Source organism: Tessaracoccus sp. ZS01, from assembly GCF_022342445.1.
Taxonomy (GTDB): domain Bacteria; phylum Actinomycetota; class Actinomycetes; order Propionibacteriales; family Propionibacteriaceae; genus Arachnia.
Genome location: NZ_PQFE01000004.1, coordinates 1 through 115,343, shown reverse-complemented (window position 1 = coordinate 115,343; position 115,343 = coordinate 1). Strand labels below are relative to the sequence as shown.

At 68.0% G+C, this 115,343-nt stretch carries 90 protein-coding genes and 4 tRNA genes (1 of these 94 running past the window's edge); 59 read left to right on the top strand and 35 right to left on the bottom strand.

What is annotated here, in order from left to right:
• From nuoL to C3E87_RS06590, 5 genes are all read left to right on the top strand, one after another.
• Nucleotides 1–1,434 carry the 3' portion of an NADH-quinone oxidoreductase subunit L gene (gene nuoL, locus C3E87_RS06610; protein WP_076061021.1) on the top strand. It extends 423 nt beyond the left edge of the window, so 1,434 of the gene's 1,857 nt are visible here — the last part of the coding sequence; the start codon falls outside the window, past its left edge; its stop codon occupies nt 1,432–1,434.
• A 20-nt stretch (nt 1,435–1,454) separates the two neighbouring features.
• The gene (locus tag C3E87_RS06605; protein ID WP_076060832.1) at nt 1,455–2,966 is read left to right on the top strand and encodes an NADH-quinone oxidoreductase subunit M; all 1,512 of its coding nucleotides are present in this window, start codon (nt 1,455–1,457) and stop codon (nt 2,964–2,966) included.
• Nucleotides 2,966–4,546 carry an NADH-quinone oxidoreductase subunit NuoN gene (gene nuoN, locus C3E87_RS06600; protein ID WP_076060830.1) on the top strand — a complete coding sequence of 527 codons (1,581 nt, stop codon included), beginning with the start codon at nt 2,966–2,968 and terminating at the stop codon, nt 4,544–4,546. Before C3E87_RS06605 ends, nuoN begins: the two co-directional genes overlap by 1 nt.
• 16 nt (nt 4,547–4,562) lie before the next feature.
• Entirely contained in the window at nt 4,563–5,528 is a 966-nt protein-coding gene (locus tag C3E87_RS06595; RefSeq protein WP_143570928.1) for a polyprenyl synthetase family protein, read from the top strand.
• 95 nt (nt 5,529–5,623) lie between these two features.
• Entirely contained in the window at nt 5,624–6,772 is a 1,149-nt protein-coding gene (locus C3E87_RS06590) for an MFS transporter (RefSeq protein ID WP_143570927.1), read from the top strand.
• Nucleotides 6,773–6,790: 18 nt separating this feature from the next.
• On the opposite strand, the gene C3E87_RS06585 is transcribed toward C3E87_RS06590, so the two are convergent.
• The 11 genes from C3E87_RS06585 to C3E87_RS06535 form a co-directional block, all read right to left on the bottom strand.
• Entirely contained in the window at nt 6,791–7,804 is a 1,014-nt protein-coding gene (locus tag C3E87_RS06585; protein ID WP_076060823.1) for a LacI family DNA-binding transcriptional regulator, read from the bottom strand.
• 10 nt (nt 7,805–7,814) lie between these two features.
• A complete protein-coding gene (locus C3E87_RS06580) occupies nt 7,815–9,209 on the bottom strand; it encodes a GH1 family beta-glucosidase (RefSeq protein ID WP_076060820.1) in 1,395 nt (464 codons plus the stop codon).
• Nucleotides 9,206–10,111, bottom strand: coding sequence for a carbohydrate ABC transporter permease (locus C3E87_RS06575; protein ID WP_076060818.1), 906 nt, complete (start codon nt 10,109–10,111; stop codon nt 9,206–9,208). The genes C3E87_RS06580 and C3E87_RS06575 overlap by 4 nt, the downstream gene beginning before the upstream one ends.
• Entirely contained in the window at nt 10,111–11,064 is a 954-nt protein-coding gene (locus C3E87_RS06570; protein ID WP_076060815.1) for a carbohydrate ABC transporter permease, read from the bottom strand. Before C3E87_RS06570 ends, C3E87_RS06575 begins: the two co-directional genes overlap by 1 nt.
• A gap of 60 nt (nt 11,065–11,124) precedes the next feature.
• Entirely contained in the window at nt 11,125–12,405 is a 1,281-nt protein-coding gene (locus C3E87_RS06565) for an ABC transporter substrate-binding protein (protein WP_076060812.1), read from the bottom strand.
• A 211-nt stretch (nt 12,406–12,616) separates the two neighbouring features.
• The gene (locus C3E87_RS06560) at nt 12,617–14,566 is read right to left on the bottom strand and encodes a M13 family metallopeptidase (protein ID WP_076060809.1); all 1,950 of its coding nucleotides are present in this window, start codon (nt 14,564–14,566) and stop codon (nt 12,617–12,619) included.
• 19 nt (nt 14,567–14,585) lie between these two features.
• A complete protein-coding gene (locus tag C3E87_RS06555; RefSeq protein ID WP_076060806.1) occupies nt 14,586–15,812 on the bottom strand; it encodes a hypothetical protein in 1,227 nt (408 codons plus the stop codon).
• A complete protein-coding gene (locus tag C3E87_RS06550) occupies nt 15,809–16,843 on the bottom strand; it encodes a 2-oxoacid:ferredoxin oxidoreductase subunit beta (RefSeq protein WP_076060803.1) in 1,035 nt (344 codons plus the stop codon). Before C3E87_RS06550 ends, C3E87_RS06555 begins: the two co-directional genes overlap by 4 nt.
• Entirely contained in the window at nt 16,843–18,717 is a 1,875-nt protein-coding gene (locus tag C3E87_RS06545; RefSeq protein ID WP_233120748.1) for a 2-oxoacid:acceptor oxidoreductase subunit alpha, read from the bottom strand. The genes C3E87_RS06550 and C3E87_RS06545 overlap by 1 nt, the downstream gene beginning before the upstream one ends.
• A 142-nt stretch (nt 18,718–18,859) precedes the next feature.
• Complete coding sequence (locus C3E87_RS06540; RefSeq protein ID WP_143570925.1) at nt 18,860–20,491, bottom strand: hypothetical protein; 1,632 nt, start codon at nt 20,489–20,491, stop codon at nt 18,860–18,862.
• 67 nt (nt 20,492–20,558) lie between these two features.
• Nucleotides 20,559–23,711, bottom strand: a complete 3,153-nt coding sequence (locus C3E87_RS06535; RefSeq protein WP_076060794.1) for an SNF2-related protein — start codon at nt 23,709–23,711, stop codon at nt 20,559–20,561.
• 58 nt (nt 23,712–23,769) lie between these two features.
• Here C3E87_RS06535 and C3E87_RS06530 point away from each other — a divergent pair, with 58 nt between their 5' ends.
• The 4 genes from C3E87_RS06530 to mptB are packed head-to-tail and all read left to right on the top strand — an operon-like array spanning nt 23,770 to nt 26,401.
• Nucleotides 23,770–24,156 carry an NADH-quinone oxidoreductase subunit B gene (locus C3E87_RS06530; RefSeq protein WP_143570924.1) on the top strand — a complete coding sequence of 129 codons (387 nt, stop codon included), beginning with the start codon at nt 23,770–23,772 and terminating at the stop codon, nt 24,154–24,156.
• Nucleotides 24,149–24,601, top strand: coding sequence for an NADH-quinone oxidoreductase subunit C (locus tag C3E87_RS06525; protein WP_076060792.1), 453 nt, complete (start codon nt 24,149–24,151; stop codon nt 24,599–24,601). Before C3E87_RS06530 ends, C3E87_RS06525 begins: the two co-directional genes overlap by 8 nt.
• Nucleotides 24,598–24,918, top strand: a complete 321-nt coding sequence (locus tag C3E87_RS06520; RefSeq protein ID WP_076060790.1) for a 4Fe-4S binding protein — start codon at nt 24,598–24,600, stop codon at nt 24,916–24,918. The genes C3E87_RS06525 and C3E87_RS06520 overlap by 4 nt, the downstream gene beginning before the upstream one ends.
• Nucleotides 24,902–26,401 (top strand): polyprenol phosphomannose-dependent alpha 1,6 mannosyltransferase MptB, encoded by a 1,500-nt coding sequence (mptB, locus tag C3E87_RS06515; protein ID WP_076060787.1) that lies wholly within the window; start codon nt 24,902–24,904, stop codon nt 26,399–26,401. Before C3E87_RS06520 ends, mptB begins: the two co-directional genes overlap by 17 nt.
• Here mptB and C3E87_RS06510 read toward each other — a convergent pair.
• Nucleotides 26,361–27,242, bottom strand: a complete 882-nt coding sequence (locus tag C3E87_RS06510) for an exodeoxyribonuclease III (protein WP_076060785.1) — start codon at nt 27,240–27,242, stop codon at nt 26,361–26,363. The genes mptB and C3E87_RS06510 overlap by 41 nt on opposite strands.
• Before the next feature lie 17 nt (nt 27,243–27,259).
• Nucleotides 27,260–27,751 (bottom strand): YajQ family cyclic di-GMP-binding protein, encoded by a 492-nt coding sequence (locus C3E87_RS06505; protein ID WP_076060782.1) that lies wholly within the window; start codon nt 27,749–27,751, stop codon nt 27,260–27,262.
• A 125-nt stretch (nt 27,752–27,876) separates the two neighbouring features.
• Here C3E87_RS06505 and C3E87_RS06500 point away from each other — a divergent pair.
• A tRNA-Tyr gene (locus tag C3E87_RS06500) sits at nt 27,877–27,961 on the top strand.
• An 87-nt stretch (nt 27,962–28,048) separates the two neighbouring features.
• On the top strand, nt 28,049–28,759 hold the full coding sequence (gene deoD, locus C3E87_RS06495) for a purine-nucleoside phosphorylase (protein WP_076060780.1): 711 nt from the start codon (nt 28,049–28,051) through the stop codon (nt 28,757–28,759).
• 1 nt (nt 28,760) lies between these two features.
• Here the strand turns inward: deoD and putP are convergent, their stop codons facing one another.
• Nucleotides 28,761–30,248: a sodium/proline symporter PutP gene (gene putP, locus C3E87_RS06490; protein WP_076060778.1), complete on the bottom strand. Its 1,488-nt coding sequence runs from the start codon at nt 30,246–30,248 to the stop codon at nt 28,761–28,763.
• A 125-nt stretch (nt 30,249–30,373) separates the two neighbouring features.
• Here putP and C3E87_RS06485 point away from each other — a divergent pair.
• From C3E87_RS06485 to C3E87_RS06455, 7 genes are all read left to right on the top strand, one after another.
• Nucleotides 30,374–30,446, top strand: a tRNA-Thr gene (locus C3E87_RS06485).
• 36 nt (nt 30,447–30,482) lie between these two features.
• Nucleotides 30,483–30,558, top strand: a tRNA-Met gene (locus tag C3E87_RS06480).
• Nucleotides 30,559–30,606: 48 nt separating this feature from the next.
• Nucleotides 30,607–30,777, top strand: a complete 171-nt coding sequence (rpmG, locus tag C3E87_RS06475; protein WP_076060775.1) for a 50S ribosomal protein L33 — start codon at nt 30,607–30,609, stop codon at nt 30,775–30,777.
• A gap of 77 nt (nt 30,778–30,854) precedes the next feature.
• Nucleotides 30,855–31,286: a MaoC family dehydratase N-terminal domain-containing protein gene (locus C3E87_RS06470; protein ID WP_076060773.1), complete on the top strand. Its 432-nt coding sequence runs from the start codon at nt 30,855–30,857 to the stop codon at nt 31,284–31,286.
• Nucleotides 31,279–31,686 (top strand): MaoC/PaaZ C-terminal domain-containing protein, encoded by a 408-nt coding sequence (locus tag C3E87_RS06465; RefSeq protein ID WP_076060770.1) that lies wholly within the window; start codon nt 31,279–31,281, stop codon nt 31,684–31,686. Before C3E87_RS06470 ends, C3E87_RS06465 begins: the two co-directional genes overlap by 8 nt.
• 28 nt (nt 31,687–31,714) lie before the next feature.
• On the top strand, nt 31,715–32,794 hold the full coding sequence (locus tag C3E87_RS06460) for a UDP-N-acetylmuramate dehydrogenase (RefSeq protein WP_076061017.1): 1,080 nt from the start codon (nt 31,715–31,717) through the stop codon (nt 32,792–32,794).
• 64 nt (nt 32,795–32,858) lie between these two features.
• Nucleotides 32,859–33,923, top strand: a complete 1,065-nt coding sequence (locus C3E87_RS06455) for a glucosaminidase domain-containing protein (protein WP_083665455.1) — start codon at nt 32,859–32,861, stop codon at nt 33,921–33,923.
• Nucleotides 33,924–33,933: 10 nt separating this feature from the next.
• On the opposite strand, the gene C3E87_RS06450 is transcribed toward C3E87_RS06455, so the two are convergent.
• The gene (locus C3E87_RS06450; protein WP_076060765.1) at nt 33,934–35,097 is read right to left on the bottom strand and encodes a M20 family metallopeptidase; all 1,164 of its coding nucleotides are present in this window, start codon (nt 35,095–35,097) and stop codon (nt 33,934–33,936) included.
• 69 nt (nt 35,098–35,166) lie between these two features.
• On the bottom strand, nt 35,167–36,357 hold the full coding sequence (locus tag C3E87_RS06445; RefSeq protein WP_076060763.1) for an anaerobic sulfatase maturase: 1,191 nt from the start codon (nt 36,355–36,357) through the stop codon (nt 35,167–35,169).
• A 72-nt stretch (nt 36,358–36,429) separates the two neighbouring features.
• On the opposite strand from C3E87_RS06445, the gene C3E87_RS06440 reads away from it, so the two are divergent.
• The 13 genes from C3E87_RS06440 to C3E87_RS06380 all read left to right on the top strand — a co-directional run bounded on the left by C3E87_RS06440 (nt 36,430) and on the right by C3E87_RS06380 (nt 49,184).
• The gene (locus tag C3E87_RS06440) at nt 36,430–38,226 is read left to right on the top strand and encodes an ABC transporter ATP-binding protein (RefSeq protein ID WP_233120747.1); all 1,797 of its coding nucleotides are present in this window, start codon (nt 36,430–36,432) and stop codon (nt 38,224–38,226) included.
• Nucleotides 38,216–40,036: an ABC transporter ATP-binding protein gene (locus C3E87_RS06435; RefSeq protein WP_076060761.1), complete on the top strand. Its 1,821-nt coding sequence runs from the start codon at nt 38,216–38,218 to the stop codon at nt 40,034–40,036. The genes C3E87_RS06440 and C3E87_RS06435 overlap by 11 nt, the downstream gene beginning before the upstream one ends.
• A 200-nt stretch (nt 40,037–40,236) precedes the next feature.
• Nucleotides 40,237–41,682: a DEAD/DEAH box helicase gene (locus C3E87_RS06430; RefSeq protein WP_233120746.1), complete on the top strand. Its 1,446-nt coding sequence runs from the start codon at nt 40,237–40,239 to the stop codon at nt 41,680–41,682.
• Nucleotides 41,683–41,766: 84 nt separating this feature from the next.
• Nucleotides 41,767–42,996 (top strand): sensor histidine kinase, encoded by a 1,230-nt coding sequence (locus tag C3E87_RS06425; RefSeq protein WP_076060756.1) that lies wholly within the window; start codon nt 41,767–41,769, stop codon nt 42,994–42,996.
• Between the two features lie 9 nt (nt 42,997–43,005).
• The gene (locus tag C3E87_RS06420; protein ID WP_076060753.1) at nt 43,006–43,662 is read left to right on the top strand and encodes a response regulator transcription factor; all 657 of its coding nucleotides are present in this window, start codon (nt 43,006–43,008) and stop codon (nt 43,660–43,662) included.
• Between the two features lie 127 nt (nt 43,663–43,789).
• Nucleotides 43,790–43,862 (top strand) — tRNA-Trp (locus C3E87_RS06415).
• Between the two features lie 84 nt (nt 43,863–43,946).
• Nucleotides 43,947–44,441, top strand: coding sequence for a preprotein translocase subunit SecE (gene secE / locus C3E87_RS06410; protein ID WP_233120744.1), 495 nt, complete (start codon nt 43,947–43,949; stop codon nt 44,439–44,441).
• A 4-nt stretch (nt 44,442–44,445) separates the two neighbouring features.
• The gene (nusG, locus tag C3E87_RS06405; RefSeq protein WP_076060751.1) at nt 44,446–45,246 is read left to right on the top strand and encodes a transcription termination/antitermination protein NusG; all 801 of its coding nucleotides are present in this window, start codon (nt 44,446–44,448) and stop codon (nt 45,244–45,246) included.
• 60 nt (nt 45,247–45,306) lie between these two features.
• Nucleotides 45,307–45,738 carry a 50S ribosomal protein L11 gene (gene rplK, locus C3E87_RS06400; protein ID WP_076060749.1) on the top strand — a complete coding sequence of 144 codons (432 nt, stop codon included), beginning with the start codon at nt 45,307–45,309 and terminating at the stop codon, nt 45,736–45,738.
• A gap of 98 nt (nt 45,739–45,836) precedes the next feature.
• Nucleotides 45,837–46,538, top strand: coding sequence for a 50S ribosomal protein L1 (gene rplA, locus C3E87_RS06395; RefSeq protein WP_076060747.1), 702 nt, complete (start codon nt 45,837–45,839; stop codon nt 46,536–46,538).
• Nucleotides 46,539–46,621: 83 nt separating this feature from the next.
• Complete coding sequence (locus C3E87_RS06390) at nt 46,622–47,260, top strand: hypothetical protein (RefSeq protein WP_076061013.1); 639 nt, start codon at nt 46,622–46,624, stop codon at nt 47,258–47,260.
• 167 nt (nt 47,261–47,427) lie between these two features.
• Nucleotides 47,428–48,897: an arylsulfatase gene (locus C3E87_RS06385; RefSeq protein WP_076060744.1), complete on the top strand. Its 1,470-nt coding sequence runs from the start codon at nt 47,428–47,430 to the stop codon at nt 48,895–48,897.
• Nucleotides 48,898–49,037: 140 nt separating this feature from the next.
• Nucleotides 49,038–49,184 carry a hypothetical protein gene (locus tag C3E87_RS06380; protein WP_182763810.1) on the top strand — a complete coding sequence of 49 codons (147 nt, stop codon included), beginning with the start codon at nt 49,038–49,040 and terminating at the stop codon, nt 49,182–49,184.
• Between the two features lie 115 nt (nt 49,185–49,299).
• Here the strand turns inward: C3E87_RS06380 and C3E87_RS06375 are convergent, their stop codons facing one another.
• The 3 genes from C3E87_RS06375 to C3E87_RS06365 are packed head-to-tail and all read right to left on the bottom strand — an operon-like array spanning nt 49,300 to nt 51,916.
• Nucleotides 49,300–50,052, bottom strand: coding sequence for an amino acid ABC transporter ATP-binding protein (locus C3E87_RS06375; protein WP_182764231.1), 753 nt, complete (start codon nt 50,050–50,052; stop codon nt 49,300–49,302).
• A 14-nt stretch (nt 50,053–50,066) separates the two neighbouring features.
• Nucleotides 50,067–51,008, bottom strand: coding sequence for an amino acid ABC transporter permease (locus C3E87_RS06370; protein WP_233120742.1), 942 nt, complete (start codon nt 51,006–51,008; stop codon nt 50,067–50,069).
• 5 nt (nt 51,009–51,013) lie between these two features.
• Nucleotides 51,014–51,916 (bottom strand): ABC transporter substrate-binding protein, encoded by a 903-nt coding sequence (locus C3E87_RS06365; RefSeq protein WP_076060737.1) that lies wholly within the window; start codon nt 51,914–51,916, stop codon nt 51,014–51,016.
• A gap of 337 nt (nt 51,917–52,253) precedes the next feature.
• On the opposite strand from C3E87_RS06365, the gene rplJ reads away from it, so the two are divergent.
• From rplJ to rpoC, 4 genes are all read left to right on the top strand, one after another.
• Nucleotides 52,254–52,871, top strand: a complete 618-nt coding sequence (gene rplJ / locus C3E87_RS06360; RefSeq protein WP_076060734.1) for a 50S ribosomal protein L10 — start codon at nt 52,254–52,256, stop codon at nt 52,869–52,871.
• 45 nt (nt 52,872–52,916) lie between these two features.
• A complete protein-coding gene (gene rplL / locus C3E87_RS06355) occupies nt 52,917–53,315 on the top strand; it encodes a 50S ribosomal protein L7/L12 (RefSeq protein ID WP_076060731.1) in 399 nt (132 codons plus the stop codon).
• Nucleotides 53,316–53,588: 273 nt separating this feature from the next.
• Nucleotides 53,589–57,062 (top strand): DNA-directed RNA polymerase subunit beta, encoded by a 3,474-nt coding sequence (rpoB, locus tag C3E87_RS06350; protein WP_143570923.1) that lies wholly within the window; start codon nt 53,589–53,591, stop codon nt 57,060–57,062.
• 136 nt (nt 57,063–57,198) lie between these two features.
• Nucleotides 57,199–61,137, top strand: coding sequence for a DNA-directed RNA polymerase subunit beta' (gene rpoC / locus C3E87_RS06345; RefSeq protein ID WP_076060727.1), 3,939 nt, complete (start codon nt 57,199–57,201; stop codon nt 61,135–61,137).
• A gap of 303 nt (nt 61,138–61,440) precedes the next feature.
• Here the strand turns inward: rpoC and mmsB are convergent, their stop codons facing one another.
• The 3 genes from mmsB to chvE all read right to left on the bottom strand — a co-directional run bounded on the left by mmsB (nt 61,441) and on the right by chvE (nt 65,386).
• Complete coding sequence (mmsB, locus tag C3E87_RS06340) at nt 61,441–62,631, bottom strand: multiple monosaccharide ABC transporter permease (protein ID WP_083665452.1); 1,191 nt, start codon at nt 62,629–62,631, stop codon at nt 61,441–61,443.
• 1 nt (nt 62,632) lies between these two features.
• Nucleotides 62,633–64,168: a multiple monosaccharide ABC transporter ATP-binding protein gene (gene mmsA, locus C3E87_RS06335; RefSeq protein WP_076060723.1), complete on the bottom strand. Its 1,536-nt coding sequence runs from the start codon at nt 64,166–64,168 to the stop codon at nt 62,633–62,635.
• Nucleotides 64,169–64,246: 78 nt separating this feature from the next.
• Nucleotides 64,247–65,386, bottom strand: a complete 1,140-nt coding sequence (gene chvE / locus C3E87_RS06330; protein WP_076060721.1) for a multiple monosaccharide ABC transporter substrate-binding protein — start codon at nt 65,384–65,386, stop codon at nt 64,247–64,249.
• 454 nt (nt 65,387–65,840) lie between these two features.
• Between chvE and C3E87_RS06325 the strand changes: the two genes are divergently transcribed.
• The 7 genes from C3E87_RS06325 (at nt 65,841) to C3E87_RS06295 (ending at nt 79,750) form a co-directional block, all read left to right on the top strand.
• Nucleotides 65,841–68,936, top strand: a complete 3,096-nt coding sequence (locus C3E87_RS06325) for a discoidin domain-containing protein (RefSeq protein ID WP_158069054.1) — start codon at nt 65,841–65,843, stop codon at nt 68,934–68,936.
• A gap of 351 nt (nt 68,937–69,287) precedes the next feature.
• Nucleotides 69,288–69,659: a 30S ribosomal protein S12 gene (gene rpsL, locus C3E87_RS06320; RefSeq protein ID WP_076060716.1), complete on the top strand. Its 372-nt coding sequence runs from the start codon at nt 69,288–69,290 to the stop codon at nt 69,657–69,659.
• Entirely contained in the window at nt 69,659–70,129 is a 471-nt protein-coding gene (rpsG, locus tag C3E87_RS06315; RefSeq protein ID WP_076060714.1) for a 30S ribosomal protein S7, read from the top strand. Before rpsL ends, rpsG begins: the two co-directional genes overlap by 1 nt.
• A gap of 82 nt (nt 70,130–70,211) precedes the next feature.
• Entirely contained in the window at nt 70,212–72,293 is a 2,082-nt protein-coding gene (fusA, locus tag C3E87_RS06310; protein ID WP_255362911.1) for an elongation factor G, read from the top strand.
• A 77-nt stretch (nt 72,294–72,370) separates the two neighbouring features.
• Nucleotides 72,371–72,832, top strand: coding sequence for a GNAT family N-acetyltransferase (locus tag C3E87_RS06305; RefSeq protein WP_076061009.1), 462 nt, complete (start codon nt 72,371–72,373; stop codon nt 72,830–72,832).
• 182 nt (nt 72,833–73,014) lie between these two features.
• The gene (tuf, locus tag C3E87_RS06300; protein ID WP_076060712.1) at nt 73,015–74,208 is read left to right on the top strand and encodes an elongation factor Tu; all 1,194 of its coding nucleotides are present in this window, start codon (nt 73,015–73,017) and stop codon (nt 74,206–74,208) included.
• Between the two features lie 235 nt (nt 74,209–74,443).
• Nucleotides 74,444–79,750 carry an alpha-L-fucosidase gene (locus tag C3E87_RS06295; RefSeq protein ID WP_143570922.1) on the top strand — a complete coding sequence of 1,769 codons (5,307 nt, stop codon included), beginning with the start codon at nt 74,444–74,446 and terminating at the stop codon, nt 79,748–79,750.
• A gap of 124 nt (nt 79,751–79,874) precedes the next feature.
• Here C3E87_RS06295 and C3E87_RS06290 read toward each other — a convergent pair whose 3' ends face one another.
• Both C3E87_RS06290 and C3E87_RS06285 read right to left on the bottom strand, forming a co-directional pair.
• Nucleotides 79,875–81,554, bottom strand: coding sequence for a glutamine--tRNA ligase/YqeY domain fusion protein (locus tag C3E87_RS06290; protein WP_076060708.1), 1,680 nt, complete (start codon nt 81,552–81,554; stop codon nt 79,875–79,877).
• A 24-nt stretch (nt 81,555–81,578) separates the two neighbouring features.
• Nucleotides 81,579–82,184, bottom strand: a complete 606-nt coding sequence (locus tag C3E87_RS06285) for a DUF4112 domain-containing protein (RefSeq protein ID WP_083665448.1) — start codon at nt 82,182–82,184, stop codon at nt 81,579–81,581.
• A 74-nt stretch (nt 82,185–82,258) separates the two neighbouring features.
• Here C3E87_RS06285 and gltX point away from each other — a divergent pair, with 74 nt between their 5' ends.
• Together gltX and C3E87_RS06275 are read left to right on the top strand one after the other, a co-directional pair.
• Nucleotides 82,259–83,716 carry a glutamate--tRNA ligase gene (gene gltX / locus C3E87_RS06280; RefSeq protein ID WP_076060705.1) on the top strand — a complete coding sequence of 486 codons (1,458 nt, stop codon included), beginning with the start codon at nt 82,259–82,261 and terminating at the stop codon, nt 83,714–83,716.
• A gap of 153 nt (nt 83,717–83,869) precedes the next feature.
• Nucleotides 83,870–88,723 carry a GDSL-type esterase/lipase family protein gene (locus tag C3E87_RS06275; RefSeq protein WP_076060703.1) on the top strand — a complete coding sequence of 1,618 codons (4,854 nt, stop codon included), beginning with the start codon at nt 83,870–83,872 and terminating at the stop codon, nt 88,721–88,723.
• A 30-nt stretch (nt 88,724–88,753) separates the two neighbouring features.
• On the opposite strand, the gene C3E87_RS06270 is transcribed toward C3E87_RS06275, so the two are convergent.
• Nucleotides 88,754–90,472 carry an NAD-dependent malic enzyme gene (locus tag C3E87_RS06270; protein WP_076060701.1) on the bottom strand — a complete coding sequence of 573 codons (1,719 nt, stop codon included), beginning with the start codon at nt 90,470–90,472 and terminating at the stop codon, nt 88,754–88,756.
• A 65-nt stretch (nt 90,473–90,537) separates the two neighbouring features.
• Here C3E87_RS06270 and C3E87_RS06265 point away from each other — a divergent pair, with 65 nt between their 5' ends.
• Complete coding sequence (locus C3E87_RS06265) at nt 90,538–91,365, top strand: uracil-DNA glycosylase (protein ID WP_076060700.1); 828 nt, start codon at nt 90,538–90,540, stop codon at nt 91,363–91,365.
• A 36-nt stretch (nt 91,366–91,401) separates the two neighbouring features.
• Here C3E87_RS06265 and C3E87_RS06260 read toward each other — a convergent pair whose 3' ends face one another.
• From C3E87_RS06260 to C3E87_RS06225, 8 genes are all read right to left on the bottom strand, one after another.
• On the bottom strand, nt 91,402–91,950 hold the full coding sequence (locus C3E87_RS06260) for a hypothetical protein (RefSeq protein WP_238974197.1): 549 nt from the start codon (nt 91,948–91,950) through the stop codon (nt 91,402–91,404).
• An 18-nt stretch (nt 91,951–91,968) separates the two neighbouring features.
• Nucleotides 91,969–92,925, bottom strand: coding sequence for a glutathione S-transferase family protein (locus tag C3E87_RS06255; RefSeq protein ID WP_076060695.1), 957 nt, complete (start codon nt 92,923–92,925; stop codon nt 91,969–91,971).
• Nucleotides 92,926–93,031: 106 nt separating this feature from the next.
• The gene (locus C3E87_RS06250) at nt 93,032–94,078 is read right to left on the bottom strand and encodes a hypothetical protein (protein WP_143570921.1); all 1,047 of its coding nucleotides are present in this window, start codon (nt 94,076–94,078) and stop codon (nt 93,032–93,034) included.
• Between the two features lie 59 nt (nt 94,079–94,137).
• Entirely contained in the window at nt 94,138–94,998 is an 861-nt protein-coding gene (locus tag C3E87_RS06245; protein WP_076060690.1) for a hypothetical protein, read from the bottom strand.
• On the bottom strand, nt 94,995–95,990 hold the full coding sequence (locus C3E87_RS06240; RefSeq protein ID WP_076060688.1) for a hypothetical protein: 996 nt from the start codon (nt 95,988–95,990) through the stop codon (nt 94,995–94,997). The genes C3E87_RS06245 and C3E87_RS06240 overlap by 4 nt, the downstream gene beginning before the upstream one ends.
• Nucleotides 95,991–96,063: 73 nt before the next feature.
• Nucleotides 96,064–97,815, bottom strand: coding sequence for a DEAD/DEAH box helicase (locus C3E87_RS06235; RefSeq protein ID WP_076060686.1), 1,752 nt, complete (start codon nt 97,813–97,815; stop codon nt 96,064–96,066).
• Nucleotides 97,816–97,887: 72 nt separating this feature from the next.
• A complete protein-coding gene (locus C3E87_RS06230) occupies nt 97,888–98,559 on the bottom strand; it encodes an exonuclease domain-containing protein (protein WP_076060684.1) in 672 nt (223 codons plus the stop codon).
• Nucleotides 98,556–100,382, bottom strand: coding sequence for a DUF294 nucleotidyltransferase-like domain-containing protein (locus C3E87_RS06225; protein ID WP_083665447.1), 1,827 nt, complete (start codon nt 100,380–100,382; stop codon nt 98,556–98,558). Before C3E87_RS06225 ends, C3E87_RS06230 begins: the two co-directional genes overlap by 4 nt.
• Before the next feature lie 202 nt (nt 100,383–100,584).
• On the opposite strand from C3E87_RS06225, the gene C3E87_RS06220 reads away from it, so the two are divergent.
• The 14 genes from C3E87_RS06220 to rpsQ all read left to right on the top strand — a co-directional run bounded on the left by C3E87_RS06220 (nt 100,585) and on the right by rpsQ (nt 114,429).
• Complete coding sequence (locus C3E87_RS06220; protein ID WP_083665446.1) at nt 100,585–102,873, top strand: sulfatase-like hydrolase/transferase; 2,289 nt, start codon at nt 100,585–100,587, stop codon at nt 102,871–102,873.
• Nucleotides 102,874–102,907: 34 nt separating this feature from the next.
• Nucleotides 102,908–105,481 carry a glycoside hydrolase family 101 beta sandwich domain-containing protein gene (locus C3E87_RS06215; RefSeq protein ID WP_076060678.1) on the top strand — a complete coding sequence of 858 codons (2,574 nt, stop codon included), beginning with the start codon at nt 102,908–102,910 and terminating at the stop codon, nt 105,479–105,481.
• 262 nt (nt 105,482–105,743) lie between these two features.
• Nucleotides 105,744–108,704, top strand: a complete 2,961-nt coding sequence (locus C3E87_RS06210; RefSeq protein WP_076060676.1) for a glycoside hydrolase family 2 TIM barrel-domain containing protein — start codon at nt 105,744–105,746, stop codon at nt 108,702–108,704.
• A 348-nt stretch (nt 108,705–109,052) separates the two neighbouring features.
• Nucleotides 109,053–109,364, top strand: coding sequence for a 30S ribosomal protein S10 (gene rpsJ / locus C3E87_RS06205; RefSeq protein WP_040284687.1), 312 nt, complete (start codon nt 109,053–109,055; stop codon nt 109,362–109,364).
• An 11-nt stretch (nt 109,365–109,375) separates the two neighbouring features.
• Complete coding sequence (gene rplC, locus C3E87_RS06200) at nt 109,376–110,032, top strand: 50S ribosomal protein L3 (RefSeq protein ID WP_076060674.1); 657 nt, start codon at nt 109,376–109,378, stop codon at nt 110,030–110,032.
• A complete protein-coding gene (gene rplD / locus C3E87_RS06195; protein WP_076060672.1) occupies nt 110,029–110,766 on the top strand; it encodes a 50S ribosomal protein L4 in 738 nt (245 codons plus the stop codon). The genes rplC and rplD overlap by 4 nt, the downstream gene beginning before the upstream one ends.
• Nucleotides 110,763–111,074, top strand: a complete 312-nt coding sequence (rplW, locus tag C3E87_RS06190) for a 50S ribosomal protein L23 (protein ID WP_182763784.1) — start codon at nt 110,763–110,765, stop codon at nt 111,072–111,074. Before rplD ends, rplW begins: the two co-directional genes overlap by 4 nt.
• Before the next feature lie 28 nt (nt 111,075–111,102).
• Nucleotides 111,103–111,939, top strand: a complete 837-nt coding sequence (gene rplB, locus C3E87_RS06185; protein ID WP_076060670.1) for a 50S ribosomal protein L2 — start codon at nt 111,103–111,105, stop codon at nt 111,937–111,939.
• Between the two features lie 18 nt (nt 111,940–111,957).
• Nucleotides 111,958–112,239 (top strand): 30S ribosomal protein S19, encoded by a 282-nt coding sequence (gene rpsS / locus C3E87_RS06180; RefSeq protein WP_076060668.1) that lies wholly within the window; start codon nt 111,958–111,960, stop codon nt 112,237–112,239.
• 27 nt (nt 112,240–112,266) lie between these two features.
• Nucleotides 112,267–112,668 carry a 50S ribosomal protein L22 gene (rplV, locus tag C3E87_RS06175; RefSeq protein ID WP_076060665.1) on the top strand — a complete coding sequence of 134 codons (402 nt, stop codon included), beginning with the start codon at nt 112,267–112,269 and terminating at the stop codon, nt 112,666–112,668.
• Nucleotides 112,669–112,671: 3 nt separating this feature from the next.
• A complete protein-coding gene (gene rpsC, locus C3E87_RS06170; RefSeq protein ID WP_076060663.1) occupies nt 112,672–113,481 on the top strand; it encodes a 30S ribosomal protein S3 in 810 nt (269 codons plus the stop codon).
• Between the two features lie 2 nt (nt 113,482–113,483).
• Complete coding sequence (gene rplP / locus C3E87_RS06165) at nt 113,484–113,903, top strand: 50S ribosomal protein L16 (protein ID WP_076060661.1); 420 nt, start codon at nt 113,484–113,486, stop codon at nt 113,901–113,903.
• A complete protein-coding gene (rpmC, locus tag C3E87_RS06160) occupies nt 113,903–114,133 on the top strand; it encodes a 50S ribosomal protein L29 (RefSeq protein ID WP_076060659.1) in 231 nt (76 codons plus the stop codon). The genes rplP and rpmC overlap by 1 nt, the downstream gene beginning before the upstream one ends.
• Before the next feature lie 2 nt (nt 114,134–114,135).
• Nucleotides 114,136–114,429: a 30S ribosomal protein S17 gene (gene rpsQ, locus C3E87_RS06155; protein ID WP_076060656.1), complete on the top strand. Its 294-nt coding sequence runs from the start codon at nt 114,136–114,138 to the stop codon at nt 114,427–114,429.
• 251 nt (nt 114,430–114,680) lie between these two features.
• Here the strand turns inward: rpsQ and C3E87_RS06150 are convergent, their stop codons facing one another.
• Both C3E87_RS06150 and C3E87_RS06145 read right to left on the bottom strand, forming a co-directional pair.
• The gene (locus C3E87_RS06150; RefSeq protein ID WP_076060654.1) at nt 114,681–115,061 is read right to left on the bottom strand and encodes a phage holin family protein; all 381 of its coding nucleotides are present in this window, start codon (nt 115,059–115,061) and stop codon (nt 114,681–114,683) included.
• A gap of 1 nt (nt 115,062) precedes the next feature.
• Nucleotides 115,063–115,343, bottom strand: a 281-nt coding sequence (locus C3E87_RS06145) for a hypothetical protein (RefSeq protein WP_158069053.1), incomplete at its 5' end; no start/stop codon positions are given.

The following is a 115,343-nucleotide window of genomic DNA, read 5'->3' as shown; positions in this document are numbered from 1 at the left end:
TGGGAAGGCGTGGGCCTCGCGTCCTACCTCCTGATCAGCTTCTGGGCCCACCGCCCCTCGGCGTCGGCCGCCGGCAACAAGGCCTTCATCGTCAACCGCGTCGGCGACCTCGGGTTGTCGATGGCGATCTTCACGATGCTGGCGATGTTCGGCTCGGTGCGCTTCGAGGACGTCAACGCGGGGGTCGCGAACCTGACACCCGTCTGGGTCACGCTCATCGGCTTCTTCCTGCTGCTCGGCGCGTGCGGTAAATCGGCCCAGGTGCCACTGCAGTCCTGGCTGCTGGACGCGATGGAGGGCCCCACTCCGGTGTCGGCCCTCATCCATGCTGCGACCATGGTCACCGCCGGCGTCTACCTGGTCGTGCGCTCGCACGTCATCTACGAGGCAGCGCCGATCGCCACGACGGCCGTCGCCATCGTCGGCACGGTCACGCTGCTCTTCGGTGCCTGGATCGGTACGTCGAAGGACGACATCAAGAAGGTCCTCGCGGGCTCGACGATGTCGCAGATCGGCTACATGATGCTCGCCGCGGGCCTCGGCCCCATCGGCGCCTCGTTCGCGATCTTCCACCTGATCACGCACGGCTTCTTCAAGGCCAACATGTTCCTCGGCGCCGGCTCCGTCATGCACGGCATGCACGACGACGTGAACATGCGCCACTTCGGTGCCCTGGCCCGTCCCATGCGGATCACCTTCCTGACCTTCGGGATCGGCTACCTCGCGATCATCGGCTTCCCCTTCCTCTCGGGCTTCTACTCGAAGGACCACATCATCGAGGCCGCCTTCGAGCAGAACGTGATCTACGGCGTGCTGGCCTTGCTGGGTGCAGGCATCACTGCGTACTACATGACGCGCCTGATGATGATGACGTTCTTCGGCAAGAAGCGATGGGAGGACGGCGTCGAGCCGCATGAGTCGCCGCTCGTCATGACGGTGCCCCTGATCGTGCTGGCGCTGCTGTCCATCGTGGCCGGTGTCCTCATGAACGGCTGGATCCAGGACTGGTTGGCCCCGGCCACCGGTCAGGAGCCGCACAACACGCCGCTCATCCACTTCACCACCATCGGCATCCTGACGCTGGCCGTGGTCGTCGTCGGTGTCGCGATCGGCTGGTTCCTGCACAAGGGCGACATCCCGCGCGAAGCGCCGGAGACGAAGAACCCGCTGGTGCACGCGGGCCGCCACGACCTGTACGGCGATGCCTTCAACGAGCACGCGATCATCCGCCCCACCAAGGGTCTGGCAGCCGGCATCGGTGCCTTCGACCACGGTGTCGCGGACGGCGCGGTCATGGGTTCCGCCGCGGTGGCGACCGGAGCGGGTGAATGGTTCCGCAAACTGCAGAACGGCTACGTCCGCAGCTACGGGCTGACCGCAGGGGTGGGCCTCCTGGCCCTCGCCGTCGTCGTTGTCATCGGGCAGCTGGGCTAAGGAGTAACTGAGAAATGACAATGGCATTCCCTCTTCTGACGGTCCTCGGCCTGGTGCCCATCGTCGGCGCGATCGTGCTGTTCTTCGTGAAGGGTCACGTCGGCAAGCTCGTCGGCTACGGCTTCGCGGTCACCACTCTGGTGCTCGGTGTCCTGGCGTTCATCCTGCACACGCAGGACGCCGTGCTGGCCGAGGACGTCTCCTGGATCTCCGCGATCGGCGCGCGCTACGCGCTGGACCTGGACGGGATGGGCGCCATCCTGGTGCTGATGACCGTCCTCATCGTGCCGGTCGTGCTGCTCGCCGAGTGGCACACGGGCGATGAGCCCACCTCCCGCTGGGGCGGCTCCACGTTCTTCGCGCTCGCGCTGCTGCTGCAGGGCTTCGCGCTGTTCGTGTTCATGGCCTCGGACATCCTGCTCTTCTACGTGGCCTTCGAGGCGACGCTGATCCCGACGTACTTCCTCATCGGTGGCTACGGCGGCCCCCGTCGCAGCGCCGCCGCGGTCAAGTTCCTGATCTACTCACTGGCCGGTGGCCTGGTCATGCTGGTCGCGGTGGCGGGCGTCTACGCCGTCACGGCGGCGGCCGGCTCGCCGAGCTTCCTGATCGGCGACCTCGTCGGGCTCGACATCGACACGTCCATGGGCCGCTGGCTCTTCGCGGGCTTCTTCTTCGCCTTCGCGGTGAAGGCGCCGCTGGCCGGGCTGCACACGTGGCTGCCGGACTCGGCCGAGCAGGCCACGCCGGGCACCTCGACGCTGCTCGTGGGCATCCTGGACAAGATCGGCACCTTCGGGATGATCAAGATCTGCCTCCAGGCGTTCCCCGAGGCCAGCCAGTGGGCCACCCCGGTGATCCTCATCTGGGCGATCGTGTCCATGTTCTACGGCGCCCTCATGGCGTTCGGCGCCAAGGACCTGCTGCGCCTGGTGTCCTACACCTCGATCAGCCACTTCGGCCTGATGGTGTTCGGCATCTTCGCGCTGACCAGCCAGTCCATGAGCGGCTCGATCTACTACATGCTGAACCACGGGCTGTCGACCGCCGCGCTGTTCCTCGTCGTCGGGTTCATGATCCGACGCCGCGGTTCCGCAGACATCGACGCCTACGGCGGCGTGCAGAAGGTGGCCCCGGTGCTCTCCGGCGTACTGCTGCTCGCGGGTCTCTCCGCCCTGTCGCTGCCGGGCTTCGGCAACTTCGTCGCCGAGTTCCTGGTGCTCGCCGGTTCCTGGCAGCGTTACCCCATCCACATCGCGTTCCTGGTGCTGGCCATGGTGCTGGCCGCCGTGTACGTGCTGCGGATGTACAAGACCACGATGACCGGCCCGGTGACCGAGCAGGTCGCCAGCCATGTCACCACCGATCTCACGCTTCGCGAGAAGGCCGTCGTTGCGCCGCTCATCGCCCTGCTGCTGCTGTTCGGCTTCTTCCCGAAGCCCGTGCTGGCAGTGGCGGACGACGCTGCTCAGGGCACGATGGCCACCGTCGGCGTGACCGATCCCGCCCCGCAGGCTGAGGAAGGCAACTGATGATCAACCTCTTGGAGACGCCGATCCCCGCTCCCACGCTGGAGTGGATGCTGCTGACGCCGCTCTTCATCCTGCTCGGTGTGGGTGCCCTGGGCATCCTGCTCGAGGGCTTCGTGCCCCGGCACCTCCGCCAGCCGGTGCAGGCGGGTCTGGCCGCGGTCGGCATCCTCGCCGCGCTCGGGGTGACCATCCTCAACTGGGTCCAGGAAGCACCTTCGCTCGCTGCCATGGGGCTGCTCGCGATCGACGGCCCGACCTACGTCTTCTGGACGCTGCTGCTGCTCGTCGGGCTCGCGGGGGTGGCGCTCTTCGCCGAGCGCCGCGTCGCTGGGGGAGTGTCGGCGTTCGCGTCGTCCGCCGCCACCGTGCCCGGCTCGCCGCTCGAGCGGGAGGCGGACCGCCTCCGCCGTGAGCACACCGAGGTCTTCCCGTTGCTGGTGTTCGCGCTGTTCGGCATGCTGCTGTTCTCGTCCACCAACAACCTGCTGGTGCTGTTCGTGGCGGTGGAGATCCTTTCGCTGCCGCTGTACCTGCTCACCGGCATGGCCCGCCGCCGTCGCCTGCTGAGCCAGGAAGCTGCCCTCAAGTACTTCCTCCTCGGCTCCATCGCCTCGGCGATCATGCTCTACGGCATCTCGTTGCTGTACGGCTACTCCGGCGCCCTGACGCTGGCCGGGATCGCAGATGCGGTCACCGCCGGGACCGGCTCGAAGTGGCTGCTGCTCGGCGGCATGCTGCTGGCATCGGTGGGCCTGCTGTTCAAGATGGGCGCAGTGCCGTTCCACTCGTGGACCCCGGACGCCTACATGGGCGCCCCCACCCCGGTGACGGGCTTCATGGCGGTGGCCACCAAGACCGCCGCCGTGGCCGCTCTGCTGCGGGTGTATTACGTCGCGCTCGGCGGACTCGCCTGGGACTGGCAGCTGCTGTTCTCCGTCGTCGCGGTCGTCACGATGCTGGTGGGTGCCACCGCGGCCCTCGCGCAGACCGACATCAAGCGACTGCTGGCCTACTCCTCGATCGCGCACGCCGGCTTCATCCTGGTGGGCGTCGTCGGGGCCGTGGAGGCCGGCGACAACGTGTCGGTGGCGTCCGTGGCCGCCGTCGCGTTCTACCTGCTGACCTACGGCGTGGCCACCCTGGGTGCCTTCGCCATCGTCATGATGGTGCGCCGCGCGGGCGGCGAGGCCAACGGCCTCGAGTCCTGGAAGGGCCTCGGGAGGCGCAGCCCCCTCATCGCAGCGCTCATGACCCTGTTCATGCTCAGCTTCGCGGGCATCCCGCTGACCGCCGGCTTCGTGGGCAAGCTGACCGTGTTCGCGTCGGCGTGGCAGGGCGGCTACGGCTGGCTCGTCCTCGTCGCCGTGGTGATGAGCGTCATCGCCGCGTTCTTCTACCTCAAGGTCGTCGTGGCCATGTGGTTCCAGGACGCCGACGAAGCGACCGTGGGCGTGGTCGAATCCCCGTCCGCCGGGACGTGGGTTGTGCTCGCGGTCACAGGTCTGGCTACTCTGGTCCTCGGCCTCGTGCCGGGCGGCGTGCTCGACCTGGTTGCCGGCGCCGCACAGTTCATCCGCTGACCCTAGGAGACCCACAGTGGGCAACGACCTGCTCGACGCACGCTTGACCGTGCTCCTCGACGAGTTCGAGGGGCACCTGGTCGAGAGCGCCGTGGCCAGTTCGCCGTTCGTGACCGAGGCCGCCCGCCACATCATCGCGGCGGGCGGCAAGCGGTTCCGTCCGCTGTTGGTCTTCCTCTCCTCCCACTTCGGCGGAGAATCGGACCACGACGACCTCATGCGGGCCGCCATGGTCATGGAGCTCACGCACGTGGCGAGCCTCTACCACGACGACGTCATGGACGTCGCGGACCTGCGCCGCGGCGCCCCGTCGGCCAACCGGCTGTGGGGCAACTCCGTGGCCATCCTCGTGGGCGACTTCCTGTTCGCCCGCGCCTCCACCACGGTCGCCGAGCTCGGTGTCGACTACGTCATGCTGCAGGCGGAGACGTTCTCGCGCCTGGTGCAGGGCCAGATCGCCGAGACCAAGGGCCCCGGCGAGGGCGAGGACCCGCTGGCCCACTACATCCAGGTCATCGCGGACAAGACCGGCTCGCTGATCGCCGCGTCGGCCCGCTTCGGCGGCATGGTGTCCGGCGCCCCCGACGAGGTGCTCACCGCGCTCACGAACTTCGGCGAGGAGATCGGGCTGGTGTTCCAGCTCTCGGACGACCTCATCGACATCACCTCCACCAGCACCGGCAAGACGCCCGGTACGGACCTGCGCGAGGGCGTCCCCACACTGCCCGTCCTCATGCTGCGGGCGGAGAAGGATGCGGCGGACGCGGACCTGCTCGCGCTGATCGACGGCGACCTCAGCTCCGACGAGGACCTGGAGGCCGCCCTGGAGGGGCTCAAGGCCCACCCGGTCATGGGCCGTGCGAAGGCCGAGGTCGAGCGCCACGCCGACATCGCGCGCGCCCACCTGGCGCCACTGCCCGAGGGCGAGGCGAAGGACGCGCTGCTGCAGGTGTGCACGGATCTCGTCGAGCGCACCTCCTAGGCCACGCGCGGCCCGCCGCCCGACGAGGCGGGGCCCACCGGCCCTCCGGGTAGAGTGAGGCGGTTGATTCCCCCTACCTCTTGGAGTGATGCCTCGTGGTGCTGCGCGCGCCGGGTATGCCGCTGATCCTGCTGACCGCCTCCGTGGCGTTCGCCGGCTTCGCGCTGTTGTTGCCCATCTCCCCGCTGTGGGCCGCTCGGGGCGGCGCTGCGGAGTTCGGCTCCGGCATGGCCACCACGGTCCTGATGGCCACCACCGTCCTCACCCAGCTGCAGGTCAACCGCTGGCTGGCCAGGTGGGGCTGGACCCGCACCCTGTCGCTGGGCCTCCTGGCGCTGGGGATCCCCGCCGCACTGCAGGCGATCAGCCCGGACCTGTGGGTGGTGCTCGGCACCAACGCCCTGCGCGGCGTCGGCTTCGGCGTCATCACGGTGTGCGGCGCCACCGCCGTGGCACTCCTGACCCCTCCAGAGGCGCGTGGCCGGGGTGTCGGCCTCTACGGCCTCGCCATCTCCATTCCGCAGCTGGTACTGATGTCGGTGGCGCCCCTACTGGCCGACGTGATCGGCGTGCGCTGGACGCTCGTCCTCGGCCTGCTGCCGGTGGTCGCCCTTCTGTGGGTGGCGGAACTCGGGCGGCAGATCTCCAGGCAGACGGCGGGCGACCCGGGGGCGTCCTCGGCGGGCGCGCCGCTGCTGCGCGTCCTCCCGTTGATCTGGATGCCCGTGGTCGCCCTGCTGCTCGTGACGGCCTCCGGCGGTGCCGTGCTGACCTTCGCCCCGCAGCTGGTCAGCGACCCCGTCGTGGCCATGACCGTCCTGCTCGCCGTGACGGGGCTGGCGGCCGTGGGGCGCTACCTTGTCGGTGGGCTGAGTGACCGCTACGGCACCAGGCCGTTCATCTGGTCACTGCTCTGGGTGGGCGCGCTGGGGGTGGCGGGCATCGCGGCCTCGCTGCGGTGGGGGCAGCCCGCGTGGATGATCGTCGGCGCCGCCCTGCTGGGCCTGGCTTACGGTGCGCTGCAGACGGTGACGCTGGTGCGCTCGTTCGTGGAGGCGGGGGAGGAGAACCGCGCCCCCACGTCGGTGATCTGGAACGTCGGCTTCGACGTCGGCACCGGCGTCGGCGCCATGGCGATCGGCGCGCTTGCCGGCGGGTTCGGCTTCGCCCAGGCCTTCGTCGTCACCGCGGCCGCGGTGGCGGTGGCGGGGGTCGCCATCGCGGTGCGCGAGCGCCTGGCCTGACCGGCAGGCCCCGAGCGATCAGGCCGAGTCTCGGACGACGAGTTCGGGGTGCAGGATCCTGGGCGCCGGGATCACCCCGGTCTGGAGCTGCTGGATCAGCAACTCGGCGGCGGCGGTGGCCAGCGCGAACCCGGAGTTCGTGACGGTCGTGAGGGACGGCTTGGCATAGGCGGCCAGGCTGATGTCGTCGAAGCCGACCACCCGGAGGTCGTCGGGGACCCGGACACCGTGCTCCGCGAGCGATTCCAGCACCCCCAGCGCCATGAGGTCTGAGGAGACGAAGAGCCCGTCGAGCTTCACCGCGCCGGTGGCGATCTCCTGCCCTGCGGAGAGGCCGGAGTCGCGGTCGAAGTCGCCATGCCAGATGCCGCCGGCCGACTTGCCGTGCGCCGCGAGTTCCGTGCGCCAACCGTCGAACCTGTCGCGGGCGCCCACCATGTCCAGCGGGCCGGTGACGATGCCGATGGTCGAGCAGCCCTGCTGGATGAGGTGCCGGGTGGCGAGCCGGCCGCCCAGCACGTTGTCCAGGTCGCTGTAGGCGACTTTGACGACGCCGCTGAACGGCCGACCCACCAGCACGGTGGGCACGCCGGCCGCCACGGCGGTCTCCACCACGCCGTCGGACCCGTGGTGGGACACCACGACGATGCCGTCTGCCAGGCGCGAGCGCAGGTAGTGGCGCACCCGTTGCGTCTGCCCCTGCGGGTCTCCCATCAGGAGGACCAGTTGGTAGTCGGCGCCGGTGAGGACCGAGTTGATACCGCCGATGGCGGCCTGGAAGAAGGGATCCTCGAACACCGTGCGCGTGGGTTCGGGCACCACGACGGCGATCGACATGGTTCGGCGCGTCACCAGGCTGCGGGCCGCGGCGTTGGGGACGTAGCCCAAGCGGGCCATCGCCTCCTCGACGGCGGAGCGGCGCTCCTCCGACACCTTGGCGGGCTCGATGATGGCGCGGGAAGCGGTCGCCCGCGACACGCCGGCGAGGCGTGCCACGTCTTCGAGTGTCGGCGGGCGACCGTTGAGACTCATCTCATCCTTCTTACGGCTTGGCCAGTTCGCGTGAACGGATCATGTCAGCGTACCAACGGGCAGAGGCCTTGGGCGTGCGCACCTGGGTGTCGTAATCGACGTGGACGATGCCGAAGCGCTTCTCGTAGCCCCAGGCCCATTCGAAGTTGTCCAGCAACGACCAGGCGAGGTAGCCCCGGACGTCGGCCCCGGCCTCGATGGCGTCGTGGACGGCACCGATGTGCTGGTAGAGGTAGTCGCTGCGGTCGGCGTCGGCCACGAACCCGTCGGCGTCCGGCACGTCGTTGAAGGCGGCCCCGTTCTCGGTCACGACCAGGTGGGCGCCGTGCGGGGCGGCCCAGTCGCGGCTCAGGCGCACCAGCACGTCGGTGAAGTCCGGCGCGTAGATCTCCCAGCCCATGGCGGTCAGGGGGACGTCGCGGCTGACGCCCGTGGTGTCGCCGGTGCGCGGGTGCGGCGAGCCGGGGGAGTCGACGTCGGCGCCCGGGACGGCGGCGGTGGTCTCACCGTTGTAGAAGTTGATCCCGAGCACGTCGATGGGCTGGGAGATGACCTCCAGGTCCCCATCGAGGATCAGTTCCGCGGGCCAGAGGTCGCCCATGTCGGCGATGAGGTCTGCCGGGTACTCCGCCGTGAAGAGGGGGTCCAGCCAGATGCGGTTGCGCAGGGCGTCGTGCCGCCGGGCGGCGTCGCGGTCCGCGGCGCTGTCCGGGTCTGCCGGGTGGTGGATGCCGGGGTTGATGGTGATCCCCACCTGCTTCGGCTGTGCGAGACCGAGCTCACGCAGCCGCGTCACGGCCAGCCCGTGCCCCAGGAGGAGGTGGTGGGCCGCGGCCAGTGCCTCGCGTCCGTCCTGGTGGCCCGGGGCATGCTCGCCGTTCGCGTAGCCCAGGAACGCGGAGCACCAGGGCTCGTTGAGCGTGGTCCAGATGTCGACCCGGTCGCCCAGGGCGCGGTACATCACCTCGGCGTAGTCGGCGAACCGGTGGGCGGTGTCGCGGTTGGTCCAGCCGCCCCTGTCCTGCTCGTACTGGGGCAGGTCCCAGTGGTACAGGGTCAGCCACGGCTTGATGCCATCGGCCAGGAGCTCGTCGACGAGCCGCGAGTAGAAGTCGAGACCCTTCTGGTTGACCTCCCCGGGGGCGGGCACCACGCGGGGCCAGGCCGTCGAGAACCGGTAGGCCTGGAGCCCCAGTTCCTTCATGAGGGCGACGTCCTGCGGCATGCGGTGGTAGTGGTCGCACGCCACCTCACCGGTGTCGCCACCTGCAACCTTGCCCGGGGTGGCACAGAACGTGTCCCAGATGGACGGCACGCGGCCGTCCTCGGTGTTGGCGCCCTCGATCTGGAAGGCGGCCGTGGCCGCGCCGAAGATGAAGTCGGGGGTAAAGGTGACGGGGGTCATCCCTTCACTGCTCCTTCCATGACGCCGGCCACGAGCCGACGTCCTGTGATGATGAAAACGACGATGAGTGGCACGGTGGAGATGACCACGCCGGCCATGATGAGGGAATAGTCCTTGAAGTAGCTGGCCTGCAGCAGCTGCAACGCCACGGGAAGCGTGGGATTGCTGGCATCGAGGACGATGAACGGCCAGAAGAAGTTGGTCCACTGGGCCACGAAGGTGAACAGGGCGAGCATCGCGGCAGCCGGCATCGCGGCGGGGAGTGCGACGTGGCGGAACGTGCTGATCATGGAGCAGCCGTCGACGCGGGCCGCTTCGATCAGCTCGTAGGGCAGCGCCTGGCTCAGGTACTGGGTCATCCAGAACACGCCGAAAGCGGTGACGATGTTGGGGATGATGACGGCGGCGAGGCTACCGGTGAGCCCCAGTTCGCTCATGACGATGAACAGCGGGACGATGCCCAGCTGCATCGGCACGGCCATGGTGGCGATGACGAAGATCAGCAGCGGCCCCTTGCCGCGGAAGCGCAGCTTTGCGAAGGCGTAACCGGCCAGGGTCGAGAAGATCACGAGGAACACCGAGGTGACCGTCGAGACGATGACGCTGTTGGTGAAGGCCCGCCAGAAGTTGATGTCGGAGCTGAGCACCCGGTTGAGGTTCTCGATGAGGTTGCCCTGCGGCAGCAGGGGCGGAATGGGATTGCGGGCGATGGTGGCCGCGTCGGAGCTCGCCAGCTGGATGGCGTAGTAGAGGGGGTAGATGGAGATGAGCAGCACCAGCGTCAGGGTCACGTACGTGCCCCACCCGGCCCGGCGCCTGCCGGAGACCAGCCCCAGCTTGCGGCGGGCGTAACGGGCTGCGCCCTTGCCCGCGGTCTGTTCGATCATGGGTGTCGAATGCATCACACGGCCTCCTTGGTGCGCTGCCTGGCCTTGCGGCCCTCGGAACTGGAGATGCGGCTGGTCAGCCAGAAGTTGATCACGCCGATGACGATGATGATGAGGAACAGCAGCCACGCCACCGCCGAGGCCCGGCCGAAGCTGCGTTGCGGCCCCCAGCCCAGTTCGTAGAGGTACATCGTGAGCGTCTGCCACTGCCGGTCCGCTCCGCCCTGACCCAACTGGTCGAACATGCGCGGCTCGTCGAAGATCTGCAGGCCGCCGATGGTGGAGGTGATGATGACGAAGATCATCGTGGGACGCAGCGACGGCAGTGTCACGGAGAAGAACTGCTGGACCCGGTTGGCCCCGTCGACGACGGCGGCCTCATAGAGTTCGCGCGGCACGGCCTGCATGGCGGCCAGGAAGATCAGCGTGTTGTAGCCGGTCCACCGGAAGTTCACCATCGTCGCGATCGCCACGTGGGCCGCGAAGCTGTCCGAGTGCCAGCCGACGGGGTTCATCCCGATCTGGCCGAGCAGGGTGTTGATCAGGCCGGAGCTGTCCGCGAAGAGCTTGGAGAAGATCAGGGAGACCGCCACCGGTGCCACCACGTAGGGCAGGAGGACGCCCATGCGCCACAGGGTCTTGGACCGCAGGTTGGCGTCGAGCATCCAGGCGATGAAGATCGCCGCGATCAGCTGGGGCACGGACGACAGCAGGAAGATCGAGAACGTGTTGCGCAGCGCGTTGTAGAAGCGCGGCTGCTGCAGGACGTCGATGAAGTTCTGGAGCCCGACGAAGTCCCCTTGGCCGCCGATCAGGTGCCAGTCGTGCACGGAGACCCAGGCGGTGTAGATGAGCGGGTAGAGCCCCACGATCGCGAAGAGGATGAAGAAGGGGCTGATGTAGAGGTAGGGCGAGTACTTGACGTCCCAGCGGTTCGCCCGCTGCCGCCAGGTGGTCATGGATGGCATTCGCAGTTCCTTGGGTGGGTGGTGGGCCCGGCGGCGCGCCGGGCCCACCCAGTCGGGGGATCAGTTGAGGCCGAGGGCCTCGTAGGCTTCGATGGCCTTGTCCCACGACGACGCCGCGTCGTCGGTGCCGGACTCGACGCGGTTCAGCGCATCGGTGACGGTGGCGCGGATCGAGAAGTAGTTCGGGCCCTTGAAGGGGGTGACGTCGACGGCGGCCGCACGGTTGGCGAGGATCTCGCCGGTGGGCGCGCCGCTGAAGAACTCGTTGGTCTGGCCGAGGAGTTCTTCACTGTCCAGGGCGTCCACCTGCGAGGGGAAGGTGCCCTTCGACATGAAGGCCTTGATCTGCTGCTCAGGGGCTGTCAGCCACGCCGCGAGCTCGCGGGCGGCCTCGGGGTTGGCCGACTGCTCGGGGACGGTCAGGAACGAGCCGCCCCAGTTGCCGCCGCCGCCGGGGAACACGTCAGCGACGTCCCAACCGGTCACGCCGGCCGCGTTGCCTTCGATGACGCCCATCATCCAGCCCGGGCACAGCATCGTGGCGAAGCCGTCGTTCTGGAAGGCTGCGGTCCAGTCTTCGCTCCACTGGGCGTACCCGGCGGAGAGGTCGTCGGCCTTGGCCTGCATGATCTGGTCGTAGATGCTCTTGATCTCCGCGTTGTCGGCCAGGGGGATAGGCGTGCCGTCCTCGCTCTCGAACGGGGTGGCGACCTGGTTGACCATGCCCTGGAAGGTGGCGTCGGAGGAGTCGTACCAGGCGGCGTCGGACTTGGCGACGAAGTCCTTGCCCACGTTGAAGTAGGTGTCCCAGTCGCCCTCGAGGAGGTCGGCGACGGCTTCACGGTCCGACGGCAGGCCCGCGGCCTCGAAGAGGTCCGAGCGGTAGCACACGGCCTCGGGGCCGATGTCGGTGCCGTAACCGATCAGCTGGCCGTCGGCGGTGGTGGCGGAGGCTTCCTTCCATTCGAGCCAGCGGCCTTCGACGTCGTCGTTCTTGAGATCGACGAACTTGTCGGCGTACTGCATCAGTTCGGGCAGCCAGTCGACCTCGACGGCTTCGATGTCCGAGAGGCCGGAGCCGGCGGCCAGGCGGGTGTTGAGGTTGTCGCGGGCCTCGTCGGTCGTGGCGGCCTTCTTGTGCTCGATCTTCACGTTGGGGTGCTCATCCATGTAGTCCTGGAAGAGATCCTCGTAGCCGAATTCGTTGAACGTGGCCACGCGCAGGGTGATCTGCTCGTCGCTGCTGGCGCCGGTCTCGTTGTCGGCAGGCTCCGCACTGGCGGAACAGGCGGTGAGCCCGATGGCCAGCGCACTGACCAGGGCGATGGAACGCTTCTTCACTATGACTCCTTCGTCATGTCCGTGCGCTCCGTGGGAGCGCTCTCATTGGGTAACTCTCATCCTTTCCGGGAGGTGAGTCAAGCTGGAGGAGCGTTCTGTTACCAAATCGAGACATGAGAGCGATCTCATATTTCCGTAAGCGGCCGTGACAAGGGGTGATACAAAAAGGGCTGGAGCGCCATGATCAGCGCTCCAGCCCTCTGCCGAGAGATCACCAGATGGTGACGCGGTCCTCCGGGGCGAGCCAGAGGGCGTCGTCGGCGCTGACCTCGAAGGCGCCGTAGAAGGCGTCGAGGTTGCGCACGATCTGGTTGCAGCGGAACTCGTTGGGCGAGTGCGGGTCCGTCGCCAACAGGACCCTCATGGCCTCGGGGCGCCGCTTGCCGCGCCACGCCTGCGCCCAGCCGGTGAAGAAGCGCTGGGCCGGGGTCAGCCCGTCGACCGCCTCGCCGCGGGGGTCGCCGCCGGCGAGCAGCCACGCGTCGTAGGCGATGCCCAGGCCGCCGAGGTCGCCGATGTTCTCCCCGACGGTGAGCCTGCCGTTGACGCCGGCCCCCTCGATGCCTTCCGGGACGAGCCCCTCGTACTGACCGATCAGCCGCTCGGCGAGTGCCTCGAAGGACTCCCTGTCGGCGGGCTGCCACCAGTCGCGCAGGCGGCCGTCACCGTCGCAGGTGCTGCCCTTGTCGTCGAAGCCGTGCCCGATCTCGTGGCCGATGACCGCGCCGATGGCGCCGTAGTTGACCGCGTCGTCCGCGTCGGCGTTGAAGAAGGGCGGCTGCAGGATGGCTGCGGGGAACACGATCTCGTTGCGCAGCGGGTGGTAGTAGGCGTTGACCGTCTGCGGGAACATCTGCCACTCGTCGCGGTCCACCGGCCCGCCGATGCGCTCCAAGGTGTAGTCCAGCTCGAAGGAGTTCGCGGCGAGCACGTTGGCGACCAGGTCGTCGGCGGTGACCGGCAGCGCCGAGTAGTCGCGCCACTTCACCGGGTAACCGATCTTGGGCGTGAACTGGCTGAGCTTGCGCAGCGCCTCGGCGCGGGTCTCCTCGGTCATCCAGGTCAGCTTCGTGATGGAGTTCTCGTAGGCCTTCATCAGGTTGCCCACCAACTCGTCCATGGCGGCCTTCGCCTCGGGCTTGAAGTGGCGCTCCACGTAGAGACGGCCGACGGCTTCGCCGAGCACACCCTCCACCAGGGCGAGGCCGCGCTTCCAGCGGGGGCGCTGCTCCTCGTTGCCGGCCAGTGTCTTCTCGTAGAAGTCGAAGCGGGCCTCGACGAAGTCCTCGGACAGGTAGGCCGACAGCCCCGAAAGCGCCTTCCATCGTGCCCACGAGCGCCACGTGTCGAGGGGCGCCGAGACCAGCACAGGCGCCACCCGTTCGAGGAACGACGGCTGGCTGACGATCAGTTCGGCCAGCTTCGCGCGGGGGATCCCGGCTCCTTCGAGGAAGGCGTCCCAGTCGAACCCGGGCGTGGCGGAGATGACGTCCTCCAACGAGGTGGGGTTGTACATCGCCCGCAGGTCGCGGCAGCGGACCCTGTCCCAGTGGTGTGACGCGATCTCCGTCTCGACGGCGAGGACGGCCTGGCCCTGCTGCTCGGCAAGTTCGAAGCCGGCCAGTTCGAAGACGCGCGTCAGGTGGGCCAGGTACTTCTCCCGGATCTCGGCGTGCTCATCGAGGCGGTAGTAGGCCTCGTCGGGCAGCCCCAGGCCACCCTGCGAGGCGAACACGGCGTAACGGCTGGGATCCCCCGGGTCTGATTCCTCGTAGAGGTGCACCAGAGGGCTCAGCCCGTGGCGCAGCGACCAGCCGAGGTGCCGGGCCAGGGCGACAGGCGAATCGATGGCGTCGATGCTGTCCAGGATGGGGCGCACCGGTTCGATGCCGAGCGCCTCGATGCGGTCCGTGTCCATGAAGGAGGCGTAGAGCGCAGCGATACGACCCTCGTCGGTGGCCGGATCGCCCTGCTGCTGCTCCTCCACGATCGCGCGCACGTCGAGTTCTGCGGCGTTGCGCAGGTCCACGAAACCGCCGGCCGAGGACTGGTCGGGTTCGATGGTGGCCGTCCGCAGCCAGGTCCCGTTGACGTGGCGGAAGAGGTCGTCCTGTGGACGGACGGCGGGGTCGGAATGTTCGAAGTCGATCGCAGGGGTCATGGCCGCCACCCTACCGTCGCTATCCGGTGCTCCAGGTGACCTCGATGGCCGACGGATCGCGGCCCAGCATGGAGGCGCGCACGTCTGCGGAGATCGTCGGCGTGGGGTGCGAGCCGGACCCGTTGCTGTAGCTGATGTCGAGGGAGGTGGCCAGCCGCAGCCGGATCAGGGCCACGCTCTGGTCGTCGGCCACCAGCGTGGGGGAAGCTTCGGACCAGGGGTTGTTCGTGAGGCGCCATCTCGCCGAGGAGACCGTCGCGCCACCCGCCGCTTCCGCCTGGTTGGGACACCCCGCGGGCGCGATGCTCGGGGTGCTGAAGCAGGCGTTCAGGGAGGCCCTGGCGGCCCCGATCAGTGCGTCACGACCGGCCTCCGTGAGCTCTGGCGTGATGTTGACCTTCACGGCGTCGGCCCGGGACGGGGAGGCCACCTGCAGCATGCTGGTCTCGGTGAAATCGAGGAAGGGCAGGCCGGTGGAGACCTCGTAGGTGCCGGGCACGACCTCATAGGTGAGCGACGGGTCGACCCTCTGGCCGTTGACCAGCACCGGGAGATTCTGGCCGCCGGCGAGCACGAACTCCGCGGTGACGGTGGTCTGCGCCAGGCGGTACCTGCCGTTGTCCAGCAGGTTGAGCGAGATGGTCGTCTCGAACGGCTCGCCCCCAATGAGGTAGCGCACCGGGATGTCGGTGGCCGTCAGGCTGTCCGACAGGATCTCGACGTCGGTGATGGGGCTGAGTTCGCGGGAGCGGGCGTAGACGTCGGCGTTCAGCAGTGCCTGGGAACCGTTGCCGCCCGTGTCGCCCATCGCCAGCGCGCGGGCCAGGTCGCCGGTGGAGAGCGCCTCGAAGTACTCCGAGACGATCTCCTGCGGCGTCTGTGCCGTGACCTCAGAGATGCTCGCCGTCGGGCTGGGGAGGGAGACGATCGTGTCCGGATCATCGGCGACCGGTCTGAAGTGGTTCACGTAGAGGAAACCGGTGAGCACCCCGACGGCGAGGATCAGCGCCATTCCCCAGCCCAGGGCCCGCACGGGGAAGGGGCGCCGGGTGGCGGCCTCCTCAGGGGGAGGTGCGACGAACCGGCTGTGGTTGCGGGCCCGGGTGAGCACGGACTGCATGCCGACGGCATCGAACGTATCCAGGGCAGGCGCCTCGTCGCCCGTCATGGGGCGGGTGGGCGTCGTCGGTGACGTGGGGCCGTCGGGCGGCAGCGGCTGATGCCAACCCGGCTGCCGGTCTGTCATCGCGTCTCTGCCTCCCAGGTATCTGGCCCGGCGAGCACCGCGGCAAGCGCGGCCTCGGTGTCTGCGGCCCTTGCGGTACCGATCTGGTCTCGGACGAGGTCATCATAACTGGGGCGCTCAACACGCCTGAAGATGCCGATGGGGGCCTGCCGGAGCACGCCCGGTTCCGTGAGGCGCGACAGCGCGAACGCCAGCGTGGGGTCCTGGCGCGTCTCGTCGTGCACGACGATGCTGGCCTGGTCCACCTCAGCGGTGCGGACCACCTTCAGGTCGCCGTCGGCACCCCTGGCAACGGCCAGTTCGCCATTGCCGAACGTGATGGGCTCGCCGTGCACCAGCTTGATGAGCAGACCGTCCGGGCCCTTCAACGTGGAGAACGCGTCATCGTTGAAGATGGGGCAGTTCTGGTAGATCTCCACCAGCGACGTGCCGCGGTGGTTGGCCGCCGCCGTCAGCACCTCGGACAGGTGCGCGCGGTCCGAGTCGATGGTGCGGGCCACGAAGGTGGCCTCCGCGCCGAGCGCGAGCGTGACGGGGTTGAACGGGGTGTCCACCGAGCCGTACGGCGTCGACTTGGTGAGCTTGCCGATCTCCGAGGTGGGGGAGTACTGGCCCTTGGTGAGGCCGTAGATCCGGTTGTTGAACAGCAGGATGGTGAGGTTCACGTTGCGGCGCAGCGTGTGGATCAGGTGGTTGCCGCCGATGGAGAGGGCGTCACCGTCTCCCGTCACGACCCAGACGTTGAGGTCCGGCCGCGTCATGGCCACGCCCGTGGCGATGGCCGGCGCGCGCCCGTGGATGGAGTGCATGCCGTAGGAGTCCACGTAGTACGGGAACCGCGACGAGCAGCCGATGCCCGAGATGATGACGGTGTTCTCACGCTTGATGCCGAGCGTGGCCATCATGGACTGGAAGGTTGACAGGACGGCGTAGTCGCCACAGCCGGGGCACCAGCGCACCTCCTGATCCGAGGTGAAGTCCTTCTTGCTGAGCGGTTCGACGCTCAGCGGAACTCCGACGAGACCCGACATCAGTTGTCCTCCTTGGTGGTGGCGTCGATCTCCGCGCACAGGTCGACCTCGAGCTCGGTGAGCGAGATGGGCAGCCCACGGACGCGCGAGTAGCGCGTGATGGCCTTGGCGTAGCGCGCCTGCAACACGACGGCGAGCTGGCCGAGGTTCATCTCGGGCACCACAACCTTGTCGTAGCGGTGCAGGATGTCGCCCAGGTTGTCCGGCATGGGGTTGAGGTGACGCAGGTGCGCGAGCGCGACCTTGCGTCCGGAGAGGCGGACGCGCCGTGCGGCCGCGGTGATGGGGCCGTACGTGGAACCCCAGCCGAGCACCAGTACCCGGGCGTCGCCGCTGGGGTCGTCGACGACGAGGTCCGGGATGTCGCGGGCGATGCCCCGCAACTTAGCCCGGCGCGTGAGCGTCATGGCCTCGTGGTTGTCCGGGTCGTAGGAGATGTTGCCGGTGCCCTCGGACTTCTCGAGGCCGCCGATGCGGTGCTCCAAGCCGGGGGTGCCCGGCACGGCCCAGGCACGGGCGAGGGTCTCGGGGTCACGCGCGTAGGGCAGGAACGCGTCCTTGCCGGAGGCGTCGGTGCCGTTGAACTCGGTTGCGAAGCCGGGTTCGATGGGCTCGATCCGGCTGAGGTCCGGCAGCTTCCAGGGTTCCGCGCCGTTGGCGAGGTACCCGTCGGACAGCATGATGACCGGCGTGCGGTACTTCACGGCGATGCGGCAGGCCTCGAGCGCGGTGTCGAAGCAGTCCGTCGAGGACTTGGCGGCCAGTACGGGCAGCGGCGACTCGCCGTTGCGGCCGTACATCGCCTGCAGCAGATCTGCCTGCTCGGTCTTCGTGGGCATGCCGGTGGACGGGCCGGAGCGCTGCACGTTGACGACGACGAGCGGGAGTTCGGTCATCACCGCCAGGCCGATGGTCTCGGCCTTCAGCGCCATGCCGGGGCCCGATGTGGTGGTGACGCCCAAGGAGCCGGCGAACGAAGCGCCCAGCGCCGCGCCGACGGCGGCGATCTCGTCCTCCGCCTGGAAGGTCATGACGCCCAGGTCCTTGCGGCGCGACAGTTCGTGCAGGATGTCCGAGGCGGGGGTGATGGGGTAGGACCCCAGGAAGAGTTGCAGGCCGGCCTTGTGGGCGCCCGTGATGAGGCCGTAGGCCGTGGCGATGTTGCCCGATACCTGGCGGTAGCGGCCGGCGGGCACAGGCGCGGGGGCGATGGTGTAGTTGACCTCGAACGCCTCCGTGGTCTCGCCGTAGGCGTGACCGGCCTTGAAGGCCGCGATGTTGGCGTCGCGGATGTCCGGCTTGGAGGCGAACTTCTCGCTGAGGAACCGCAGGGTGCCGTCGACGGGGCGCGAGTACAGCCAGCTCAGCAGGCCCAGGGCGAACATGTTCTTCGTGCGGGAGGCGTCCTTGCGGGTCAGCCCGAAACCCTCGACGGCGCCGGTGGCCAGGCCGGTGAGGTCCAGCGAGTGCACGGAGTAGTTGGTGAGGCTGCCGTCCTCGAGCGGGTTGGTCTGCCACCCGATCTTCTTGAGGTTGCGGGCCGTGAAGTCGGCCGTGTCGACGATGATGACCCCGCCCTTGGGCAGGTCCTTCAGGTTCGCCTTCAACGCAGCCGGGTTCATCGCGACGAGCACGTCCGGCCGGTCACCGGGGGTCACGATGTCGAAGTTGGCGAAGTGCAGCTGGAAGCTGGACACCCCGTGCAGCGTGCCCTGTGGCGCGCGGATCTCCGCCGGGAAGTTGGGCAGCGTCGCGATGTCGTTGCCGAACGCGGCCGTTTCGGCCGTGAACCGGTCTCCGGTGAGCTGCATGCCGTCGCCGGAGTCACCGGCGAAACGGATGACCACCCGGTCGAGCGAGAGCTGGTCTGCCACTGTGTGTTCCCTCTTGTCGTATCGCCGGAGACGAATCGTCCCCGGTCAGAGTTTAGACCCGGTGTTCCACGGGTCCCTCAGCGCATAACACCGCGCAGCCCCCGATTAGTCCCGATCGCTCGGCGAAATCCCGGTTCAGCTGTCAGGGGACACGGCGGCGAACAGCGACATGGCGGACTGCGAGCTCGCCTTGTGGTTGTACATGCTCGTCTCCAGGCCGACGATCGCGGCCAGCCTGTTGTTGTCGTCGATCAGTTGCAGCCCGGCGTAGACGTGGCCGCCGGCCCGTGCCGGGAGCCCGAACCGGACGGTCTGAGGGCTGGCGGCGGTGCACTTGCTCCAGTCGCCGATCCCGCACAGGCCATGGCCCTCCGCCACCAGCGACGCGGCCATGTGGTGCCAGACCAGCTTGCCGTTGTCCGCCAGGGGACAGAAGTAGGAGTGCCAGCCCGACGGGGACACCCGCCCCCGGAACTCCGGCTTCGTCACGATGCAGCCGCGCCCGGCGTCCTGGTAATCGCGGAACTGGAAGGACTGCCGCACCGGGAGAAGGGTGGGCGTGGCGAGGTTCTGCACCCAGAGGGTCTTGTCCGCGCCCCCGGCCGGGCTCGGGAAGAGCGACTGTGTCACGACGGCCGGGTTCACTGAGCGGGGCGGCAGCCACGGCGGCTGCTTCTGGGTCTCCGGGACCATCGAGCGGCCGGCCGCCGGTGCCTTCGTCGAACCGAACATGAAACCGAGCGCGTTGACGCTGCCCTGGTGCGTGTGGGCGGCGAGGCGCAGCTCGCTGTGGGCGGCGCCCGGCGGCGGTGGCGTCGAGGTAGGTCTCCGTGATGAACGAGTTGTTCCAGAACAACCGGAGGCGGTTGCCGCCCGAGTGGTCATAGGTGCCGTAGCGCACGGTCGGCTTCGCGGTGAAGGACCGGGCCGCCCGCACGTCGCAGGTGCCGGCGGGCAACGCGGGCAGCCCCATGCGGGTGCGGTCGGCGTTGTCCGGGGCGCTGACAGTGCAGCCGGTGGGGCGGTCGGCGATGGAGGTGCGGAAGGCGCCGTAGTCGGACTCGCGCGCCATGTCCCAGGTGAATGACCAGTAGCTCTCCCTGAACGTGCCCAGCTTGCCGGCCGGGTCGAGCTCCACCTGGCTGAGCCGGCCGGTGCCGCGTGCCTGGCCGCCCTCGTTCGGGTTGGTGATGATCGTGCCCAGCGTGAAGAACCGCCGGCCGTGCAGGAAGTCCGGCGCCCGTCGGATCGGGTCCGCCTCCAGACCCACCTTCATCGAGCCCGGTGTGACGCGGACGATGTTGTTGAACATCCACTGGTTGACGGCCTCGATCCGGCCGCCCACGGAGGTGTAGGCCGTCCCGTGGATGTAGCTGCGGCAGCCGTCCTTGCCGGTGGCCGCCGTGCCGCACTCGGTGCGCCACCTACGGCCCCCTTCCGTCCACTCGCCGGGGGTGGCCAGGGGGTTGTTGCCCCACAGGTTGTGCGCCACCGGCTTGTAGGTGAGGTTGTTGAACGCCCAGCCGTTGGCCTGGGTGAAGCGGCCGGCCGCGTCGCGGGTGATCTGCGTCGCGTAGATCTCCGTGCGGCAGCGGTCGATCGTCGGGGAGTACGCGGCACACACCGTCATCCACTGGCGGCCGTTGAGCGTGTGGGTGCCGGGCGTGGTGTACACGTCCAGTGCAGCCGATTCCGGGGCCTCCGTGACGGTGGGTAGCAGCACGCCGCCCACTGCCATGAGCGCGGCCAGCACGACGGTCTTCAGGCGGTTCATCAGGTTCTTCTCCCCAGCGCTCTCGCGACGTGTTCGCCGATCACGGAGCCTAGCCCACCAGCCCTTGTCAGTCTTGAATCAGACCCAGGATGTCTGCGGCGCTCATGGGGGCTGCGGTGTCTGAACCGGAGCCCACCACGTCGTCGAACAGGGCGCGCTTGCGTTCCTGCAGCGCCACCACCTTCTCCTCGATGGTGCCCTCCGCGACGAGGCGGTAGACGTTGACGGGCTTGTCCTGCCCGATGCGGTGCGTCCGGTCGATGGCCTGCGCCTCCGCCGCGGGGTTCCACCACGGGTCCAGGATGAAGACGTAGTCCGCCTCCGTCAGCGTGAGGCCGAAGCCGCCCGCCTTCAGGCTGATCAGGAACAGCGAGGCCTCGCCGCCCCGGAAGGCGGAGATCCGCTCGGCCCTGTTGCGGGTGCTGCCGTCGAGGTACTCGTAGCTGATCTTCTCCGCGTCGAGCCTCTCGCGCACCAATCCCAGGAACCCGGTGAACTGCGAGAACACCAGTGCCCGGTGGCCTTCGGCGAGGGCCTCGTCGAGCAGGTCCAGCAGCGCGTCGATCTTCGCCGAGGCGGCCGGGTAGTCGCCGTCGACCAGGACGGGGGAGAGGCTCAGCTGGCGCAGCATGGTGAGCGAGCGCAGGATGGTGATCCGGTTGCGCTGCAGGTCTCCCACCAGGCCCAGGATCTTCTGTCGTTCGCGGGCCAGGTGCTTGTCGTAGATCCGACGGTGCGCCGGGGCGAGTTGCACGGGCACCAACTGCTCCTGCTTGTCCGGCAGTTCCTCCGCGACGGCGGCCTTGGTGCGGCGCAGGATCAGCGGGCGTGTCCGGCGGTGGAGGCGGGCCAGGGCGTCGCGGTTGCCGTTCTCGATGGGCTTGCGGTAGGCCGTGGTGAACGCCTTCGGGTCCGGGAACAGCCCGGGGGCGGCGATCGACAGCAGCGACCACAGGTCCATCAGGTTGTTCTCCAGCGGCGTGCCGGTGAGGGCCACCTTCAGGCGCGCGCGCAGCCGGCGGACCGCCTTGTATGCCTTCGACGTGTGGTTCTTCACGAACTGCGCCTCGTCGAGCAGCACGGCGGACCACTCCAGGTCCCGGTAGGCCTCCTCCTCGAGCCGCAGCAGCGTGTAGGAGGTCACGACGAGGTCTGCCCCCTCGATCGCCTCCGGCAGTTGGGTGCCGCGTCGGGCGTGTGTCTCCGTGATGGGCACTACGGTGAGGCCCGGGGCGAACCGCTCCGCCTCCGCCACCCAGGTGCCGATGACGGAGGTGGGCGCCACGACGAGTGCGGGATGCGTCAGCTCGCCCCGCTCGTGCACCGCCTGCAGGAACGCGAGCGACTGGAGGGTCTTGCCCAGGCCCATCTCGTCGGCGAGGACGCCGCCCAGCCGCGTCTGCCACAGGAATGTGAGCCAGCGGAAACCGGTGTCCTGGTAGGGGCGCAGCTCCGCGTCGAGGCCCTTGGGGAGGTCCACCGGGGGGAGCGAATCGGGGTCGAGCAGGCCCTGCACCGACTGCCGCCACGCGGCGGACTGTTCGGCGACGACACCGAGCGAGACCAGTTCCTCCCAGAGGCCGGCGTGTTCGGGCCGCAGCCGGATGGTGTCGCCGTCGTGCTCGATCAGCAGCCGCGCCTCGTCGAGGAGCTCGCGGAGCTGGACCAGCTCCGGCACGTCCAGCGAGAACCAGACGCCCGAATCGAGGACAAGGTGGTCGTCGCCGGACGTGAGGGCGGCCAGTAGTTCGGCCAGCGGCACGGGCTCGCCGCCGACGGTGACGTTGACGCCCAGGTCGAACCAGTCGCCGCGCTCCGATTCGGTGACGTTGAGTTCGATGTCCGGCTGGTCCTCAGCCTCGCGGTAGGCCCGGGCGCTGCCCGTGGACTCCACTTCGACGTCCGGGTGCGCCTGTAGGTCCGGGAGGGTGTCGCTGGCGAAGCCGATCAGCGGCCGTCCGGTGAGGGTGGTGGGTTCCGGGCGCCGATGGGAGAGCGGCTGCAACCAGGGGCTCGCCGCCAGGGGCAGCAGTTTCGCCTCGGCGGCGTAGTCGCGGGGGTGCGCCTCCGAAGCGCGGGCCTGCAGCGGCACGTCGACGACGGTGGTGCCGATGCGGTAGCGGAACCCCCACTCCAGGGTGGCCGCATCCGAGGAGAACTCGACCCGGAGGAGCAGCTTCGGCGGTTCAGGCTCCGAGAGGTGCACGTCCTCGGCCACCTTCACCCGGAGCCTGCGGCGCAACTGTGGCAGGAAGCCGGCGGAGAACGCCGCCTCCTCCGCTTCCGGGACGGTGATGGACCCGTGCGCGAAGACCCGCTGCTCCGACTGGTCCAGTGGGCGCGACAGCGCGCCCAGGACCAACTCGCCCTCGCGTGGGAACGACACGCCGTGTGCCGGTCGACCCAACAGCGCCCGGCCGGTCACCTCGATGGTGTCCTCGCCGTCGTGCACGGCCGGGACCAGTTTCAGGCCGCCGTCGTCGCGGCGCAGCAGCAGCGTGGGCTCGAAGGGCTGGGCCGAGACCACCGGCGGGGCCATCGTGCGGCCCGAGGCCGCCGCGCCGGGGATGAACTCGATGCCTGCGGCGGAGGCGCGGCGCAGCGCTTCCCAGACGCCCGGGTTGAGGTCGTTGAACGCGAGCACCTGCGGCACCCAGTTGCCGCCACCCCTGGACAGGTCGCGGGATTCGAGGACGGCCCGGACGGCCTCGAGGTGGGACGGGTCCAGGTTCCCCGGGTCCCTGATGATCTCGGCCCAACCGACACCGGAGCGGACCCAGTTGCCGCGGGCGCCCAACCGGGCGGGGGCGATGCCGAGCTCCGCGCCGTCCTCGCTGAAGACCAACGCCATCGGCGAGCCGTCCGCCACCGTGGGCTGATCCATCAGCGGCTGCAGCAGCGCCCGCCAGGACACCTGGGGGCGGGTGAGCGACGGGGTGCGCATGCTGAGGATGAGGGCCACCGCGTGTTTGCAGTTGGCGCGCATGGGGCAGCTGCACGTGGCGGTGAGCACGCCGCGGTTGAGCGCGACGCTCGTCTGGTACTGCCGGAAGTTGCTGCCGCGCACCTGTGCCGTGGCCAGCACACCGGCCGTCTGGATGTTGGAGACCCGCCCCAGGTTGGCATAGTGCGCCCCGCGCGCCACCGTCGGTGCGCCGAAGTGAAGAGTGAGGTCCGCGTCGGTCAGTCGAGGGACCCAATCCGGGTAGGTCGTCGTCATTGCTCGGGCGAGTCTAGCCGCCCGAGCCGACAGTGCCGTATCGCACTAGACTCTCGGCATGCTCATGGCACGCGACTGGTTCGGAGACGGCGACATCTTCGTCGTCGACGTCCCGCTGGCCTGCTGCGCGCTCGAATCGCAGTCAGCGGCCGGTTCGCGCCCCGTCGTCGACGCCGCGTCCATCCCCGACGGGGCCAGGATCGTGGTCACTCTCTCCGGCACGCTCACCGCGCCGATGGTCCCGGCCATCCGGCACGCGCTCGACCAGGTGCCGGACGCCACGGTGGTCGCCTTCGGCGCCTGCGCCTGCGTGGGCGGGCCCTACTGGGATTCGTACGCCGTCGTGAAGGGCGGCGAGGAGCTGGTGCCCGTGGACCACTTCATCGCCGGTTGCCCACCGCCGCCGTCCGCGCTCGACGAGTACCTGGTGGGCCTGCGTGGCTGAGTACCAGATCCCGGTGGAGGAGTGGGCGAACGAGACGGCTGCCGCCCGCCGCGCCGGATTCAGCCTGCTGATCAACCTCACCGCCGTCGACGAGCTGGGCCGCTCCGACGAGATCCGCATCATCCTCACGCTCGAGAACCCGGTCACCCGCGACCGCGCGGACCTGGTGACGCGCACCCCGCGCGACGATGCGCACCTGCCGGACGTGGCGGCGGTCTTCCCGGGCGCCGCCTGGCTGCAGCGCCAGGTGCACGACTTCTTCGGCGTCACCTTCGACGGCGGGGACAACCGCCCCCTGATCCACCACGCCGGCGGCACCCCCCTGCGCAAGGACGTCCTTCTCGAGCCGCGCCAGGCCAGGCCCTGGCCGGGTGCCGTGGAGCCGGGGTCCTCCGAGCCCGGCCGCCGCAAGCTGCTGCCACCCGGGGTGGAGGGCGCCAGATGATCCACGGTTCCATCGACCTCATCGAGGAACGCTGCACGTCCTGCATGATCTGCGCCCGGGAGTGCCCCACGTGGTGCATCACGCTCACGTCGCACCAGGAGCAGACGGTGCCCGCGCCGGGCGCCCGCCCACGCACCCACAACGTGCTCGACACCTTCGCCATCGACTGGTCCCTGTGCATGTACTGCGGCGTGTGCATCGAGCAGTGCCCCACCGACGCGCTCGTATGGGGCGGCGCGCACGTGCCCTCGGCAGACCGCCTGGTGGACCTGCTGCACCACCGCGAGCAACTGGCCCCCGGTGCGACGCACGGGTGACATCGCCCGGGGCGCGTGGTCAGATCTGAGGCAGGCCGGCGCCACACGTGGGGTCTGGTTCGGTTTCCTCGGCAGCCTCGGCATCCTCATGGGCTCACTGAGCCCCGCGTACCTCCCGCAGGCCTCACCCATCTGGGACGTCCTGCGCGCCTGGCGCATCGACGGGCCCACCACCCGCTGGTTCGGCACCATCGCCACGCTGCTCGGCCTGACCCTCATGCTCGAGGCGTGGTTCAGGCTCCGGCCGGCGCGCCGTCGGGCCCTGGGGCAGCCACAACTGCGGCACTGGGCGGTGCTGGCGATCGTGTCGCTGCCGCTGCTGTTCGGCCCGCCGATCTTCTCGCACGACGCCTACTCCTACGCCGCCCACGGGTGGCTGATCCACAACCAGCTGAACCCCTATGCTGTCGGCCCCGGCATCCTGCCCGGCTACTACGCCGACCAGGTGGCGTGGGTGTGGCGCGGCACGACCGCTCCGTACGGCCCGCTGTCGCTGTGGATGAGCCACGGGCTCGTCAACCTGGCGGCGTTCGACCCGTACCTCTCGGCCGTCCTGATGCGGATCCCCGCGTTGGTGGGCGTGGTGCTGATCGGCCTGATGGTGCCGCGGATCGCCGAGCGGGTGGGCGTCGATCCGGCCATGGCCAGCTGGTTCGCCGTGCTCAACCCGATCCTGGTCATCGACTTCATCGGCGGGGCGCACAACGACTCCCAGATGACGGGCCTGATGCTGCTGGGCATCTGGGTCACCCTGAAGTGGCGACACTGGTGGCTCGGCGCCCTCATCGTGGGCCTGGCCGCGGCCATCAAGCAGCCCGCGTTCCTCGTTGCGGTCGCGTTGCCGTTCCTGGTGCACCCCTGGGCGTCGTGGCGGTGGCGGCCGACGGCGTGGGCGGCCCTGAAGGCGACGGCGTCGCTCGCTCTGTCCGTGGCCGTCTTCGCGGCCATCTCGCTGGTGTCGGGGCTCGGCTTCGGCTGGGTCAACGCCATCAACGTGCCCGGCATGGTGGACACGGTGTCGCCGTTCACCGTCGCCGGTTTCATCGTGCAGTACCCGGTGACCTGGGCCGGCCTGGATCCCACCGGCCGCGCCGTCATCACGGTGTTCCGGGGCATCGGCGCCGTGGCGGCCGTGGCGGGCATCGGCTGGTTCGCGTGGCGGCACCTGGGCAAGCGGCCGCTGCACTTCATCAGCTATTCGTTCCTGTGGTTCGCCTTCAGCGCCCCGGCCATTCACTCCTGGTACCTGCTGTGGGGAGCTGTGCTGCTGCCGGTGACCCGCCCGTCGTCACGGGCGCTGCGCTGGGCGATCGTGGCCACCGTGATCCTGCTGGGGTTCAACGCGATGAACTTCGGCATCCGCAACGGGCTGTGGATGATGGTGCTGATCCTCTTCGGGGCGTCCTACTGGGCGGTGCACACCCACGAGCTGCGCCAACCCATCACAGAGAGTAGTCAGCCAGCACCGGAGAGTGGTCGCTGATCCGCTCCTCGTAGGTGGCCTCCCGGCCCACCCAGGCCCGGGTCGCCCGGGCGGCGAGGCCGGGGGAGGCCAGGTGGTAGTCGATGCGCCACCCCGCGTCGGTCGTCCAGGACTGGCCGCGCCACGACCACCAGCTGTAGGGGCCGTCGGTGTCCGGGTGCAGGCGGCGCACCACGTCGACGAGGCTGCGCGGGCTCAGCAGGGCGCCGAACCACTCGCGCTCCTCCGGGAGGAAGCCCTCGGACTTCTGGTTGGTGCGCCAGGATTTCAGGTCGTGGCGCGTGTGGGCGATGTTGAAGTCGCCCATCACGAGGAACTCGCGGCCCTGCGCGGCGGCCTCCCGGCGCGACGTGGTCAGCACCCGGGCCAGCCCACGCATGAAGCGCATCTTGCGCTGGTACTTCTCCTCGCCATCCTCCTCGTAGGGCCACGCGGACCCCTTGGGGAGGTACAGCGACGCCACCCGCAGCGGGGCGTCGGACAGGTCGACCTCGACGTAGCGGCCCTCGCCGGCGAACGAGGCCAGGTCACGGCTGATGATCCGCTCCGCGTCGACCTCCTCCGGCTCGCCGTCCGGGGCCACCGTGGTGGCCGACTCCGAGAGGGCCCGCACGTGGGCGGGCTTCTCCCGCGTGAGTATCGCCACGCCGTTGCGCCCGGCGAGTTGCCCCGCGTCGAGCGTCACGTGGTAGCCGGCGAACGCCTCCAGCGGGAGGTCGCCGACGCGGCAACGCACCTCCTGCAGGGCGATGACGTCGGCCCCGGCACCGTCCCAGTAGGTTCGGAAGCCGCGGCGGAGCGCCGCACGGATGCCGTTGACGTTGTGGGTACCGATGCGCATGGTGCCGAAGCTTAGCCTCAGCGGTAGTTGACGAACTGCACGGCGAAGTCGAAGTCCGCTTCCTTGATCAACTGCTGCACGGCCTGCAGGTCGTCGCGGCTCTTGGACGAGACGCGCAGCTCCTCGCCCTGGATCTGGGTCTTGACGCCGCGCGGTCCCTCGTCGCGGATGAGCTTGGAGACCTTCTTGGCGTCCTCCTGCTTGATGCCCTCGCGCGTGCTGGCGGTGATCTTCCAGAGCTTGCCGGAGACGCGGGGGTCGCCGGTCTCCAGGGCCTTGAGGCTGACGCCGCGCCGCAGCAGCTTGGTCTGGAACACGTCCAGGATGGCCTTGACCCGTTCCTCGGAGTTGGCCTCCATCTCGATGGCCTCGCCGGACCAGGCGATCTTCGCCTCGACGTTCTTGAAGTCGAAGCGCTGGCCAACCTCCTTGGCCGCCTGGTTGAGGGCGTTGTCCACCTCCTGGCGGTCCACCTTGCTGACGACGTCGAATGAGCTGTCCGCAGCCATGTCTCTCCTGGGTTCGGTCGGTGATCGGTCCTCACATTGTGCCAGCACGGACTCCCCCGGAGGCGCTTTGTACCTGCCGGATTCCTCCTGCTAGAGTTGTGCGTCGCCGGGTCAAACCGGTGAATGGCAAGTTGCCCGAGCGGCCAAAGGGAGCGGTCTGTAAAACCGTCGGCGTAGCCTACGTTGGTTCGAATCCAACACTTGCCACCAGGCCCCGAATCGGATTGATTCGGGGCCTTATTCGTGTTTTCGCACCTAGTGTGTGATGCGCAAGCCCCACTGAGAAAGGTGCCCACGATGGCCACTCCCCACATCGCCTGCGAACCCGGCGACATCGCCCCCCTGGTGATCATGCCCGGTGACCCGAAGCGCGCCGAGCGGATCGCCCGCGACCACATGGAGGGGGTCCGGCTGGTCTCCGACGTGCGCGGCATCGGGGCCTGGACCGGGACGTTCGACGGCGTGCCCGTCACCGCCATGGCCTCCGGCATGGGCGTGCCCTCGCTCTCGATCTACGCCAACGAGCTGTACTCGCAGTTCGGGGTGGAGCGCATCTGCCGGGTGGGCACCTGCGGCGGCATCTCGTCGAAGGTGAAGGTGAAGGACGTCATCGTGGCGGTCTCCGCCCACACCAATTCGAGCGTGGCCACCATCGACGTGCCCGGCGTGAGCCTGTCGCTGGCCGCCAGCTACGACATGCTGCGCGGTGCCGTGGACCAGGCTCGGGGCGCCGGTCGGACGGTGCACGTCGGATCGGTCTACACCAGCGACTTCTTCTACTCCTCGCGGATGGACATCATCCCCGCGCTCGACAAGCTGGGGACCCTCGGCGTCGAGATGGAGGCGGCCGGTCTGTACGCCTGCGCCGCCGCGCACGGCAAGGAGGCGCTCGCAGTGCTCACCGTGTCGGACCATCTCAAGGACGGCTCGGGCGACCTCACGGCCGAAGAACGCGAGACCATGTTCACGGACTCGCTGCAGGCCGCCGTCGCGGCGCTGCGCGCCTGAGTCAGGCCTTCGACGCTGCGACGGCCTCCTCGAACTCCTCGACCACCTCGGGCGCCGGGGGAGCCGTCAGCAGCGACACCACCACCGCCACCAGCAGGTTCGCCAGGAAGCCGGGCACGATCTCGTAGAGCGTGCTGCTGAGGGCCTCGGTCCGGCCCCAGACGAAGGCGACGACGGCACCGGTCACCATGCCCCACAGCGCTCCCTGTGAGGTGAGGCGCTTCCAGAACAGGCTCAGGATGATCGTCGGTCCGAAGCTGGCCCCGAACCCGGCCCAGGCGAACGCGACGAGCAACAACACCGCCGGGTTGTCGTCGTTGATGGCCAGCAGGAGCGCGATGACGGAGACGGCCAGCACGCCGAGGCGGCCCGCGACGACCTCCTGACGCATGGTCATCGTCCGCTTCGTGACCAGCTTGTAGAGGTCCTCGATGACGGCCGAGGAGCACACCACGAGCTGCGACGACAGCGTGGACATGATGGCGGCCAACACGGCAGCCAGGACGAGGCCGGCCAGGAACGGGTGGAACACCTCGGAGGACAGGACGAGGAAGACCTGCTCGGGGTCCTTGGAGACGAACTCGTTGGGGCGCTGGTTGAAGTAGGCGATGCCGACCAGCGCGGTGGCGCAGGCGCCCACGAGGCCGAGCGCCATCCAGGTGACACCGATGCGGCGGGCGACCTTGGTCTCCCGGGCGGAGCGAATGGCCATGAAGCGCACGATGATGTGGGGCTGGCCGAAGTAGCCCAGGCCCCACGCGGCCGCGGAGATGCCGCCGATCAGCGTGCCGCCCGCGCTGAGGCTGAGGCGCGGCACCCCGTCCTGCGCCTCGACCGCTCGGATGCCCGCCATCACCTCGTCGGGCCCGCCCACCGCGATGAGGCCGATGACCGGCACCACCAGGAGCGCCACGAACATCAGGATGCCCTGGACGACGTCGGTGTACGTGGCGCCCAGGAAGCCGCCGAACAGGGTGTAGGTGATGACCACGCCGGAGACGATCAGCATGCCCAGCAGGTAGGGCTGGCCGAAGGTGGACTCCACGAACTTGCCGCCGGCCACCATGCCGGAGGAGACGTAGAACGTGAAGAACACCAGGATGATCAGGCTGGCGGCGACGCGCATGACGGGGGAGTCGTGGCGGAAGCGGTGCTGGAAGAACGACGGGATGGTGATCGAGTTGCGGGCGATCTCCGTGTAGCTGCGCAGGCGCGGCGCGACGAGCAGCCAGTTCAACCACGCGCCGACCGTGAGGCCGATGGCGATCCACGCCTGGAACAGACCGGCGGCGTACAGGGCACCGGGCAGGCCCATCATCAGCCAGCCGGACATGTCCGAGGCGCCGGCCGAAAGGGCCGCCACCGCGGGGGACAGTCGTCGGCCACCCAGCATGTAGTCGTCCAGGTCCTCCACCTGCTTGGTGGCCCGGTACCCGATGTAGAGCATGCCGGCCATGTACAGGGCCATCGCTGTCAGTTGCCAGATCATGGCCCGAAGCCTAAATGGCGGGGGTCCCGCAGATCGACCGAAAACCCCGATCGGACGGGTCTCAGGAAGGAGAACCCCCGATTTGTGCTCTCCGAATTGGGTGATGTACTGTTGGTCGTCGGCTGGCCCCTATAGCTCAGTAGGCAGAGCGTCTCCATGGTAAGGAGAAGGTCTGCGGTTCGATTCCGCATGGGGGCTCTGTTCTTTCCCTGCTCCACCAGGGAAAGAACTCCTGACGGGGTAGCTCAGTCGGTAGAGCAAGCGGCTCATAATCGCTGTGTCGCGGGTTCGATTCCCGCCCTCGTCACCACATTGTCAGCAGAGAACACGCGCTACGCGCCGCAAGCTAAGGAAGATCATGGCTAAGAAGTCCGGGGATGTCCGCCCGATCATCACGCTCGCCTGCACCGAATGCAAGGAGCGCAACTACGTGACGAAGAAGAACCGTCGTAACACGCCGGATCGTCTCGAACTCAAGAAGTTCTGCCCGCGCTGCCGCACGCACCAGGCGCACCGCGAAACCCGCTGAACCCCCACCGCTCACCACAACGGCCGCTCCCGTCCAGGGGGCGGCCGTTGTCGTCGGTGGGCGGTAACCTTACGCGCATGCCGATTTCCGCCGAACACGTGGGCCGCCGTTACCCGGCCGCTCCGCCGTACGTGGTCAGCCGCGCCAAGATCGCCGAATTCGCTTCAGCCGTGCGCGATGACAACCCCGCCTATTCGGGCGAAGACCCCATCGCCCCACCCACCTTCGCCGCGGTCATCGCAGCCCAGGCCTGGGGCTCTTTGTTCGCCGACGAGGAACTCGGCCTGGCGCTCAACCGCACCATGCACACGGACCAGAACTTCGCCTTCCACCGCCCGCTGCGCCCCGGTGACGCCGTGGCGGCCGAACTGAGCATCGAGAAGGTGCGCAACCGGGGCAACCTGGAGATGATCACCGTGCTGGTGGACCTCACCGTCGACGGTGAAGCGGTCTGCGAGGCGCGCTCCACCCTGATGCACACGCGCCCCCGGGAGGACAGCGATGAGTGAGGTCACCGTCGGCACCGAGCTGCCCGAACTCAGGGTCGGGGTCACCCGCTCCACCGTGGTGCGCTACTCCGGTGCCTCCACGGATTTCAACGAGATCCACTTCTCCGACCGTCATGCGCAGGCCATCGGCCTGCCGGGTGTCGTCGCCCACGGCATGTGGACCATGGGCGCCGGCCTGAAGATCGTCACGGACTGGGTGGGGGACCCGGCCAGAGTCCTCAGCTACTTCGTCCGCTTCACCCGCCCCGTCGTCGTCCCGGACACCGACGAGGGCACCGAGGTGGTCTACGCGGCCAAGGTCACAGAGGTGGCAGACGGAGTGGCGAAGCTCGCCATCACCGCCACCTGTGGCGACGACGCGGTGCTGGGCGCCGCGCGCGCCGAGGTGCGACTTGACTGAGCCGGGGGGAGAGGCCGCGTCCTGCAGCCTGGACCGCGTCGCGATCGACACCGACGCCCCGCCCATCCCGGATTCCCCGCTGCTGGCCCGCCACACGACGCTGCGCGTGGGTGGCCCTGCCGAACGGTTCGTCGTGGCCCGCGCCGAGCGCGACCTGATCGACGTCGTCACAGACTGCGACCGCCGCGATGAGCCGGTCCTGGTCCTCGGCGGCGGCTCCAACCTGCTCATCAGCGACGCCGGCTTCCCCGGCACCGTCGTGCGGGTGGGCACCACCGGCATCACCGCCGACGTCTCAGACTGCGGGGGAGCGGCGGTCCGCGTCGCGGCGGGCGAGAACTGGGACACCTTCGTGGCCCACGCCGTCGCCAACGAATGGAGCGGCATCGAGATGCTGTCCGGCATCCCCGGCAGCGTGGGCGCCACGCCCATCCAGAACGTCGGCGCCTACGGCTCCGACGTCGCGGAGACCATCACCTCTGTGCGCACCTGGGACAGGAAGGAACGCACGCAGCGCACCTTCCCCCTCACGGACTGCGGCTTCGGCTACCGCACCTCCCGCTTCAAGCGTGAGCCCGGCCGCTACCTTGTCCTGGAGGTGGGGTTCCAGTTCCGGTTGGGCTCGCTCGGGGCACCCATCCGCTACGCCGAGCTCGCGGGCCGCCTCGACACCGCGCCGGGCGGTCGCGTCGACGCCACCCGCGTCCGCGAGACCGTACTGGCGATCCGCCGCTCCAAGGGCATGGTGCTCGACGAGGCGGATCACGATTCCTGGAGCGCGGGCTCCTTCTTCACCAACCCCATCCTCGGCGCGGACGAAGCGGCGGCGCTGCCTCCTGAGGCCCCGCGGTTCCCGGACGCGGACGGCCGGGTCAAGACCAGCGCTGCGTGGCTGATCCAGCACGCCGGCTTCGCGAAGGGCCATGGCGACGGCCAGGCCAGGCTCTCAGGCAAACACGTGCTGGCGCTGACGAACCGTGGCTCGGCCACCGCCGCAGACCTGGTGGCGCTCGCCGCCGAGGTCCGCGACGGCGTGGCAGAGCGTTTCGGGATCCGTCTGGTGCCGGAGGTCAACCTCGTGGGAACGGCGTTGCCCGACCTCAAGTGATGCTTGAGATATTTCCGGCCGACGTGCCCCTGCCATTAGCCTCCTCCCCGGAGGGTGATTGCAGATGAAACGATGGCTCAGGCTCGCGGCGGTGGCAGTAGTGCTCGCCGTCGTGGCCGTCCCGATGCTCCAGCGGCAGCAGGAAGCGGCGGGCAGTACGGCCAGCGACTTCATCGCGAAGCTGGTCAAGGACGCCCAGCAGACCGAACGGGAATTCGGTATCCCCGCGTCGGTGACCATCGGCATGGCCGCCTTGGAGTCGGGTTGGGGCGAGTCGAAAATGGCTGGGCAGCTGACCGTAGACGGGGTGGTCTACAACGTGAACACCCTGTTCAACATCAAGTGCACCTCGACGCCTTCGCCGTACCAGACGGGTTGCGTCCCGGTCCGTACCGCCGAGTACACCCGCTCCGACGGCACCAAGTACTACATCGTGGCGGATTTCCGCACCTACGCGAGCTGGCTCGACTCGACGCGGGACTACGCCCGCCTGCTGAGCACCGCCACGCGTTACGCCGCGGCCTTCCAGTACGTCGACTACCCGGATCAGTTCGTCACCGAGGTGTGGAAGGGCGGTTACGCGACGGACCCGAAGTACCCCGAAAAGGTCATCGGCATCATGCGCTCGCACAACCTGTACCAGTACAACCTGCGTGGCCAGGGCCCCGGCTACCCGGAGGGCATGGACCCCGACGGCCCCACGCCGCCGGTCACCACGGTTGACCCGTACACGATGTTCCCCCAACTTCTCGTCGGCAGCCGCGGCGACGCCGTGCGCTCGCTGCAGCGGCTGCTCAACACGCTCGAGGCCGGCATCGGTGTCGACGGCATCTACGGCTCGCAGACGACGGCCGCCGTCAGCGCGTTCCAGCGGGCCCAGAAGCTCACCGTGACCGGCAAGATGGACGACGCCACGTGGCAGGCGCTGCTGCCCGAGCTCGCATCCGGGGCGAAGGGGGAGGGCGTCCGCGTCCTCCAGACCCAGCTGCAGCTCAAGGGCGGCAGTGTCGCCGTCACGGGCACCTTCGACGCCGCCACGGACAAGGCGCTGCGTTCCTTCCAGCAGCTGCACCGCATCGAGGGCAGCGGCCACTCGAGCTACGCCACGTGGGCCCGCCTCCTCGGCTGAGAGCCCCGCGTCACGCCGCGATCAGGGCGGCGGCCGCGACGTAGCCGGCCGCGAACGCGTGCGCGGCCAACTGCAGTGCCTCGCGCCCTGGGAGGAACGCCCCGTGGTGGAGGCCGACGCCGTCCACGTGGCCGGTGCCGATGAAGCACATGACGGAGGCGGCCTCGCGGCCGTACTCCGCGAAGTCGTCCGAGCCGCAGGATCTGAACGGCGTCTCCGCGACCGTCAGCCCCAGGCCGCGCAGCAGCGGATCGATGCGTTTCACCAGCCCGGGGTCGTTGAGCAGCGCCGGGCCGCCCCGCACGAAGCGCGTCGTCGCCTGCCCGCCGCGCGATTCCGCGACCGCCGACGCCAGCCGTGCCAAGGCCTCGTGCAGCAGCGCGCGGTCCGCCTCCGAATAGGTGCGGATGGAGCCCTGGCAGCTGGCCTGGTCCGCGATGACGTTGTGTGCGGTGCCGCCCGCGATCTGGCCCACCGAGATCACGGTGGGGTGCGTGGGATTGATGATGCGTCCGGGCAGGCTCTGGAGTTCGCCGATGATGGTGGCCAACGCGCTGATGGGGTCCACGGCGACATGGGGGTACGCGCCGTGCCCCGGGCGGCCCCGCACCACGATCTCGAAGGAGTCGTAGGCGGCGTTGACGGCGCCGGCCCCCGTGGAGACGACGCCCCGGTCCACCTGCGGCTGAAGATGCACACCGATCATCGCCTCGATCTCCTGCTCGTCCAGCAGGCCGGAGCGCACGACGTCCCCGGCGCCGGGCGGGGTCACCTCCTCGCGCGGCTGAAGCACGGGCACGAGGCCGACAGGCAGGTCGAGGCTGCGGGCGGCGGTCGTCACTGCCCAGAGCGCCGCCATGTGCACGTCGTGGCCGCAGGCGTGCGCCACGCCGGGGCGCCGCGATTCCCACTCCACGCCGGTGGCCTCCATGACCGGGAGGGCATCTAACTCGGCGCGCAGCCCGACGGCGGGGCCAGCCGGGCCCAGCCGGGCCCAGGCTCCTGTCCCAGCGACCGGCGTCCAGTCGAGCCAGCCCATGGCCCGAACCAGCCGGTCACGGGTGGGTCCCTCCTCGCCGCTGATGTAGGGATCGGCGTGGATGGCGCGCCTGAGGGCGGCCGCGTCGGGCAGTATGCCGTCGACGGCGGCAGTCAGCTCCTCGAGCAGGCTCATAGCTGCCTAGGCTACCGAAGAAGACAATGAGCTGGGAGTGCCAGCGAACCCGTGCGGCGCCGGGCGCGGTCAGCCTGTGACGTCGGACGCGGGGCGGCCTGAGGCCACGGCGCGGGCCATCAGTTCGATGGTGGGGGCGGCGTGGGAGAAGAAGCCGTAGTAGCCCTCACACAGATAGTTCTGGCCGGGCTCGCCGTCGGCCGAGGTGGCGAATCGGTCCTTGGGGCACCCACCGTGGCAGGCCCAGCGCACCGGGCACCGGCGACACTGTTCAGTCAGCGAGGTCCTCTTCGACCGCCCGAATTCGCGCTGCTCCGGGAGCTGTAGGTACTCCTGGAACCCGCCGTCGGCGACGTTGCCCAGTTTGTAGCCCGGCTCGACGTAGTGGTCGCAGCTGTAGACGTCACCGTTGTGTTCGACGGCCAAGGCGGTGCCGCACTCGGGGGAGTGGACGCACAGCGAGTACTGACCGAAGCGGGCGGCGAGCATCACGTCGAAGTGCTGCACGAAGACCCTCCCGACGTCGGCGTTGAGCCACTCGTCGAAGACCTCGCTCAGGAACCGGCCCCACTGGCCGGGGCCCACCGAGCGGTCCGTGACGTCGTCGCCCTGCTGGAGGTACAGCAACCTCTTGCCGTCAGGGGCCTCGTAGCCGGCCCGCTCGACGATGGGGATGAACTGCAGGAAGGTCGCGCCCAGCACGTCGCGGAAGTAACGGTAGACCTCGGCCCCGTGGTCGCCGTTGGCGGAGTTCACCGTGCACAGGATGTTGGTCTCGACGCCGTGCTTGCGGAGGAACTCCCATCCGCGGATGACCTGGGCGTGGGTGCCGCGGCCGGCCTTGTTGACGCGGTGCGCGTCGTGGAGGTGCTGCGGGCCGTCGACGGACAGACCTACCAGGAAGTTCTCCTCGGCCAGGAAGGAGCACCATTCGTCGTCCAGCAGCGTGCCGTTGGTCTGGATGGACTGCTGCACCCGCTGGCCCGGGCGCTGGTAGCGCCGGGTGAGCTCGACGGCCGTCCGGTAGAAGTCGAGGCCCCGCAGAGTGGGTTCGCCGCCCTGCCAGGCCAACGTGACCTCGCCGTCAGGCTGGCCCCCCAGGAATTCCCGGATGAAGGTGTCCAGTTGCTCCGGCGACATCCACTGCCGTTTGTCCTCGTCGTACAGCAGGTCCTTGGACAGGAAGAAGCAGTACGTGCAGTCGAGGTTGCAGGCAGCCCCCGTCGGTTTGCTGACGACGGAGAACGGGATCGGGATCACCCGGCCACCCTACAAGGGGGAGCATGTCAACGGGCGCCGAGACCGTTGCCCGCAACCGGGTAGTGTGGCCCGGTGCTTCCTGCTGAGTCCCCCCGCCGATATGCGCTGGCAGCGGCACACCCCAAGCGCGCAGACGTGCTGCGCTTCCTCCCGTACATCCGCCCGTTCGCGCCGCAGTTCATCACCTCCTTCGCCCTGGCCCCGCTCCAGGTGCTGGCCAGCGTCGCCATCCCGTTGCTGCTCGGCGCCGTCGTCGACGGGCCCATCCGCCGCGGCGACGTCGTCGGGGTGCTCTGGTACTCGTTGGCGCTGCTGGGAGTGGGGGCCTTCGAGGCGTTCATGAGCTTCGTGCGCCGGTGGATCATGTCGCGCGCCACCTCGCACATCGAGGCCAACATCCGCCTCGACCTCTTCGACCAGTTGCAGCGCCTCCCACTGGGCTTCCACAAGGCGTGGGAATCCGGCCAGCTGCTCAGCCGCATCATGAGCGACCTCGGCCTGTTGCGCCGCTTCATGTCGTTCGGCCTGGTGATGCTGGCGATGAGCTCGCTGCACATCGTCGTGGTGGTCGGGATCATGGTCGTCACGCTCTGGCAGGTGGGCGTGGCGGTGCTGATCTCGGTCATCCCCGTCGTCATCGCCGTGTTCGCGCTCATGGGCCGCTTCGGCCGCATCTCGCGGCGGGTGCAGGACCAGACGGGCGACGTGGCCTCGGCAGCCGAGGAGTCGCTGCACGGGGTGCGCGTCATCCGCTCGTTCGGCCGCACCCGTCATTCGTTCGAGGCCTTCGACAAGCGCGCCGCCGCGCTCGCCGAGAGCGGTGTGCGGCGCATGAACCTGGCCTCCGTGCTCTGGACGCTGCTGGAGATCTTCCCCTCGGTCCTGTTGCTGATCGTCCTGTTCGGAGTGAGCTACGGGGTGTCAGAGGGCGGGCTCAGCCTCGGCGCGGCCGTCACGTTCGTGACGCTGCTGCTGTCCCTGGCGTGGCCGGTGGGCAGCCTCGGCTTCCTGCTCTCCTTCGCCCGTGAGGCGGCGACGGCGGCCAACCGCGTCGCGGAGGTGTTCGACGCGCCGGTCACGATCGTCAGCGGCGACAAGACCATCGCGGAGCCGCGCGGGCACCTGCAGTTGCGCGGTGTGACCTTCCAGTTCCCAGACGCCGAGGAACCCACCCTGCGTGACCTGGACCTGGACATCGCGCCGGGGGAGACCGTGGCGCTGGTGGGCGGCACCGGCTCCGGCAAGTCCACCCTCGTCTCGCTGATCCCGCGCCTCGTCGACGTCACCGGCGGCCAGATCCTGCTCGACGGCGTGGACCTGCGCGACCTGGACCTGCGGCAGTTGCGCAGCCTCATCGGCACCGCGTTCGAGGACCCCATCCTGTTCTCCATGTCTGCCCGTGAGAACCTCACGCTCGGCCGTCCCGACGCCACTGAGGAGGAGATCGCCGAAGCAGTGCGCGTGGCCCGCGCGGAGTTCGTCCACGACCTTCCCTGGGGCCTCGACACGCGTCTGGGCGAGCAGGGGCTCAGCCTCTCCGGGGGCCAGCGACAACGGCTGGCGCTGGCCCGTGCCATCCTCGTCCAGCCCCGCGTGCTCGTGCTCGACGACACCCTCAGCGCCCTCGACATCCACACCGAGGCAGAGGTGGAGGAGGCCCTCAGGTCCACCCTGGTCGGGGTCACCGGGGTCGTCGTGGCGCACCGCGCGTCCACCGTCCTCCTGGCGGACCGGGTGGCGATGCTGGTCGAGGGGCGCATCGCCCACACCGGCACGCACAGCGAACTGCTGGCCACCGTGCCGGAGTACCGCGAACTGCTCTCGGCCGATTACGCCATCTCGATGGAAGGCGACAACGGTGAGCACTGAGCCGCAGCACCCCGATGACCCGAACGTCGCGTGGCGGGGGGTCAAGCAGGAGATCGACGAGGAACGTGACTCGTCCGCAGGCCTGCGCGCCCCGTCGCGCCGGCTGCTCGCCACCCTCGTGCGCCCATGGCGCACCTGGCTGCTGCTCCTCGTCGGCGTCGTGGTCGTCGAGGCGGCCGCCCGTCTGGTGGTGCCGGTGCTCGTGCGGGATGTGCTCGACGACGGGCTCACCGACGACAGCGTGCTGCTCCCCACGCTGGGCCTGATGGCCGTCGCCATCGTCGTCCAGGTGGCAGCGCGCGTCACCTTCCTGCGCAGCTCCGGCCGGATCGGCAACGCCATCCTGCTGGACCTGCGCCGCCGCCTCTACAAGAAGTTCCAGCGGCTCAGCATCCGCTTCCACGACCGCTACACCTCCGGACGCGCCGTGTCGCGCATGACCAGCGACGTCGAGGCCGTGCAGGAACTCGTGCTGCAGGGCCTCGACGTGGTGATCATCGCCGCGCTGACCATCCTCGGTTCCAGCGTCATCATGCTGAGCCTCGACTGGCGCCTGGCCCTCGTCGCCTTCCTCAGCTACCCGCCGCTCCTGCTCCTCATGCGGTGGTTCGCCGGCGCCTCCACCCGCGCGTTCCGCGCCGTGCGCACGCAGTCGGCCATCGTCATCGTGCAGTTCATCGAGACCATGACCGGCATCAAGGCCGTCCAGGCGTTCCGCCGCGAGCCCCGCGCCGGCGAGATCTTCGAGGACGTCGCGCTGACCTACCGCGACTCCAATGTGCGCGCCATGCGCATCTTCGCCCGCGCCATGCCCGGGATCCAGTTCATCGGCAACCTCGGCATCGTGCTCGTGGTGCTCGCTGGCGGCTACCTCGCGGTGGGGGGAAGCGTCTCCATCGGCACCATGGCCGCCTTCGTGCTGTACCTGCGCATGTTCTTCGACCCCATGCAGGACCTCAGCCAGTTCATCTCCACGCTGCAGTCGGCGCTCACCGCGCTGGAGAAGATCTCCAGCGTGATGGACGAGGACGACGACGTGGCAGACCCCGAGCACCCGGTCGCGCTGCCGGACGTCAGGGGAGCGGTCAGCCTCCACGGCGTGGACTTCTCCTACGTGGAGGACGCCCCGGTGCTGCCGGGCCTCGACCTGGACATCCCGGCCGGGCAGACCGTCGCCCTCGTGGGCACCACCGGCGCGGGCAAGACCACCATCGCCAAGCTCATCGCCAGGTTCTACGACCCGCAGGCGGGGGCCGTGCGGCTCGACGGCGTCGACGTGCGTGACCTCGACGACGCCACCCTGCGCCGGCACGTCACGCTGCTGACCCAGGAGAACTTCATCTTCGCCGGCACCATCGCCGACAACATCGCCTTCGGCCGCCCTGGAGCCACGCGCGACGAGGTGGTCGCGGCGGCCCGCGCCGTCGGTGCCCACACGTTCATCGAGGCCATGCCGGACGGGTACGACACCGACACCGGCAAGCGCGGCTCGCGGTTGTCCGCCGGCCAGCGCCAGCTCGTCGCCTTCGCCCGCGTCGTCCTGGCAGACCCGCGGGTGCTGATCCTCGACGAGGCCACCAGCTCGCTGGACATCCCCACCGAACGCCTCGTCCAGGCGGCGCTGTCGACGATCCTCGCCGACCGGACCGCCATCATCATCGCCCACCGGCTCTCGACGGTGGAGATCGCCGACAGGGTGCTGGTGCTCAGCCACGGCCGCATCGTCGAGGACGGCACGCCGGTGGAACTGATCGCCGGCGGGGGCCGCTACGCCGACCTGCACGCCGCCTGGTTGGCCTCGCTGGCTTAGCCGCCGGGTCGCCGATGTGGGGGTTTGGGGCTGCGCGCGCTACTGTGGACACAGCGCCCGGATGTTCTGCTCCGGGTAAACTCTGATCTTTTTCTTTGATGCCATCGCGCTGCGGATGAGATTTCCGCGCCGGGCAGAACCGCTGCATCGCCCTATCGGGAGAAACCCCTTTGACTTCTCAGTCCTTCGGCGCGCTTGGCGTGCCCGCACAGCTTGCTGCCGTCCTCGAGGATCGCGGCATCACCGTCCCCACCCCCATCCAGGCCGCCACGCTGCCTGACTCGCTCCTGGGCCGCGACGTCCTCGGCCGCGGCCGCACCGGCTCCGGCAAGACGTACGCGTTCCTGCTCCCCATGGTCGCCCGGCTGATGGCGAGCGGCACCCGCCGCACGCCCAAGCGCCCCCGCGCCCTCATCCTGGCGCCCACCCGCGAACTGGCCAACCAGATCGACGAGGCCCTCGCCCCGCTGGCAGCCGTCGCCGGGCTCACCTCGCGCACGGTCTTCGGCGGCGTGAAGGAGCGGCCCCAGGTCGTCGCGCTGACGAAGGGCGTCGACGTGGTCGTCGCCTGCCCCGGCCGCCTCGAGAGCCTCATCGAGATGGGCCACGTGAACCTCGGCTCCATCGAGGTCACCATCCTCGACGAGGCCGATCACATGGCAGACCTCGGCTTCCTGCCGTCGGTGCGCCGGCTGCTGTCGGCCACCCCGTCGAACGGCCAGCGCATGCTGTTCTCCGCAACCCTCGACAAGGCCGTGGACACGCTCGTGAAGCAGTTCCTGCACCAGCCCAAGACCCACGAGGCCGATTCCGCAGATTCGCCCGTCCCGACGCTGCACCACCACGTGCTGCACGTCAGCGACCAGCAGCACCTCCCCGTCCTGGTGAACCTCACCGCCGCGCCCGGCCGCACGGTGGTGTTCACCCGCACCAAGCGCCGCGCGACGAAGCTCGCACGCCAGCTCAACGCCGCGGGCGTGCCCTCCGTCGAGTTGCAGGGAAACATGAGCCAGAACGACCGCGAGCGTTCCATGCACGCGTTCCAGTCCGGGACCGCCCAGACCCTGGTCGCCACGGACGTCGCCGCCCGCGGCATCCACGTCGACGACGTGGGCCTGGTCATCCACGCCGACCCGCCGGTCGAGCACAAGGCCTACACCCACCGCTCGGGCCGCACCGCCCGCGCCGGCGCCGAGGGCACCGTCGTGACCCTCATGCTCGACGCGCAGCGCGGCGACGTGCGTGACCTCACCCGCAAGGCAGGCGTCAAGCCCACCGTCACCCGCGCCGACGAGCGGCACCCCGTGCTGCTCGAGATCGCCCCCGGGGAGCGGGAGTTCCCCGGCGGCATCATCAAGGCCAAGCCGCAGCAGCAACAGCAGCAGCGCGGCGGCGGCAACGGCGGCGGGCGTCGCCGTGCCGCGAGCGGCGACAGGCAGCCGTCCGGTCAGCGTTCCCGCAGCGGGGAACAGCCTCGTTCGCAGCGCGAGCGCAGCGGGGAACAGCCCCGTGCGCAGCGCCAGCGCAGCGGGGAACAGCCGCGCTCGCAGCGTGACGGTGGTGGCCGTCGCACCGAGGGCCAGCCGCGCGTGGGCGGGGCCGCAGCCTTCTCCGCCGGCGGTGGCGGGCGTCGTCGCGGGCGCTGACCCGCTCCACCCCGCCGGGAAGTACCAGAGACTCTGACCCCGAGTCTGATGTCGCCCGCGGGCGTGGCACCGTATGTTGGCCTCATGCCAGCAGCCCACGCCCGTCCCGACAGTGTCGCGTGGGGACTCCTCGCAGACCGGATCGCGCTCGTCGTCGCAGTGGTCCTCGGGGCGCCCACCTTCCTCCTGTACGCGCTCGCCAGCCCCTCCCCTGATCGGGCCATCGGCGCGCTGTTCATGGTCGCAGTGCTCGTCATCGCCCGTCGCCAGCCGGGCACCTCGCTCGGCATCTTCTGGGCGGGCAGCCTCTTCCTGCTGATGGTCGGTAGCGAGCCCCTGCCGCTGTTGGTCCAGGTCGTCGCCGGCGCCTGGTTGGCCTACACCGCCACGCGGTTCGGGTCCCGCGCCACCGTCATCGTCTCCGGTGTCTCGTTGGCGCTCGGGGCGCTGATCGCGGGCACCCTCCTCGGGCAGCAGTTCTTCTGGGGTCAGCAGTACTTCGGGCTGGGCGGCACCGCGTTCGCCTTCGGGTTGGTGGCGTCCTTCCTCGGTGCGCCGTGGCTGCTGGGCCTGCGGCAGCGCTCCACGGCACAGGTCCGCGCGCAACAGACCCGGGCCGAGGACGCCGAGTGGCAGCGCACCCGGGCCATCGAGGCGCAACAGCACGCCGTCCTGGAAGAGCAGCGCCTCACCAGGGTCGCCGCGGCCGAGGCCGCCAACGCCAGGCTCGCACGCGACGTCCACGACGTCGTCGGCCACTCCCTGGCCGTGATCCTGATGCAGGCCGAATCCGCGCAGTACCTGACCAACACCCAGGACCTGCACGAATCCATGAACAACATCGCCGTGTGCGCCCGCCGCTCCCTGGGGGAGATCCGGGAGGTGCTGCACGCGGCCCGCGGCGACCACCCGTCGGTGCCCGCCCCGCCCGGAGGGCTCGGCGCGCTACTGGACAGCGTGCGGGCCTCGGGCGTCGACCTCGAGGTCACCCAACTGGGGCAGAGCCGGGCGTTGCCACCCGACGCTGAGACAGTCGCCTACCGGGTGCTGCAGGAGATGCTCACCAACGCCATCAAGCACGGCGAACACGGCAGGCCCATCGCCGTCGCGTTGACCTGGGCGGACCGGCTCACCATGGAGGTGCGCAACCTCGACGGCGGGCACACCCTCTCCAGGGCGCTCCACGGCGGGGGGATCGCCGGGATGAGCGCGCGGCTCGGCGCCGTGGGCGGTAGTTTCGAACTCAACGGGCACCAGGGCGCCGACGGTGAGGTCATCACCGCCACCGCCTGGCTGCCACTGCGAACCAACTAGGAGTACCGCGTGCCCATCCGCGTCATGCTGGTCGACGACCAGGAACTGTTCCGCTCGGCCATCCGGGTCATCGTCAACGCCCAGGACGACCTCGAGGTGGTGGGGGAGGCCACCGATGGTGAGGAGGCCGTGGCGCTGGCGGCCCAGCTCGACCCCGACGTGATCCTGATGGACATCCGCATGCCCGGGGTCGACGGCGTGGAGGCCACCCGCCGCATCCTGGGCAACGCTGTCGCCTCCGGCTCCGGCGTCAAGGTGCTGGTGCTCACCACGTTCAACCTCGACGACCGCGCGGCCACCGCCATCAGGTACGGCGCCAGCGGGTTCCTGCTCAAGGACATCACCCCGCAGATGCTCACGGACTCCATCCGTACGGTGCACAGCGGCAACGGCGTCATCGCGCCGGAGGACCTCGCCGCGCTGCTCGACTCCTCCTTCCAGGAGAAGCCGGCCCCGCCGGTCGGCTTCACGCAACTGTCCGAGAAGGAACACGAGGTCTTCGCCCTGGTGGCGCAGGGGCTCAGCAACGTGGAGATCGGGCAGACCATCTTCGCCTCCGAGTCCACGATCAAGTCCCACGTCGGCGCCATCCTGCGCAAGATGGGGCTGCGTGACCGGGTGCAGGTGGTCGTCTCGGCGTATCAGCACGGACTAGTCGATCACTGAGACTGCCCGGGTCCTGGTTGGTTCGACTCAGGCCCGGAAAACCCCTATAGTGGACGAGCACCGGTTCAATTTGCCAAGGTCGGAGCGTGTCCACACAACACGGTCCATCCGGTAATCCAACCGCCAAAGGGTAGTAGCTCAATTGGCAGAGCAGCGGTCTCCAAAACCGCAGGTTGGGGGTTCGAGTCCCTCCTGCCCTGCTAGATGGTCAGCAATGGCTGTCTCGCCCCGCCTACGGCTTCCGAGCCGGAGGCATTTTGTTTGTCAAGCGAAGGGATCACGGCGTGAGCGACAAGTCGCACGACGCAGTACCGGAGAACGAAGATTTCGTCCCCGGGGAGCCCGACGCGCCCGAAGACGACGCCGTCGAGATCGAGGATCCCGAAGCGCTGGCTGCCGCCGAAGAGGAAGTCGCCGAAGCCGACGAGGACATCACCCTCGGCGAGCTTGAGCAGGACTTCACCCCGGAGGAGCAGGAAGCCGCCGCCGCGCTGGCACCGGTCCGTCGTACCGTCAAAGCCCCTGTCCGCAAGAAGGACACCGTCACCCGCAAGCGCTCCGAAGCGCTCGCCGAGCACGATGACCCCTACCGGGCTTCCAACCCGGTCGAATTCGCCAAGCAGTCGGGCTCCGAGCTGAAGAAGGTCGTGTGGCCCACCTGGCCGCAGACGATCTCGATGTTCAGCGCCGTCCTGGTGTTCGTGTTGATCATGATCGCCATCGTCGGCTCGCTGGATCTCTTCTTCGGCTGGTCGCTGCTGCAGTTGTTTGGGAGCTGAATCCATGACTGACAACTCTGATTTTGAGGTCGACCTCGGCCCGATCGAAGAGACCTCCACCGACGACGTGGAGATCGACCTCGGCGCGCTGGACGTCACCGAGGACGACGACACCACCATCGAACTCGCCGAACTGGCTGAGGAAGAGCCGGACGAGGCCACCGACAAGGCCTCCCAAGACCGCGACGAGGCCCTCGAAGCAGCCATCAACGAGCTGCGCGAGGAACTCGAATCCAAGTTCGGTGACTGGTACGTCATCCACACCTATTCCGGTATGGAGAACCGCGTCAAGCAGAACGTCGACGCGCGTGTCACCACGCTGAATATGGAGGACTACATCTTCGAGACGGTCGTCCCCACCGAGGACGTCGTCGAGGTCCGCAACAACGGCCGCAAGACCGTCACGCGTTGCGTCCTGCCGGGATACGTCCTCATCCGGATGGAACTGACCGACGACTCCTGGAGCGCCGTCCGCCAGACCCCCTCCGTCACCGGCTTCGTCGGCCAGGGGCAGCAGCCCGTGCCGCTGTCGATCGACGAGGTCCTCCACATGCTGACTCCTTCCGTCGTCGCCAAGGTCAACGCCGCTCACGCGGGTTCCGAGGCCGCACGGAAGAAGAAGGTCGAAGTCGTCGACTTGGCGGTCGGCGACTCCGTCATGGTGACGGACGGCCCCTTTGCCGGGGTGCACGCCACGATCACCGAACTCAACGCCAACAATCAGCGGCTCATCGCTCTCGTCGAGATCCTCGGCCGCGAGACCCCTGTCGACCTGGATTTCAAGCAGGTCGAGAAGGTCGTCTAAGATTGTGCGTCGCGCCTGTTCCGGGCGCGCCATCCATCCGTATAGGTAAAGGACCCACCCATGCCTCCCAAGAAGAAGGTTGCGGCGCTCGTCAAGGTCGCCCTGCAGGCCGGCGCAGCCACGCCTGCACCGCCGGTCGGTACCGCTCTCGGCCCCCACGGCGTCAACATCATGGAATTCGTGAAGGCGTACAACGCCCAGACCGAATCCCAGCGCGGCAACATCATCCCCGTCGAGATCACGATCTACGAGGACCGCACGTTCACCTTCATCACGAAGACGCCCCCGGCGTCCGAGCTGATCAAGAAGGCGGCAGGCCTCAAGTCCGGCTCGGCCAACCCGTTGGCTGACAAGGTCGGCAAGATCACCAAGGACCAGGTCCGCGAGATCGCCACCACCAAGCTGCCGGACCTCAACGCCAATGACGTCGAGGCCGCCATGAAGATCGTCGAAGGCACCGCCCGCTCCATGGGCGTCACCGTCTCCGAGTGATCTGAACCCCGAACACACACATCCCTGGTAGGGGAGTGCTCCCCACACCAGAACTGGTGGACCGGGTCATGAGCCCGGCACAAACACAAGGAACCAGCATGAAGCACAGCAAGGCATACAAGGCGGCCGCCGAGAAGCGCGCCGAAGGCCAGGCCTACAGCCCTGAAGAGGCCATCCGCCTCGTCAAGGAGATGGCAACGGCCAAGTTCGACGAGTCGATCGACGTGGCCATGCGCCTCGGCGTCGACCCCCGCAAGGCGGACCAGTTGGTCCGCGGCACCATCAACCTGCCGCACGGCACTGGCAAGACGGCACGGGTCCTCGTCTTCGCCGCCGGCGACAAGGCTGACGCCGCACGCGCGGCGGGGGCTGACGAGGTCGGCACCGACGAACTGATCGAGAAGGTGGCCGGCGGCTACCTCGACTTCGACGCAGTCGTCGCCACCCCTGACCTCATGGGCAAGGTCGGCCGTCTGGGCCGCGTCCTCGGCCCCCGTGGCCTGATGCCGAACCCCAAGACCGGCACCGTCACCATGGACACCGGCAAGGCCGTCGCCGACATCAAGGGCGGCAAGATCGAGTTCCGCGTGGACCGTCACGCGAACCTCCAGTTCATCATCGGCCGCGCCTCCTTCACGGAGCAGCAGCTCGCTGAGAACTACTTCGCCGTCCTCGACGAGGTCCTGCGCCTGAAGCCGGCCGCGGCCAAGGGTCGCTACCTCCGCAAGGTCGCCGTCTCGGCCACCATGAGCCCGTCCGTCAGCATCGACGGTTCGGCCCTCAAGCCCGCCGAGGCCTGATCGGTCCCTCCAGCCTGCCGCTCGCGGCCGGTTGACGGACCTCCGACTCACGAAGAATGCGCATGGGTGTCACACTGACACCCATGCGCATTCTTGTGTCCGGGTTCGAACCGTTCGGTGGCGATCCGGCCAACGCGAGCGGCGACGCCGTCCGGGAACTCGGGGCCACCTGGTCTGATGCGTCGGTCGAGTTGCACACGGTGATCCTTCCGGTGTCCTTCGACCGGGCCCCGGAGACGTTGGCAGCGTCGATCGAGGCGGTGCGGCCGGACGCCGTGATCTGCGTCGGCGAAGCCGGCGGGCGACCCCTCGTCACGCCGGAGCGCTGGGCCGTCAACGAGCGGCGGGCCCGCATCCCTGACAACGACGGAGCACAGCCCTGCGGGCCCATCGACGACCTCGTGCCGCGTCTGCCGTCACGGCTGGACGTGGACGGGATCGTCAGGGCCGTGCGTGCCGCAGGCGTGGCGGCAGAGGTTAGCGACGACGCCGGCCGCTATGTGTGCAACGCCACGTTCCGTGCGGCGCTCACGGGCTTCGACGGTCCTGCGGGCTTCATCCACGTACCTGCGGTCCGGGCAACAGGGACGGTGCTGGTGGGATCCGAGACAGACGGACCGGCCGTGGGTCGTGCAGCCGCGGACCCGCTCTCCCTGCAGGAAGTCGTGACCGCACTGCGCGCCGCCATCGCGGTCGTCGGCCTCTCCACGCCCCTCGGATAGCCACTAGGCCTCCAGCCGACACTGCGCATTTCGCTATCGGGCTTGACAGCGCTGCTGCACACGGTGAATCGTTTAGCCAGCAGCATCGAGTGCACAGGAGCACAGCGCATGACACCTCTTCTCGTCACCGGTCCGCCGGCACAGCCTCGTTGCGGGGAGGTGGGGGGATGACCGAGCGGACCAACATCATCCTCGTCTGCGTCGACCAGATGCGCGGCGACGCCATGTCCGGGGCCGGTCACCCCGTCGTCCAGACGCCCTACCTGGACACCCTGGCCGCCGAGGGGACGACGTTCCCGCACGCCTACTCGGCGGTGCCGACCTGTGTGCCGGCCCGGGTGGGGCTCATGACCGGCCTGAACCAGGAGTCGCACGGCCGGTACGGATACCGCGAGGGGGTGCCCTTCAGCGACCTGTATGAGACCACGCTGCCCCGCGAACTCGGCCGGGCGGGATACCAGACGCAGGCCATCGGCAAGATGCACGTCTACCCTGAACGCGACCGCATCGGCTTCGACGATGTCAGGCTGCATGATGGCTTCCTGCACTTCGCCCGCCAGAGGGCCGGGCGCAACCTGCAACTCATCGACGACTACAGCACCTGGTTGCGGAGGCAGCCGGGCATGGCCGCGGCCGCGGAAACCGATCACGGGGTGGGGTGCAACTCGATGATGGCGAGGCCGTGGGACAAGGACGAGGCCTACCACCCCACGTCGTGGATCATGTCTGAAGCCGTTGATTGGCTCCACCGCCGAGATCCGACGATGCCCTTCTTCCTGTATCTGTCCTTCCACCGCCCCCATGCACCCTACGACCCGCCTGCCTGGGCGTTGGATCAGTACCTGGACGCTGACCTGGGGGAAGCGCCGGTAGGGGACTGGGTCGACCGGTTCGCCGACTACCGGCGTGACCATCTGGCAGACGCCTCCTTCGGGAAACAGCGACCGGAGGTGCGCCGTCGGGCCCTCGCCGGCTATTTCGGGCTCATCACCCAGATTGACCACCAACTGAACCGGATGTTCGAGGCGCTGAGCGACTTCGACCTCCTTCGCAACACCGCGATCATGTTCGTGTCCGATCACGGCGACATGCTGGGTGATCACCACTTCTACCGGAAGTCGGTCGGGTATGAGGGCAGCGCGCGCATCCCGTTCATCCTGCGCCTCCCCGGTGGCGAGAAGGTGGTGCCGAGCGTCGACGAGGTGGTGGAACTGCGCGACGTCATGCCGACGATCCTCGACATCGCCGGCGCCGAGATCCCCGACTCGCTCGACGGCGCCAGTGTCCTGCCCCTGATCCGGGGTGAAGAGGTGTCCTGGCGCGAGGAGATCCACGGCGAGCACACCTACAGCATGCAGGGGTGGGAGTCGATGCACTGGGTGACGGATGGCCACCGTAAGTTCGTGTGGTGGTCCGGATCAGGCATCCAACAGTTCTTCGACCTCGACGCCGATCCCACCGAGCTGCAGGACCTCGCCCATGACGCAGCACGAGCGGACGAGTTGGGGCACTGGCGGCAGCGTCTGATCCGCTATCTCTCCGAGCGCGAGGAGGGGTTTGTCGTCGACGGTGAACTGGTCGTCGGGCGAGAGGTCCGCAGCGAGGCATCGTGGGTGGAGGAACGTGTGAGGCTCTGAGAGCCCACGTCGGATACCGCAAATTACACCGGGGCAACTCACCCATTTGGATGTGTTGCCCCGCTCTCCAACACCGGAAAGCTAGTTGAGAAGAGCGGTTCCCCGCTTGGAAAGACCATCAACCGAAGGGGTTGGCCATCATGGTAGTACTCGGAATCATCCTCCTCATCATTGGCCTGATCGCGAACATTTCGATCCTCACCTGGATCGGAATCATCCTGATCGTGGTTGGCCTGATCCTCAACTTCGTCCCCATGCGCGGTGGTAAGGGCACCAGGGTCTGGTAACCACCCCTGGTCCTTCTCCGAGGCCCCGGCGATCTACGGATCGGCCGGGGCCTTGTTTCATGCCACGAGTGAAGATGTCTCGCCGTGAGCGTCCGGGTGGCCAGGGGGAGGGGCCTCAGAGGACCTTGGCGAAGAACTCCGCGGTGCGCTGCTGTTGTGGGTTGTCGATGACATCGCGGGGGGTGCCGCGTTCGACGATCACGCCGTCGTCCATGAACACCACCTGATCCGCGACCTCACGGGCGAAGCCGACCTCGTGGGTCACCACGACCATCGTCATGCCGCTGGCGGCAAGTTCTTTCATCACGCTCAGCACTTCGCCCACCAGCTCCGGGTCGAGCGCGGAGGTGGGCTCGTCGAACAGCATCAGGTCCGGCTGCATCGCGAGGGCGCGTGCTATGGCCACGCGCTGCTGCTGCCCACCGGAGAGCTGGGCGGGGTAGTGGTCGGCTCGGTCCGAGAGTCCGACGCGGGCCAGCTGCTCGTCGGCCAGCGTGGCGGCTTCGGCCTTCCCGAGGCCGCGGACCTGTCTGGGGGCCTCCATCACGTTCTCGCGCGCGGTCATGTGGGGGAAGAGGTTGAAACGCTGGAACACCATGCCGACGCGCTCGCGCTGCTTGGCGATCTGCTTGTCGCTGAGCCTGTGCAGCACCCCGTCGACCTCGCGGAGACCCATGAGGTCGCCGTCGACGTAGAGGCGGCCGGCGCTGATCTGCTCCAGTTCGTTGATGCAGCGGATGAGGGTGGATTTGCCGGAGCCTGAGGGGCCCAGCACGACGCACACCTCGCCCCTCTGCACCTGGAGATCGATGCCCTTGAGGACGTGCAGTTCACCGAAGAACTTGTGCACGCCCTGGATGTCGACCATGGGGGTTGCGGCGGTCACGGGGTCACCTCCAGATTGGGGTCTTCATGGACGGTACCGGAGGCGAGGATGGCCTGCTGCTTCTTCGAGACGCCCTTGGCTCTGCCGCCGCCGGAGGTCTCCGAGTTGTCGAAGCCCCGGCCGTAGTAGCGCTCCAGGCGCGCCTGCCCCACCATCAGCACCGAGGTGATGCTCAGGTACCAGATGGCGGCGACGATCAGCAGCGGCACGGGCAGGAAGCTCTTGTTGCCGATGGCGTTGGTGACGAACGTCAGCTCCAGCGAGAACGGCACTGCCAGCACGAGCGAGGTGGTCTTCAGCATGGAGATGGTCTCGTTGCCCGTGGGCGGCACGATCACCCGCATGGCCTGCGGGATGACGATGCGACGCAGCGTCGTCGATCGCTTCATGCCCAGCGCGGTCGACGCCTCCCACTGGCCCTTGTCCACGGAGCTGAGCCCCCCGCGCACGATCTCCGAGAGGTAGGCGCCCTCATTGAGGCCCAGGCCGAGCACGGCTGCGACGGTGGCGTTGATGACGTCCTGCGTGTCGAACTGCAGCCACTCGGGGCCGAACGGCACCCCCATTCGGGGGTACAGCACCGCGATGAGGCCCCAGAACACCAGCTGGGTGTAGATGGGGGTCCCGCGGAAGAACCAGATGTAGACGTAGGCCACCGCGCGGAGGATGGGATTGGTGCCCATCCGCATGATGGCGGTGGTGACCGCCAGCAGGATGCCCAGCGCCATGGCGAGGACCGTCAGGATGAGGGTCCAGCCCACACCGGAGATGACCCGCGCGTCGAACAGGTACTGGCCGACCACGTCCCAGCGGTAGTTGGGGTTCGTGAACAGGCTGTAGACCAGCAGGCCGAACAGCACCAGGACGATGGCCGCCCAGATCCAGACGCTGGGTCTGGGCACGGGGCGGGCGCGGATCAACTCCGGTCGGGTGGGCACGGGGATCAGCCCTCCGGGTTCAGCTCAGCCGTGTCCAGCGCGGCCTCGTCGACACCCCAGGAGTCGAGGATGGCCTGCCAGGTGCCGTCGTCCATGAGGTGCTGCATGGCCTTCTGCACCGCTTCGGTGAGGGCGGCGTCGTCCTGCGGCACGACGATGCCCTGCGGGGCCGCGTCGCGGACGTCACCGACGACCTCGAGCTGGTCACCGGTGATGGCCACCGAGTAGCTCGCCACCGTGGAGTCGGCGTAGAAGGCGTCAGCCTTGCCGCCCACCACGTTGGTGGTCACGTCGCTCTGGCGGGGGTAGGAGAGGACCTCGATGGCTTCCTTGCCGGCGGCGGAGCACTCCTCGTTGAACATGCCGAGCTCCTCCTCCTGCCACGTGCCGGTCTGGACGCCGATCGCCTTGCCGCACACGTCGTCGGGGTTGAGGCCGTCGGGGTTGCCCTTCTTGACGGCGAAGCTGGAGCCGACTGTGATGTAGCTGATCATGTTGTAGCTGGCGGTGCGCTCAGGGGTGATGGTGAACGACGAGATGCCGATGTCGTACTTCGAGCCCATGCCGGCCAGCAGCGAGGCGAACTCGCCGTCGACGACCTCCGCCTCGAGGCCCAGCACCTTGCCGAGCGCCTTGCTGAGGTCGACGTCGTAGCCGATCGCGGTCTGCAGGTCATCGGCGCGGAACTCAGCCGGGGCGTAGTCGACGGCGGCACCGACGACCAGGGTGCCCTTGTCCGCGACGGCGGCGGGCAGCAGGGCGGCGATCTCGTCCACCTTTTGTACTCCGGACACGTCGTGGCTGCGGTCCGTGGAGTCGCCGGCGTCGGCCGGCCCGGAGGTGTCCTGGCCGCCACAGGCGGTCAGCGTGAGTGCGGCCAGCAGGCTGGCGGCGAGGATTCGGCGCATGGCAGTTCTTCTCTCAATGCGGATACAGGATGATTCGACTGCCAAATCTTAAGGGACGGCGCCTCCGGGACCGCATTGGCACAGCCCCAGGGATGGCGGGTACCGCCGATTTGGCCGCTGGGCCGGCTTCCGGTATCGTTTCGGGAGCCGAAGACCGCAGGTGGCTCAACAGCCATAAAGCCACATGGCACCCGCGCAGGTGAACGTGAGAAGAATAGGTCATACCTGTCCGCCCCGCGCCGCCTGAGCGCCGGGGCGTTTTTTGTGTCTTGCGTCACTTCGGCCCTCAGGCCGCCCTTCACGGCGGGCAGAGGTGTTAGACCGGAAGGAGACTCATATGGCGAGGCCGGATAAGGCTGCCAAGGTTTCGGAACTGGCTGAGGCTTTCAGCAAGTCCGGGGCGGCAGTGCTGACCGAGTACCGCGGTCTCACCGTGGCGCAGCTCAAGCAGCTGCGCCGTTCGCTCGGTGAGAACGCCACCTACGCCGTTGCGAAGAACACCCTGACGGCGATCGCTGCCAAGGAAGCCGGAATCGAAGGGCTCGACGAGACCCTCACCGGCCCCACTGCTATCGCTTTCGTCACGGGTGACATCGCAGCCGCCACCAAGGGGCTGCGCGACTTCGCGAAGGCAAATCCGTCTCTGGCAATCAAGGGTGGTGTCCTGGAAGGCAAGTTCCTCGACGCCCAGGCTGTTCTGAAGCTGGCAGACCTCGAATCCCGCGAGGTACTGCTGGCCAAGATGGCAGGCGCGCTCCAGGCCAACCTGGCCAAGGCCGCCTACATGCTGGCTGCCCCGCTGTCGCAGGGCGCTCGCGTGCTCGGCGCGCTGCGCGACGCCGCACAGGCTGACCCCTCCTTGATCGGTGGTGCTGGCTCCGCGCCGGCCACCGAAGCCACGGACGAGACCCCCGCCGCGGAAGCGGCACCTGAAGCAGCGGAAGCTGCGGAATAACAACACTGTTCCGCACGCTGCGGACCAATCTGAAAGGAAAGCCTCATGGCTAAGCTCAACAACGAAGAGCTCCTTGACGCCTTCAAGGAGATGACCCTCATCGAGCTCTCCGAGTTCGTGACGCTGTTCGAAGACACCTTCGGCGTGACCGCCGCTGCTCCGGTGGCCGTTGCGGCCGCTCCGGCTGCCGCTGCCGGTGACGCTGCTGGCGACGGCGACGAGGAAGCTGCCTCCGACAAGGTCGACGTCATCCTGACCTCCGGTGGCGACAAGAAGATCGCCGTCATCAAGGAGGTGCGCGCTCTGACCTCCCTCGGCCTGAAGGAGGCCAAGGACCTCGTCGAGGGCGCCCCGAAGCCGGTGCTCGAGGGCGTCGACAAGGACACCGCTGCCAAGGCCAAGGAGGCCCTCGAGGCCGCCGGCGGCACCGTCGAGTTCAAGTGATCTAGAGTCACCAACTCTTCTGCCGGCCCGTCCCCGTAAGGGGGCGGGCCGTTTCACTTGCCAGCGCCACCCGGAGCGGTATCATCGGTCCCGCGAGGTCAACGTCGACCCTCTCCACCGCAGGCCGAAATCCGGGGGCCCGCGGTTGTTGCCGTCTGCGGCGATTTGATATATAGTGGTTCTTTGCCCCGCTATGCGTTGCGCCCGTGATTTGACACGGGCAGTTCGCCATGCACGGATATTTGCTTCAAGCGTTCTTGGAAGGACCCAATCTTGGCCGCCTCGCGCTCTGCGTTGAAGAACACCAATGTCGTCTCGTCCACCGGTCGTATCTCGTTCGCGAAGATTCACGAGCCTCTGGAGGTTCCCAACCTCCTGGACCTGCAGATCGACGCATACAACTGGCTGATCGGGAATGAGACCTGGCGGGCGAAGGTCGAAGAGCAGCTCGCTGCCGGCCGCACCGACGTCAACACCCGCTCCGGCCTGGAAGAGATCTTCGCCGAGATCTCACCCATCTCTGATTTCCAGGACTCGATGCAGTTGTCGTTCCGCGACCACCGCTTCGAAGAGCCCAAGTGGACGATCGAGGAGTGCAAGGACCGCGACACCACCTACGCGGCACCGCTCTTCGTCACCGCTGAGTTCACCAACAATGAAACCGGTGAAATCAAGTCCCAGACCGTCTTCATCGGCGATTTCCCGCTGATGACGGACCGTGGCACCTTCATCATCAACGGCACCGAGCGTGTCGTCGTCTCCCAGCTGGTGCGCTCGCCCGGTGTCTACTTCGAGCAGACCCCCGACAAGACCTCGGACAAGGACATCTTCTCCTGCAAGGTCATCCCGTCGCGTGGCGCGTGGCTCGAGTTCGAGATCGACAAGCGTGACATGGTCTTCGTGCGTCTGGACCGCAAGCGCAAGCAGAACGTCACCGTCCTGCTCAAGGCGCTCGGCTGGACCGAAGACCGCATCCTCTCTGAGTTCGGCGACGCGGAGTCCATGCGGCTGACGCTTGAGAAGGACACCGTCAAGACGCAGGACGAGGCCCTCCTCGACATCTACCGCAAGCTCCGTCCGGGCGAACCCCCGGCACGTGACGCTGCGCAGCAGTTGCTGGAGAACTACTACTTCAACGACAAGCGTTACGACCTCGCCAAGGTCGGCCGCTACAAGATCAACAAGAAGCTCGGCCTCGAGCTCCCGTTCGATCAGCAGGTGCTCACCGAGGACGACATCTCTGCGGCCATCGGCTACATCGTCGCCCTGCACGAGCACAAGGAATTCCTGGGTGACCTCCCCGTCGAGGCCGACGACATCGACCACTTCGGTAACCGTCGTCTCCGCACCGTGGGTGAGCTGATCCAGAACCAGCTCCGGACCGGCCTCGGCCGCATGGAGCGCGTCGTGCGCGACCGGATGACCACGCAGGACATCGAGGCCATCACGCCTCAGACACTGATCAACATCCGCCCGGTGACCGCGGCGCTGAAGGAGTTCTTCGGAACCTCGCAGCTGTCGCAGTTCATGGACCAGAACAACCCGCTCGCCGGCCTGACGCACAAGCGTCGTCTGTCTGCGCTGGGCCCCGGTGGTCTGTCCCGTGACCGCGCCGGCATGGAAGTCCGAGACGTCCACCCGTCGCACTACGGCCGCATGTGCCCCATCGAGACCCCTGAAGGCCCGAACATCGGCCTCATCGGCTCGCTGGCCTCGTTCGCCCGCGTCAACGCGTTCGGCTTCATCGAGACCCCGTACCGCAAGGTCGTCGACGGTCACGTGACCGATCAGATCGACTACCTGACCGCTGATGAGGAGGACCGCTACTCGATCGCGCAGGCCAACGCCGCAGTGAACGAGGACGGCCGCCTGACGGAGGAGCGCGTGCTCGTCCGCCTGAAGCACGGCGACGCCGACGAGGTCCCCGTCGGCGAGGTCGAATACATGGACGTGTCCCCGCGCCAGATGGTCTCCATCGCCACGGCGCTGATCCCGTTCCTCGAGCACGACGACGCCTCGCGTGCCCTCATGGGCGCCAACATGCAGCGCCAGGCGGTGCCCCTGCTCCGCAACGAGTCACCCGTCGTCGGCACCGGCATGGAATACCGCGCCGCGGTCGACGTCGGTGACGTCACCCTGGCCCGCAAGCCCGGCGTGGTGAGTTCCGTCTCGGCAGACCTCCTGGAGATCGCCAACGACGACGGCACGTACTCCAGCTTCAAGCTGGACAAGTTCGTCCGCTCGAACGCAGGTACCTGCATCAACCAGCGTCCGCTGGTCGGCCCCGGCGACCGGGTCGAGATCGGCACCCCGCTGGCAGACGGCCCCTGCACGGACCAGGGCGAACTGGCACTCGGCAAGAACCTCCTCGTGGCCTTCATGCCGTGGGAGGGCCTCAACTACGAGGACGCCATCATCCTGTCGCAGCGCATCGTGCAGGACGACGTCCTCACCTCGATCCACATCGAGGAGCATGAGGTCGACGCCCGCGACACCAAGCTGGGCGCTGAGGAGATCACCCGCGAGATCCCCAACGTCTCCGACGAGATGCTGGCTGATCTCGACGAGCGTGGCATCGTGCGCATCGGCGCCGAGGTCTCCGCCGGCGACATCCTGGTCGGCAAGGTCACGCCCAAGGGCGAGACCGAGCTCACCCCGGAGGAGCGCCTGCTGCGCGCCATCTTCGGTGAGAAGGCCCGTGAGGTGCGCGACACCTCGCTCAAGGTTCCCCACGGCGAATCCGGCACCGTCATCGGCGTGCGCGTGTTCAACCGCGAGGACGACGACGAACTGCCCCCCGGCGTGAACCAGCTGGTTCGCGTGCACGTTGCCCAGAAGCGCAAGATCTCCGACGGCGACAAGCTCGCCGGCCGCCACGGTAACAAGGGCGTCATCTCGAAGATCCTTCCGGTGGAGGACATGCCGTTCCTCGAGGACGGCACCCCCGTCGACATCGTGCTGAACCCGCTGGGTGTGCCCTCGCGAATGAACGTGGGCCAGGTCCTCGAGAACCACCTCGGCTGGATCGCCAAGACCGGGTGGGACATCACCGGGGTCCAGGAAGAGTGGGCCGAGCGCCTCCGTGACGTCGGCCTCGGCCACGTCGACGGCGACGCCAAGGTCGCCAGCCCCGTGTTCGACGGTGCCAACGAGGAGGAGATCGCTGGTCTCCTCGCCAACTCGCTGACCACCCGTGACGGTGACCGCCTGGTGGACTCCACTGGCAAGGCCCGTCTCTTCGACGGCCGCTCCGGCGAGCCGTACCCGGAGAAGATCGGCGTGGGCTACATGTACATGCTGAAGCTCCACCACCTGGTCGACGACAAGATCCACGCGCGTTCGACCGGTCCGTACTCGATGATCACCCAGCAACCGCTCGGCGGTAAGGCCCAGTTCGGTGGCCAGCGCTTCGGTGAGATGGAAGTGTGGGCCCTCGAGGCCTACGGTGCCGCCTGGGCGCTGCAGGAACTGCTCACCATCAAGTCCGATGACGTGCCTGGCCGCGTCAAGGTCTACGAGGCGATCGTCAAGGGGGAGAACATCCCCGAGCCGGGCATCCCTGAGTCCTTCAAGGTGCTCGTCAAGGAAATGAAGTCCCTCTGCCTGAACGTAGAGGTGCTCTCTGACGACGGAACCGTCATCGACCTGACTGATTCGGAGGACGACATGCGTTCGGCCGAAGACTTCGGTATCGATCTCGGTCGCCGTCCCGGTAGCGACAACTTCATGGACGTCGGCGAAGTCTGATCCGCGGGGGGCTGCGCCCCACGTGAGCCCACCAGCGGAGCTTGCTTCGCTCGCACACACTTGAAATCCGAGACAGGCGAGATCGCCGATGTCTCACAGGCGCCTACTGCCGAAGTAGGGGAAAGAGAAGCCAAACGTGCTGGACGTGAACTTCTACGATGAACTCCGGATCGGTCTCGCGAGCACCGAGCAGATCCAGAAGTGGTCCGAGGGCGAGGTCAAGAAGCCCGAGACCATCAACTACCGAACCCTCAAGCCCGAGCGTGACGGCCTCTTCTGCGAGAAGATCTTCGGCCCCACCCGTGACTGGGAGTGCTACTGCGGCAAGTACAAGCGCGTCCGCTTCAAGGGCATCGTCTGCGAGCGCTGTGGCGTCCAGGTGAGCCGGAGCAACGTGCGTCGCGAGCGCATGGGGCACATCGAGCTGGCCGCGCCCGTGACCCACATCTGGTACTTCAAGGGTGTCCCCAGCCGTCTCGGTTATCTGCTGGACATCGCGCCGAAGGACCTCGAGAAGGTCATCTACTTCGCCGCGCACATGATCACCTCCGTCGACGAGGAGGGCCGCCACCGCGACCTCTCCTCGCTGCAGGCGAAGGTCGAGGCTGAGTCCAAGCAGGTAGCCGGCAAGCGTGACGCGGACATCGAAACCCGCATGCGCAAGCTGGAAGAGGACCTGGCCGCTCTTGAGGAAGAGGGCGCCAAGGCCGACGTCAAGCGCAAGGTGCGCGAGGCTGGCGAGAAGGAAGCCAACCTCATCCGCACCCGTGCGCAGCGTCAGCTGGACCGCATCGACGAGGTGTGGCAGCGGTTCAAGGGCCTGAAGGTCCAGGACCTCGAGGGCGACGAGATTCTCTACCGCGAGATGAAGAAGCGCTTCGGCAAGTACTTCGAGGGCTCCATGGGCGCCGAGGCGATCCAGCGGCGCCTGCAGGACTTCGACCTGAAGGCCGAGTCCATCTCGCTGCGCGAGACCATCGCCACGGGCAAGGGCCAGCGCAAGACGCGTGCCCTGAAGCGCCTCAAGGTGGTCAGCGCCTTCCTCAACGGCCAGAACGCGCCGTCGTCGATGGTGCTGGACGTCGTGCCGGTCATCCCCCCGGACCTGCGCCCCATGGTGCAGCTCGACGGTGGCCGCTTCGCCACCTCGGACCTCAACGACCTGTACCGCCGCGTCATCAACCGCAACAACCGTCTTAAGAGGCTGATCGACCTCGGTGCCCCCGAGATCATCGTCAATAACGAGAAGCGGATGCTGCAGGAAGCCGTGGACTCGCTGTTCGACAATGGCCGTCGCGGCCGTCCCGTCACCGGGCCGGGCAACCGACCGCTGAAGTCGATCTCCGACATGCTCAAGGGCAAGCAGGGTCGCTTCCGCCAGAACCTCCTCGGCAAGCGCGTCGACTACTCGGGCCGTTCGGTCATCGTGGTCGGCCCGCAGCTCAAGCTGCACCAGTGCGGCCTGCCGAAGGCCATGGCGCTGGAGCTGTTCAAGCCGTTCGTGATGAAGCGTCTCGACGACCTGAACCACGCCCAGAACATCAAGGCCGCCAAGCGCATGGTGGAGCGTCAGCGCCCCGTCGTGTGGGACGTCCTCGAAGAGGTCATCACCGAACACCCCGTGCTGCTGAACCGTGCACCCACCCTGCACCGCCTCGGCATCCAGGCGTTCGAGCCCCAGCTCATCGAGGGCAAGGCCATCCAGATCCACCCGCTCGTCTGCACGGCGTTCAACGCCGACTTCGACGGTGACCAGATGGCCGTGCACCTCCCGCTGTCGGCTGAGGCCCAGGCTGAGGCACGCGTGCTGATGCTCTCCACCAACAACATCCTGAAGCCCGCAGACGGCCGCCCCGTGACCATGCCCACCCAGGACATGATCATCGGTCACTACTTCCTGACCTCCGAGCGTGAGGGCAAGGGACAGGGCCGGCTCTTCTCGTCGCTGGCGGAGGCCATCATGGCCTTCGACCGCGGCGACCTGTCGATCGGCGCCAAGTGCCGCATCGTGCTGCGTGACGTCGTAGTCGACGGCGTCGAGCCCCGCCCCGATGGTTCGGTGCTGGTGGAGACCACGCTCGGTCGCGCCCTCTTCAACGAGGCGCTCCCGGAGGACTTCCACTACGTCAACACCGTCGTGGGCAAGCGCGTACTCGGCCCCATCATCAATGAGCTGGCGGAGACGTACCCGAAGGTCAAGGTCGCAGCTGCGCTCGACAACCTGAAGGACGTGGGCTTCAGGTGGGCGTCGCGCTCCGGCGTGACGGTGTCCATCTCGGACGTCCAGACCCCGCCGCAGAAGGCAGAGATCCTCGACGTCTACGAGCGCCGGGCCACCAAGATCGACACGCTGTACGACCGCGGTCAGCTGACCGAGGACGAGCGCCGGTCCGAGCTCATCGGCATCTGGGGTGACGCCACCACGGAACTCACGGAGGCCATGAAGGCGAACTTCACGACCGAGAACCCCATCTTCATGATGGTGGACTCGGGCGCTCGAGGAAACATGACGCAGATGCGTCAGATCGCCGCCATGCGAGGCCTCGTGGCCAACCCGAAGGGCGAGATCATCGCCCGCCCGATCAAGTCCAACTTCCGCGAAGGCCTGTCGGTGCTCGAGTACTTCATCTCGACGCACGGTGGCCGAAAGGGCCAGGCCGACACCGCTCTGCGTACCGCAGACTCCGGCTACCTGACCCGTCGTCTGGTCGACGTCTCCCAGGACGTGATCATCCGCGAGGAAGACTGCGGCACCGAGCGTGGCCTCACCAAGGTCATCGCCAAGTGGACCACCGCAGGTGTGGACGAGACGGGCCGCCCGATCGAGATCCCCGCTGAGCCGTTCGCCAAGGGCGCCTCTGTGGAGACCACGGTCGACGTGGAGACCGCCGTCTACGCCCGCTCGCTGGCCGTCGACGCTGTCGATTCCGAGGGCAACGTGCTGGTCCAGGCCGGCACGGACCTGGGTGACGCCGAGATCCTCAAGCTGGTTGAGGCCGGGGTCACCACGGTCAAGGTCCGCTCCGTGCTCACCTGTGAGTCGGCTGCCGGTACCTGTGCCATGTGCTACGGCCGTTCGCTTGCCTCCGGCAAGCTGGTGGACGTCGGCGAGGCCGTCGGTATCGTCGCCGCGCAGTCCATCGGCGAGCCCGGTACCCAGCTGACGATGCGTACCTTCCACACCGGTGGTGTGGCCGGTGACGACATCACGCAGGGTCTGCCCCGTGTCACGGAGCTCTTCGAGGCCCGCCAGCCCAAGGGCAAGGCCCCGATCGCAGAGGCCGACGGCGTCGTGCGGATCGAGGACGGCGACCGTTCGCGCAAGATCGTCATCGTGCGCGACGACGGTGGCGAAGACCTGGAGTACCCGGTCGGCCGCCGCACCCGCCTCGAGTTCGAGGACAACACGGGCCAGCGCATCCACATCCAGGACGGCGTCCGCGTGTCGATCGGTCAGCAGTTGACCGCCGGCCAGGTGGACCCGCAGGACGTGCTGCGTGTGCGTGGTCTCCGCAAGGTGCAGGAGCACCTCGTGGAGGAGGTCCAGCGTGTGTACCGCACGCAGGGTGCCCCCATCCACGACAAGCACATCGAGATCATCATCCGGCAGATGCTGCGTCGCGTGACCGTCATCGATTCGGGCGAGACCGACATGATGCCGGGCGAGCTCGTGGACCGTCCCAGCTACGAGGCCTCGAACCGTCGGGCGCTCTCTGAGGGCGGCAAGCCCGCTGAGGGTCGTCCGGTGCTCATGGGTATCACCAAGGCGTCGCTCGCGACGGAGTCGTGGCTGTCCGCCGCGTCCTTCCAGGAGACGACCAAGGTCCTCACGGATGCCGCCATCCAGGGCAAGAGCGACAAGCTCATGGGCCTGAAGGAGAACGTCATCCTCGGCAAGCTGATCCCTGCCGGTACCGGTCTCGAGCGTTACCGCAACATCCGGGTGGAGCCCACCGAAGAGGCCCGCGCCACGGCCTACACGATGAGCTACGACCCGTACGATTACGCGTTCGGCTCTGACGTGGTCGGCCCGGCCGTGCCGCTCGACGAGATGGACTTCGGCGAGATTCGCTGAACCTGGTCCCGAAGGGGGCACTGACGGCGGTTTCTCACGGTCCTCGCAACACCCAGTTCTGGGCGTTGCGAGGACCGTTTCCTTGTGTGGAGTTGCGGGGCCGAGTCCTTCGGTTGCGCAGCGCTGCGTGCCGCGGCGTGAGGCTGCTCGCCGGATCGGTTCGACCGCTGACCACGCACAACGCCCGGCTGGGACGAGCCAGCCGGGCGTGTGCATGATGTCCTTCAGATCACCTACAGCAGGTGTTGCGAGGACCACGAGGATCCGCGAACCGGTTTCCGGCCCTGCTGCCTTGTCGGGCAGTTACCCCTTGGACACGGCGCGCCGCTTGTTCACGAGGTCGAACGCGACCGCGAGGAGCAGCACGAGGCCCTTGACGACCTGCTGGGTGGGCGCCTCCACGCCGAGCAGCTGCATGCCATTGGTCATCACTGCCATGATCGTGCCGCCGATGATGGCGCCGACGACCCGGCCAACGCCTCCGGTGACGGCTGCGCCACCGATGAAGCAGGCGGCGATCGCATCGAGTTCGATGCCATTGCCGGCGGCGGGCTGCGCACCGTTCGCGCGGGACGAGTAGATGATGCCCGCAATGGCCGACAACAGGCCCATGTGGACGTACACGAGCATGATCGTGCGCTTCACGTTGACGCCGGAGAGGCGGGCCGCGTGGATGTTGCCGCCGATGGCGTAGGTGTGACGACCGTAGACCGTGTTCTGCGACAGGTAGGCGTAGATCAGGATCAGGGCGGCCAGGATGAACAACACGATCGGGAAGCCCCGGCTCACCGAGAGCTGGAAGGCGAAGAAGAGCACTGCTACGGCGATCGCGGCGAACTTCGCGACCATCAGGCCTGCTTTCTCCACGGGCTGCTCGTACTGGATGCGGGCCGCGCGGGTACGCAGCGCGCTGAAGATGAAGGCGGCCACCGCCAGGATGCCGATCAGCAGCGTGAAGATGTCCACGTTCTTGCCGAAGATGGGCACAGTACCGAAGAGCCCTTGGAGGAACCCCGTGGCGATCTGCTTGTACTCGTTGCTCATGGGGGACAGCGAGATGGAACCCAGCACCATGAACGTCGCGCCACGGAACAGCAGCATGGACGCCAGGGTCACAATGAAGCCGGGGATGCCGACGTAGGCCACCCAGAACCCGTGCCAGAGGCCGATCAGCAGGCCGACAGCGAGCCCGGCGACGACCGCGACCCACCAGGCCTGTCCCATCTTGATCACGAGGGTCGCCGCGATGGCACCCACGAGGGCGATCACGGATCCAACGGACAGGTCGATGTGGCCCACGACGATGACGAACAACATGCCGATCGCCAACACCAGGATGTAGGAGTACTGCAGCACCAGGTTGGTCACGTTGGGCGGGCTGAGCAGCAGGCCCTTCGTCCAGACCTGGAAGAGGATGACGATGGCCACCAGGGCCAGGAAGATGCCGCTCTGGCGGAGGTTCACCGCCCCCAACATGTTCTTGACGCTTGCCATGTCAGACAGCCTCCCTTTCCTTGGTCATGAGTGTCATGAGGTTCTCCTGGTTTGCTTCGCCCCGATCCAGGACGCCGGTGATGCGCCCGAAGGCCAGCGTGTAGATGCGGTCGCAGATGCCGAGCAGTTCGGGCAACTCGGACGAGATCACGATGACGGCCTTGCCTGCGTCGGCGAGTGAGTTGATGATCGTGTAGATCTCATATTTGGCGCCGACGTCGATTCCACGGGTCGGCTCGTCGAGGATGAGCACCTCGGGTTCGGTCATCATCCACTTGGAGAGGACGACCTTCTGCTGGTTACCGCCGGACAGCTGCCCTGCGATCGTCATCACCGATGGTGCCTTGATGCGCATGCTGCCTCGGAATTGCTCGGCGCGCTTGATCTCCTCGTTGGCATTGACAGAACCGAGAGGAGTCCTGAGCCGGTCGAGGGAGGCGGCGGAGATGTTGCGGCGGATGTCGTCGATCAGGTTGAGGCCGAACCGCTTGCGGTCCTCTGTGGCGTACGCCAAGCCGGCGTCGATCGCCTGGTGCACGGAGGAGAGGTTCGTCTCCTTGCCGTGCAGGTATGCCTTGCCGCTGACCTTGTGGCCCCACGCCTCGCCGAACACGCTCATGGCGAGTTCGGTACGACCTGCGCCCATGAGGCCGGCGATGCCGACGATCTCGCCGGCGTGGACGTTGAGGCTGGCGTCGTCGATGGTCTTGCGCCCCGGGATGGTGGGGTGCATGACGGACCAGTCCTCGATGCGGAACAGTTCCTCGCCGATCTTTGGCTCGTGTTGCGGGTAGAGGTGCTCGAGGTCACGGCCGACCATGCCCTTGATGATGCGGCTCTGCTGCATCTCCGGGCCCTTCTGGAGGGTCTCGATCGTCATTCCGTCACGAATGATCGTGTTGGCGTCGGCGATGGAGATGATCTCGTTGAGCTTGTGGGAGATCATGATCGACGTGATGCCCTGCTCACGCAGTTGGCGCAGCAGGCCGAGAAGGTGTGCTGAATCAGTGTCGTTGAGGGCGGCCGTGGGCTCGTCGAGGATCAGCAACTTGACCTCTTTGGAGAGGGCTTTCGAGATCTCCACCAACTGTTGCTTGCCGACGCCGATGTCCTGGATGAGGGTGGTGGGGTTCTCGTCGAGGCCCACCTGGCGCAGCAGTTGGGCTGCCCGCTGGTTCGTCTTGTGCCAGTTGATGCGGCCGTTCTGCGCCTGCTCGTTGCCGAGGAAGATGTTCTCCGCAATGGACAGCTGGGGGACCAGTGCCAGCTCCTGGTGGATGATGACGATGCCCTTGGCCTCGGACTGGTTGATCGAGTTGAACTTGACCTCTTCGTCATCGAAGAAGATCTGGCCATCGTAGGTTCCGTGCGGGTAGACGCCTGACAGCACCTTCATGAGGGTGGACTTGCCGGCTCCGTTCTCACCGCAGATGGCGTGGATGTCGCCACGCCGCACGCTGAGATTCACGTCTGACAGCGCCTTCACACCGGGGAATTCCTTGGTGATGTTGCGCATCTCGAGAATGATGTCGCTCAAGGTATGCCTGCTTTCAATCTCGGATGGGGCCGGCGGTTGATATTCAACCACCGGCCCCATCACGTCAGTTACCCGGGATCAGGCAACGCCGGAGTCGACCTGCTCCTGGGTCCAGTAGCCGGTGTCCACCAGAGCCTCCGTGACGTTGTCCTTGGTGACGGTGGTGACGTCGAGGAGGTACGACGGCACGACCTTCATGCCGTTGTCGTAGGTCTCGGTGTCGTTGGCCTCGGGCTCGTTGCCCTCGAGCAGTGCGACGGCGGCCTTGACGGCCTGCTCAGCCAGGAGACGGGTGTCCTTGAAGATCGTCGAGTACTGGATGCCGTCGTTGATGAGCTTGACCGAAGCGATCTCGGCATCCTGACCGGTGACGATGGGGAAGGTCTCGCCGCCGTAGCCGTTGTTCTCCAGAGCGGTGATGATGCCGCGCGAGAGACCGTCGTAGGCGGACAGGGCGCCGTGGAGCTTCTTGTCGCCGTAGTTGGCGGTGAGGAGGTCCTCCATGCGCTTCTGCGCGGTCTCCTGCTGCCAACGGAGGATGGCGGCCTGTTCGATGGAGGTCTGGCCCGAGGGGACGACGTACTCGCCCGCATCGATCTTCGGCTGCAGGACCGACATGGCGCCGTCGAAGAAGAAGTGGGCGTTGTTGTCGTCCAGCGATCCGGCGAACAGTTCGATGTTGGCGGGATTCTCGGCGCTGAAGCGCTCAGCGAGGCCGTCGATGAGGGACTGGCCCTGAGCGACGCCGACCTTGAAGTTGTCGAAGGAAACGTAGAAGTCGACGTTCTCCGAGTCGCGGATCAGACGGTCGTACGAGATCACCTTGATGCCGGCTGCGGCCGCTGCATCCAGCTGCGGTGCGAGCGCGGTGCCGTCGATGGCGGCGATGATGAGGACCTTGACGCCCTGGGTGATCATCTGGTCGACCTGCTGCGACTGGGTCGGGATGTCATCGTTGGCGAACTGCAGGTCGACCTCGAAGCCGGCCTCCTCGAGCTGCGACTTGACGGCGTCGCCGTCGGCGATCCAGCGCTCCGAGGTCTGGGTGGGCATCGAGACGCCGACCTTGCCGCCGGCTGCCGCTTCGCCTCCGCCGGCGCTGGCGGAGGTGGTCGGATCGGTACCGGGTGCGGCGGTGTCATTTCCGCAGGCGGCCAGACCGAGGACGGCAACGCTGGCAGCGCCCAGCCCGATGAACCCGCGACGATTGAGCTTCATTATCGTTTCCTCCTAGAAACGGATCAGTGGAGGCCAACTCTGGCCATCCCTGGGTGGGGCTCTGATGCCCTCTCCGACGAATCGGCATGTGTGACACGGGGCGGCATACGAGGACCCGTGAAACGGTTTTCTCTGTCACATGGTGCTCAACTGAGAGGCCCCCGTCAACGTGAATCGCGCAATCGGTCAGTCTCGGTTTCATAACGAATCCCCAAGCCACCCCCACTGCTGATCGTGGTGGCGCCGCGGTATCATCCGCGCCCTGCGCAGACGCGTTCGAGCCGATCGGTCCTGCCCCGAACCCGGTGCTGAAGGCTGAGCGGCCGTTGGTGGTGTTGCTCAAGGTGGGTGAGCACATCGCCCCGACCTGCAGACACAAGGAACCCCGGGATGGTGTCTTGGGGCGTCGAAAGGATTCATGGTGAAATCACTGGCTCGGTATTTTGTCCCCATCATGGCAGTGGCGATGGTCGGCAGCACGTTTGCGGCACCGCACGCGAACGCGCAGCCCAACGCCGCACCGCTCATCGTTCCGGAACTACAGCAATGGGTGGGGGGCCAAGGCAACTTCCAACAGGATGCGGATGGACCGACGACCGTCGCCGCGCCAGAAGCCGCGGATCTCGCCGGCCGCTTCGTCGATGACCTCACCGCCTACACCGGCTTCCCTGCGCAGACCACCACGACCACGGGCTCCGCGGATATCGTCCTGCTGATAGATGAGGAGCTCAGCGTCACGGGGGCCGGCGAGTTGTTCAACGCCGAGGGCTACGAGCTTGTCGCCGGCGAGGACCAGGTGACGATCACCGCTCACAGTGAGCAGGGTCTGTATTACGGAACGCGCACTCTCCTGCAGGGCTTGATGCAGTCAGAGGGACGCGACCAGTTCCCCGTCGGTACGGCGCACGACTGGCCCGATTACGCCGACCGTGGCTTCATGCTCGATGTCGGCCGCCGCTACTTCACACCCGAGTTCCTGCGCGACTACATCAAGATGATGGGCTGGTACAAGCTGAACTCCTTCCAGATCCACCTGAACGACAACCAGATCCCTCGCCCCAGCACGGGCTGGCAGGACGGGTACGCCGCTTTCCGCCTCGCCTCGGACAACCCCGAGTTGGCCGGTCTCGCGGCTGAGGACGGCAGCTACGACCGAGAGACCTGGCGCTCCTTCGAGGAGACCGCAGCTGATAACGCCGTCGTGATCACGCCCGAGATCGACGTGCCTGCACACTCGCTGGCGTTCATCCAGTGGCGCCCCGAACTGGGACTCAACGGAGGCGACGACGACATGCTCGACCTCTCCAAGCCGGAGACGCGCGAGATGATCAAGATGATCTTCGGCGAGTTCATCGACTGGTTCGAGGGCCCGGTCGTCCACTTCGGCGCGGATGAGTACAGCCGAGCAGAGGCCGAGGAGTACCGGGACTTCTTCAATGAGATGGCTGCGTACATCCGCAGCCACGGCAAGAAGCCGGCCGCGTGGGGCTCCATGACGGTGATGCACGGTTCAGCTGCCGGCTATGACCGTGACGTGCTGATCGGCGCTTGGAACAACGGTTGGTACGGCATGGCCAGCGCAGAGGCTGACGGCTACGAGTACATCAACATGAACGACTCCACCCTCTACGTGGTGCCGTTCGCGAACTACTACCACGGCCAAGGCCTCAACAACCAGCGGCTCTACGACGTGTGGCTGCCCAACAGGCTCGACGCCACCGACATCGTGCCGGCGGGTGCGCCCAACGGCGCCCGGTTCGCGGTGTGGAACGACCTGGTGGACGCCGATTACACCGAACTCGACGTCGACGGTCTGATCGAGGATTCCTTCCCTGTCATCTCCCAGAAGACGTGGAATGCACAGACCCCGACGCGCACCTACGCCGAGTTCACCGCCGGAGTCCGCGAGATCGGGCGGGGCCCGGGTCTGACCACCATCGGTGCGGTGTCGCCGCCCGGTACCGTCGAGTTGAGCCGCAACGCCAGCGTCACCGCTTCGTCCAGCACTCCGGAGGGTCCGGCTGCGGCGCTCACCGACGGCAGCCGCACGACGCGGTGGGCCAGCACGCAGAAGGACCCCTCCTTCGTGGTTGATCTCGGTGCGTTGAGCACCATCGCGAGCGTGGACGTGGCCTGGGCCCAACCCCTGCCCACGTCGTACCACGTGGAGATCTCCGACGACGGCGAGAACTGGCGCGCCGCCGCGGTGCACGCCACTGGCAACAGCGTCGAGTTCGAGGCCATGATCGGCCGCTATGTGCGGGTCTCGGCCAAGTCCCAAGCGGGTGCGAGCGCCTGGGAGGCCGTGGTCAACGGGCCGCGTCCGCTGACTGACGGAGCCACAGCCACGGCTTCCGGTAACGAAGCGCCGGCGTTCGGTCCGGAGAACACCGTCGACGGCAATCTGCGCACCCGCTGGTCCGCCAGTTATGCAATGCCCACGTGGCTGCAGATTGATCTCGGTGTCCGGAGCGCCATCGATCAGGTTCAGGTCCATTGGGAAGCGGCTGCTGCCGCCGCCTACACCGTGCTCGTCTCGGACGACGCAGTGACCTGGACAGAAGTCACCGCCAAGAGCGGCCAGAGCACCGGGGAGCGGGTGGACCAACTGGAGTTCGACCGGGTCGACGCCCGGTACGTGCGGATCAACGTGACGGAGAAGGCATTGACTCCGTATCTCTCGATCTACGAGGTGATCATCCCCGCAGTGGAGATCGATCCTCAGGGAGACATTTCCGCGCCCGCCGTCACGCAGTTGGCCACCACCAAGGTCACCTCGGGCGTGGCCGCGACCATCCGGATCGCGGCCGAGGATGACTCCACGCCACTGGCCCATTCCGCAACCGGCCTACCTGCTGGACTCACCATCAACGCCCAGACAGGCGTGATATCGGGCACGACGAACGCGGTCGGTGACCACGAGGTGACGGTGCTGGTCACCGACGCTGCGGGCAACGTGGCTCTGATGGAATTCACCATCTCGGTGCAGCCGAAGGTAGTGCCTTCCCCGTCTGTGACGCCGACCGTGAAGCCGACGGTGTCGCCGACTGCGTCGAAGTCGCCGACGGTGAAGCCCACTGCTACTGCGGGCACGGGCAAGTTCGTCCGCACTGCGCCGTACACCCAGCCCGGGAAGCACGACTTCAACGGTCGTGAGTGGTTCACAGAGTGCGAGTCGTATTCGCAGACGGAGCGTTGCCGCACGGAGATCTGGGCGACGGTGGTCAAGGTGGACAACGGCCAGTTCGTCCGGGAGTCGGGGTGGGCGTTCAACAACCTGACGTACCTGCCGTTCATGACGCGGGAGGCCTGGAAGGGCAACCCGCTGGGCGACCTGGGCTCGACCACCGACGGTGTGTTCACCTCCGGTGGGCGTCAGTGGCGCACCGAGTGTGACACCGCCGCCACAGGCAGGGGCGCGTGCCGCTCCTACACGATGACGACGGTGTACGCCGCCACCGCCAAGCCTGCCGGTGGGTACACCTTCAGCCAGAGCAACGAGTGGGTGTTCAACAACATCGTGATGTTCGGGGGACCGGAGAAGCGCTGACGGTGCACCTGAGGGTGTGAGCCGGCCGCCTTCCCTGACGGGAGGGCGGCCGGCTTGTGTGACGGGGGGCTGGCGGCACCTCACTAGGGGGTGCCATTTTGGTCCGCGGGATTTTTGACCCTCAGGCACCGGTGGAGTAATCTTGGCAAGCGTGCCCGGACTAGGGCGCGATTGTGCGTGCCCTGGCATGACGCTCAGGTCCTAAACGTTGCGAGGATCCCTGACGCGTGCGGTGTTCGCACGGCAGCCAACTGTGTTTCTGCCCGGAACGGTGACCCGGAACGATGACACGGAGACCTGCGCCAGGGAAACCCCCGCCAATATCCAGACAACGAAAGTGAAACCAAACAGGTGCCAACTATTCAGCAGCTGGTCCGGAAGGGCCGCAGGGACAAACCGTCCAAGAGCAATACGCCCGCGCTGAAGGGCTCGCCCCAGCGCCGCGGCGTGTGCACTCGCGTGTACACCACCACGCCGAAGAAGCCGAACTCCGCGCTCCGTAAGGTCGCGCGTGTGCGTTTGAGCTCCGGCATCGAAGTCACCGCCTACATCCCGGGCGTCGGCCATAACCTCCAGGAGCACTCGATGGTGCTCGTGCGCGGTGGTCGTGTGAAGGACCTCCCCGGTGTGCGCTACAAGATCGTCCGCGGCTCGCTCGACACCCAGGGTGTCAAGGGCCGCAAGCAGGCCCGCAGCCGCTACGGCGCCAAGAAGGAGAAGTAATGCCTCGCAAGGGTCCCGCCCCGAAGCGTCCCGTGGTCATCGACCCCGTCTACGGTTCGCCGCTCGTTTCGCAGCTCGTCTCCAAGATCCTGCTCGACGGTAAGAAGTCCGTCGCCCAGGGCATCGTCTACGACGCCCTCGAGGGCGCCCGCGCCAAGACCGGTACCGATCCGGTGCAGACGCTGAAGAAGGCTCTCGACAACGTCAAGCCTTCGATCGAAGTCAAGTCCCGCCGCGTCGGTGGCGCCACCTACCAGGTGCCGATCGAGGTCAAGCCCGGCCGTCAGAACACTCTGGCGCTGCGTTGGCTCGTCAGCTTCTCCCGCGCTCGTCGCGAGAAGACGATGACCGAGCGTCTCATGAACGAGATTCTCGACGCCTCGAACGGTCTGGGTGCTTCCGTGAAGCGCCGCGAGGACACGCACAAGATGGCCGAGGCCAACCGCGCCTTCGCCCACTACCGCTGGTGATTCAGCTGCCCCCGTACCGCAGGGTACGGGGGCTCTCACCGTCTAACGACTTGACTCTTCGATACTCGAGAAGGACCGAACTGTGACCGACCTGAACAAGGTTCGCAACATCGGCATCATGGCGCACATTGATGCCGGCAAGACCACCACGACCGAGCGCATCCTGTTCTACACCGGCAAGAACCACAAGATCGGTGAGACCCATGACGGCGCAGCCACCATGGACTGGATGGAGCAGGAGCAGGAGCGCGGCATCACGATCACGTCCGCCGCGACGACCTGTTTCTGGCACGAACACCTCATCAACATCATCGACACCCCCGGGCACGTGGACTTCACGGTCGAGGTCGAGCGTTCGCTCCGCGTCCTCGACGGCGCCGTTGCGGTGTTCGACGGCGTGGCCGGCGTCGAGCCGCAGTCGATGACCGTGTGGCGCCAGGCCACCAAGTACGGCGTGCCGCGCATCTGCTACATCAACAAGCTCGACCGCACCGGCGCCTCGTTCAGCCACGTCGTCAGGACGATCCGCGAGCGCCTCAACACCGATCCGCTGCTGCTGCAGCTGCCCATCGGCTCCGAGGGTGACTTCCTGGGCGTCGTCGACCTCGTGGAGATGCGCGCGCTGACGTGGCGCGGCGAGACCGCCATGGGCGAGGACTACGACGTCGAGGAGATCCCCGCCCAGCTCCGGGCCGAGGCCGAGGCTGCCCACGCCACGCTCATCGAGCGGGTGGCGGACGTGGACGACGACATCATGGAGTTGTACCTGGAAGGCGAGGAGCCCTCGGTCGCGCAGGTCAAGGCGGCCATCCGTAAGGGCGTCATCACCAACGCGTTCACCGCCGTGGTCTGTGGCACCTCGTTCAAGAACAAGGGCGTGCAGCCCCTGCTCGACGCGGTCGTCGCCTACCTGCCGTCGCCGCTCGACGTGCCCGCCATCGACGGCTTCAAGCCCGGCCACGAGGACGTCAAGCTCGAGCGTCACCCCTCCGACGACGAGCCGCTGTCGACCCTCGCCTTCAAGGTCGCCGCCGATCCGCACCTGGGTCGCCTGACCTTCGTGCGCGTCTACTCCGGCGTCCTGCAGTCTGGTTCGCAGGTCCTCAACTCGACCAAGGGCCGCAAGGAGCGCATCGGCAAGATTTACCAGATGCACGCCAACAAGCGTGAGGAGATCCCCTCCATCGGTGCCGGCATGATCTGCGCGGTCATGGGGCTCAAGGACACCACCACCGGCGAGACCCTGTGCGACCCGGCCAACCCCATCGTGCTGGAGTCGATGACCTTCCCGAACCCCGTCATCGAGCAGGCGATCGAGCCGAAGACGAAGTCCGACCAGGAGAAGCTGTCGCACGCCATCCAGCGTCTCGCGGAGGAGGACCCCACCTTCCGGGTCCACACCGACGAGGAGACCGGGCAGACCATCATCGCCGGTATGGGTGAGCTGCACCTCGACGTCCTGATCGACCGCATGAAGCGGGAGTTCAAGGTCGAGGCGAACATCGGCAAGCCGCAGGTCGCGTACCGCGAGACCTTGCGCCGCAAGGTGCAGAAGGTCGAGTACACGCACAAGAAGCAGACCGGTGGCTCCGGCCAGTTCGCGCGCGTCATCATCGACCTCGAGCCCACCGAGCCCGGCTCCGGCTACGAGTTTGTCAACGCCGTCACCGGCGGCCGCATCCCCCGCGAGTACATTCCCGCGGTGGACGCCGGCGTCAAGGAGGCCCTGCAGTTCGGCGTGCTCGCCGGCTACCCGGTCGACAACATCAAGGTGACGCTGACCGACGGCGCTTACCACGACGTCGACTCCTCGGAGCTGGCGTTCAAGCTCGCCGGCTCCATGGCCTTCAAGGAAGCCGCGCGCAAGGCGGACCCGGCAATCCTGGAGCCCGTCATGGCCGTCGAGGTCACCACGCCCGAGGACTACCTGGGCACCGTCATCGGTGACCTGAACTCGCGTCGTGGCTCGATCCAGTCCATGGACGAGCTTCACGGCAACCGTGTCGTCAAGGCGCTCGTGCCGCTCTCGGAGATGTTCGGCTACGTGGGTGACCTGCGCTCGAAGACCTCGGGCCAGGCCAACTACTCGATGGAATTCGATTCCTACGCCGAGACCCCGAAGAACATCATGGAAGAGATCGTCGCCAAGGCGAAGGGCGAGTAGCACTCGGCCCCACGATGTGTGAGACCGGCCGGGAGCGAAAGCTCCCGGCCGGTTTTCTATACAGTGACGCTGTGGACATGCGGATCAGGACCTGGGCCGAACTGGGCAAGGACGAGTTCTTCGACATCGCCGTGCTGCGCTCGGTGGTGTTCTACGTGGAGCAGCGTGCCGACGTCCAGGATTTCGACGCGCACGACCGCGCACCGCAGACGCTGCACTACGCCATCCACGACGACGGGGGAGCGGCGGCCTACCTGCGCACGCTCAGGCTCGCCACGCCGGAATACGGCGCCTCCTGGGCGCTGGGCCGGGTGGCGGTACGGAGCGACCGGCGAGGTGAGGGGCTGGCCCGCGTGCTCATCCGGGAGGCCGTGGACCGCCTGGGCACCCAGCCGATGGTGTTGCACTCACAGACCTACGTCCAGGCCCTGTATGCGGGCTTCGGGTTCAGGCCGGTGGCGGAGCAGTTCGAGGAGGCCGGCATCGCCCACATCTCGATGCTGCGGCCCTCGGCCATAGGCAATCGGGACCGGATCTGAACCTCGCCGCTCCGCAGTTCGAACCTATTCGCTAGACTGGCCGATCAGTGTGAGCACCTCTGGTTTGACTATCGGCGCTCACTGCACAAAAATGAATGAGTCCCTTGTGCCCTACCGGCATCAGGAACCCCGAAAATCTAGAGCTGCGCAGAGTGCGTGGCGAGATCCAAGAAGGAGCCCTCGTGGCAAAGGCCAAGTTTGAGCGGACCAAGCCGCACTGCAACATCGGCACCATCGGACACGTCGACCACGGCAAGACCACTCTCACCGCGGCGATCACGAAGGTGCTGCACGACGCGTACCCGCAGTGGAACTCTGCCTCGGCGTTCGACCAGATCGACAAGGCGCCCGAAGAGCGCCAGCGTGGTATCACCATTTCGATCTCGCACGTCGAGTACCAGACCGAGAAGCGTCACTACGCGCACGTCGACTGCCCCGGACACGCTGACTACGTCAAGAACATGATCACCGGTGCGGCTCAGATGGACGGCGCCATCCTCGTGGTCGCCGCCACCGACGGCCCGATGGCTCAGACCCACGAGCACATTCTCCTGGCTCGCCAGGTCGGCGTGCCGGCGATCGTCGTCGCGCTCAACAAGTGCGACATGATCGACGACGATGACGCTGACCTCATCGACCTGGTCGAGATGGAACTCGACGAGATCCTGACCGCTCAGGGCTTCGAAGACACCAAGATCGTCCGCGTTGCCGCATTCCCCGCCCTGAACGGCGACGAGAAGTGGAGCAAGTCGGTCCTCGAGCTCATGGAGGCCGTGGATGAGTACATCCCGCAGCCCGAGCGCGACACCGACAAGCCCTTCCTGATGCCTGTTGAGGACGTCTTCACGATCACCGGTCGTGGCACCGTCATCACCGGCCGCATCGAGCGCGGCGTCGTCAACACCGGCGACACCGTCGACATCATCGGCATCCGTGAGCAGAAGCAGACCAGCACCGTCACCGGTGTTGAGATGTTCCGCAAGATCCTCGACGAGGGTCGCGCTGGCGAGAACGTCGGCCTGCTGCTCCGCGGCACCAAGAAGGAAGACGTCGAGCGCGGCATGGTCGTCATCAAGCCGGGCTCGACCACCCCGCACACCGACTTCGAGGCCAACGTCTACGTGCTGAACAAGGAAGAAGGCGGCCGTCACAAGCCGTTCTTCTCGAACTACTCCCCGCAGTTCTACTTCCGCACCACCGACGTGACCGGCGTCGTCCAGCTCCCCGCTGGAACCGAGATGGTCATGCCCGGCGACAACACGGAGATGACCGTGCACCTCAACAAGCCGATCGCCATGGAGGAGAACCTCAAGTTCGCCATCCGTGAAGGTGGCCGTACCGTCGGTGCAGGCAATGTCACCAAGATCCTCAAGTGATCTGATCTACTGATCCGCGAAGGGGCCGCACAGCTTGGCTGTGCGGCCCCTTCGCCGTTCCCGCTCCTCTGCCGGCTCCGCCCCGAAGCGGAATGACGCCGAACCCGTGGGTGGGCTGCACCCTCTCGCGTAGGGCTACCGCGCAGTCGCGTTGTCCACATCGTGGCAACGCTAACACCGCGGTCTAGCATGACGTCACTGGATCAGAGCTGATCAGGATCGGAGACCAATGCCCGTGCGCAAGCGATTCGCAGGCTTCAGCAAGGTGCTCGTCAGTGCCCTCGCTGTGGCTCTCGCCACAACCATGACCCCCACCCTTCAACCCGCCCAAGCTGCAGAGGGCGACTCGCTGAACGTCGCGTTCGGCGGCTCTCTCGTGGGCACAGAGGACTACACCGCCCAGGGAACCGAGCTCAAGCGCGGCACGCTGCAGCGAATGGACGGGAACGAGGACCAGGTGCCCGGCGAGGGCGTCGTCCTCGCCGGAGGAACCGAGGGCATCCGGTTCCTGCCGAACAACTTCGCGCTCGACAGCGGAACCAAGAGCTTCCTCATGGAGGTGCAGTACACCCCCAACGCCGTCGGCCACTTCGACACGATCATGTCCGCGGGTGGCAACTTCTACGTCCGTGCGCAGGACGGCAAGCTGCGCTACGGCTGGGACACGAACCTCGGCGGATCCTGGACCAAGCACACGCGCGACGTGGAGCTGCCGTCGGACAGCGAACGCCATGCGATCTCACTGCATTACCGTTACACGGCTGCCCAGACCACCGTCGACCTCATGCTCGACGGGGTCGCCATGCCCCCGGTCACGGGCCCGCACCCCCTCGTGGTGGCGAGCGGCTCGGCGAACATGTTCGGCTTCGGCAATGACGTGCACCCGGCGGGACAGGACCGTGGGATGCCCGGCACGCTGCACGAGGTCCGCGTCGCCGCCACCGACGGCTCGGCCGACGTGGCCTTCGAGTTCCAGCCGCGTGCCCTGACCACCGACCTGCTCGACGTCTCGTTCGACGGCTCGCTCAACGGCACGGCCTACGTGCCCGCGGCGGGGGAGACCGTGGAAGGTGCCCTGACGTCCCGTGACGGCGCCACCGTCGGCGGCGGTCAGGCGACTCTGAGCGCCGCCACGCACGCGCTCAACTTCCTGGCCGACCCGAACCCGCTCAGCGCGGTGAATCTCGACGCCGGCTTCGTCGCCGAGCTCGAGTTCACGCCCTCGGCCACGCAGCGCACCCTCGCCACCATCTTCGCGCTCGGCGGCAACTCCTTCGTCCGCTACCAGGACGGGCAGCTACGCTACGGCTTCTCCAGCAACCCCACGGGAACCGCGGGCAACTGGTCCAATCACATCGCCACCATCGCGCTTCCGGCCGCTGGAGCGTCGCACGTCCTCTCGGTGGCCTACGACCCGCAGCCCGAGGGCGGCGCGAAGATGCACCTCTGGCTCGACGGCGTGGCCGGTCCCACCATCACCGCCACCACGCTGATGCGTCAGGCCATCCCCGGTGGCACCGCCTTCGGAAACGACGTCAACACCGCCGGCCTCGACCGCGGATTCACCGGCACCATCCAGCGCGCCCGCCTGGCCCAGCTGAACGAGGCGTTCCGCAGTGAAGCCTTCCTGTTCCAGACGCTGGATCCGGTCGCCACCTGCGAAGGCGGCCCCTTCGAGACTGGAAACTTCGTCGCGGTCAGCGCGGAGGACTGCCGCGAAGACATCATTGCCAAGGCCAGCGCCGTCCGCCCGACGGCGGAGCAGCTCGACTGGCAGGAACTGCAGTACACCGGCTTCCTGCACTTCGGCCCGAACACCTTCGAGAACATCGAGTGGGGCTACGGCACCTACCCGGCGGAGAAGGTCAATCCCACCAACGCCGACATCGACTCGTGGCTGAAGAACCTGCGCGACGCCGGCATGAAGATGGCAGTGCTGACCGTCAAGCACCACGACGGCTTCCTGTCCTACCCGACCCGCTACTCCGACTACGACATCTCCGCCTCCCCGTGGAAGAACGGCGAAGGCGACATCGTCAAGGAGTTCACCGAAGCCGCGCACAAGTACGGCATGGGCGTGGGCTTGTACCTGTCACCGGCTGACTCGAATGCCGAGATCAAGGGCATCTACGCCAACGGTTCCTCAGCGACGCCCCGCACCATTCCGACGTTGGTGGAGGGTGATGACCGCTCGGCAGCAGTGGCCGCCGGCGACCTGCCGACCTACAACTACAACGCCACCGACTACGGCCAGTACTTCTTGAACCAGCTGTACGAAGTCCTCACCCAGTACGGCCAGGTCGACGAGGTGTGGTTCGACGGTGCCGGCGGCAACACCTCCGGCACCGAGCGCTTCGACTACTCGGCGTACTACGACCTGATCAAGAAGCTGCAACCCAAGGCGCAGATCGCCGTGGGTGGCCGCGACATCCGCTGGGTCGGAAATGAGCACGGCTGGGCCCGCAATGACGAGTGGGCTGTCGTACCGGTCAAGGAGAGCGAACCCGGCGGCAGGATCGGCGCCGTCCAATCGGGCAACTTCGACCAGCTGTACGGCTTCGACGACCAGATCGTCTCCGCCACGCAGGACGGACGGGCGAGCCACCTGCACTGGTGGCCGTCCGAGGCCGACATGAAGCTCACCCCGGGCTGGTTCTGGGGCCCGGGCAAGGACACCCCGAAGACGGGGCAGGCGCTGCTGGACAACCATTGGGATGCATCCGTTGGCCGCAACTCCGTCCTGCTGCTGAACGTGCCCCCGACGACGGAGGGTCGACTGTCGCAATCCAACGTCGACGCGATCATGGACTTCGCACAGCTGCGTCGCAAGGCGTTCGGCAACGACCTCGCACTCGGCCGCGCGGTCACCGTCGGCAGCGAGACCACCCACGACATCACCGACGGCAACAGCCGCTCGTCGTGGGTCTCCGATGGCGGCGACGACACCACGCCGCTGCTGATCGACCTCGGCTCGCCCCAGCGCGTCAACCGCATCAGCCTCAGCGAGGACGCCGCGGACCACGGCCAGCAGATCCGCGAGGTCAAGGTCGAGGCGAAGGTCGCCGGCAACTGGCAGCAGATCGCCACCGGGCGTGCCGTCGGTGTCAACCGCATCTGGCGTCTCGACACCCCCGTGACCGCCCAGGAATTCCGCGTCACCGTACCCTCGGCACGCGGCACCTACGGCATCGCGAACCTGTCGCTTTACCAAACGTTGGAGCAGGACCCCGGTCGACCCACGGACATCTGGATCGACTGTGAAGCCCCGACCGCCGGCCCCGGCACCCAGACCGCGCCGCTGAACTCGCTTGAGCAGCTGCGGACCCTGGACCTGGCGCCGAGTGCGACGGTCTTCTTCAAGTCGGGCACCTCGTGTGACGACTCCAGCGCCCGCCTGTGGGCCTACGGCACTGCGGACGAGCCCGTCGTGGTCACCACGTACGACGGTAAGGTCATGCCCACCATCGGTGCTGCCCCGGCCGAAGACTGGTTCGCGTCGTACGACGCGAGCCAGAACCTTGAGGTGTTCGTCGATCCCGACAGCAACCGTGAGCCCCGCATCACCGATGTCGGCGCCCAGAGCGCCATCGTCGAGCGCGACGTCGCGATCCAGATCCTCGCGTCCGACCGCGATGGGGACGCGTTGACCTATTCGGCGACCGGCCTCCCGGCCGGCGTCACCCTCAACGCCGAGACCGGCCTCATCTCCGGCTCACCGACTGCCACGGGCACCAGCCAGGTGACGGTCACTGTCAGCGACGGTCGCGGCGGGTCCGCGAGTGTCACCTTCGAGCTCGTGGTCAGCCGCGCTCCGCTGGTGGAGCTGGCCAGCGAGCCCACCGGTATGACGCTGGGCACCACCCAGACCATTTCGCTGATCACCAACGGTCTGCCCGCCGACAGCGTGCTGGTCGTGGATGCTCCGGCAGGCTGGGTAGTCTCCCCCTCGCGTCAGTGGGTTCCCGCCGGCGATGGCATCGCCACCGTCACGGTGCGGGCGCCGCAGTCGGGCACGTCGGGAGTGATCACCGCCACGGTGCTGACCCCGACGGGTGAGACCGGCGCTGTGTCGGCGCAGATCGCCCTGGTGAACCCGGCCGCCCCGGTCGCCATCTCCGGCGTCGTGGCGTGGAACTCGGCGGAACCGGCCGAAGGCGGGGGCAACGGCTACGTCACCGCCGCCGTCGACGGCAACCCGGCGTCGTTCTGGCACACGCAGTGGCAGGGGAGCAATCCGACCCACCCCCACTTCATCACCGTGGATCTCGGGTCCGTGCAGACCGTCGGGTCGCTGACGTACGTGCCCCGTCCCAAGTCGGCGTGTGGCTCCTCCATCAATCCGGCAGCCTGTAACGGGCAGATCGTCGGCTTCGAGGTGCACTCGGCGACGGGCACCTTCGGCACGCGGACCGCGACCGAACTGCAGGGCCGGTCTTTCGCGAACCCCGCGGATGCTGTCTACACGCAGGTGGCGAAGGGCACCTTCGACGCGTCGAACACCGACGCCAAGACGGTCACCTTCGACCAGCCCGTGACCGCGCGGTACCTGCGTCTCACGTCCACGTCGGCCGTGACCGGGACCGGCGGGCAGAGCCAGCCGTGGGCGCAGGTAGCGGAGCTCAACCTCCGAGGGCCCGTCGAGGTGGCTGACCTGACCGACGCCCCGCTGACCGACGCGCGGGTGTCTGTGACCCCGACGACGGCGGAGCAGGGGTCCGAGGTGACCGTGACCGGCATCGGGTTCGTGCCCGGCGCCGACGTGACGGTGACGCTCGGGGACAGCACGGTGACCGTGCCCGCCAACGAGGTGGGCGTGGCCACGGCACGGATCACCGTGCCGGCCGGCCAGGCCGTCGGTACCGCGACGGTGAGGGCCACCGACGGAACGGCCGCCGGTACCGCAACGGTCACGGTGACGCCGGCTTCGTCGCCGTCGCCGTCGCCGAGCGCTTCGCCCTCGGCGTCGCCGAGCCCGTCGGTGTCGCCGACCCCGTCGGTGTCGCCGAGCCCGTCGAAGTCGCCTTCGGTGAAGCCCTCGGTGAAGCCCTCGGCCAAGCCGACGACGACGCCGACCAAGCCTTCCGACACGTTCGTCCGGACTGCGCCCTACACGGAGCCCGGCAAGCACGAGTTCAACGGTCGGCAGTGGTTCACGCAGTGTGAGGCCTACTCGCAGACCGAGCGGTGCCGCACGGAGATCTGGGCCACGGTGGTGAAGGTGAAGGACGGGCAGTTCGTCCGCGAATCGGGTTGGGCGTTCAACAACCTGACGTACCTGCCGTACATGACGCGTGCGGCGTGGAAGGGCAACCCGCTGGGCGATCTGGCATCCACCACCGGTGGGCTGTTCACGTCTGCCGGCCGTCAGTGGAAGACGGAGTGCGACACCGCCGCGACGGGGAGGGGCGCGTGCCGTTCCTACACGATGACGACGGTGTACGCCGCCACCGCCAAGCCTGCGGGGGGCTACGCCTTCTCGCAGAGCAACCAGTGGGTCTTCAACAACATCGTGATGTTCGGAGGGCCGGAGAAGCGCGGCTGACCCGCAGGGTTGGCAGCTGAATAGCGACGGGCCCCGGAGCGCAAGCTCCGGGGCCCTCTCGCGTCTTGGGACCTGTGAGTCACCGCCCCTGCGTACCGCGGCTGGGAAGGGTGCTGCCGTCGCGTCAGCCGCGCTTCTGGATCGCCGCCCATTCGTCGCGGAGGCCGACGGTCCGGTGGAACAGCATCTCCTCGTCGAGGTCGGCCGCGAAGTAGCCGAGACGCTCGAACTGGACCACTTCGCCGGGCGCAGCGTCCGCCAGCGCCTCCTCGGCCCAGCCCTCGACCAGCTGACGCGAGTTCGGGTTGAGGTCGTCGAGCGCCTCGCCCGTCGCCTCGCCGGGGGCCTCTGTCGTGAACAGCCGTTCGTACAGCGCCGCCCGCACCGGTACCGCATGCTCGGCCGAGACCCAGTGCATCGTCGACTTCACCCTGCGCCCGTCGGGCGAATTGCCGCCCTTCGACGCGGGGTCGTACGTGGCCAGCACCTCGACGACCTCGCCGTTCTCGTCCTTCACCACGTCGGTGGCGGTCACGAAGTAGGCGCCGCGCAGGCGCACCTCGCGGCCGGGGGAGAGGCGGAAGTACTTCGGCGGGGGGACCTCGCGGAAGTCGTCCTGCTCGATCCACAGCTCGCCCGTGAACTCCACCTGGCGGGTGCCGTCCTCAGGGCGCTCCGGGTTGTTGGACACCTCGAAGTGCTCCACCACCGGCTGCCCGTTGTCGTCGACGGGCCAGTTGGTGATGCGCAGCTTCAACGGGTTGAGCACCACCATACGGCGCTGGGCCGTGGCGTTGAGTTCGCGCCGCACGTAGGACTCGAGCGCCTCGATGGACTGGCGCGAGTTCGTGCGGGTGGTGCCCACCTCGAGCATGAACTGGCGGATCGCCGCCGCCGGATAGCCGCGGCGCCGCAGGCCGCGGAGCGTCGGCATCCGGGCGTCGTCCCACCCGTCGACGACGCCGTCCATCACCAGCCGCGCCAAGCGGCGCTTCGAGGTGATGGTGTGCGTCAACTCCAGGCGGGCGAACTCGTACTGGCGAGGGCCGTCCTCGACGCCGAGCTGCTCCAGGAACCAGTCGTAGAGCGGGCGGTGCGATTCGAACTCGAGAGTGCACAGTGAATGCGTGGTGCCCTCGATCGCGTCCGACTGGCCATGGGCCCAGTCGTAGTTGGGGTAGATCGGCCAGTCGTCGCCGGTGCGGTGGTGCGCGACCTTGCGGATGCGGTACATCACTGGGTCCCGCAGCTGCATGTTCTCGTGCGACATGTCGATCTTCGCGCGCAGCACGCGCGAACCGTCGGCGTAGTGGCCGGCGCGCATCTTGCGGAACAGGTCGAGGTTCTCCTCGACGCTCCGGTCGCGGTACGGGGAGTTGACCCCCGGCTTGCCGAAGCCGCCGCGGCCCGCGGAGATCGCGTCGCCGTCCTGGTCGTCAACGTAAGCCAGGCCCTTCTCGACGAGCTGCTCCGCCCAGTCGTAGAGCTTCTGGAAATAATCCGAGGCGTAGCGCACGTCGGCGGGCTCGTAGCCCAGCCACTCGATGTCCTCGATGATGGAGTCGACGAAGCTGGTCTCCTCGGTCTCCGGGTTGGTGTCGTCCAGCCGCAGCAGACAGATGCCGCCGAAGTCTGTGGCGACGCCGAAGTCGACCACGATGGCCTTGGCATGCCCGATGTGCAGGTAGCCGTTCGGCTCGGGTGGGAAACGGGTCTGGACCCGGCCGCCACGCTTGCCCTGCTCGACGTCAGCTCGCACCGCATCGTAGATGAAGTTCGAGGGCTTGGCTGATGACTCCGTCATGACGGGTAAGTTAGCACGCTCCGGCTAACGCGTGGCGGCAAGGTCTGCGAGCCCCAGGATCAGCAGGATGGGGATGGCGATCACGACGGCCAGCAGCACCGCCACCAGGGCCCCCACCACGATCCAGTAACGGACGGACGACTGCTTGACCAGCTCGCGGTTCTCGATGGCTCCGTTGAGGAGCTTGAGGTTCTTCTTGTTGGAGCGGTACGCCGCGTCGAAGATGGCGCCGACGAAGGGGATCATGCCGAGCAGCCAGTCGAGCAGCGAGTTGAAGGCCATGCGGCCGATGACCGGGATGGGGGCACGCAGCCGGATCGCGTCGACGAGGATGCTGCCGCCGAACACGGCTCCCACGGCGGTGCCTGCCCACGGCACGATGGACAGCACCGGGTCCACGCCGATACGGATCTTGGTACCGGGCACCTGCACCAGGTCGTCGAGCACGTACGAGAGGGCGCGGGTCAGCTTCGCCGGCGATTCCTTCGGCACGTCGCCCAGGTCCCGCTTCGTCCTGTCCCGGGCGGCCTTCAGCTTCGGGTCTGTGGTTGAACCGGACAGCGCCTCCTCCGCCACCTTGCGCGCGCGCTCGATGGCGCTGGCCGGCGTGGGGGGCGGTTCCTGAGTCATAGGCTCCAGTGTTGCGCGAGTTGGGGGGCAAGACCAGTAGCCCCACGGGTGAGGCCCGATAGGCTGGGGCCACTATGAGCGAAACAGTGATCCCCGCCCGCACCCGCGTCGCCCCGTCGCCCACCGGAGACCCCCACGTCGGAACCGCCTTCATGGCGCTGTTCGACCTGGCCTGGGCCCGCAAGACGGGGGGACAGTTCGTCCTGCGGATCGAGGACACGGACCAGGCCCGCCTCGTGGCGGGCTCTGAGGACCAGATCTACCAGTCGCTGGCCTGGCTCGGCCTGCAGCCCGACGAGGGGCCCCACGTGGGCGGCGAGCACGGCCCCTACCGCCAGTCGGAGCGGCTGACGACCTACCGCCCGTTCGTCGAGCAGCTGGTCGAGGCGGGCCACGCCTATTACTGCTGGTGCTCCTCTGAGCGCCTCGCCGAGCTGCGCCGCGAGCAGGAGCAGTCCAAGGCCTCGGTCACGGGCTACGACCGCCTGTGCCACGGGATGACCCGCGACGAGCGCGCCCAGCTCGCCGGCTTCTCGCAGACCCCCGTCGTGCGGATGCTCATCCCCGACGACGTTCCGCTGACGTTCCAGGACATCGTGCGCGGCGAGGTGAAGGCACCCCGCCCCGACGACCAGGTGATCCTGAAGGCCGACGGTTTCCCGACCTACCACATGGCCGTCGTGGTCGACGACCACCTCATGGGTATCACCACGGTGGTGCGCGGCGAGGAGTGGATCTCCTCGACGCCGAAGCACGTCCTGCTGTACCAGTGGTTGGGCTGGGAACTGCCGCAGTTCGCCCACATGCCGCTGCTGCGCAACACGGACAAGTCCAAGATCTCCAAGCGGAAGAACCCTGCCGCCCGTCTCATGTGGTTCAAGGAGGAGGGCTACCTCCCGGAGGCGGTGCGCAACTTCCTGCAGCTGCTCGGGTACGCCGGTGACGACGAGCAGGAGGTCAAGACCTTCGATCAGTTCGTCGAGGAGTTCGACTGGGCGAAGGTGAACCCCGTCGGCCCCATCTTCGACCTGAAGAAGCTCGACTGGCTCAACGGCCACTACCTCCGCTCGTTGTCCGCCGAAGAACTGGCGGACCGGATCATGAGGTTCGAGGAGGCCAACTGGACGCCGTCGGCCGAACAGGTGGAGGTGCTGCGCAAGGCGGTGCCGATCATCCAGGAACGGCTCGTGCTCTTGAAGGACGCCCTGCCGCAGCTCGACTACCTCTTCATCACCGACGGTGAACTCACCGTCGACGATGACGCTGCGGCCGCGTTGGCGGACAACGCCGCCGAGGTGCTGGACGCCGCCATCGCGGTGGCTGAGCAGGTGCCGTTCGACACCGATTCCATCCAGGCGGCGCTGAAGGAGCGCCTCGTGGAGGGCATGGGCATCAAGCCGAAGTTCGCCTTCGCGCCGATCCGCGTGGCCATCTCGGGCCGCCGGGTGTCGCCGCCGCTGTTCGAGTCCATGGAGATCCTCGGTCGGGAGTCTTCGCTGGCACGCCTGAGGCGTCTGCGGGAAGCCCTCTAGTCGTCTCTGAGGTCAGACGTCTGCTCACTGCCGATGATCGTTTGGGTGCAGACCGAGATGCTGCGCGGCATGCTCGGGGGAACAGACCAGTGCCCTTGACGACGCTGTGCACCGACGCACCTCGGAACTGGGGCCGCACGTGACGGAGATGCAATGGTGGAGAACCGCGGGAACGGCCGGGCGCCCCTGGCCAGGCTGACACTGAGCGTACTGCTCGGGCTGGCGCTGCTCATGGGGCTGGCCCCCAGCGCCGCCATGGCGGTGGCGGACCCCCCTGCCAGCACACAGGGGTGGAAGGAACTGAACGCTTCCTTGCCGGACCATGCAGCCCTGATGGAGCGGGTGGCCGCGGACACGCCCATGCGCTGGCTGTTCACCGGAGACTCGATCACCCATGGCATCGTCCACACCAACGGCTACAAGCGTTACACCGAGTACTTCGACCAGTACCTGCGCACCACCCCCGTCAACGGCCACGACCGCTCCCAGGACGTCGTGCTGAACACCGCAGTGTCCTCCGGCCGCACCATCTGCCCCGCGGGTGATCCCGGCCAGCCGTGCCTCGACCTCAACTTCGACTCCTGGGTCACCGACCGCCAGGCCGACGTCGTGATGATCGCGTTGGCCATGAACGACGGCCGACAGAATCAGCCGCTGGTGCCGTTGGACCAGTTCCGCGCAGAACTGAAGCGCGCTGTCGCCGCCATCCGCGCCCAGGGCGGCATCCCGGTCCTGCAGACGCAGAACGGCACGCAGAACGAGCAGATGAACACCAACCTCGAGGTCTACTTCAACGCGGTGCGCGAGCTCGCCGTCGAGGACTGGGTGCTGATGGTGGACGTCGCAACCTACTGGCGCGAGATCAGCGGGGGAGGCCTGTCGCACCCGGCCATCATGAACGACGAGATCCACCCGAACGAGCACGGCCACCTCCGCTGGGCACGCCTCGCGCTGGACTCGCTCGGTATGCTCGACCCCGCGTCGGAACTGGCCACGAGCGGCGACGTCGTGAGCGTGCCCCGCACCGGCCCCGAGATCGACGAGACCTACACGCTCGCCAGCCAGGGTGAGCGGGGCTCAGGTGCGCCCGGCGTCGTCGAATGGAACCTTGCCACCACCTTCAACGGCTCCACTGCCGTGAACTACGGCGGAGACATCTCGGCGTTCGCGGCCACCTCCAACGGCAAGGTCAACATCCGCTTCCGCACGTCTGCCACATTCGCGAGCGGGCAGACCATGGTGCTCGCCGGACTCGCCGGCCCCGATGGCAAGCGCCTCGAAGTAACGCTCTTCAACAACCGCGTGCGCATCGGCCGCGATTTCGGCAGCGGCTACAACTGGTACACGGGAACACGCGTCGTCAACGACGGACAGTGGCACGTGCTCTCGGTCAACTTCAGTGCGAACGCTCTGAGCTGGAGCATCGACGGCACCACCGAGCTGAACGGCTCTCTGACCAGCCCCAACGAGTTGAACCCCAGCCGGTTTGGACTCACCACCTTGACGGCGGCCGCAACCGGCGTCCCGACGCTCCCGCGGTGGTACTACACCGGCGAGATCGACTACATCGACCTGATCCCGGCCAACCAGACCGCCGCGGCGCTGCTCAAGCCGCTGTATCCCAACACGGAGGCGACCATGTGGTCGTTCCTGGGCGGCGCAACCACCGCCGGCGTCACCGAACCGATCTTCGCGAAGAACTACGTGCAGGCCATCGAAGAGGTGCTGCGCGGCGACATGGCCGCGACCATCCGCAACCGGATGCGTTACGTCTCCAACGCGGCCCTGGACACCTTGACGTCCGCCGACCTGCTCGAACGCTACGCCGCCGAGGTCGTCCCGCAGAGTCCCGATGCCGTCTTCGTCGCCCCCGACGTGACCGCAGCGGAGGCGCCGGTGGCCGACTTCGCCGCCAACGTCGAGGCCGTCATCGACGCCATCCTGGCCGACGGCGCGGTAGCGGTCGTCATGACCCCGGCGCAGCTCGACCCTGCAGTAACCCCCTACGCGGAGTCCCTGCGCACGCTGGCGGCCCGCGACGGCGTCGGCCTCCTCGACGCCCACCGCTGGCTCGCGCAGCAGAACGCCGCGCGCCCCTCCATCGCTGACCAGTGGTTCACCGACGGCACGCTGAACCACAAGGGCCAGTTGTCCCTGGCCAAGTTCGTCCTGACGCAGATCGAGCTCGTGCCGGGCTCCTCGCGCATCTGGGCGCTCGACTACGACGGTGGCACCCAGCCCCAGATGCCCGCCCGCGGCCCCGGGGAGTTCGCCACAGTCGCGCTCCAGTCGCCCGACAAGGAGTTCTCGAACTACCGCATTCCGGGGGTCATCCAGCTGCCCAACGGCGACATCCTCGCCTCCTACGACGGCCGTCCCGGCGGCGGCGACGCGCCGAACCCCAACTCCATCGTCCAGCGCCGCTCGACCGACGGGGGCAAGACCTGGGGCGAGATGACCTACATCGCGCGCGGCTCGCACCGGGGAACCAGCAACCAGGGGGCCTGGCGCTTCGGCTACTCGGATCCGTCGTACCTCTACGACGCCGAGACGGACACGCTGTTCAACTTCCACGTGTACTCCAAGAACCAGGGCGTCTTCGGCTCGGTGGTGGGGAACAACGACGGCGACCGCAACGTCCTGAGTGCCTCCGTAGCCGTCTCGACGGATAACGGGCACACGTGGGTGCAGCGCTCCCTCACGGAGGTCGTGAAGCCGGCCAACGTCCTGGGCCAGTTCGCGACGTCCGGTCACGGCATCCAGATCACCAGCGGTGAGTACGCGGGCCGTCTCGTGCAGCAGTACGCCTCGCGCAACACCGACCTCCAGATCTACGCCTACTCGATCTACTCCGACGACAACGGGCAGACCTGGCAGCGCGGCGAGATGATCGGCGTGAACATGGACGAGAACAAGGTGGTTGAACTCAGCGACGGCACCCTCATGATGAATTCCCGCTACAACGGCGGCGCGAACGCGCGCTGGGTCGCGTACTCGCACGACGGAGGTCACACCTGGACGGAGCGCGTCCTCGACGAGACCCTGCTCGACCCGCGCAACAACGCGTCGATCATCCGGATGCACCCGGAGGCGGAACCGGGCAGCGAACGCGCCAAGGAGCTGCTGTTCTCCAACGCGAGGGCGACCAGCCGCACCAACGGCACGATCTGGTACTCCTACGACGAGGGCAAGACGTGGCCCGTGGCCAAGACCTTCCGCACCGACACGATGATGTACTCCGACCTGCTGGCACTCGAGGACGGCACCTTCGGCGTGCTCTTCGAGCCCCAGGACGCCCACATCTCCTACGGCGCGTTCGACGAGGCCTGGATCAACCCCTTCAAGGCGGGCTTCCAGGAGACTGTCGCCAAGGGCCAGGCCGGGGCGAGCGTCAAGGTTCCGGTGACCGTCCGCAACGACGACACCCGGACCCTCCCCGCGGGCTCGGCGCGTCTGCGCCTCCGGAACGGGTGGGTGAGCCCCGAGGTCGCCACCCCTGCGGTCGCGCCGGGTGCCTCGATCACGGTGGAACTCAGCCTGGCCATCCCGGCCGGTTCTCCGGACGCGAGTCACGTCGGAGACGTGGAGCTGAAGGCCGGCACGTTCGACCTGCGCGGCGACGCCCGGTTCCAGGTCGGCGCTGATCCGAAGCTGGGGGCAACCATCACCGGTGCCCCGAACGCGGCCTACCAGTCGCGCAACCTCGCCACCAACCCCTACACGGCGGGCGCACGCCTCGGGTTCGACTTCACGGTGCAGTCCACTGGCAACGTGGCGCAGCGGATCGAGCCGATCAGCGGCCCGTTCACTCCGTTCGTCCAGGCCGACGGCGCGGGCAACTGCCGCTACAGCGCACTGCCCGCCGGCGGTTCCTACGTGTGCACCACGTCGGCCCACGTGGTCACGGCGGAAGACATCGCGCGCGGCTACTTCGACCCGGCGACGGTGTGGGAGGTCCACCCGGCCTCCGGCACGGTGCTGCCGAAGCTGACCATCAACGTGCCCGCTTCCCTGGTGGACGTCATCGACCGCAAGCCCGCCATCGCGGGCACCCGAGCGCTGACGTTCGTCGACTCCGACGCCGACGGCGTGGCGTCGGCGGGTGATCGGGTCACCTTCCGAGACGTGATCGCCAACACGGGCAACGTCGACCTGACATCGGTGACCGGGGCAATGATCGCCGAGAAGTTGGCGCGTGGCGCCCAGCTCACGGCCGATGGCAGCCACACGCTGTCCACCGCCGACGTCGCCGCGGTCACCGCTTCCGACGGGGCGTTCACCCTGTCGGCCACGGTGGCGGCCGTCAACGGCGACCGCAACGTCTCGAGCGCCTTCAGCGGCACGATCACGCTGCCGCTGGACGATGCGCCTGAGGCTTCGCCGTCGCCTTCGGTGTCGCCGAGCCCGTCGCCTTCACCGAGTCCGTCGCCTTCGGTGTCGCCGAGCCCGTCGAAGTCGCCGACTCCGTCGAAGTCCCCTTCTGGCTCGCCGTCGGTGTCGCCGAGCCAGTCGAAGTCGCCGACTGCCAAGCCGACGACGACGCCGGCCTCGGACAAGTATGTGCCGACGGTGCCCTACACGCTGCCGGGCAGGCACGAGTTCAACGGTCGTCAGTGGTTCACGCAGTGTGAGCCGTATTCGCAGACGGAGCGTTGCCGCACGGAGATCTGGGCCACCGTGGTCAAGGTCGAGGACGGGACGTTCGTCCGGGAGTCGGGGTGGGCGTTCAACAACCTGACGTACCTGCCGTACATGACCCGGCTGGCCTGGAAGGGCAACCCTCTCGGTGATCTCGAGTCGACCACCAAGGGCCTGTTCACCTCGGCTGGTCGTCAGTGGAAGACGGAATGCGACACTGCCGCCACCGGTCGGGGCGCGTGCCGCTCCTACACGATGACGACGGTGTACGCGGCGACGGCGAAGCCTGCGGGTGGGTACACCTTCTCGCAGGGCAACCAGTGGGTGTTCAACAACATCGTGATGTTCGGGGGACCGGAGAAGAGCTGACGGTGATCGGGGGCGCGGCAGCCGGGAGCCCTATTCGTCGAAGATCAACTCGGGGTAGTTCGGCATCCACATGGACTCGAACACCTGCTGCACAGGGTTGGTCAGCGGCGATCTGGCCACACCGTCGACCTCCGCGGCCTTCGCGACGGCGATGGCCACCGTCGCGGAGACGCGTCTCAGGTCGTTGATGCTGGGCAGCAACGACTGACCCGGGCGCCGGGCCTCCGCCAGCGAGGCCACGGCCTCCGCCGAGGCCGCGATCATCGAGTCGGTCACGCGCTCGGCGTTGCACACCGCCACGCCCAGGCCCAGGCCGGGGAACACCAGAGCGTTGTTGGCCTGCGCGATGGTATGCGTGGTCTCGTCGTGGAGCACCGGCTGGAACGGTGAGCCGGTGGCGATGAGAGCCCGGCCGTGGGTCCACTCCAACAGGTTCTCAGGCAGGGCTTCGGCGAGCGTCGTCGGGTTGGACAGCGGCAGGATGAGCGGGCGCTCCACGTGGGCGGCCATGTCGCGGATGATCTCCTCGGAGAAGGAATCAGGCTGCCCCGAGGTGCCGATCAGGACGGTGGGGCGCACGTTGCGCACGATGTCGGCCAGCTTGTAGACGCCGGGGTGGTTGAGGTCCCAGTCGGCGAGTTCGCCGATGCCCCTGGCGTACGGGCGTTGGAAGTCGCGGAAGCGCTGGGTGGCGTCGTCGGTGACGAGACCGCGGCTGCTGGTCACCCAGAACAGCTTCCGGGCCTCGTCCTCGGTGAGCCCCTCCTTGGCGAGCAGGTCGACGAGCAGGTCGGCGATCCCGATGCCCGCCGTGCCGCCGCCGTGGATGACGAAGCGCTGCTGGCCGAGCTTCTCACGTTTGGCCTGCACACCCGCCAGGATGGCGCTCGCCACGACGGCGGCCGTGCCCTGGATGTCGTCGTTGAAGGTGCAGATGTCGCCGCGGTAGGCGTCCAGGAGGCGGTGCGCGTTGCTGGCGCCGAAATCCTCCCAGTGGATCATGGCGTTGGGGAAGACGGTCTGGGCCGCCGCGACGAACGAGGCGACGAAGGCGTCGTAGCGCTCCCCGCGGACGCGCGCGTGCCGCTCTCCCAGGTACAGCTCGTCGTTGAGCAGCTTCAGGTTGTCCGTGCCCACGTCGAGCACGATCGAAAGCATCCGGTCCGGGTCGATGCCCGCGGCGGCGGTATACAGCGACTTCTTCCCGTTGCAGATCTGGATGCCACCGACACCCTGGTCGCCGATGCCGAGGATGCCCTCCGAGTCCGTCACGATGAGGATGTCGACGTCGTCGGCGCCCAGTTCTGTGGCGCGGAGGGAGGGCTCCACCAGTTCAGGCCGGTCGATGGACAGGAAGACGCCGTCCATGGTCTGGAACCAGAAGCTGAATTCCTGGATCGCCTCGCCGATGGTGGGGGTGTAGACCACGGGCATGACCTCGTCGAGGTGTTCGCTGAGGAGCCGGTAGAACAGCACGGAATTGCGCTCCCGCAAGCCTTGGAGGTAGGAGAACTTCGACAAGGGGGTGGTGGCGTTCTTGAAGCGCATGTAGGAGCGGTGCAGCTGGGCCTCGAGCGGCGTGACGTGGCTCGGCAGCAGGCCGGTGAGGCCGAGCTTCTCCCGCTCGTCGTGGGTGAATGCCGTGCCCCGGTTGATCCGCGGATCGCGCAGTACCGCCCCGCCGCGGGCCTTGATGCGGACGCGGGATCCGTGGCTGCCGGGGAGGGACTCGTATTGGCGCTTGGGCATACGCCCAGCCTAGTGGTGGGGCCGTTGCCACGTGCGGCGGATCGGGACCGAACTAGAGTCGCCCCATGTACCCGTCACCTGAGTTACCGCACCCGATCACCGGGCGCTTGTTCGCCTCCCCGGTGCCGCCGGGCACCGGCTGGCCCGGTGACCCGGCCACGCGGTCGACTCCCGTGGCCCACACCCCCGACGATGTCGCCCGGCTGGCGCGGGGCGCAGCGCCGGAGGAGCTCGACGCGCGGGTCTCGGTGTGCCGCGCCTGTCCCCGCCTCGTGGAGTGGCGCGAGTTGGTGGCGGTGCAGAAGCGGGCGTCGTTCGCGGACCAGCCGTACTGGGGTCGCCCCGCCCCGGCGCTGGGGCCCACCGACGCTCCGATCCTCATCGTCGGCTTGGCGCCGGCGGCCAACGGCGCGAACCGGACGGGGCGCAACTTCACGGGCGACCGGTCGGGGGACTGGCTCTACGCCGCGCTGTACCGGGCCGGCATGGCGACGCAGCCCACCTCGCAGCACGCCGGCGACGGGTTGGAACTGATCGGGGTGCGGATCGTGGCGACGGTGCGGTGCGCTCCGCCGCAGAACAAGCCGACCACCGAGGAGAAGCGGACCTGTGCGCCGTGGCTCGATGCGGATCTGGGGATCTCCGCCCCGCACGTGCGCTCCATCATGTGCCTGGGCGGCATCGGGTGGGACGCCACGCTGGCGGCTGTGCGGCACGCCGGGTGGGAGGTGCCGAAACCCAAACCGAGGTTCGGGCACGGGGTCCGCGCCACGCTCCGCACGCGGGAAGGGCGGGAGGTGTCGCTCGTAGGGTGCTACCACGTGAGTCAGCAGAACACTTTCACGGGCAGGCTCACCGAGGAGATGCTGGACGCGGTGCTGCGGAGCCTGTGAGCCCTCCGACCCTCGGCAGGGCAGCGCGGGTCTGGATCAGCGGGGTGTACCCAGCAGGTGGGGCACCTCGGTGGGCGACGGGAGGTAGTACAGCGACAGCGCGTCGAGCAGGCCGGCCACGTGGCCGACGGCTTCCTCGCGCTCCTCACCGGTGGCTGCGCGCTCTGCCAGGCGCGCGGCGCGGATCGCCCGTTCGGCCTTGGCGCGGGAGCCTTCCGGCAGGTGCGTGAGGCCCACCGTTTCCGCGTGCGACCTGGCCGTACGGAACGAGAACTCCACCTCCGACGCGGCGCGCTGCAGCAATTCGTCGTCGTCGCTGCCCTGCGCTTCCTCCCAGCGCATCAGCGCCAGATGGAACTCGCGGGTCAGCAACGCCGCGTCGTCGAACAGGGCGGAGTGTTCGATGCGGTAGATGAGGTTGGAGCGGAGTGCTGCGAACTCCCCCCGGACGGACTGCACGCGCGCCGACGGGCCGGTGGCCGCATCGGGCGCCTCCGCCCTGGACGATGCGACGACGGCGGCGAGCCACGCGGCCAGCCGCCGGCGGCCGTCCGGACGGCGCACCGCATCGTTGCTTGTCATCACGGGTTTAAGTCTACTTGGTCAGCCCCGGCCGTGCGGGGTGTCCCAGCCGCTCAGGTCCGGACCCTTCGGCACGATGCCCAGGGGGTTGAGGTCTGTGTGGACGATGTAGTAGTGGTCCTTGATCTGGTCGAACTTCACGTTGTTGCCGAAGCCGGCCGTCTGGTACAGGTCGCGGGCGTAGCCCCAGAGGTTGGGCATCTCGCTGAGCTTGTTGCGGTTGGTCTTGAAGTGGCCGTGGTAGACCGCATCGAAGCGCACCAGGGTGGTGAAGAGGCGCACGTCGGCCTCGGTGATCTGGTCGCCCATCAGGTACCGGCGGCTGCCGAGGCGCTCCTCGAGCCAGTCCATGGCCGTCCAGAGCCGGTCGTAGGCGGCCTCGTAGGCGTCCTGTGAGCCGGCGAAGCCGCAGCGGTACACGCCGTTGTTCACCTCGGTGTAGACGCGCTGCATGACCTCCTCCATCTCCTCGCGGACGTCGTCCGGCCAGAGGTTGGGGGCACCCTCCTTGTGGAACTGCTTCCACTCGAAGTAGAGGTCCTCGGTGATCTGGGGGAAGTTGTTGGTCACCACCTCGCCGGTGGTCTCGTCGACGATGGCGGGCACCGTGATGCCGCGCGGATAACCGGGGAAGCGCTTCTCGTAGGCCTCCTTGAGCTTGGCGATGCCCAGCACCGGGTCGACGCCGTCGGGGTCCAGGTCGAATGTCCAGGAATCCGCGTCGTGGGTGGGGCCGGGGTTCCCCATCGAGATGACGTCCTCGAGGCCCAGCAGCTCCCGCACGATGATGGCGCGGTTGGCCCAGGGGCACGCGTAGGCGGCGATCAGGCGGTAGCGGTTCGGCACGACGGGGTAGTCGTCGGTGCCCTCACGGGGCTCGGCGACGATCCGGGTCTCGATGTAGCGGGTGTCGCGGCTGAATTCACGGCCCTTGGTGGAGTACACACCTGCCTTGGAATGCTCTTCGTGTTCGGTCATGAGGATAGTTTAGCATTCAACCTTAGCCCGCGTGATGATCGAGCGGGTTCGCCCAAAAACCGCCGGCCACCCTGGGCTGTCGACGGCGCAGGTCATGAGGGGCAAGTCACGCGATGGGCCCGTCAGGGTCGCCCGACCGCTCCAACATCCTGGGCACCTCACGAGGGCTCGGCAGGTAGTACAGGGCCAGCCCGCCGAGGAGGTGGCTCGCTCGGCTGAGGGCAGCCTCTCTCTCGCCTGGAGTGGCCGCGCGCTGGGAGAGTCTCGCTGCCTTGGCCGCACGGGCCGCGTCAGCACGGGCCGTGCGGGGCAGATGGCTCAGCCCCACCGTCTCCGCGTGCCGGCGTGCGGCGTGGAACGCCAGTTCTAGCCGTCGGGCCAGGGTGGCGCGTTCGTCGTCGTCGAGCAGAGCATGCTCGTCGTCCCAGCGCATCATCAGGAGCTGAAACTCCCTGGTGAGGGGGACGGAGTTGTCGAACAGGGAGGAGTTCTCGATGCGGTAGACGACGTCGGAGAGGAGTTTCCCGTATTCCGACTTGAGCTCCCGCACCCGGGGCAGCGCCGAAGGATCGGGGCGGCCGGTGATGCTCTGGGGACGGGTTGCGTTCAGCGCGCGCGACAACGCGGCGTGGGATGCCTCCGCTGACAGCACGCCGGCGCGGCTGGAGTCCTCGATGGCCGTGCGAGTGACCTGCCGTTGCTTGAGGCCCCAGGCAACAGCCCAGACCCCACCCAGCAACCCGGCGACCAGAGCGGCCCCGCCCGTTCCGGCCCCCAGCCACGCAACGGCCGAAGTGATGATGATCGGGACGAGGAGAACCGCGAGTCCCAGCGGCGTGGGGGCCCGTGGCACCCGGGACGCCCACCGCACGCCAGCGACCGCGACCGCCACCCGACCGGAGAAGTCCAGGACCCTCATGAGGGCGTCGGCCACCGTCTCGTCGGAGCCGGCGGTGGTGGTGCGCGGTAGCGCCTCACCGTCGAGGAAGGCGTAGGTCACTGCGACGTCAGTGCCCGAAGCTGCCTTCACCGAGACCGCGACCGCGTCGCCGAACCTCAGCCCGTCGGCGACCACCAGCGACGTGCCCACCAGATCCCCCAACCTGGTGCCGAGGGTTAGGGGCCGCCAGCGGTCGTCGGGGTCGCGGGGCATGCGCACAGGGTAGCTCCAGCGCGGGTCTGCTCAGGGGAGCCAGGACGGGACGGGCGGGTTCATGATCGGCCCTGCGTGAGTTGGCGCGGCACGTGCTCCGGGTCTGGCAGGTAGTAGAGCGCGAGCGAGCGCAGGATCCGCACGACCTGCCCCTGCGCGGCGGCGCGTTCGCCGTCGGTCTTCGCTCCGGCGGCCAGCCGCGCCGCGCTTGCCGCCCGGCGGGCATCCGCCCTGGCTGTGGCCGGGAGGTGGTCGATACCCACCGTCTCGGCATGGGCGCGGGCGGTCTGGAATGCCAGCTTGAGGGTGGCCGCGAGGCGTACCACGTCGTCCTCGCTGGCCGATGTGGGGTCGAGCTCGTCCCACACGGCCAAGGCGTTGTCGAAGGACCGGGTGGTGGGGACGGCGGAATCGAAGAGCGCCGCCTGCTCGATGCGGTAGGCCACGTCGATGAGCATGCGGCCGTAGGTGGTCTTGACGTGGTCGGCCATCGCGAGCGCGCCCTGCAGCCGGACTGAGGCGGGCGGCCCGTGGCGCACCAGTTCCTTGAAGGTGAGCGCCCCGCCGTCCGGGAGGGGGATCCGCGGGGCTCCGCGCCGCGGCCAGTCCGGGGTGGGCACCGCGACGATCCGACGAGGCACCAGACCGCGCGGGATGCACACCCCCGCGACGGGCAGGTAGTCGGGCAGCAGCTCATCGCGCCGGCGTGGGAGGCCGAAGCTGGCGTGCGTTCTCACCCAGATTCGTTCGTCACGACGACCGGGGGTCGTGGGGTCGACCCGGCGCGCGTTCGCCGGTGGCGCGGGTGGGAGGGGGATGGTCATGAGGATCGCCCTGCCGTCGGCGGCGTCGGCGAAGCAGCTCCGGCCCCAGAGATCGCTCAGGGGGATGTCCGGCTGGATCGGGGCCCAGGGGATCATCTCGGCTCGATCTGCTTGCGCTGGCCGATGAGGCTGGGCGTCGACGGGTCTACTGGCGGGAGGTAGTAGAGGGTCAGGGAGGAAAGGATGTCCGCGACCCGACGGCGGGCCGTCTCGCGCTCGCCCTCGGTGTCGCCGTGCAGGGCGGCGTGCGCAGCCCGGGCCGCGCGCCGGCCGGAGTCGCGGGCGGTCTCGGGCAGGTGATCGAGGCCGAGCTCCTCGGCGTGGCGGCGGGCGTCGTCGAACGCGGCCTCCACCTCAGTGGCGAGCGCGGCGACGTCCGGCGACATCTCGTCCCACGCCATCAGCGCCAGCTCCAGGCGTTGCGTCTGCGGCACCGCTGCGTCGAACAGTGCGGAGTTCTCGATGCGGTAGACGATGTCGCCCCGCAGGGCGCCGAGGCGCTCCTTCACCAGGTCCACGCGGCTGCGGGGGCTCAGCCGCGCAGGGTCGGCCGCGGTCTCGTCGACGGTGAGCTGGGCGTAGACCCCGGACGCGAACACCTCGCGCGACCCGTCGATGACCCGCGGCTTGATGCCCGTCTGCCAGGACTTGGGCAGCATGAGCGTGACGCCGCCGGCCATCACGTTGATGGCGGCGACCATGTACAACTCGGGCAGCTGGAGGACCATGGCCAAGACGATGACGACGCCGGTCACCGCGCCGAGGGCCTGAATGCCGCGACGCTTCGTCCGCTCCCCGAGGCCCTTCACCCTGGGCGGCAGGGCCGCGCGGTCCGGGCGCACGTGGGCCAGGCCGAGGACGGCCTCGCTGATCGTGAGGTCGGCGGGGAGGAACACCTCGTCGGGCGGATCGAGCTTCTGGTGCGCCATGTCGACGTAGGCCACGCGCACCTGCCCGTCGCGCCGGACCGTGCCGATCTGCAGGAGCGCAGTGGTGGGGGTGTTCAGGTCGCCCTTGCCGCCGATGGCGATGGTCCTGCCGGCCCAATCGCCCAGCGTCGCGCGCAGGGGGACGGCCGGCCATGACATGCACGCAAGCTTAGCGGGGGCGGGTTTCGGCACGCCCCGGCAAGTGGGTGGGCGAGGGGCGCCGGTCAACCAGTCAGCCGCGGAGCCAGGCGCGGATGGAGCGGACGCGTTCCTCCACCTCCGCCTGCGAGGCCTTGGCCAGCGGCGGGCCCCCGCACTCCCGACGGAGGTCCGCATGCACGTGGCTGTGGGGGACCCCCTTGAGCCGGGCGTACTGGCTGACCAGCGAGTTGAGTTCCTTGCGCTTCGAGGCCATGGCCCGGTGGAGCGCAACCTCCGGCTCCGCCTTGGTGTCCTCGCGTTCGCGGCGGCGCATCTGGCGGCGCTGGCGCTCGGCGAGGAGTTGGCTGACCTGGCCCGCGTCGAGCAGGCCGGGCAGGCCGAGGTAATCGGCCTCGTCCTGGCTTGTGGGTTCGGCGTGCATGCCGAAGGCCTGGGAATCGAAGAGGACATGGTCGAACGTCGCCTTGGATTCGAGGGCCTCGAACTCGCCGAAGAGGTCGTCGGAGGCCGATTCGGAGCGGTTCGCGGCCTCCATGAGCGCCTCGGTCTCCGCCCAGATGTCCGTCTCGTCGGTCTTGGGGCGCCCCAGCACGTGGTCGCGCTGCTTCTCCAGCGTGGCGGCGTGGGCCAGCAGCACGGGGACGGTGGGGAGGAAGACGGTAGCCACCTCGCCCTTGCGGCGTGAACGCACGAAGCGCCCGACTGCCTGCGCGAAGAACAGGGGAGTGGAGGTGGCCGTGGCATAGACGCCGACAGCGAGCCGCGGCACGTCGACGCCTTCGGACACCATCCGGACCGCCACCATCCAGCGGTCCTCAGAGGCCGAGAAGTCGTCGATCTTGCCGCTGGCCTGGGTGTCGTCGGAGAGTACGACGGTCGGCTTGGTGCCGGTGATCTCGGTGAGCAGCCGCGCGTAGGCGCGCGCGGTGGTCTGGTCCGTGGCGATCACGAGGCCGCCCGCGTCGGGCAGGTGCCGCCGCACCTCGGTGAGCCGCTTGTCGGCCGCGCGCAGGACCGCGGAGATCCATTCACCGGTGGGCGACAACGCGGTACGCCACGCGTGGGCCGTGAGGTCCTTGGTGGTGGGCACGCCCAGGTCCAGCTCGAGTTCATCGCCGGACTTGGTGCGCCACCGCATGGGCCCGCCGTAGTTCATGAAGATGACGGGGCGCACCACGGAATCCGCCAGCGCCTCGGCGTAGCCGTAGGTGTAATCCGCCCGCGACTGCTTCACACCCGGGGCGAGCTCGTCGTAAGCGACGAACGGGATGGGGTTCTCGTCGGAACGGAACGGGGTACCGGTCAGCGACAGGCGGCGGGCCGCGGCCTGGAAGGCGTAGACGATGGCCTCGCCCCAGCTCCTGGAATCGCCGGCGTGGTGGATCTCGTCGAAGATCACCAACGTCTCCTGCGAGTGGCAGAGGGCCTCGTAGACGTAGGAGCGGGCAGCCACGCCCGCGTAGGTGACCGCGGAGCCGTGGAATTCCTTCGAGCGTCCCCGCTTCGAGGAGCCGCCCAGCCCGGGGTCGAGTTGGATGCCGACGCGGGCCGCGGCGTCGGCCCACTGGACCTTCAGGTGCTCAGTGGGTGTCACCACGACGATCCGCCGGACCCGCCGGGTCTGCAGCAGCGTGAGGGCGACGCGCAGGGCGAAGGTGGTCTTGCCTGCGCCGGGCGTGGCGACACAGAGGAAGTCCCTCGGCTGGTCCCGCTCGTACTGGTCCAGTGCCTCCTGCTGCCAGGCGCGCAGGGACGACGCAGTGCCCCAGGCGGCGCGCTGGGGGAAGGCGGGGGAGAGGTGGTCGAGAGCCGAGGAGGACATACGGGGCCCGACTTTAACCCCCCAACCCCACCTTGCAAAGCACCCGCGTGTCCGCTTGACCCGCCGTCGGCGTCAGGAGAGGCGCAGGGCCGCGCCCAGATCCCGGAGCTGCAACTCCTGGGCCAGCGCCAGGTACAACTCAGCGCAGGCGAGGGCGTCCACGACAGCGTCATGGCCCTTGTAGCTGGGTAGTCCGGCCCTTCGGCGCAGTTTCCAGAGGCGCAGCGCGTCGCGCGGATGGTCCTCGTCCATGCCCAGCGCCCGCAGCCCGAGCCCGAGGGTGTCGACGGCGCGCAGCGTGATGCCCACGTCGTAGACGCGCTTGACCGCCGCCGCGATGAACCCCACCTCGATCGTCGCGTGGTGTGCGAGCAGCACCCTCCCGGCGAGGCGGTGGAACAGCCGGTCGAGGGCCTCCTCGGTGGTCACGCCGTGCGCGAGCACCTCGTCGTCGGTGAGCTGGTGGATGATCGCGGACTGGCCCACGCCCTCCCCGGGGTTGACGAGGTAGTTGGTGGCGCTGCCCATGGGGATGCGCAGGCCGTCCACGTCGACCATGCCTACCGAGATGACCTTGTCCATGCCCGGAATGAGACCGGTGGTCTCGAAGTCCACGGCGAGGAGGGGCACCTGGCCGATGGGTGTGTCACGCGGCGGCGGCTCGGTCTGCAGGTAGCGCCTGAGCCCGCCGTCGGGGACCTTGTCGGCCAGCCCGGCGTTGCCACGCCTGAGGGACCACCTCATGAGATGAACTGCGTCTGGAACGCCACGTTGAGCGCCGCCTGGGCCTTGCCGACGATCACGAACGCCTCGCGCAGCGACCTGCGCTCGAAGTCGGACAGGTCCTCGGGGTTGACGTGGTTGTCGGGTTCGCTACCGGCGGCCACCAGGCGACCCTGGTGCTGCAGCCGGATGTAGCCCAGGAACTCGTGGGCGTCGAGCAGGTTCTCCACCTCTGCGCCGTGCTCGGCCGCCGCGGCGAGACGGGCGCGGGTGCTGACCTGCGGCAGCCCCCAGCGCAACGCGTAGATCCGGGCCACGTCGACGATGGGGTTGATGCCGCCCAGCTTGATGTCGAGCCGGTCGCGGTGCTGGCCACGCTTCTCCACGACGAAACCGCGGAGGAACCCGACGGGGACCTCGGCCGCGTTGGCGTGCTTGGCCAGGTGGCCGAGGAAGCGGGTGGATTCCGGGGCCGCCCTCAACACCCGCTGCTGGAGGGCGGTGTAGAGGGTGTGGTCGCCGTGGATGGGCCGCATGTCGAAGAAGATGGACGAGTTCAGCACCGCCTCCGATGTCGGGGCGGCCAGCCAGTTCGAGAAGGTGCGCTGCCACTCGCGCAGCTGCATCCGCCACCGTGGGTTGGTGGCCATCGCCTCGCCGCGGCACCGGGGGAAGCCGCACTCCACCAGGGCGGCGGTGAGGTACTCGGCCAGCGCCGCGAAGTACCCGTCGTGCTCCGGTAGCGCGTCGTCGCTGAGGATGAAGGCGTGGTCCTGGTCCGAGCCCAGCGCCTGCTCCTGCCGGGCCAACGAGCCGAGCGCCACCCAGGCGTAGGGCACCGGGGGCGCGCCCAGGTCGGCCTCGCCCATCTCGGCGATGCGCTGGGCCAGCGCCTCGGTGGTGCGGCTGATGATGCGCGTGATGTCCTCGGCGGTGGCGTCCTGGCGCAGCAGTCTGCCCACCAGGTTCGGGATCCTGCCCATCACCTTCACCAACCCGGCGACATCGTGCTGCCTGGCCAGGTCGCCCACCATGTACAGGGGGCTGGAGCGCTCCAGACGCATGAGGTCGCCGGAGGTCACCATGCCCAGCACCTTGTCGTCCTCCAACACGGGGAGGTGGTGGATCTTGTGCTGCACCAGCGACAGCAGCACGTCGAGCGCCAGCGCGTCCGCCCCGATCGTGAACGGGGTGTGGCTCATCACTGCAGACAGGGGGCTGTCCACCTCGATCCCGTCGGCCACCACGCGACGCAGGTCGCGGTCCGTGAGGATGCCGGCGAGGTCGCCGTCGCCGCTGGTCACGATGATGGCGCTCACGCGGTGTTCGGTCATGGCGAGGGCGGCCTGCCGGACGGTGTGGCCCAGGTCGATGGTGATGGGGGAGCGGGTGAGCATCTCGCGCACCGGCACCTGCAGCACCGGCCCACCCTCCGGCACGTGGCGCGTCGCGTCACCCAGCCTGGCCTCGGTGAAGAAGCGCCGCACCTCGGGGAAGGCCACCAGTTCCCGCACCACCTCCGGGGAGAACGACCACAGCAGCGAATCCTCGATGGCCGTGAACGTGAACCGGGAGGGCCGCTCCTCGAGGATCGACGACTGGCCGAAGCAGTCGCCCTGTTCGTCGTGGTCGATCAACACACCGTTGGCGTCGATGATCTCGACCGCTCCCGACCTCACCACGAACATCGCCAGGGGCGCCTGCCCCGCGGCGAGCACCACGTCTCCGCGTCGGACGTACTGGCCCACCGCGCGACGTGCGAAGGACTCGATCTGTGGGGCGCTCAACAGCGACCAGGGCTCGCGGGCCGCGAGGAACTGGATGGTTTCGGCCAACTCGGACACGATGATCCCCCTTGATCAGAAGCGTCGCGCCCAGCCTAGCTTCTGCGTCGCGACGGGGGGGTCAGCCCGCTGTGCCGATTGCCCCGGCGCCGCAGCGGTGATGTGCGCGGGACGATTGCGCACTTGGGTCCCGTTCGCGGAGCAGGCCCGGATCCCGGTGCTTTGATGGCCCGAGTTTGCGCAGTCGGATCGAGGAGGATCGATGCAGGGTCACACAGCCCCGTTCAACAGGAGGGCATTCCTGGTGGCAGGAGGCGGCGCCATGGGCGCCGCGGCTTTCGCAGGCGCAGCCTGGAGGACGACGAGCGCCCAGGCGGCGTCATCCGGACGCAGGTCGCCCAACGTGGTACTCGTGCTCGCCGACGACCTGGGTTACGGGACCCTCGGCTCATACGGGCAACAACAGATCAAGACCCCCGTCCTCGACAAGCTGGCGGCCGAAGGCGTGCGCTACACCGACTTCTACGCCGGCGCCGCCGTCTGTGCGCCGTCGCGCTGCACGCTGCTGACGGGCATGCACACGGGCCACGCGACCGTCCGCCAGAACCCCACCACCTCGGTGGACGACCCGTTCCTGCCGGACGAGGTCACCTTCGGCCACCTCCTCCAAGCGCAGGGGTACGCCACCGCGCTGTTCGGCAAATGGGGCTTCTCCCCGGATGCGCCGGGCCACTACAGCCACCCGAACCAGCAGGGCTTCGACGAGTTCTTCGGCTACCTGACCCACATCCACGCGCACCAGTACTACCCGACCTACCTCTGGCACAACCAGACCAGGGTCGAGATCCCCGAGAACCACAACGGCGCCAACGGTGCCTACGCACCGGATCTCGTGATCGAGCGGACGCTCGACTTCATCGACGCCAACAAGGACAACCCCTTCATGGTGCTGGTGTCCACGAACATCCCCCATTCCCCGCAGCACGTGCCGGACTACGGGCCCTACGCGAACGAACCGTGGGGCGAGGGCGAGAAGGCCCACGCCGCCCAGATCACCCGCCTGGACGGTCACGTCGGCCAGCTCGTCGCGAAACTCGAGCAGCACGGCATCGCCGACGACACCATCGTGCTCTTCCTCTCCGACAACGGCCCCCACGAGGAGGCCTCACACGCCGGCATCCCACTCAACCCCGATTTCTTCGACGAGAACGGGCCGCTGCGCGGCTACAAGCGCAACCTCCACGAGGGCGGCATCCGCACACCGGCCATCATCTGGGCGCCCGGCTACATGGGCAGCAACGCCGGCACCGAGGTCTCCCAGCCCTTGGCGTTCTGGGACATCCTGCCGACGCTCGCCGACCTCTCCGGCGCCCCGGTTCCCCCGTTCATCGACGGTGGCTCCATCCGCAGCACGTTCGACGCCTCCACGCCGAGCAGCAACGAGTACGAGGTTCCGCTCCAGGAGCGGCCCCTGTACTGGTGGCGGGTGGAGCCCTATGCCACCGCGCGCGCCAACGAGGCAGAGGGGGGCTCCACCACCCGTGCAGCCGAAGCGGTACGGCGCGGCAACTGGAAAGCGATCCGCTTCGCGCCCGCCAAGGACCGCACGGTCGCGGACGATCTGTGGGACTTCCGCCTGTACAACCTGGCCACCGACCTGGGTGAAGACGTCAACGTCGCTGCCCAGAACCCGTCACTCGCGGTCTCCATGCTCGCCCTGATGAAGCAGGAGTGGACAGAGCCCACCGTCCCCCGGGAGAAGTGGAGCGTCAGCGGCCTCGTCATCGAGCCGCCCGCGTATCTCCCGCCGGGCGAGACGGCGCAGGTGGTGGTGCGCTTCGACAACCACGGTGACAAGCCGTACACGCGCGTCGACCTGCACCTGGAGGCACCGGCGGGCTGGACGGTGCGGGCGCCGCGACGCAGTCGGGCGGCGATCCGTCCGGGTGGCAGCCGGGAGTTCGTCTTCCAGGTCACGGTCCCTGCGGCGGCCTCCGGCGCGCAGCCACTGACCGCCTCGGCGAAGTTCCTCGTCGGCCACCGGGAGGTGGCGACGGCCACGGCGACGGCCACCGCCGTGGCCTCTGCCCCGCCGCTGGAGAACCCGGTGCGGGTCCCCACCACAGGCTGGACCTTCACGGCGAGTTCGTCCACCGACCTCTCCGGGAACGGCCGGGGTGGGCGCCCGGAGCACGCCTTCGACGGCAACACCGACACTTTCTGGCACAGCCAGTGGACGCCGTCGCACGCGGCGCCGCCCCACTGGATCCAGGCCCAGGCGCCGGCCGCCGTCACGGTGGCGCAGGTGCGGTTCCTGCTCCGCAGCGACACGGAGCGTCCCAGGTCGCTGGACGTGAAGGTCTCCGAGGACGGCGTCAACTGGACCACCGTGGCCACCCATGAGTACGCGATCGGCGGAAGCGCGGGGCCGACGTGGAACGCGATCACATTCGCGCCCGGGACGGCCACCCACGTCCGGCTCGAGACGCCCGGCACCTACGAGGCCAGCGGCCAGCACTTCGTGGTGCGCGAGATCGAGTTCTGGCGCTGAGCGCCCGAAGATTTTGAGAAGGATTGAGATCGACATGTTCTTGAAGAAGCACCGAATCGCCTCCATGATCACCGTCGCGGCGCTCGCCGTGGGCGGCATGACGCTCACCGGCCAGTTCGCCTCCGGCGACCCGGCCGTGGTGGTACCCGCCGGCGCCATCGAACTGCAGGACTACGACTTCAAGGTCCGCCTGCACCCCGATTTCCCCCAGGTGGTGGACTACCGCCTCGGCGACGACCAGTTGGCCGGCCGCCTCGGAACGGCGCTCACGACCGTCGAGGTCAACGGCACCGGCCAGCCCGTGAGCGTCGCGGACCCCGTCGTGGCGCACGACAGGAGGAGCGCGTCCTATGCGCTGTCCTTCCCCAACCTGACCGGCGTCTCGCTGACGGTGGTGGCGGAGATTTCGGGCCAGAGGCTGCGGTTCACGCTCACGGACCTGGAAGATCCCGGGGCCGTGGTCAAGAGCCTCCGCATCCCCAACCACGACCTGGTGACGCTCGACGGCTCGGACCCGGCCGCCCAGTTGACCACCGCACGCGTGGCGGTGGCGGGCCAGGCCGGCGGAGACACCTACGAGAAGCTGACCGTCGCGGCTCCTGGGGCCATAGCGGGCTCGTGGCTCGCGCTGGCGCACGAGTCGAACCTGGCGGCCGCCTTCGGGACCAACGCCACCGGCGCTGATGCCAACAGCCGCTGGCAACGCCAGATCCGCTCCGGCGACACCCAGCCGCTGGGGTCGCTGTGGGCCGGCACCTGGTCCGGCATCGGTCAGGGCGCAGACCCCTACGTCGAGGTGGAGCTCGCCAGGGACGCCAACGGTGACGGCGCCGTCGACTGGCAGGATGCGGGCGTCACCGCCCGAGGGTTGCTGGACTTCGGCAACGGTGCGGAGGAGGTGGCCGATGAGGTCATCGTCCGCGCCCCGTCCGGCGCCGCCGCCGACATCCTCGCAGCCACCCGGCAGCTCTCGGCCGCCACCGAGAACCTCGGCCAGCGCGTCGTGCTGACCGGGGTCGCGGCGCCGGATCCCGCCACCACGGATGACCTCACCGCCCTCTCCGATGAGGGTGTGGGGCTGAACACCACCTTCGGCTACGACGTCAGCGCGGCGACCCCCGCCCCCGGGCTCGCGGCCGGCTACCAGGAACTGTGGGACTCGGGCCCGCTCAACCTGGACACGCTCTACTTCGACGAGGCGCTCGACACCCCCGCTGCGCAGGTGCTGAACGCCGCCCTCCAGGAGCAGGGCTGGGTGGTCGCCACCCATCCCACCGTCAACCCGGGCAGGGACTCCGACATCATCCGCTTCGTGGCCAACGGTCTGCGCGACGGCTGGGACGACGATCCGATCCTGGGCGCGGCCGTGGAGGTGGCCGAGGGCGACGCGGGGTTCGCGACGGCGGTGTGGGAGACCAACCTCCCGGCCAAGTTCCTGCAGCGCTCAGGCCTCACCAAGCACACCGGCGCCGAGGCCACGTTCGCCAACGGCACTGTCGCCACCGCCACCGGGGTGCGCTTCGACGGCGCCACCGTCGCAAAGGACGGTGCCTACCTGCTGCCCTGGCGCGACGGCGGCCGGGAGTGGACCGACGTTGGCCCGGACCGGCTCTACCACTACAACCCCGCCGGTGGTACCACCACCTGGCAGCTGACGGATGCGTGGCTCAACCAACCCTCCCTGACCCTGTTCAGGCTGACGGACGAGGGTCGCGCGAAGGTGGGCACCGTGACGCCCACCGACGGACAGGTCACGATCGTGGCGCAGCCCGCCACCGCCTACGTGCTGTTCCCGGCCGCCGAGGCGCCTTCGGGCGAGAGCCTGCCCCCGGCCGCCTTCACCGTCGCGAACACGGCGGCGAAGGTGGGCACGGCCGTGACCATCACGGTGCGGACCACGGACCCCGAGGGCGGACCGCTCACGTATGCGGCGCAGGGCCTGCCCTCGGGCCTGGCCATGGCTCCCTCCAACGGGGTCATCTCCGGCACCCCGACGACGGCCGGCACATACAAGGTGACCGTCACGGCGCGCGACGCCGCAGGGCTCACGGCCACGGCCAGCTTCAGCATCACCGTGGCGCCGAAGGTCAGCCCGACGCCGCCCACCAGCCCGTCGCCTGAGCCCACGCCCACGGTGACGGCCCCCGCAAAGTTCGTGCGGACCGCGCCCTACACCCTGGCCGGGCTGCACAAGGGGATCAACGGCCGCGACTGGAACACCGTGTGCGAACCGTATTCGCAGACGGAGCGGTGCCGCACCGACATCTGGGCCACGGTGGTCAAGGTCGAGAACGGCGCGTTCGTACGCGAGAGCGGCTGGGCCTTCAACAACCTCACCTACCTGCCGTACATGACGCGGGCGGCATGGAAGGGCAACCCGCTGGGCGACGCGGGCTCCACGAACGACGGCGTGTTCACGTCGGCCGGCCGGCAGTGGCGAACCGAGTGCGACACCGCGGCGACGGGTAGGGGCGCGTGCCGCTCCTACACCATGACGACGGTGTACGCCGCCACTGCGAAGCCTGCGGGTGGGTACACCTTCTCGCAGCGCAACGAGTGGGTCTTCAACAACATCGTGATGTTCGGAGGTCCCGAGAAGCGCGGCTGATCCTCACCTGAGCCGGGCGCGCCCGCGTGCGGCATGAGCTTGCTTCACTGCTGGGTTTGTTGCCGTCCTCGGCGCCACATCCAGCACTGAAATCGGGCCCTGCCAGGATCGCCGGAGTCCTCCGCTGGGCGTGTCTGCTCGCGCCTCACGAAGTGAGCCCACACGCTGAGCATTTGCCCACGCCCTCGGGTGTCCACTGGCGCTTCCCGACCCGGGCACTAGGGTGGGCTGTCCCCTCCAACCCGGCACCGAGAGGTCCTGCATGTCCGAGATCACGTCGTATTCCCCCGGATCAGGCGAGCGCGTCCAGCCGCGCGCGCGCATCGCGTCGACGGCGGCTGAGCGCGACCTCAGCGGCACGTGGAGGTTCCACTTCGCCGCCCTCCCGGACCTGGCGCCGGAGGGGGCAGCGGCAGTCGACTTCGACGACTCGGGCTGGGACAGCATCGCGGTGCCCTCGCACTGGGTGCTGCAGGGGCGTGAGGAGTGGGGCAGGCCGGCGTACACGAACATCAACTACCCCTTCCCGGTGGACCCGCCGTTCGTGCCCGACGAGAACCCCACCGGCGACTACCGCACCACGTTCGAGCTCGAGGAGGGCTTCGGCGAACGGGTCCACCTCCGCTTCGACGGCGTCGAGTCGCTGGCGATCGTGTCGCTGAACGGGGCCGAGGTTGGCGTCGTGCGCGGCAGCCGCCTGACCCAGGAACTCGACGTCACGGAACAGGCCCGGCCCGGCGTCAACGTGCTGCACGTCCGCGTGCACCAGTGGTCGGCCGCCAGTTACCTGGAGGACCAGGACCAGTGGTGGCTGCCGGGCATCTTCCGCCCGGTCACCGTGCTGGGGCGTCCCGCGGCGGGGATCGACGACGTGTGGCTCCGGGCCGACTTCGACCCCGCCACCGGGCATGGCCGCCTCCTCCCAGAGCTGCGGGCCGCCGACGCGGCCTACCCGATCACCGTGCGCGTCGCGGCGCTGGGGGTGGAGGCCACCTTCGCCTCGGCCCGGGACGTGGCCGTCATCGAGGTGGGGGAGGTGTCCCCCTGGAGCGCCGACCGCCCCACGCTGTACGACGCCGAGGTCACCAACGACGCCGAAACCCGCAGCCTCCGCGTCGGCTTCCGCCGCATCGAGATCGTCGGGCACGAGTGGCGCGTCAACGGCCGCAAGCTCCGGCTGCGCGGCGTCAACCGCCACGACTACGACCCGGACCACGGCCGCGTCTTCGACGAGGACGTCGTACGCGAGCAGTTCCGCCTCATGAAGAGGCACAACATCAACGCGCTGCGCACCGCGCACTACCCACCGCACCCGCGGCTCCTGGACCTCGCCGACGAGATCGGCCTGTGGGTGATCGCGGAGAACGACCTGGAGACCCACGGGTTCGAGCTGGACGGCTGGGTCGACAACCCCACCGACGACCCACGGTGGCGCGCCGCCCTCCTCGACCGCATCGAGCGGTTCTTCGAGCGCGACAAGAACCACCCGTCGATCATCGCCTGGTCGTTGGGCAACGAGTCCTGGACCGGCCAGAACGCCGCGGCGATGGCGTCGTGGCTGCACCGTCGGGATCCCGAGCGCCCCGTGCACTACGAGCCCGACTTCGAGGGCCGCTACACCGATGTCGTCTCCCGGATGTACCCGTCGCTCGAGGAGATGGAGGACCTGTCCGCGGGCCTGGGGCGCAACAGGTTCGGCTCGCCGGGGCGCGCCGCGGTGCTCGCCGGGAGGCCCATGATCCTGTGTGAGTACGCCCACGCCATGGGCAACGGGGCAGGCGGGCTGGCAGATTATGAGGAGCTGTTCGACACGCTCCCGCAGTGGCACGGTGGCTTCGTCTGGGAGTGGCGCGACCACGGTCTGCGCACCCGCACCGCTGACGGGCAGGAGTTCTTCGGCTACGGCGGCGACTTCGGCGAACCCCTCCATGACGGTTCGTTCGTGACCGACGGCATGCTGCTCTCGGACGGCACCCCCAGCCCGATGCTCGCCGAGTACGCGGCCGTCATCACGCCCATCAAGCTGCACGTCACCGCGGGCGAGGTGCTGATCGAGAACCGCCGCCACGACGGCGACACCGCGGACCTGCGCTTCGTCTGGCGCGATGAACTGGACGGGCGCCAGATCGGCTCCGGCGAGCTGAAGGTCGACGCGCTCGCCCCCGGCGCCCTCGCGGTCGTCTCGTTGCCCGGCTTCGAGCCCCGCGACGGTGAACTCTGGCGCACCGTCGAGGCCGTGCTGGTCGGCGACAACGGGTGGGCGGGGGAGGGCCACGTGGTGAGCCGCGGCCAGGTCCTGCTCGCCGACGCGCCGGCCACCCTGCGCCCGCTCGTCTCGGCAGATCTCCCCTCGGAGGAGGACGGCGTGCTGACGCTGGGCCCGGGGCGCTTCGACGCGCGTACCGGGGACCTCCTGTCCATCGGTGGCCGCGTCGTGGCGGGTCCCCGCCTCGAACTGTGGCGCGCCCCCACAGAGAACGACCGGCTGGACGGCTTCCACTCCTACGCGGAGGAGGAGCCCGCCGTCGCCCGCCATGGCGTCACGGACGGGCCCGCATGGGAGAAGCAGTGGCGCGCCGCAGGCCTGGACAGGTTGGAGCGCCGCGTGGTCTCCGTGCGTACCGCGCCCGGGTCCGTGACCATGCTGCACCGCTACGCCCCGGCCGCCACGCAACGGGCGGTCACCGTCGAGCTGGTGTGGACGCTGGACGCGGAGGGCCTCCGGTTGGACGCCTCCGCCCTGCCCTCTGCGGGCTGGACGGGCGGCTGGCCCCGCGTGGGCCTGCACTTCACCCTTCCCGAGGGGCTGCAGCGTGCCGAGTGGTTCGGCACCGGTCCGGCGGAGAACTATGCCGATTCCCGTGCGGCCGCCCACGTGGGCCGGTTCGACTCGGCGATCGAGGACCTCGTCGTCGACTACGCCGTCCCGCAGGAGAGCGGTCACCGCAGCGAGCTGAGGGAACTGACGCTGCCAGAGTTGGGAATGGCCGTCTCCGCGGAGCCGGTGGCCGGCGAACTGCCCGGCTTCACCCTGCGGGCGCACGACGTCCACCAGGTCACGGCCGCCACGCATCCCCACGAGCTGCCCCCGTCGTCGGGTACCCATCTGTACCTGGACGTGCAGCAGCAGGGCCTGGGCGGACGGTCCTGCGGGCCCGACGTCCGGCCCGAGTACCAGTTGCGACCGCGCGCCGCCCAGTGGGCGCTGCGCTTCCACCTCTGACGCTCAAGGGGCGACACCGGGTCTGTGCGGGGAACGCCCCGCGCAGACCCGGAGCGCTTCGGACACCCCGATTTGGACCTGTCCCAGAGGCGTGCTTAAATAGTCAGGTTGCTCCGCGAGGAGTTCGGTGGCGTGTCTACGCTGCGGGACATCTCTGGAACGGGGTCGGGCAGCTGGATCCATCACTGGGTCCGGGCGGCGCAAATCACAGAGGTTCACCCTCCTGGGAGGGCCGCTTGGGTTGAGACCAAATGACCGACACTCCCGACCGCGTGGTACGGGGCGACAAGGGGTTTTACCCCGCAGGAACTTGAAATTTCCAAAGGGCAAGAGAAGTTAGGAACGACTGTGGCTGGACAAAAGATCCGCATCAGGCTGCGGGCGTATGACCATGAGGTCATCGACAGCTCGGCGCGCAAGATCGTCGACACCGTGACTCGCACGGGTGCGAAGGTGGCCGGCCCGGTGCCGCTGCCGACGGAGAAGAACGTGTACTGCGTCATCCGTTCGCCCCACAAGTACAAGGACAGCCGTGAGCATTTCGAAATGCGCACGCATAAGCGTCTGATCGACATCCTCGATCCCACGCCGAAGACAGTCGATTCGCTGATGCGTCTTGACCTGCCTGCGGGTGTCGATATCGAGATCAAGCTTCCGTGAGGTCTGCTGAAATGAGTGAACGAATCGTGAAGGGCATCCTGGGCACCAAGCTCGGCATGACCCAGCTGTGGGACGAGAACAACAAGGTCGTCCCCGTGACCGTGATCCAGGCCGGCCCTTGCGTCGTGACCCAGGTTCGCACCCCCGAGGTTGACGGCTACAACGCCGTGCAGCTCGGCTTCGGCGCCATCAAGGCCAAGCACGTGACCAAGCCTGCCGCTGGCCACTTCGCCAAGGCTGATGTGACGCCCCGCAAGCATCTGCTGGAGATCCGCACCGCCGACGCGTCGGAGTTCGAGCTCGGTCAGGAACTGACCGCTGAACTCTTCGCCGACGGCGAGTTCATCGATGTCACCGGCACCACCAAGGGCAAGGGCACCGCGGGCGTCATGAAGCGCCACGGCTTCTCCGGCCTCAAGGCCTCTCACGGTGTGCACCGCAAGCACCGTGCCCCCGGTTCCATCGGTGGCTGCGCCACCCCCGGTCGTGTCTTCAAGGGCACCCGCATGATGGGCCGCATGGGCAACGCCAAGGTGACCGTGCAGAACCTGAAGATCCACGCCGTCGACGCGGAACGTGGCCTGCTCATCGTGCGCGGCGCCATCCCCGGTAACAACGGGTCCCTCGTCGTCGTCCGCACCGCAGCTAGGAAGGGTGACGCAGCATGAGCGATCTGACCATCGACGTCATGGACGCCAAGGGCAAGAAGGCCGGTAAGGCCGACCTCCCCGCCGCGCTGTTCGACGCGAACACCAACATCCCCCTGATCCACCAGGTCGTCGTGGCCCAGCTGGCCGCGGCCCGTCAGGGCACGCACGACACCAAGACCCGCGGCGAGGTTCGCGGCGGTGGCGCAAAGCCCTGGCGTCAGAAGGGCACCGGTCGTGCCCGCCACGGCTCGCGTCGCTCCCCGATCTGGACCGGCGGTGGCGTTGTCCACGGCCCCACGCCGCGCAGCTACGCCCAGCGCACCAACAAGAAGATGATTGCGGCCGCCCTCCGTGGCGCCCTGTCGGATCGCGCCCGTGACGGCGAGGTCTACGTCATCTCCGAGATCGCCGGCGACAAGCCGTCGACGAAGGTGGCACTCGCAGGACTCACCAAGGTGGCCGGCGACATCCGCAAGGCGCTCGTCGTCCTGGACCGCTTCGAGGACAACGCCTGGCTGAGCCTGCGCAACGTCCCGTCGCTGCACCTGATCGCGGTTGACCAGCTCAACACCTACGACGTGCTGGCCAACGACAAGATCGTGTTCACCTCCGCAGCCCTTGCCGCGTTCGTCGCGGACAAGAACGAGGACTACGCGGTGGCAGAGCCCGTCGCTGAGGAAGCCGCTGTCGAAGAGGCGCCCAAGGCGAAGAAGGCCAAGAAGGCCGACAACACTGAGGAGAAGGACAAGTGACGACAGCGCTGAAGATCCGCGATCACCGCGACGTCATCCTGCGTCCTGTGGTGAGCGAGAAGAGCTACAACCTGCTCGACGACGGCAAGTACACCTTTGTCGTCTCGCCCGACGCGAACAAGACCGAGATCAAGATCGCCATTGAGGCCATCTTCGGTGTCAAGGTCGTGTCCGTGAACACCCTCAACCGTCAGGGCAAGCGTCGCCGCACCCGCTACGGCACCGGAAAGCTCGCCGACACCAAGCGCGCGATCGTCACCGTTGCCGAGGGTCAGAGCATCGACATCTTCGCCGGGCCGGTTGGCTGACCGGAACTAGAGAAGGAACAGAAACTTCATGGGTATCCGTAAATACAAGCCGACTACGCCGGGCCGTCGCGGCTCGAGTGTGTCCGATTTCGTCGAGCTCACCCGCTCCACGCCGGAGAAGTCGCTCCTCGTCGCCAAGCCGAAGACCGGTGGTCGTAACAACTCCGGTCGTATCACCACCCGTCACATCGGTGGTGGACACAAGCAGGCCTACCGCCTGATCGACTTCAAGCGCTACGACAAGGACGGCGTGCCGGCCAAGGTCGCTCACATCGAGTACGACCCCAACCGCACCGCTCGCATCGCGCTGCTGCACTACGCCGACGGCGAGAAGCGCTACATCATCGCGCCGGCCGGCCTCAAGCAGGGCGTCGTCATCTCCGCTGGTGATGGCTCCGACATCAAGCCGGGCAACAACCTGGAACTGCGTCAGATCCCCGTCGGCACCACGGTGCACGCGGTGGAGATGCGTCCGGGTGGTGGCGCCAAGCTGGGCCGTTCCGCCGGTTCCGCCATCCAGTTGGTCGCCCGTGAAGGCAAGTACGCCACGCTGCGTATGCCGTCGGGTGAAATGCGCATGGTCGATGTCCGCTGCCGCGCCACCATCGGCGCGGTCGGCAACGCCGAGCAGTCCAACATCGACTGGGGCAAGGCAGGCCGCAAGCGTTGGAAGGGCGTCCGCCCGACCGTCCGCGGTGTTGTCATGAACCCGCACGACCACCCGCACGGTGGCGGCGAAGGCCGCACGTCCGGTGGCCGTCACCCGGTTTCGCCGTGGGGCAAGCCTGAAGGCCGCACCCGCAGCAAGAAGAAGGCGAGCAACCGCCTGATCGTCCGCCGTCGCAAGACCGGTAAGAAGCGCTGATAGGGAGCCTGAAGAAATATGCCACGCAGCCTGAAGAAGGGCCCCTTCGTCGACGACCACCTGCAGAAGAAGGTGGACGTTCAGAACGAAAAGGGCACCAAGAACGTCATCAAGACCTGGTCGCGCCGTTCGATGATCATTCCCGACATGCTCGGGCACACCATCGCGGTGCACGACGGCCGTAAGCACGTCCCGGTGTTCGTCACCGAGTCCATGATCGGTCACAAGCTGGGCGAGTTCGCTCCGACGCGTACCTTCAGGGGTCACGTGAAGGACGACAAGAAGGCCCGTCGCCGCTGAGGCGCGAGATAAGGAATTGATTCAACAATGAGCAACGAAAACGGCAACAGCCGTCGTCGCGAGAACCTGCTCGGGGATCGTCCTGGCTCGTTCGCCATCGCGCGGCACGTCCGGATGAGCCCCACGAAGGTCCGTCGCGTCGTCAACCTGGTACGCGGCATGGACGTCAAGGACGCTCTCGTCGCCCTCAAGTTCGCCCCGCAGGCCGCTTCCGAGCCGGTCTTCAAGGTTGTGGCTTCGGCCGTGGCCAACGCGGAGTCGGCTGAGGCCCTGCGGTCTGACGACCTGTACATCTCCAAAGCATTCGTCGACGAGGGCGTCACCCTCCGGCGGATCCGCCCCCGCGCCAAGGGTTCGGCCAGCCGCATCCTCAAGCGTGGATCGCATATCACCGTGGTTGTCGAACCCCGCGAGACGAAGGGAGCCTGAGTCATGGGCCAGAAGATCAACCCGCATGGCTTCCGCCTGGGCATCACCACCGACCACAAGACCCGTTGGTACAGCGACAAGCAGTACGCGGAGCTCGTGGGCGAGGATGTCAAGATCCGTGAGTTCCTGACGAAGAACCTCGAGCGCGCCGGCATCTCGTCGATCGAGATCGAGCGTCGTTCGGAGCGAGTGACCATCTTCCTGCACGCCGCCCGTCCGGGCATCGTCATCGGCCGTAACGGCGCCGAGGCGGAGAAGACGCGCGCTGAGCTCGAGAAGATGACCGGCAAGCAGATCCAGCTGAACATCCTCGAGGTCAAGAACCCCGAGATCGATGCGCAGCTCGTCGCCCAGGGTGTCGCCGAACAGCTCGGCGCCCGTGTCGCCTTCCGTCGCGCCATGCGTCGTGCCCAGCAGACCGCCATGCGTGCGGGCGCCAAGGGTATCCGCATCAAGTGCTCCGGTCGTCTCGGTGGCGCTGAAATGTCCCGCTCCGAGGGTTACCGCGACGGCCAGGTGCCGCTGCACACCCTCCGCGCCGACATCGACTACGGCTTCTACGAGGCCCGCACCCAGTTCGGCCGTATCGGCGTGAAGGTGTGGATCTACAAGGGCGACGTCGCCGGCACCCGCGCCGAGCGCGCCGCTCAGAAGGCTGCCCGTCAGGCCGCCCCCGCTGGTCGTCAGCAGCGTCCGGGCCGTCGCCCGGCACGCGGCGAAGGTCGCGGTGACCGTCCCGAGCGCGGCGGTCGCCGTCGCGCCGACGCAGCCCAGGCTGAGGCTGCGCCCGCAACTGAGAACGCAGGAGCCTGAGCATGCTGATTCCTCGTCGCGTCAAGTTCCGTAAGCAGCACCACCCCAAGCGGAGCGGTGCATCCAAGGGCGGCACCAAGCTCGCCTTCGGTGACTTCGGCATTCAGGCGCTCGAACCCTCGTACCTGACCAACCGTCAGATCGAGGCCGCTCGTATCGCCATGACCCGTCACATCAAGCGTGGCGGTAAGGTCTGGATCAATGTGTACCCGGACCGCCCCCTGACCAAGAAGCCGGCCGAAACCCGCATGGGTTCCGGCAAGGGTTCCCCCGAGTGGTGGATCGCCAACATCAAGCCCGGTCGGGTCATCTTCGAACTCTCTGGTGTTACTGAAGATGTCGCCCGCGAGGCCATGCGTCTGGCCATCCACAAGCTGCCCTTCAAGGCACGCTTCATCAAGCGCGAAGCAGGTGACAACTGATGAGTAAGTCTCTCGCCGCACACGACCTGCGTGGTCTGTCGCGTGACCAGCTCAACGCCAAGGTAGTTGAGCTCAAGGAGGAACTGTTCGGTCTTCGGTTCCAGGCGGCCACCGGCCAACTGGAGTCGAGCAGCCGGCTGCGTAACGTCCGCAAGGACATCGCCCGCATCTACACCGTGCTGCAGGAACGCAACCTCGGCATCGTGGACGAGCCCGCTGAGGAGAAGTGACCATGACTGATTCCACCACCCCCTCCGAGACCCCTGTGGTCGAGGACCGTAACCGCCGCAAGGTGCTCACCGGCATCGTCGCCTCCGACAAGATGGACAAGACCATCGTCGTCGTCGTCGAGGATCGCGTGAAGCACCCGCTGTACGGCAAGGTCATGAACAAGACCTCCCGTCTGAAGGCCCATGACGAGAACAACGAAGCCGGCATCGGCGACCGCGTCCGCGTCATGGAGACCCGCCCGTTGTCGGCGCAGAAGCGCTGGCGTCTGGTTGAGATCATCGAGCGCGCCAAGTAAGGCACCGTTCGCATACATTGGCCCGCCCCCCTCACGGGGGCGGGCCAATGCTGTGTTCGGGGTCAGTGGGTGGGGAACTTCCACCACCAGCGTGATGATCAGGTTCTGGGTCCAGAGCAGCAGGAAGATGCTGCCGGCCGGCCAGCCGAAGGCGAGCACCCCGACGAGTTGCACAGCCGAGTTGATGACCGCCAGCCCTATCGCTGGTAGATACGGTGAATTTACCGGCTGGACTATGCCGGGGGACGGGTTCAGTCCTTGTTGCGGCTACCGAGGAGGCCGCCGAACAGGGCGCCGACGATGGCGATCACGATCGCTCCCCAGAAGGCGGGCCAGAAGCCGTCGACCTGGAATCCCAGGCCGAGGAGGCGCGCCAGCCACGAGGTGAGCATCAGCATGAGCGCGTTGATGACGAGCAGGGCGAGGCCGAGGGTCAGCACGATGAAACAGGTGCCCAGCCCCTTCACGAGGGGCGCGACGATGCCGTTGACCAGCCCGAAGACGATCGCAACTCCCAGCAGCGTGAGCACCTTGTCCGTGAGGGTGGGGGAAGACAGCGTGATTCCGGGCACCAGCCAGACCGCGATGGCGGTGGCGAGTGCGGTGACGATGAGCCTGCCGATGAACTGCATGTCACAAGCCTGCCACGGCGCGTGGTGCGCGTCTGGAGTTCGCACCCTGATCAACCCCTGATCTGCCCGCATCCGTCAGCGTCCGGTGGAGGGGAGACCCGGCCGGGTGCGGGTGGCCGCAGGGAACGGGCTGTGGGTGGTCTGCGTGGCAGATCCCGACGGCGTGGCTGCGAGCGGCGTGGGCTGCGGGGAGGGCGGCGCCGAAGGTGTCGGCGAAGGTGTCGGCGACGGCGTCGGTGAAGGCGTCGGTGAAGGCGTCGGGGACGGGCTGGGGGCTGTCTC

Bases quoted from the DNA above. Each gene is read 5' to 3' on its own strand.
- rpsG (WP_076060714.1), top strand. From the start codon at position 69,659: ATGCCTCGCAAGGGTCCCGCCCCGAAGCGTCCCGTGGTCATCGACCCC.
- rplK (WP_076060749.1), top strand. From the start codon at position 45,307: ATGCCTCCCAAGAAGAAGGTTGCGGCGCTCGTCAAGGTCGCCCTGCAG.
- C3E87_RS06470 (WP_076060773.1), top strand. From the start codon at position 30,855: ATGCCGATTTCCGCCGAACACGTGGGCCGCCGTTACCCGGCCGCTCCG.
- C3E87_RS06540 (WP_143570925.1), bottom strand. From the start codon at position 20,491: ATGAACCGCCTGAAGACCGTCGTGCTGGCCGCGCTCATGGCAGTGGGC.
- C3E87_RS06230 (WP_076060684.1), bottom strand. From the start codon at position 98,559: ATGAGGTGGTCCCTCAGGCGTGGCAACGCCGGGCTGGCCGACAAGGTC.
- gltX (WP_076060705.1), top strand. From the start codon at position 82,259: ATGAGCGAAACAGTGATCCCCGCCCGCACCCGCGTCGCCCCGTCGCCC.
- rplV (WP_076060665.1), top strand. From the start codon at position 112,267: ATGAGCAACGAAAACGGCAACAGCCGTCGTCGCGAGAACCTGCTCGGG.
- C3E87_RS06240 (WP_076060688.1), bottom strand. From the start codon at position 95,990: ATGTCATGGCCGGCCGTCCCCCTGCGCGCGACGCTGGGCGATTGGGCC.
- C3E87_RS06505 (WP_076060782.1), bottom strand. From the start codon at position 27,751: ATGGCTGCGGACAGCTCATTCGACGTCGTCAGCAAGGTGGACCGCCAG.
- C3E87_RS06530 (WP_143570924.1), top strand. From the start codon at position 23,770: ATGCTCATGGCACGCGACTGGTTCGGAGACGGCGACATCTTCGTCGTC.
- rpsS (WP_076060668.1), top strand. From the start codon at position 111,958: ATGCCACGCAGCCTGAAGAAGGGCCCCTTCGTCGACGACCACCTGCAG.
- C3E87_RS06570 (WP_076060815.1), bottom strand. From the start codon at position 11,064: ATGCCATCCATGACCACCTGGCGGCAGCGGGCGAACCGCTGGGACGTC.
- C3E87_RS06535 (WP_076060794.1), bottom strand. From the start codon at position 23,711: ATGACGACGACCTACCCGGATTGGGTCCCTCGACTGACCGACGCGGAC.
- C3E87_RS06550 (WP_076060803.1), bottom strand. From the start codon at position 16,843: ATGTCGGGTCTCGTCGGAGTTCCGCTGAGCGTCGAACCGCTCAGCAAG.
- rpmG (WP_076060775.1), top strand. From the start codon at position 30,607: ATGGCTAAGAAGTCCGGGGATGTCCGCCCGATCATCACGCTCGCCTGC.
- C3E87_RS06265 (WP_076060700.1), top strand. From the start codon at position 90,538: ATGTACCCGTCACCTGAGTTACCGCACCCGATCACCGGGCGCTTGTTC.
- rpsQ (WP_076060656.1), top strand. From the start codon at position 114,136: ATGACTGATTCCACCACCCCCTCCGAGACCCCTGTGGTCGAGGACCGT.
- C3E87_RS06425 (WP_076060756.1), top strand. From the start codon at position 41,767: ATGCCAGCAGCCCACGCCCGTCCCGACAGTGTCGCGTGGGGACTCCTC.
- C3E87_RS06465 (WP_076060770.1), top strand. From the start codon at position 31,279: ATGAGTGAGGTCACCGTCGGCACCGAGCTGCCCGAACTCAGGGTCGGG.
- C3E87_RS06380 (WP_182763810.1), top strand. From the start codon at position 49,038: ATGGTAGTACTCGGAATCATCCTCCTCATCATTGGCCTGATCGCGAAC.
- C3E87_RS06555 (WP_076060806.1), bottom strand. From the start codon at position 15,812: ATGACAGACCGGCAGCCGGGTTGGCATCAGCCGCTGCCGCCCGACGGC.
- C3E87_RS06215 (WP_076060678.1), top strand. From the start codon at position 102,908: ATGTTCTTGAAGAAGCACCGAATCGCCTCCATGATCACCGTCGCGGCG.
- nuoN (WP_076060830.1), top strand. From the start codon at position 2,966: ATGATCAACCTCTTGGAGACGCCGATCCCCGCTCCCACGCTGGAGTGG.
- C3E87_RS06255 (WP_076060695.1), bottom strand. From the start codon at position 92,925: ATGACCGAACACGAAGAGCATTCCAAGGCAGGTGTGTACTCCACCAAG.
- C3E87_RS06575 (WP_076060818.1), bottom strand. From the start codon at position 10,111: ATGCATTCGACACCCATGATCGAACAGACCGCGGGCAAGGGCGCAGCC.
- C3E87_RS06450 (WP_076060765.1), bottom strand. From the start codon at position 35,097: ATGAGCCTGCTCGAGGAGCTGACTGCCGCCGTCGACGGCATACTGCCC.
- C3E87_RS06390 (WP_076061013.1), top strand. From the start codon at position 46,622: ATGCGCATTCTTGTGTCCGGGTTCGAACCGTTCGGTGGCGATCCGGCC.
- C3E87_RS06245 (WP_076060690.1), bottom strand. From the start codon at position 94,998: ATGATCCCCTGGGCCCCGATCCAGCCGGACATCCCCCTGAGCGATCTC.
- C3E87_RS06375 (WP_182764231.1), bottom strand. From the start codon at position 50,052: ATGGTCGACATCCAGGGCGTGCACAAGTTCTTCGGTGAACTGCACGTC.
- C3E87_RS06605 (WP_076060832.1), top strand. From the start codon at position 1,455: ATGGCATTCCCTCTTCTGACGGTCCTCGGCCTGGTGCCCATCGTCGGC.
- C3E87_RS06235 (WP_076060686.1), bottom strand. From the start codon at position 97,815: ATGTCCTCCTCGGCTCTCGACCACCTCTCCCCCGCCTTCCCCCAGCGC.
- C3E87_RS06385 (WP_076060744.1), top strand. From the start codon at position 47,428: ATGACCGAGCGGACCAACATCATCCTCGTCTGCGTCGACCAGATGCGC.
- C3E87_RS06290 (WP_076060708.1), bottom strand. From the start codon at position 81,554: ATGACGGAGTCATCAGCCAAGCCCTCGAACTTCATCTACGATGCGGTG.
- rplB (WP_076060670.1), top strand. From the start codon at position 111,103: ATGGGTATCCGTAAATACAAGCCGACTACGCCGGGCCGTCGCGGCTCG.
- C3E87_RS06560 (WP_076060809.1), bottom strand. From the start codon at position 14,566: ATGACCCCTGCGATCGACTTCGAACATTCCGACCCCGCCGTCCGTCCA.
- mmsB (WP_083665452.1), bottom strand. From the start codon at position 62,631: ATGGCAAGCGTCAAGAACATGTTGGGGGCGGTGAACCTCCGCCAGAGC.
- C3E87_RS06285 (WP_083665448.1), bottom strand. From the start codon at position 82,184: ATGACTCAGGAACCGCCCCCCACGCCGGCCAGCGCCATCGAGCGCGCG.
- C3E87_RS06520 (WP_076060790.1), top strand. From the start codon at position 24,598: ATGATCCACGGTTCCATCGACCTCATCGAGGAACGCTGCACGTCCTGC.
- C3E87_RS06220 (WP_083665446.1), top strand. From the start codon at position 100,585: ATGCAGGGTCACACAGCCCCGTTCAACAGGAGGGCATTCCTGGTGGCA.
- rplP (WP_076060661.1), top strand. From the start codon at position 113,484: ATGCTGATTCCTCGTCGCGTCAAGTTCCGTAAGCAGCACCACCCCAAG.
- C3E87_RS06365 (WP_076060737.1), bottom strand. From the start codon at position 51,916: ATGCGCCGAATCCTCGCCGCCAGCCTGCTGGCCGCACTCACGCTGACC.
- C3E87_RS06250 (WP_143570921.1), bottom strand. From the start codon at position 94,078: ATGCCCCGCGACCCCGACGACCGCTGGCGGCCCCTAACCCTCGGCACC.
- C3E87_RS06585 (WP_076060823.1), bottom strand. From the start codon at position 7,804: ATGAGTCTCAACGGTCGCCCGCCGACACTCGAAGACGTGGCACGCCTC.
- rplD (WP_076060672.1), top strand. From the start codon at position 110,029: ATGAGCGATCTGACCATCGACGTCATGGACGCCAAGGGCAAGAAGGCC.
- rpsC (WP_076060663.1), top strand. From the start codon at position 112,672: ATGGGCCAGAAGATCAACCCGCATGGCTTCCGCCTGGGCATCACCACC.
- C3E87_RS06325 (WP_158069054.1), top strand. From the start codon at position 65,841: ATGGCAGTGGCGATGGTCGGCAGCACGTTTGCGGCACCGCACGCGAAC.
- C3E87_RS06275 (WP_076060703.1), top strand. From the start codon at position 83,870: ATGGTGGAGAACCGCGGGAACGGCCGGGCGCCCCTGGCCAGGCTGACA.
- chvE (WP_076060721.1), bottom strand. From the start codon at position 65,386: ATGAAGCTCAATCGTCGCGGGTTCATCGGGCTGGGCGCTGCCAGCGTT.
- rplL (WP_076060731.1), top strand. From the start codon at position 52,917: ATGGCTAAGCTCAACAACGAAGAGCTCCTTGACGCCTTCAAGGAGATG.
- C3E87_RS06510 (WP_076060785.1), bottom strand. From the start codon at position 27,242: ATGCGCATCGGTACCCACAACGTCAACGGCATCCGTGCGGCGCTCCGC.
- C3E87_RS06455 (WP_083665455.1), top strand. From the start codon at position 32,859: ATGAAACGATGGCTCAGGCTCGCGGCGGTGGCAGTAGTGCTCGCCGTC.
- rplJ (WP_076060734.1), top strand. From the start codon at position 52,254: ATGGCGAGGCCGGATAAGGCTGCCAAGGTTTCGGAACTGGCTGAGGCT.
- rplC (WP_076060674.1), top strand. From the start codon at position 109,376: ATGAGTGAACGAATCGTGAAGGGCATCCTGGGCACCAAGCTCGGCATG.
- C3E87_RS06305 (WP_076061009.1), top strand. From the start codon at position 72,371: ATGCGGATCAGGACCTGGGCCGAACTGGGCAAGGACGAGTTCTTCGAC.
- nusG (WP_076060751.1), top strand. From the start codon at position 44,446: ATGACTGACAACTCTGATTTTGAGGTCGACCTCGGCCCGATCGAAGAG.
- C3E87_RS06150 (WP_076060654.1), bottom strand. From the start codon at position 115,061: ATGCAGTTCATCGGCAGGCTCATCGTCACCGCACTCGCCACCGCCATC.
- rplA (WP_076060747.1), top strand. From the start codon at position 45,837: ATGAAGCACAGCAAGGCATACAAGGCGGCCGCCGAGAAGCGCGCCGAA.
- C3E87_RS06210 (WP_076060676.1), top strand. From the start codon at position 105,744: ATGTCCGAGATCACGTCGTATTCCCCCGGATCAGGCGAGCGCGTCCAG.
- deoD (WP_076060780.1), top strand. From the start codon at position 28,049: ATGGCCACTCCCCACATCGCCTGCGAACCCGGCGACATCGCCCCCCTG.
- C3E87_RS06580 (WP_076060820.1), bottom strand. From the start codon at position 9,209: ATGACCCCCGTCACCTTTACCCCCGACTTCATCTTCGGCGCGGCCACG.
- C3E87_RS06270 (WP_076060701.1), bottom strand. From the start codon at position 90,472: ATGCCCAAGCGCCAATACGAGTCCCTCCCCGGCAGCCACGGATCCCGC.
- putP (WP_076060778.1), bottom strand. From the start codon at position 30,248: ATGATCTGGCAACTGACAGCGATGGCCCTGTACATGGCCGGCATGCTC.
- rpmC (WP_076060659.1), top strand. From the start codon at position 113,903: ATGAGTAAGTCTCTCGCCGCACACGACCTGCGTGGTCTGTCGCGTGAC.